Origin of the sequence: Streptomyces sp. NPDC006259, from assembly GCF_042870975.1 — a bacterium.
In the GTDB taxonomy this organism is placed as follows: Bacteria; Actinomycetota; Actinomycetes; order Streptomycetales; family Streptomycetaceae; genus Streptomyces.
Genome location: NZ_JBIAHY010000001.1, coordinates 637,225 through 750,198, shown reverse-complemented (window position 1 = coordinate 750,198; position 112,974 = coordinate 637,225). Strand labels below are relative to the sequence as shown.

At 72.4% G+C, this 112,974-nt stretch carries 101 protein-coding genes, 1 tRNA gene and 1 other RNA gene (2 of these 103 cut by a window edge); 58 read left to right on the top strand and 45 right to left on the bottom strand.

What is annotated here, in order from left to right:
- On the bottom strand, window positions 1-499 hold the 5' end (the start) of the coding sequence (locus ACFYO5_RS03160) for a helix-turn-helix domain-containing protein (protein WP_356559547.1). The gene continues 713 nt to the left of window position 1, outside the view; only the first 499 of its 1,212 coding nucleotides appear in the window; the start codon lies at window positions 497-499; the stop codon falls past the left edge of the window.
- Window positions 500-590: 91 nt separating this feature from the next.
- On the opposite strand from ACFYO5_RS03160, the gene ACFYO5_RS03155 reads away from it, so the two are divergent.
- On the top strand, window positions 591-1,250 hold the full coding sequence (locus tag ACFYO5_RS03155) for a pirin family protein (RefSeq protein ID WP_388703554.1): 660 nt from the start codon (window positions 591-593) through the stop codon (window positions 1,248-1,250).
- Window positions 1,251-1,259: 9 nt separating this feature from the next.
- Here the strand turns inward: ACFYO5_RS03155 and ACFYO5_RS03150 are convergent, their stop codons facing one another.
- Both ACFYO5_RS03150 and ACFYO5_RS03145 read right to left on the bottom strand, forming a co-directional pair.
- Entirely contained in the window at window positions 1,260-3,086 is a 1,827-nt protein-coding gene (locus ACFYO5_RS03150) for a protein kinase (RefSeq protein ID WP_388703551.1), read from the bottom strand.
- Between the two features lie 60 nt (window positions 3,087-3,146).
- Window positions 3,147-3,983 carry a serine hydrolase domain-containing protein gene (locus ACFYO5_RS03145; protein WP_388703548.1) on the bottom strand — a complete coding sequence of 279 codons (837 nt, stop codon included), beginning with the start codon at window positions 3,981-3,983 and terminating at the stop codon, window positions 3,147-3,149.
- A 76-nt stretch (window positions 3,984-4,059) separates the two neighbouring features.
- Between ACFYO5_RS03145 and ACFYO5_RS03140 the strand changes: the two genes are divergently transcribed.
- Both ACFYO5_RS03140 and ACFYO5_RS03135 read left to right on the top strand, forming a co-directional pair.
- On the top strand, window positions 4,060-4,545 hold the full coding sequence (locus ACFYO5_RS03140; protein ID WP_388703545.1) for a MerR family transcriptional regulator: 486 nt from the start codon (window positions 4,060-4,062) through the stop codon (window positions 4,543-4,545).
- A complete protein-coding gene (locus tag ACFYO5_RS03135; RefSeq protein WP_388703542.1) occupies window positions 4,542-5,567 on the top strand; it encodes an aldo/keto reductase in 1,026 nt (341 codons plus the stop codon). The genes ACFYO5_RS03140 and ACFYO5_RS03135 overlap by 4 nt, the downstream gene beginning before the upstream one ends.
- A 10-nt stretch (window positions 5,568-5,577) precedes the next feature.
- Here ACFYO5_RS03135 and ACFYO5_RS03130 read toward each other — a convergent pair whose 3' ends face one another.
- The 3 genes from ACFYO5_RS03130 to ACFYO5_RS03120 form a co-directional block, all read right to left on the bottom strand.
- The gene (locus tag ACFYO5_RS03130; RefSeq protein ID WP_388703539.1) at window positions 5,578-6,429 is read right to left on the bottom strand and encodes a DUF4429 domain-containing protein; all 852 of its coding nucleotides are present in this window, start codon (window positions 6,427-6,429) and stop codon (window positions 5,578-5,580) included.
- Between the two features lie 56 nt (window positions 6,430-6,485).
- Window positions 6,486-7,703 (bottom strand): alpha/beta hydrolase, encoded by a 1,218-nt coding sequence (locus tag ACFYO5_RS03125; RefSeq protein WP_388703536.1) that lies wholly within the window; start codon window positions 7,701-7,703, stop codon window positions 6,486-6,488.
- Window positions 7,704-7,838: 135 nt separating this feature from the next.
- Window positions 7,839-8,486: a TetR/AcrR family transcriptional regulator gene (locus ACFYO5_RS03120; protein WP_388703533.1), complete on the bottom strand. Its 648-nt coding sequence runs from the start codon at window positions 8,484-8,486 to the stop codon at window positions 7,839-7,841.
- A 114-nt stretch (window positions 8,487-8,600) separates the two neighbouring features.
- On the opposite strand from ACFYO5_RS03120, the gene ACFYO5_RS03115 reads away from it, so the two are divergent.
- A complete protein-coding gene (locus ACFYO5_RS03115) occupies window positions 8,601-10,220 on the top strand; it encodes an MFS transporter (RefSeq protein WP_356559529.1) in 1,620 nt (539 codons plus the stop codon).
- 309 nt (window positions 10,221-10,529) lie between these two features.
- Window positions 10,530-10,829, top strand: a complete 300-nt coding sequence (locus ACFYO5_RS03110) for a small hydrophobic protein (RefSeq protein WP_356559527.1) — start codon at window positions 10,530-10,532, stop codon at window positions 10,827-10,829.
- A 275-nt stretch (window positions 10,830-11,104) separates the two neighbouring features.
- On the opposite strand, the gene ACFYO5_RS03105 is transcribed toward ACFYO5_RS03110, so the two are convergent.
- Both ACFYO5_RS03105 and aceE read right to left on the bottom strand, forming a co-directional pair.
- Complete coding sequence (locus tag ACFYO5_RS03105) at window positions 11,105-11,896, bottom strand: potassium channel family protein (protein WP_388703529.1); 792 nt, start codon at window positions 11,894-11,896, stop codon at window positions 11,105-11,107.
- Window positions 11,897-11,977: 81 nt separating this feature from the next.
- Window positions 11,978-14,710, bottom strand: coding sequence for a pyruvate dehydrogenase (acetyl-transferring), homodimeric type (gene aceE, locus ACFYO5_RS03100; protein WP_388703526.1), 2,733 nt, complete (start codon window positions 14,708-14,710; stop codon window positions 11,978-11,980).
- Between the two features lie 402 nt (window positions 14,711-15,112).
- Between aceE and ACFYO5_RS03095 the strand changes: the two genes are divergently transcribed.
- The 6 genes from ACFYO5_RS03095 (at window position 15,113) to ACFYO5_RS03070 (ending at window position 19,812) form a co-directional block, all read left to right on the top strand.
- Window positions 15,113-15,550: a DUF3052 domain-containing protein gene (locus ACFYO5_RS03095; protein WP_057583034.1), complete on the top strand. Its 438-nt coding sequence runs from the start codon at window positions 15,113-15,115 to the stop codon at window positions 15,548-15,550.
- 270 nt (window positions 15,551-15,820) lie between these two features.
- Complete coding sequence (locus ACFYO5_RS03090) at window positions 15,821-16,279, top strand: peroxiredoxin (protein ID WP_356559521.1); 459 nt, start codon at window positions 15,821-15,823, stop codon at window positions 16,277-16,279.
- Window positions 16,280-16,449: 170 nt separating this feature from the next.
- Complete coding sequence (locus ACFYO5_RS03085) at window positions 16,450-17,025, top strand: calcium homeostasis/redox stress adaptation protein (RefSeq protein ID WP_356559519.1); 576 nt, start codon at window positions 16,450-16,452, stop codon at window positions 17,023-17,025.
- Window positions 17,026-17,146: 121 nt separating this feature from the next.
- The gene (locus tag ACFYO5_RS03080; protein WP_356559517.1) at window positions 17,147-17,722 is read left to right on the top strand and encodes a TerD family protein; all 576 of its coding nucleotides are present in this window, start codon (window positions 17,147-17,149) and stop codon (window positions 17,720-17,722) included.
- 80 nt (window positions 17,723-17,802) lie between these two features.
- On the top strand, window positions 17,803-18,945 hold the full coding sequence (locus ACFYO5_RS03075; protein WP_388703520.1) for a DUF475 domain-containing protein: 1,143 nt from the start codon (window positions 17,803-17,805) through the stop codon (window positions 18,943-18,945).
- A gap of 129 nt (window positions 18,946-19,074) precedes the next feature.
- Window positions 19,075-19,812 (top strand): Tellurium resistance, encoded by a 738-nt coding sequence (locus tag ACFYO5_RS03070; protein ID WP_356560038.1) that lies wholly within the window; start codon window positions 19,075-19,077, stop codon window positions 19,810-19,812.
- A gap of 112 nt (window positions 19,813-19,924) precedes the next feature.
- Here the strand turns inward: ACFYO5_RS03070 and ACFYO5_RS03065 are convergent, their stop codons facing one another.
- The gene (locus ACFYO5_RS03065; RefSeq protein ID WP_388703517.1) at window positions 19,925-20,692 is read right to left on the bottom strand and encodes a TerD family protein; all 768 of its coding nucleotides are present in this window, start codon (window positions 20,690-20,692) and stop codon (window positions 19,925-19,927) included.
- A gap of 224 nt (window positions 20,693-20,916) precedes the next feature.
- On the opposite strand from ACFYO5_RS03065, the gene ACFYO5_RS03060 reads away from it, so the two are divergent.
- From ACFYO5_RS03060 to ACFYO5_RS03050, 3 genes are read left to right on the top strand one after another with little or no spacing between them, the layout of a single operon-like run.
- The gene (locus ACFYO5_RS03060) at window positions 20,917-22,083 is read left to right on the top strand and encodes an HpcH/HpaI aldolase/citrate lyase family protein (protein WP_388703514.1); all 1,167 of its coding nucleotides are present in this window, start codon (window positions 20,917-20,919) and stop codon (window positions 22,081-22,083) included.
- A 35-nt stretch (window positions 22,084-22,118) separates the two neighbouring features.
- Window positions 22,119-24,638 (top strand): phosphoribosyltransferase, encoded by a 2,520-nt coding sequence (locus ACFYO5_RS03055; RefSeq protein ID WP_388703511.1) that lies wholly within the window; start codon window positions 22,119-22,121, stop codon window positions 24,636-24,638.
- A complete protein-coding gene (locus ACFYO5_RS03050) occupies window positions 24,638-25,447 on the top strand; it encodes an HAD family hydrolase (RefSeq protein ID WP_356559507.1) in 810 nt (269 codons plus the stop codon). The genes ACFYO5_RS03055 and ACFYO5_RS03050 overlap by 1 nt, the downstream gene beginning before the upstream one ends.
- Window positions 25,448-25,450: 3 nt before the next feature.
- On the opposite strand, the gene ACFYO5_RS03045 is transcribed toward ACFYO5_RS03050, so the two are convergent.
- Window positions 25,451-25,663, bottom strand: a complete 213-nt coding sequence (locus tag ACFYO5_RS03045; protein ID WP_356559505.1) for a zinc ribbon domain-containing protein — start codon at window positions 25,661-25,663, stop codon at window positions 25,451-25,453.
- Window positions 25,664-25,951: 288 nt separating this feature from the next.
- Between ACFYO5_RS03045 and ACFYO5_RS03040 the strand changes: the two genes are divergently transcribed.
- The 3 genes from ACFYO5_RS03040 to ACFYO5_RS03030 all read left to right on the top strand — a co-directional run bounded on the left by ACFYO5_RS03040 (window position 25,952) and on the right by ACFYO5_RS03030 (window position 30,819).
- Complete coding sequence (locus ACFYO5_RS03040; protein ID WP_388704705.1) at window positions 25,952-28,165, top strand: transglycosylase domain-containing protein; 2,214 nt, start codon at window positions 25,952-25,954, stop codon at window positions 28,163-28,165.
- Between the two features lie 47 nt (window positions 28,166-28,212).
- Window positions 28,213-29,496 (top strand): hypothetical protein, encoded by a 1,284-nt coding sequence (locus tag ACFYO5_RS03035; protein ID WP_356559503.1) that lies wholly within the window; start codon window positions 28,213-28,215, stop codon window positions 29,494-29,496.
- 162 nt (window positions 29,497-29,658) lie between these two features.
- Window positions 29,659-30,819, top strand: a complete 1,161-nt coding sequence (locus ACFYO5_RS03030) for an amidase domain-containing protein (RefSeq protein WP_356559501.1) — start codon at window positions 29,659-29,661, stop codon at window positions 30,817-30,819.
- Between the two features lie 15 nt (window positions 30,820-30,834).
- Here ACFYO5_RS03030 and ACFYO5_RS03025 read toward each other — a convergent pair whose 3' ends face one another.
- The 3 genes from ACFYO5_RS03025 to ACFYO5_RS03015 form a co-directional block, all read right to left on the bottom strand.
- Complete coding sequence (locus ACFYO5_RS03025) at window positions 30,835-31,482, bottom strand: DUF4383 domain-containing protein (RefSeq protein ID WP_356559499.1); 648 nt, start codon at window positions 31,480-31,482, stop codon at window positions 30,835-30,837.
- 118 nt (window positions 31,483-31,600) lie between these two features.
- Window positions 31,601-32,974, bottom strand: coding sequence for a hypothetical protein (locus ACFYO5_RS03020; RefSeq protein WP_388703506.1), 1,374 nt, complete (start codon window positions 32,972-32,974; stop codon window positions 31,601-31,603).
- 74 nt (window positions 32,975-33,048) lie between these two features.
- A complete protein-coding gene (locus tag ACFYO5_RS03015) occupies window positions 33,049-33,819 on the bottom strand; it encodes a DUF4097 family beta strand repeat-containing protein (protein WP_356559495.1) in 771 nt (256 codons plus the stop codon).
- Between the two features lie 307 nt (window positions 33,820-34,126).
- Between ACFYO5_RS03015 and ACFYO5_RS03010 the strand changes: the two genes are divergently transcribed.
- A tRNA-Val gene (locus ACFYO5_RS03010) sits at window positions 34,127-34,201 on the top strand.
- A 72-nt stretch (window positions 34,202-34,273) separates the two neighbouring features.
- On the opposite strand, the gene ACFYO5_RS03005 is transcribed toward ACFYO5_RS03010, so the two are convergent.
- Complete coding sequence (locus tag ACFYO5_RS03005; RefSeq protein WP_356559493.1) at window positions 34,274-34,618, bottom strand: hypothetical protein; 345 nt, start codon at window positions 34,616-34,618, stop codon at window positions 34,274-34,276.
- Between the two features lie 106 nt (window positions 34,619-34,724).
- Here ACFYO5_RS03005 and ACFYO5_RS03000 point away from each other — a divergent pair, with 106 nt between their 5' ends.
- Window positions 34,725-35,258: a GNAT family N-acetyltransferase gene (locus ACFYO5_RS03000; RefSeq protein WP_388703503.1), complete on the top strand. Its 534-nt coding sequence runs from the start codon at window positions 34,725-34,727 to the stop codon at window positions 35,256-35,258.
- Here ACFYO5_RS03000 and ACFYO5_RS02995 read toward each other — a convergent pair.
- On the bottom strand, window positions 35,252-36,151 hold the full coding sequence (locus ACFYO5_RS02995) for a ketopantoate reductase family protein (protein ID WP_388703500.1): 900 nt from the start codon (window positions 36,149-36,151) through the stop codon (window positions 35,252-35,254). The genes ACFYO5_RS03000 and ACFYO5_RS02995 overlap by 7 nt on opposite strands.
- Before the next feature lie 123 nt (window positions 36,152-36,274).
- Here ACFYO5_RS02995 and ACFYO5_RS02990 point away from each other — a divergent pair, with 123 nt between their 5' ends.
- Window positions 36,275-36,514, top strand: a complete 240-nt coding sequence (locus tag ACFYO5_RS02990) for a DUF2277 domain-containing protein (protein ID WP_388703498.1) — start codon at window positions 36,275-36,277, stop codon at window positions 36,512-36,514.
- An 840-nt stretch (window positions 36,515-37,354) separates the two neighbouring features.
- Here the strand turns inward: ACFYO5_RS02990 and ACFYO5_RS02985 are convergent.
- The 4 genes from ACFYO5_RS02985 to ACFYO5_RS02970 all read right to left on the bottom strand — a co-directional run bounded on the left by ACFYO5_RS02985 (window position 37,355) and on the right by ACFYO5_RS02970 (window position 41,298).
- The gene (locus ACFYO5_RS02985; protein WP_356559485.1) at window positions 37,355-37,966 is read right to left on the bottom strand and encodes a VTT domain-containing protein; all 612 of its coding nucleotides are present in this window, start codon (window positions 37,964-37,966) and stop codon (window positions 37,355-37,357) included.
- A gap of 227 nt (window positions 37,967-38,193) precedes the next feature.
- Window positions 38,194-38,649, bottom strand: coding sequence for a DoxX family protein (locus tag ACFYO5_RS02980; protein ID WP_356559483.1), 456 nt, complete (start codon window positions 38,647-38,649; stop codon window positions 38,194-38,196).
- Window positions 38,650-38,935: 286 nt separating this feature from the next.
- Window positions 38,936-40,564: an alkaline phosphatase D family protein gene (locus tag ACFYO5_RS02975; protein ID WP_388703495.1), complete on the bottom strand. Its 1,629-nt coding sequence runs from the start codon at window positions 40,562-40,564 to the stop codon at window positions 38,936-38,938.
- Between the two features lie 89 nt (window positions 40,565-40,653).
- Window positions 40,654-41,298: an HNH endonuclease family protein gene (locus tag ACFYO5_RS02970; RefSeq protein WP_388703492.1), complete on the bottom strand. Its 645-nt coding sequence runs from the start codon at window positions 41,296-41,298 to the stop codon at window positions 40,654-40,656.
- Between the two features lie 626 nt (window positions 41,299-41,924).
- On the opposite strand from ACFYO5_RS02970, the gene ACFYO5_RS02965 reads away from it, so the two are divergent.
- Both ACFYO5_RS02965 and ACFYO5_RS02960 read left to right on the top strand, forming a co-directional pair.
- Complete coding sequence (locus ACFYO5_RS02965) at window positions 41,925-42,506, top strand: TMEM165/GDT1 family protein (RefSeq protein ID WP_388703490.1); 582 nt, start codon at window positions 41,925-41,927, stop codon at window positions 42,504-42,506.
- 175 nt (window positions 42,507-42,681) lie between these two features.
- Window positions 42,682-43,347 carry an HAD-IA family hydrolase gene (locus ACFYO5_RS02960; protein WP_388703486.1) on the top strand — a complete coding sequence of 222 codons (666 nt, stop codon included), beginning with the start codon at window positions 42,682-42,684 and terminating at the stop codon, window positions 43,345-43,347.
- Window positions 43,348-43,434: 87 nt separating this feature from the next.
- On the opposite strand, the gene ACFYO5_RS02955 is transcribed toward ACFYO5_RS02960, so the two are convergent.
- Window positions 43,435-44,538 carry a peptidoglycan-binding protein gene (locus tag ACFYO5_RS02955; RefSeq protein ID WP_388703483.1) on the bottom strand — a complete coding sequence of 368 codons (1,104 nt, stop codon included), beginning with the start codon at window positions 44,536-44,538 and terminating at the stop codon, window positions 43,435-43,437.
- A 162-nt stretch (window positions 44,539-44,700) separates the two neighbouring features.
- Between ACFYO5_RS02955 and ACFYO5_RS02950 the strand changes: the two genes are divergently transcribed.
- Window positions 44,701-46,740 (top strand): DHA2 family efflux MFS transporter permease subunit, encoded by a 2,040-nt coding sequence (locus tag ACFYO5_RS02950; RefSeq protein ID WP_388703480.1) that lies wholly within the window; start codon window positions 44,701-44,703, stop codon window positions 46,738-46,740.
- Here ACFYO5_RS02950 and ACFYO5_RS02945 read toward each other — a convergent pair.
- Window positions 46,733-47,257 carry a GNAT family N-acetyltransferase gene (locus ACFYO5_RS02945; protein WP_388703478.1) on the bottom strand — a complete coding sequence of 175 codons (525 nt, stop codon included), beginning with the start codon at window positions 47,255-47,257 and terminating at the stop codon, window positions 46,733-46,735. The genes ACFYO5_RS02950 and ACFYO5_RS02945 overlap by 8 nt on opposite strands.
- Window positions 47,258-47,410: 153 nt before the next feature.
- Here ACFYO5_RS02945 and ACFYO5_RS02940 point away from each other — a divergent pair, with 153 nt between their 5' ends.
- Both ACFYO5_RS02940 and ACFYO5_RS02935 read left to right on the top strand, forming a co-directional pair.
- Window positions 47,411-48,094 (top strand): hypothetical protein, encoded by a 684-nt coding sequence (locus tag ACFYO5_RS02940; protein ID WP_388703476.1) that lies wholly within the window; start codon window positions 47,411-47,413, stop codon window positions 48,092-48,094.
- 6 nt (window positions 48,095-48,100) lie between these two features.
- Window positions 48,101-48,742 carry a hypothetical protein gene (locus ACFYO5_RS02935; protein ID WP_388703473.1) on the top strand — a complete coding sequence of 214 codons (642 nt, stop codon included), beginning with the start codon at window positions 48,101-48,103 and terminating at the stop codon, window positions 48,740-48,742.
- Between the two features lie 58 nt (window positions 48,743-48,800).
- Here ACFYO5_RS02935 and ACFYO5_RS02930 read toward each other — a convergent pair whose 3' ends face one another.
- Window positions 48,801-49,217: a DUF1992 domain-containing protein gene (locus ACFYO5_RS02930; RefSeq protein WP_388703471.1), complete on the bottom strand. Its 417-nt coding sequence runs from the start codon at window positions 49,215-49,217 to the stop codon at window positions 48,801-48,803.
- A 103-nt stretch (window positions 49,218-49,320) separates the two neighbouring features.
- Here ACFYO5_RS02930 and ACFYO5_RS02925 point away from each other — a divergent pair, with 103 nt between their 5' ends.
- Window positions 49,321-49,713 (top strand): hypothetical protein, encoded by a 393-nt coding sequence (locus ACFYO5_RS02925; RefSeq protein ID WP_388703468.1) that lies wholly within the window; start codon window positions 49,321-49,323, stop codon window positions 49,711-49,713.
- Window positions 49,714-49,837: 124 nt separating this feature from the next.
- Here the strand turns inward: ACFYO5_RS02925 and ACFYO5_RS02920 are convergent, their stop codons facing one another.
- Window positions 49,838-50,509: an O-methyltransferase gene (locus ACFYO5_RS02920; RefSeq protein WP_388703465.1), complete on the bottom strand. Its 672-nt coding sequence runs from the start codon at window positions 50,507-50,509 to the stop codon at window positions 49,838-49,840.
- Window positions 50,510-51,210: 701 nt separating this feature from the next.
- Here ACFYO5_RS02920 and ACFYO5_RS02915 point away from each other — a divergent pair.
- Window positions 51,211-53,265, top strand: a complete 2,055-nt coding sequence (locus ACFYO5_RS02915) for a bifunctional glycosyltransferase 87/phosphatase PAP2 family protein (protein ID WP_388703462.1) — start codon at window positions 51,211-51,213, stop codon at window positions 53,263-53,265.
- A gap of 5 nt (window positions 53,266-53,270) precedes the next feature.
- Here ACFYO5_RS02915 and ACFYO5_RS02910 read toward each other — a convergent pair whose 3' ends face one another.
- Window positions 53,271-54,398, bottom strand: coding sequence for an acyltransferase family protein (locus tag ACFYO5_RS02910; RefSeq protein WP_388703459.1), 1,128 nt, complete (start codon window positions 54,396-54,398; stop codon window positions 53,271-53,273).
- Between the two features lie 408 nt (window positions 54,399-54,806).
- Window positions 54,807-55,976 carry a steroid 3-ketoacyl-CoA thiolase gene (locus ACFYO5_RS02905; protein WP_356559447.1) on the bottom strand — a complete coding sequence of 390 codons (1,170 nt, stop codon included), beginning with the start codon at window positions 55,974-55,976 and terminating at the stop codon, window positions 54,807-54,809.
- Window positions 55,977-56,178: 202 nt separating this feature from the next.
- Between ACFYO5_RS02905 and ACFYO5_RS02900 the strand changes: the two genes are divergently transcribed.
- On the top strand, window positions 56,179-57,417 hold the full coding sequence (locus ACFYO5_RS02900) for a cytochrome P450 (protein ID WP_388703456.1): 1,239 nt from the start codon (window positions 56,179-56,181) through the stop codon (window positions 57,415-57,417).
- Between the two features lie 100 nt (window positions 57,418-57,517).
- Here the strand turns inward: ACFYO5_RS02900 and ACFYO5_RS02895 are convergent, their stop codons facing one another.
- From ACFYO5_RS02895 to ACFYO5_RS02865, 7 genes are all read right to left on the bottom strand, one after another.
- Window positions 57,518-57,934 carry a transglycosylase SLT domain-containing protein gene (locus ACFYO5_RS02895; RefSeq protein WP_356559443.1) on the bottom strand — a complete coding sequence of 139 codons (417 nt, stop codon included), beginning with the start codon at window positions 57,932-57,934 and terminating at the stop codon, window positions 57,518-57,520.
- A gap of 335 nt (window positions 57,935-58,269) precedes the next feature.
- Window positions 58,270-59,112: an ECF transporter S component gene (locus tag ACFYO5_RS02890; protein WP_356559441.1), complete on the bottom strand. Its 843-nt coding sequence runs from the start codon at window positions 59,110-59,112 to the stop codon at window positions 58,270-58,272.
- Window positions 59,109-60,785, bottom strand: coding sequence for an ABC transporter ATP-binding protein (locus ACFYO5_RS02885; protein WP_388703451.1), 1,677 nt, complete (start codon window positions 60,783-60,785; stop codon window positions 59,109-59,111). Before ACFYO5_RS02885 ends, ACFYO5_RS02890 begins: the two co-directional genes overlap by 4 nt.
- Entirely contained in the window at window positions 60,782-62,083 is a 1,302-nt protein-coding gene (locus ACFYO5_RS02880; RefSeq protein WP_388703449.1) for an energy-coupling factor transporter transmembrane component T, read from the bottom strand. The genes ACFYO5_RS02885 and ACFYO5_RS02880 overlap by 4 nt, the downstream gene beginning before the upstream one ends.
- Window positions 62,076-62,780 carry an SCO2322 family protein gene (locus ACFYO5_RS02875; RefSeq protein WP_388703446.1) on the bottom strand — a complete coding sequence of 235 codons (705 nt, stop codon included), beginning with the start codon at window positions 62,778-62,780 and terminating at the stop codon, window positions 62,076-62,078. Before ACFYO5_RS02875 ends, ACFYO5_RS02880 begins: the two co-directional genes overlap by 8 nt.
- The gene (locus ACFYO5_RS02870; RefSeq protein ID WP_388703443.1) at window positions 62,777-64,009 is read right to left on the bottom strand and encodes a prenyltransferase/squalene oxidase repeat-containing protein; all 1,233 of its coding nucleotides are present in this window, start codon (window positions 64,007-64,009) and stop codon (window positions 62,777-62,779) included. The genes ACFYO5_RS02875 and ACFYO5_RS02870 overlap by 4 nt, the downstream gene beginning before the upstream one ends.
- 556 nt (window positions 64,010-64,565) lie before the next feature.
- A complete protein-coding gene (locus tag ACFYO5_RS02865) occupies window positions 64,566-65,621 on the bottom strand; it encodes an MBL fold metallo-hydrolase (protein WP_388703440.1) in 1,056 nt (351 codons plus the stop codon).
- 141 nt (window positions 65,622-65,762) lie between these two features.
- Between ACFYO5_RS02865 and ACFYO5_RS02860 the strand changes: the two genes are divergently transcribed.
- Genes ACFYO5_RS02860 through ACFYO5_RS02850 form a run of 3 tightly spaced genes read left to right on the top strand, consistent with a single transcriptional unit; the run spans window position 65,763 to window position 68,083 of the window.
- Window positions 65,763-67,220: an aldehyde dehydrogenase gene (locus tag ACFYO5_RS02860; RefSeq protein WP_388703438.1), complete on the top strand. Its 1,458-nt coding sequence runs from the start codon at window positions 65,763-65,765 to the stop codon at window positions 67,218-67,220.
- Window positions 67,221-67,224: 4 nt separating this feature from the next.
- The gene (locus ACFYO5_RS02855) at window positions 67,225-67,473 is read left to right on the top strand and encodes a ferredoxin (RefSeq protein ID WP_356559427.1); all 249 of its coding nucleotides are present in this window, start codon (window positions 67,225-67,227) and stop codon (window positions 67,471-67,473) included.
- A 55-nt stretch (window positions 67,474-67,528) separates the two neighbouring features.
- On the top strand, window positions 67,529-68,083 hold the full coding sequence (locus ACFYO5_RS02850) for a hypothetical protein (RefSeq protein WP_388703434.1): 555 nt from the start codon (window positions 67,529-67,531) through the stop codon (window positions 68,081-68,083).
- 8 nt (window positions 68,084-68,091) lie between these two features.
- Here ACFYO5_RS02850 and ACFYO5_RS02845 read toward each other — a convergent pair whose 3' ends face one another.
- Complete coding sequence (locus ACFYO5_RS02845) at window positions 68,092-68,727, bottom strand: TetR family transcriptional regulator (protein ID WP_388703431.1); 636 nt, start codon at window positions 68,725-68,727, stop codon at window positions 68,092-68,094.
- 209 nt (window positions 68,728-68,936) lie between these two features.
- On the opposite strand from ACFYO5_RS02845, the gene ACFYO5_RS02840 reads away from it, so the two are divergent.
- From ACFYO5_RS02840 to ACFYO5_RS02830, 3 genes are read left to right on the top strand one after another with little or no spacing between them, the layout of a single operon-like run.
- On the top strand, window positions 68,937-70,355 hold the full coding sequence (locus ACFYO5_RS02840; RefSeq protein WP_388703428.1) for a glycosyltransferase family 4 protein: 1,419 nt from the start codon (window positions 68,937-68,939) through the stop codon (window positions 70,353-70,355).
- The gene (locus tag ACFYO5_RS02835; protein ID WP_356559421.1) at window positions 70,349-71,083 is read left to right on the top strand and encodes a class I SAM-dependent methyltransferase; all 735 of its coding nucleotides are present in this window, start codon (window positions 70,349-70,351) and stop codon (window positions 71,081-71,083) included. The genes ACFYO5_RS02840 and ACFYO5_RS02835 overlap by 7 nt, the downstream gene beginning before the upstream one ends.
- Window positions 71,080-72,150 carry a prenyltransferase gene (locus tag ACFYO5_RS02830; RefSeq protein WP_388703425.1) on the top strand — a complete coding sequence of 357 codons (1,071 nt, stop codon included), beginning with the start codon at window positions 71,080-71,082 and terminating at the stop codon, window positions 72,148-72,150. The genes ACFYO5_RS02835 and ACFYO5_RS02830 overlap by 4 nt, the downstream gene beginning before the upstream one ends.
- 58 nt (window positions 72,151-72,208) lie before the next feature.
- On the opposite strand, the gene ACFYO5_RS02825 is transcribed toward ACFYO5_RS02830, so the two are convergent.
- The 4 genes from ACFYO5_RS02825 to ACFYO5_RS02810 form a co-directional block, all read right to left on the bottom strand.
- Window positions 72,209-72,499: a hypothetical protein gene (locus ACFYO5_RS02825; RefSeq protein ID WP_356559417.1), complete on the bottom strand. Its 291-nt coding sequence runs from the start codon at window positions 72,497-72,499 to the stop codon at window positions 72,209-72,211.
- Between the two features lie 269 nt (window positions 72,500-72,768).
- Window positions 72,769-73,779: an LLM class F420-dependent oxidoreductase gene (locus tag ACFYO5_RS02820; protein ID WP_388703422.1), complete on the bottom strand. Its 1,011-nt coding sequence runs from the start codon at window positions 73,777-73,779 to the stop codon at window positions 72,769-72,771.
- A gap of 102 nt (window positions 73,780-73,881) precedes the next feature.
- Window positions 73,882-74,697, bottom strand: coding sequence for a hypothetical protein (locus ACFYO5_RS02815; protein WP_356559413.1), 816 nt, complete (start codon window positions 74,695-74,697; stop codon window positions 73,882-73,884).
- A 170-nt stretch (window positions 74,698-74,867) separates the two neighbouring features.
- The gene (locus ACFYO5_RS02810; RefSeq protein WP_388703418.1) at window positions 74,868-75,815 is read right to left on the bottom strand and encodes an N-acetylmuramoyl-L-alanine amidase; all 948 of its coding nucleotides are present in this window, start codon (window positions 75,813-75,815) and stop codon (window positions 74,868-74,870) included.
- A 329-nt stretch (window positions 75,816-76,144) separates the two neighbouring features.
- Between ACFYO5_RS02810 and ACFYO5_RS02805 the strand changes: the two genes are divergently transcribed.
- From ACFYO5_RS02805 to ACFYO5_RS02785, 5 genes are all read left to right on the top strand, one after another.
- Entirely contained in the window at window positions 76,145-77,884 is a 1,740-nt protein-coding gene (locus tag ACFYO5_RS02805; protein WP_388703416.1) for an MFS transporter, read from the top strand.
- 92 nt (window positions 77,885-77,976) lie between these two features.
- Window positions 77,977-78,627 (top strand): class I SAM-dependent methyltransferase, encoded by a 651-nt coding sequence (locus tag ACFYO5_RS02800; protein ID WP_356559407.1) that lies wholly within the window; start codon window positions 77,977-77,979, stop codon window positions 78,625-78,627.
- Window positions 78,628-79,125: 498 nt separating this feature from the next.
- Complete coding sequence (locus ACFYO5_RS02795; RefSeq protein WP_356559405.1) at window positions 79,126-79,983, top strand: MaoC/PaaZ C-terminal domain-containing protein; 858 nt, start codon at window positions 79,126-79,128, stop codon at window positions 79,981-79,983.
- 149 nt (window positions 79,984-80,132) lie between these two features.
- Entirely contained in the window at window positions 80,133-81,209 is a 1,077-nt protein-coding gene (locus ACFYO5_RS02790; protein ID WP_388703413.1) for a Zn-dependent alcohol dehydrogenase, read from the top strand.
- 9 nt (window positions 81,210-81,218) lie between these two features.
- Entirely contained in the window at window positions 81,219-82,160 is a 942-nt protein-coding gene (locus ACFYO5_RS02785) for a 3-oxoacyl-ACP reductase (RefSeq protein WP_388703410.1), read from the top strand.
- 167 nt (window positions 82,161-82,327) lie between these two features.
- Here the strand turns inward: ACFYO5_RS02785 and ACFYO5_RS02780 are convergent, their stop codons facing one another.
- Both ACFYO5_RS02780 and ACFYO5_RS02775 read right to left on the bottom strand, forming a co-directional pair.
- Entirely contained in the window at window positions 82,328-82,495 is a 168-nt protein-coding gene (locus ACFYO5_RS02780; protein WP_356559399.1) for a hypothetical protein, read from the bottom strand.
- Between the two features lie 101 nt (window positions 82,496-82,596).
- Complete coding sequence (locus tag ACFYO5_RS02775; protein ID WP_388703406.1) at window positions 82,597-83,748, bottom strand: hypothetical protein; 1,152 nt, start codon at window positions 83,746-83,748, stop codon at window positions 82,597-82,599.
- 208 nt (window positions 83,749-83,956) lie between these two features.
- On the opposite strand from ACFYO5_RS02775, the gene ACFYO5_RS02770 reads away from it, so the two are divergent.
- The 3 genes from ACFYO5_RS02770 to ACFYO5_RS02760 are packed head-to-tail and all read left to right on the top strand — an operon-like array spanning window position 83,957 to window position 87,383.
- On the top strand, window positions 83,957-84,805 hold the full coding sequence (locus tag ACFYO5_RS02770; RefSeq protein ID WP_388703403.1) for a Nif3-like dinuclear metal center hexameric protein: 849 nt from the start codon (window positions 83,957-83,959) through the stop codon (window positions 84,803-84,805).
- Entirely contained in the window at window positions 84,802-85,545 is a 744-nt protein-coding gene (locus tag ACFYO5_RS02765) for a C4-type zinc ribbon domain-containing protein (protein WP_356560036.1), read from the top strand. Before ACFYO5_RS02770 ends, ACFYO5_RS02765 begins: the two co-directional genes overlap by 4 nt.
- 11 nt (window positions 85,546-85,556) lie before the next feature.
- Complete coding sequence (locus tag ACFYO5_RS02760) at window positions 85,557-87,383, top strand: bifunctional RNase H/acid phosphatase (RefSeq protein ID WP_388703401.1); 1,827 nt, start codon at window positions 85,557-85,559, stop codon at window positions 87,381-87,383.
- Here ACFYO5_RS02760 and eda read toward each other — a convergent pair.
- Entirely contained in the window at window positions 87,355-88,017 is a 663-nt protein-coding gene (gene eda, locus ACFYO5_RS02755) for a bifunctional 4-hydroxy-2-oxoglutarate aldolase/2-dehydro-3-deoxy-phosphogluconate aldolase (protein WP_388703398.1), read from the bottom strand. The genes ACFYO5_RS02760 and eda overlap by 29 nt on opposite strands.
- A gap of 74 nt (window positions 88,018-88,091) precedes the next feature.
- Window positions 88,092-88,874: a peroxide stress protein YaaA gene (gene yaaA / locus ACFYO5_RS02750; protein WP_388703396.1), complete on the bottom strand. Its 783-nt coding sequence runs from the start codon at window positions 88,872-88,874 to the stop codon at window positions 88,092-88,094.
- Between the two features lie 77 nt (window positions 88,875-88,951).
- Here yaaA and ACFYO5_RS02745 point away from each other — a divergent pair, with 77 nt between their 5' ends.
- The 3 genes from ACFYO5_RS02745 to rnpB all read left to right on the top strand — a co-directional run bounded on the left by ACFYO5_RS02745 (window position 88,952) and on the right by rnpB (window position 91,588).
- Window positions 88,952-90,385 (top strand): RNB domain-containing ribonuclease, encoded by a 1,434-nt coding sequence (locus tag ACFYO5_RS02745; RefSeq protein ID WP_388703393.1) that lies wholly within the window; start codon window positions 88,952-88,954, stop codon window positions 90,383-90,385.
- Between the two features lie 188 nt (window positions 90,386-90,573).
- Window positions 90,574-91,152 (top strand): Uma2 family endonuclease, encoded by a 579-nt coding sequence (locus ACFYO5_RS02740; protein WP_388703390.1) that lies wholly within the window; start codon window positions 90,574-90,576, stop codon window positions 91,150-91,152.
- A gap of 33 nt (window positions 91,153-91,185) precedes the next feature.
- Window positions 91,186-91,588: RNase P RNA component class A (gene rnpB / locus ACFYO5_RS02735), an RNA gene on the top strand.
- Window positions 91,589-91,768: 180 nt separating this feature from the next.
- Here rnpB and ACFYO5_RS02730 read toward each other — a convergent pair.
- A complete protein-coding gene (locus tag ACFYO5_RS02730) occupies window positions 91,769-93,232 on the bottom strand; it encodes an MFS transporter (protein WP_388703387.1) in 1,464 nt (487 codons plus the stop codon).
- 223 nt (window positions 93,233-93,455) lie between these two features.
- On the opposite strand from ACFYO5_RS02730, the gene ACFYO5_RS02725 reads away from it, so the two are divergent.
- On the top strand, window positions 93,456-94,073 hold the full coding sequence (locus ACFYO5_RS02725) for a TetR/AcrR family transcriptional regulator (protein ID WP_356559327.1): 618 nt from the start codon (window positions 93,456-93,458) through the stop codon (window positions 94,071-94,073).
- A gap of 513 nt (window positions 94,074-94,586) precedes the next feature.
- Here ACFYO5_RS02725 and ACFYO5_RS02720 read toward each other — a convergent pair.
- Complete coding sequence (locus tag ACFYO5_RS02720) at window positions 94,587-95,162, bottom strand: YdeI family protein (protein ID WP_388703383.1); 576 nt, start codon at window positions 95,160-95,162, stop codon at window positions 94,587-94,589.
- A gap of 547 nt (window positions 95,163-95,709) precedes the next feature.
- Between ACFYO5_RS02720 and ACFYO5_RS02715 the strand changes: the two genes are divergently transcribed.
- Window positions 95,710-96,993: a cytochrome P450 gene (locus tag ACFYO5_RS02715; RefSeq protein ID WP_388703380.1), complete on the top strand. Its 1,284-nt coding sequence runs from the start codon at window positions 95,710-95,712 to the stop codon at window positions 96,991-96,993.
- A 786-nt stretch (window positions 96,994-97,779) separates the two neighbouring features.
- Window positions 97,780-98,448 carry a Crp/Fnr family transcriptional regulator gene (locus tag ACFYO5_RS02710; protein WP_388703377.1) on the top strand — a complete coding sequence of 223 codons (669 nt, stop codon included), beginning with the start codon at window positions 97,780-97,782 and terminating at the stop codon, window positions 98,446-98,448.
- Here ACFYO5_RS02710 and ACFYO5_RS02705 read toward each other — a convergent pair.
- Together ACFYO5_RS02705 and ACFYO5_RS02700 are read right to left on the bottom strand one after the other, a co-directional pair.
- On the bottom strand, window positions 98,430-99,182 hold the full coding sequence (locus ACFYO5_RS02705) for a 4'-phosphopantetheinyl transferase family protein (RefSeq protein ID WP_388703374.1): 753 nt from the start codon (window positions 99,180-99,182) through the stop codon (window positions 98,430-98,432). The two genes, ACFYO5_RS02710 and ACFYO5_RS02705, sit on opposite strands and share 19 nt — an antisense overlap.
- Window positions 99,183-99,192: 10 nt before the next feature.
- Entirely contained in the window at window positions 99,193-100,494 is a 1,302-nt protein-coding gene (locus ACFYO5_RS02700; RefSeq protein WP_388703372.1) for a cytochrome P450, read from the bottom strand.
- A gap of 328 nt (window positions 100,495-100,822) precedes the next feature.
- Between ACFYO5_RS02700 and ACFYO5_RS02695 the strand changes: the two genes are divergently transcribed.
- The 10 genes from ACFYO5_RS02695 to ACFYO5_RS02650 form a co-directional block, all read left to right on the top strand.
- Window positions 100,823-101,581, top strand: coding sequence for a Crp/Fnr family transcriptional regulator (locus tag ACFYO5_RS02695; RefSeq protein ID WP_388703369.1), 759 nt, complete (start codon window positions 100,823-100,825; stop codon window positions 101,579-101,581).
- A 68-nt stretch (window positions 101,582-101,649) separates the two neighbouring features.
- Entirely contained in the window at window positions 101,650-102,963 is a 1,314-nt protein-coding gene (locus ACFYO5_RS02690) for a cation:proton antiporter (RefSeq protein ID WP_388703366.1), read from the top strand.
- Window positions 102,964-103,052: 89 nt separating this feature from the next.
- A complete protein-coding gene (locus ACFYO5_RS02685) occupies window positions 103,053-103,952 on the top strand; it encodes a DUF6039 family protein (protein ID WP_356559311.1) in 900 nt (299 codons plus the stop codon).
- Window positions 103,936-105,168, top strand: coding sequence for a hydroxymethylglutaryl-CoA synthase family protein (locus ACFYO5_RS02680; RefSeq protein ID WP_388703363.1), 1,233 nt, complete (start codon window positions 103,936-103,938; stop codon window positions 105,166-105,168). The genes ACFYO5_RS02685 and ACFYO5_RS02680 overlap by 17 nt, the downstream gene beginning before the upstream one ends.
- Before the next feature lie 4 nt (window positions 105,169-105,172).
- Window positions 105,173-105,964, top strand: a complete 792-nt coding sequence (locus ACFYO5_RS02675) for an enoyl-CoA hydratase-related protein (RefSeq protein WP_388703360.1) — start codon at window positions 105,173-105,175, stop codon at window positions 105,962-105,964.
- On the top strand, window positions 105,964-108,438 hold the full coding sequence (fabD, locus tag ACFYO5_RS02670) for an ACP S-malonyltransferase (protein ID WP_388703357.1): 2,475 nt from the start codon (window positions 105,964-105,966) through the stop codon (window positions 108,436-108,438). The genes ACFYO5_RS02675 and fabD overlap by 1 nt, the downstream gene beginning before the upstream one ends.
- 102 nt (window positions 108,439-108,540) lie before the next feature.
- On the top strand, window positions 108,541-109,491 hold the full coding sequence (locus ACFYO5_RS02665; RefSeq protein WP_356559303.1) for a DUF6039 family protein: 951 nt from the start codon (window positions 108,541-108,543) through the stop codon (window positions 109,489-109,491).
- Window positions 109,492-109,551: 60 nt separating this feature from the next.
- Window positions 109,552-111,369 carry an amino acid adenylation domain-containing protein gene (locus ACFYO5_RS02660; RefSeq protein WP_388703354.1) on the top strand — a complete coding sequence of 606 codons (1,818 nt, stop codon included), beginning with the start codon at window positions 109,552-109,554 and terminating at the stop codon, window positions 111,367-111,369.
- Window positions 111,366-112,334: a chlorinating enzyme gene (locus ACFYO5_RS02655; RefSeq protein WP_356559299.1), complete on the top strand. Its 969-nt coding sequence runs from the start codon at window positions 111,366-111,368 to the stop codon at window positions 112,332-112,334. Before ACFYO5_RS02660 ends, ACFYO5_RS02655 begins: the two co-directional genes overlap by 4 nt.
- 35 nt (window positions 112,335-112,369) lie before the next feature.
- Window positions 112,370-112,974 carry the 5' portion of an alpha/beta fold hydrolase gene (locus ACFYO5_RS02650; protein ID WP_388703351.1) on the top strand. The gene runs 571 nt beyond the window's last position, so 605 of the gene's 1,176 nt are visible here — the first part of the coding sequence; it begins with the start codon at window positions 112,370-112,372; its stop codon lies off the right edge, out of view.

The following is a 112,974-nucleotide window of genomic DNA, read 5'->3' as shown; positions in this document are numbered from 1 at the left end:
CCAGCCGCGCGTCCCAGGCACCGCGTGCCTCGGCGGCCTGCGCGTACACCTGGGCGGTGGCGAAGGCGATCTCACGGGCGTACACCAGGAGCGCCTCGCGCAGCACGTTCTCGTCGCCCGGCGCCGCGACCTCGTCGATCGCGCTCTCCATCACCTCGATGGTGGTGCGGACCATCTCGACGGTCTGGCGCAGGGTGATGGCCCGGGTCAGTTCGCGCGGCGCGGTCCCGAAGACGTCGGTGGAGATGGCCTGCGGGGCGTCCGGACGCCGGAACCACTCCGTGAACGCGGCGATGCCCGCCTGGGCCACCAGCCCGATCCAGGAACGGTTCTCCGGGGGCATGGCCCGGTACCACGGCAGCGTCTCGTCCATGCGCGTGATGGCCTGGGCGGCGAGACTCCCGGAGGACTTCTCCAGCCGCTTCAGGGTCGCGGTGTGGGCGTGGGCGGCGTGCGCCGCGGCTCGGGCGTCGCGGGCTTCGGGTTCGGATTCGGGCACGTGACAAGACTGCCTTATGGGGGCACGAGCCCGGGCGGGCGGGTCACGGGCGAGGGCACGGCCCGCCGGCCGCCGGGTCTACGGTGGTCCCGTGATGGACGTACGCCGCGCCGACGAGCGCTATCCCGGTGGCGATCCGGCGGCCGGCATCGAGACCCGGCACGCCTTCTCCTTCGGCCCGCACTACGACCCCGGCAACCTCCGCTTCGGCGCGCTGATCGCCTGCAACGAGGAGCGTCTCGCCCCCGGCGCCGGCTTCGCCGAGCACCCCCACAGCCACACCGAGATCGTGACGTGGGTGGTCGAGGGCGAGCTGACCCACCGCGACTCCCGCGGCCACGAGACGCTGGTGCGCCCCGGCGACGTGCAGCGGCTCAGCTCGGCGGCCGGGGTGCGGCACGTCGAGCGCAACGACGGCGCGGTACCGCTGACCTTCGTGCAGATGTGGCTGGCCCCGCCGGAGCCGGGCGGCGAGCCCGCCTACGACCTCGTCCGAGGCATCGCCGACGCCACGCCGTACGCCGTCCCGCGGGCGGGCGCGACGCTGCACGTACGGCGGCTGGCGGCCGGGGAGCGGACGGCCGTGCCGACGGCGCCGCGCGTCTACGTCCACGTCGTCGGCGGCGCCGTCCGGCTCGGAGCGCACCGGCTGGGGCCGGGGGACGCGGTGCGCGCCGCCGACGAGAGGGGCCTGCGCCTGGTGGCCGGGGCGGGCCCGGCCGAGGTGCTGGTCTGGGAGATGTCCGCCTGAGCGGACCGGCTACTCCCCGGCGTCGGCATCCTCCGCGTTGCGCCACACCGTGACGTCGACCGTGACGTAGTCGCTGGGGTCGTTCTCCGGCGCGCTGCCCTTGAAGGTGACCAGGGCGATGTGGCCGGAGGAGCTGTGCACGCACATCTGCGAACCCTTGGAGACCTGGGAGAGCTTGATCTCCTTGGTGTACCGGGTCTCGGCGCGGCAGGTGGCCAGCGAGCCCTTCTGGGCGTTGTTCAGCAGGACGACCTTCTCGCCGCTGCTGCCCAGCAGGGGGTCGTGGTCCCAGCCGCCGGCGTCGTAGTAGTAGAGGTCGCTGTCCGACGCGTAGCGGGGGCTGCTGCCGTCGGGGCCCTCGAAGGGCTTCGGCGGGGCGTCCGCGAACCGCACGGAGTAGCTCTCGGGGATGTTGATGCCCCGGTAGGTGACCGGTGTGGGGTCGGGCTGCGTCCGGGTGCTCTGCGAGTCGGTGCCGTCACCGGTGCCGTCGCCGGTGGAGCTTCCGGTGGCGCCGCCGGTGGCCGAGGTGTCGGAGCCGTCGGTGGAGCTGCCCGACGAGTCGTCCAGACCGTTGATGAAGGACGCGCAGCCGCCGAGCCAGGCCAGACCCGCCACCGCCGCGACGGCGATCCCGATCCACTTGCCGGTCTGGTTCCGCTTCGGCGGCAGCGGCAGGGGCTGCGGCCGCCAGGTGGGCTGCTGATGGGAGAAGTGCGGCGGCTGCGGTGCGGTCGGCGGTCCATAGGTCGGCTGGAAGGGGGCCTGCGGCGGCGGGGTGGCGGGCCCGAACGAGGGCGTCGGCGGCAGGTGCGTGGCGGCCTGGGTGGGAGCCGCGTGCGCCGGGGCGTGCACCGGGGTGTCGGGCCGGGTGACCGGCGCCGTGGGCGCGGGGGCGGCCGGGGCGGCCGTCGGAGCCGCCGCCAGCGCGGCCGACGCCGACACCCGCTGGGTGATCTGCGCGGCGATGGCCTCCGGCAGCCACGACCCCGACTGGCGCAGCGGCGTCGGCGACGCCTCCTGGCACAGGGTGATGATCTCGGCGGTGGAGGGCCGCTCGGCCGGGTCCTTGGCGAGGCAGCGGGCGATGAAGCCGAGCTGCTCCGCGAGACCGCCCAGGTCGGGTTCCTCGTGGACGATCCGGTACAGCACCGCGTGCGAGGGACCGTCCCCGTACGCCCCGGTGCCGCGCGCCGCGAAGGCGGCGACCTGGCCGAGGGCGAACACGTCGGAGGCGGGCGTGACCGGCTTTCCGGCCGCCTGCTCGGGCGACATGAAAGCGGGCGTGCCGATGGAGACACCGGTACCGGTCAGCGCGGTGGCGTCGGCGGCGCGGGCGATCCCGAAGTCGATGACCCGCGGACCGTCCGAGGCGAGCAGCACGTTGGACGGCTTGAGGTCGCGGTGGACGATGCCCGCCCCGTGGATCACCGACAGCGCCTCGGCCATGCCCGCGAGCAGCAGCAGGACCGACGGCACCGGCAGCGGCCCGTGCTCGCCGACCGCCGCGGCCAGCGACGGCCCGGCCACGTAGGCGGTGGCCAGCCACGGCTGGGCGTCCTCGGTGTCGTAGTCGATGACCGGCGCGGTGTAGAGGCCCTGCACGCGCTGGGCGGCCTGCACCTCCTGGCGGAACCGGCGGCGGAACTCCGGGTCCTCGCTCAGTTCCGGACGGATCGTCTTGAGGGCGATCGGGTGCCCGCCGGGCGTGTACGACAGGTACACCGTGCCCATTCCGCCCGCGCCGAGCCGTGCGGCCAGCCGGTAGCTCGCCACCGATGTCGGGTCGCCGCTCTCCAACGGGCGGAAGTGACCGCCCGGTTGAACGCCTGTCATTCTTCTCCCCCGAGGTCCACGCAATGGGTGCTGTGTGCAGAGGGAGGTTAGCGGAGGAGTTCAGCGCGCGGGACCGGAGCCCCGTACCTCGCCGAGCACCGCGTCCGTGAACACGGGCCACGCCTCGGCAGCCCACGGTCCGAACGCCCGGTCCGTCAGCGCCACCGCGGCGACCCCGGCCTCGGGGTCGATCCACAGGAACGTACCGGACTGCCCGAAGTGCCCGAACGTCCGCGGCGAGGACGAACCGCCGGTCCAGTGCGGCGACTTGGAGTCACGGATCTCGAAGCCGAGTCCCCAGTCGTTGGGGTTCTGGTGGCCGTAGCCCGGCAACACGCCCTTGGTGCCCGGGTATTGGACGGTCATCGCCGCCGCCACCGTCCGCGCGTCCAGCAGCCGCGGCGCCTGCGCCTCGGCGGCGAAGCGCAGCAGATCCTCGACGGTGGACACGCCGTCCTTGGCGGGCGAGCCCTCCAGCGAGGTCGCCGTCATCCCCAGCGGGTCCAGCACGGCCTGCCGCAGGTACTCGGCGAACGGGATGTCCGTCGCCTTCGCGATGTGGTCCCCGAGCTGCTCGAAACCGGCGTTGGAGTACAGCCGCCGGTCCCCGGGCGGGGCCGTCACCCGGTGCTCGTCGAAGGCCAGACCGGAGGTGTGCGCGAGCAGATGGCGGACGGTCGCCCCGGGCGGCCCGGCCGGCTCGTCCAACTCGATCGCCCCCTCCTCGTACGCGACGAGGGCGGCGTACGCGGTCAGCGGCTTGGTCACCGAGGCCAGCGGGAAACGCCGGCCCACGGGGCCGTGCGTGCCCAGGACCGTACCGTCGGCCCGTACGGCACCCGCCGCGGCGGAGGGGACCGGCCAGTTCTCGATCAGCGCGAGGCTCGTGAGCGACATGACCATGAGCCTACCTTCGGACTTCTTACCGTATTCGCTTGCTTGGAGTGCGCTCGAAGGTCATAGCGTGGAGGGCATGACGGTGTTGCAGACCACACCCATGACGACCGAAGCCGGCGCGCCCCCCGCCGACGTCTGTTCCGCCCCGCCGCCGCGGCATCCCCGCCCCGACGGGCAGGACAGCTACACGATCAGCGAGGTGGTCGCCTTCACCGGCCTGACGGCGCACACCCTGCGCTGGTACGAGCGGATCGGGCTGATGGCGCACGTCGACCGCTCGCACACCGGCCAGCGCCGCTACAGCAACCGTGACCTGGACTGGCTCGACCTCGTCGGGAAGCTGCGGCTGACCGGTATGCCGGTCGCCGACATGGTGCGGTACGCGGAGCTGGTGCGCGAGGGCGCGAATACCTTCGGCGAGCGGCGCGAACTGCTCGAACAGACCCGCCGGGACGTGCGGGCGCGGATCGCCGAACTCCAGGACACGCTCGCCGTGCTAGACCGGAAGATCACGTTCTACTCGGACGCCACCGGGGCGTACGAAGCGGAGAGGACCCGATGACCGACAGCAGGATCCCCACGGCACGACTCGGCGACGCGGGCCCGGAGGTGGGCGTCCAGGGCCTGGGCTGCATGGGCATGAGCTTCGCCTACGGCCCCTCGGACGCGAAGGAGTCGCGGGCCGCCCTGGACCGGGCCCTGGACCTGGGCGTCACCCTGTACGACACGGCGGACGCGTACGGCGCCGGTGCCAACGAGGAGTTCCTCGCCCCGTTCTTCAAGGCGCACCGCGACGAGGTCGTCATCGCCACCAAGTTCGCCCTGTCGATCCCGGCGGACGACCCGACCCGCCGTGTCATCCGCAACGACGCGCCCTACATCCGGCAGGCCGTCGAGGCCAGTCTCAAGCGCCTGGACGTCGACGTCATCGACCTGTACTACATGCACCGGCGCGACCCGGACGTGCCGATCGAGGACACCGTCGGCGTGATGGCGGAGCTGGTGCGCGAGGGCAAGGTCAAGCACCTGGGGCTGAGCGAGGTCACCGCCGACGAGCTGCGGGCCGCGCGGGGCGTGCACCCGATCGCCGCCGTGCAGTCGGAGTGGTCGCTGTTCAGCCGGGACATCGAGGACCGGGTGGTGCCGGCCGCCCGCGAGCTGGGCGTCGCCCTGGTGCCGTACTCCCCGCTCGGCCGGGGCTTCCTCACCGGCTCCTTCGCCGACGCCGAGAAGGACCTCACCGCCGGCGACTTCCGCCGTCAGCAGCCCCGCTTCACCGGCGAGAACGCGGCGGTCAACGCCGCGCTCCTGGAGCCGGTCCGCGCGGTCGCCCGGGCCCACGACGCCACCCCGGCCCAGATAGCCCTGGCCTGGGTCCAGCAGCAGGCCGGCGTGCACGGCCTGCCGGTGATCCCGATCCCGGGGACCCGCAGGGCGGGCCGGGTGGCGGAGAACACGGGGGCGACGGCCATCGAGTTGAGCGCGGAGGAGCTGGCGCTCCTGGAGCCGATCGCGGACCAGGTCGCGGGCGACCGGTACGCGGACATGACGTTCACCTCGGCCGGCCGGGAGGCCCGCTCCTGAGGAACGGCCGCTACAGCTCCGCGAGCAGGTCCGCCTTCTTCGCCGAGAACTCCTCGTCGGTGACCAGCCCCGCCCGGTGCAGCTCGCCGAGATGACGGATCCGCTCGGCGACGTCCGCCGGATCGCGGCGTGGGCCGGTGGCCGCCACCGAGGCCATGGGCCCACGCCCGCGCACCGCGGACAGGACGGCCGCCGCGAACGGCAGCGACTCGTGGACGGCGCCGTAGCCCAGCCCGAACACCACGGCCGCCGGGTCCTGGTCCACCGGCGGGGGCGGGTCGTCCCCGCGCAGCAGCCGCAGGTATCCCTCCAGGACCTCGGGCGAGCGCCATTCCACCCCGCTCAGCTCCGACACCGTGAAACTCTGGTCGCCGGCCTTCCACTTCGCGGACGAGGCCCCCGTCCAGAACCAGCGGAACCGCGCGGTCCGCCCGTCGAAGGACGCCTTGGCGTCGTACGCCTTGAACGACAGCGGCACCTCGGGGGCGGCCACCAGGAAGCGCTCGGCCGGCCCGGACTCCGTCAGCCCCGCGCGCAGCTCGTCGGCGTAGTACTCCGCGAGCGCCTCCCGCTCGGCGGACAGCACCAGACGGTACGGGTCGGCGGTCTCCTTGAGCTGCCCGGCCGCCGCCTCGGTCAGCGGATCGGCGCCGGGCCGCGGTGTGAGGCGCAGGACCACGGTCCCGCGCCTGCCGGGTTCGAGCGTGACCGCCTCGATCGCCGCCAGCGGGATCCGGCGCTCACCCAGCGCGGAGAGCAGCTTGGGTGTGCGGATGCCCCTTTCGTAGCGGATGAGGACGGAGTCGGACTCGAACTCCCAGGCGGCATGAAATCCGGCCAGTACGTCACCCATGCGGCTCATCGTATGCGGCACCCGCTCCCTCGTCCCTCCCCGCGCACACCGCAATTCCTGCGCCTCTACGCGCGTCCGGCCGTGGTCGTGCCGGGCAGACCCTCGCGGCACGCGTCATCGTCGCCGGCGCACCGCACCGAGTCGTACGCGCCGGCGCCGATGTCCGCGAAGTTGCGCAGGCTGTCCGTGCCCGGCTCGAAGTAGCCTCCGTGGCCCCTGGCCTCGCGGGCCGACAGCACCCGTGCGCCGAACCCGGAGGCCACCGGGTCCTCGCCGTGCCCCAGACCGCCCAGCTCCAGGTAGGGCACGTCCTGCACCCAGTCGTCGGCGTCCCGCATCGCCCACACCCGGGCGTCGGTGTGCAGCTGCCCGGCGTTCTCCACCCGCATCCCGGGGCTGCCGGCGACCGCGATGTCGGCCACCCGGTCCGGCAGGGCGTCCGCGGCGACCCCGCACACCACGGAGCCGTAGCTGTGGCAGAACAGGGCGACGGGGGAGCTGCCGGGCAGGCCGCGCACCAGGGCGTTCAGGCGTACGGCGCCGCGCTCGGCGCGCATCGCGGTCGCCGAGTCGATGCCGAGCCCGGCCGGCGAGGTGTAGTCGGCCCAGGCGATCACGGCCGTCGGCGTCGTGGGACCCGCCTCGCGCTCGGCCGCGTACAGCGCCTCGGCCATGCCGACGGGCGCCGAGTACCTGCGGTTGGTGCGCTGGAAGGTGAGCAGCGCCGTGTCCACGCCGGGGACGACGACGGAGATCCGCTCGGCCCGGTCGAGGTCGCCGAACACCTCGGCGACGCGGCCGCTGCCGTCCGGGTCGAAGGCGAGGATCTGGCGGTCGCGGTCGGTCATCGACTCGAAGCGGTGCATCCGCCGGCCGGCCTCGTACTGCCCGGCGGGCGAGAGCCGCTCGTCCCGCGTCCGGGCCCGTTCGACCCCGATCTGCTCCTGGAGCGCGATGCGGTTGGCGCGGTAGCGCAGCGCCGCGGGGGCGCCGTTCATGTTGCCGACGGCGAGGGGGTAGCGCTCGGCGAGCCGGGCACGCTGGGCCGCGGTGAGCGAGGCGAAGAAACGGGAGAGCCGGGCCGGGGCCGCCTGCGGGTCGGGCAGCTGCCGTCCGGCGACCCGGCCGCGCTCCCATGCGGTGAGCGAGGCCTTGAGGGCGGTGGTCCCCTCGTGCCGGTGGACGGCGGTCCACCCGGTGGTCGCCAGCATCACGAACACCACGGCCAGTGCGAGCAGTGCGCGCCATGCCGTCAGTTGCGGGGAGGTGTCGAAGGAAGTCACTGGGAGGACACACTAGGAGAACGAAGAGGTCTCGGGCGGCAGGAGTGACGGAGATCACGTTTCGTCGGACGTTTGGACGGCCCCAAGTCGATTCGAGCCCCGCGCCGTCCACGGCGGACGCGATCACGCCGTACGTCAGGTCCCGGTCCGCCAGCTGCCCAGCAGGGCCGGTCCCACCTGATCGAGGTACCGGGACGTCAGCTCGCGCATCCCCTCCGCGCTGAAGTCCTCGCCCGTGACCCACTGCCGTTCCGTCACCCGCATCACCGCGCCGAAGACGGCCACCGCCAGCCGCGGCCGGGGGTCGGCGTCCACGTCGAGCCCCTCGCGCTCCGCGAGCACCCGCGCGATCGCCTCCTCGGTCTCCGCCGAGCGCCGCAGATGGGCGGCGAGCAGGACCGGGGTCGACTCGATCACCCGGTACATGCGCAGATACAGCTCGACGGGCACGATCGACTCGACCGCCTCGCTGAGGGACCCCCAGCCCTCCAGCACCGCCTGCCGCAGCGCCTCCATCGGCGCCTCGTGGGCCGGGCGGGCGCGCACCCCCTCGACGAAGCGCGCCACCGTGACGGACTCCAGGGCGAGCGCGGCCTCCTCCTTGCCCGCGAAGTGACGGAAGAAGGTGCGCTGCGAGATGTCCACGGCCTGCGCGATCTCGTCGACGGTCGTCCGCTCGTACCCCTGCGAGGTGAACAGGCGGACGGCCGCCCGCAGCAGCTCGTCGCGGGTACGGCGCTTCTTCATCTCCCGCAGCCCCGGCCGCGGCGCGGTGGTCTCCATGACGCCCCTTCCTCCTGCCGTCCGCCCGGCCCCGGCGAAGGGCGCATGACGTGTCAGTAACCGACTGGTGAATCGGTTTGTCAACTGTCAGTGGCTGTCACTAGCCTCGAACACATGACTAGTCAGACCACCATCGACACGACGGGACCGGCGGACAAGCCGTCCTCCGGCCCGTCGGACCAGCCACCGGCCAAGGGGCTGCGCGGCCATCCGTGGTTCACGCTCATCACCGTCGCCGTCGGGGTCATGATGGTGGCCCTCGACGGCACGATCGTGGCCATCGCCAACCCGGCCATCGCCAAGGACCTCGGCGCCACCTTCGCCCAGGTGCAGTGGATCACCAACGCCTACTTCCTCGCCCTCGCGGTCTCCCTGATCACCGCCGGCAAGCTCGGTGACCGCTTCGGCCACCGCCAGACCTTCCTGATAGGCGTCGTCGGATTCGCCGGCGCCTCCGGCGCGATCGGCCTGTCCGACAGCATCGCGTTCGTCGTCGGCTTCCGCGTCCTTCAGGGTCTGTTCGGCGCACTGCTCATGCCGGCCGCGCTCGGCCTGCTGCGGGCGACCTTCCCGGCCGAGAAGCTCAACATGGCCATCGGCATCTGGGGCATGGTCATCGGCGCCTCCACCGCGGGCGGCCCGATCCTCGGCGGCGTCCTCGTCGAGCACGTCAACTGGCAGTCGGTGTTCTTCATCAACGTGCCGGTCGGCGTCCTCGCCGCCGCCCTCGGCCTGGTGATGCTCCTCGACCACCGCGCCGAGAACGCCCCGCGCTCCTTCGACGCCCTCGGCATCGTGCTGCTCTCCGGCGCGATGTTCTGCCTCGTCTGGGCCCTGATCAAGGCCCCCGAGTGGGGCTGGGGCGACGGCAGGACCTGGGCGTTCATCGGCGGCTCCGTGCTGCTGTTCGTGTGCTTCGCCTTCTGGGAGAACCGCGTCGCGGAACCGCTCGTCCCGCTCGGCCTGTTCCGCTCGGTACCGCTGTCCGCAGGTGTCGTCCTCATGGTCCTGATGGCCATCGCCTTCCTGGGCGGCCTCTTCTTCGTGACGTTCTACCTCCAGAACGTGCACGGCATGAGCCCGATCGACGCCGGTCTGCACCTGCTCCCGCTCACCGGCATGATGATCGTCGGCTCCCCGCTGGCGGGCGCGATGATCACCAAGGTCGGCCCGCGCATCCCGCTGGCCGGCGGCATGGTGTCCGTCACGGTCGCCATGTTCGGCATGTCCACCCTGGAGAAGGACACGGGCAGCCTGGCGATGTCCGTCTGGTTCGCCCTGCTCGGCCTCGGCCTCGCCCCCGTCATGGTCGGCGCCACCGAGGTCATCGTGGGCAACGCCCCCATGGAGCTGTCCGGAGTCGCCGGCGGTCTCCAGCAGGCCGCCATGCAGATCGGCGGCAGCCTCGGTACGGCCGTCCTCGGCGCCGTGATGGCCTCCAAGGTCGACAGCGACCTGCCCGGCAACTGGACGGGCGCCGGCCTGCCCGAACTCACCCCCGCCCAGCTGGGCCAGGCCTCCGAGGCCGTCCAGGTCGGGGTGGCCCCGGTGGCCGAGGGCACGCCCGCGGAGATCGCGGCGAAGATCACGGACGTCGCCCACGACACCTTCATCTCCGGGATGAGCCTCGCCTCGCTCGTCGCGGCCGGAGTCGCGGCGGTCGCCGTCTTCGTCGCGCTGCTCACCAAGCGCGGGGAGAACGCGGAGGCGGGCGCCGGGGCCGGCCACATCTGACGCGACCTCACCTCTGATGGGGCATCACCTGCGACGGGCCTCACCCATGAGCGGGCTTCATCCGTGCCCCGGCCCTGACCGGATTTCAGCGAAATTCCCCTATCAGGGTGACAACGCTAAAGGTTCCTCGCTTCCGGTGCGCGCCGCAGGTCACAGTGGGTCAAGCCCTCCGGATGGGAGGGCGGCCAGGGCTGCGGCGCGCTGCCGGAGGGGGACAGCGCGCCGCATGGCCCTCGCCCGCTGCTGCATATCCGGTGGGAGGCGGGTACCCGGACCATCGAAGCAGCCCCAGGTTCAAGGGAGTTGACGATGGCGGGCTACGGACATGGAACGCGCAAACACCCCCGCTCACGTGGCCGGACGTGGTCACGGACCGGGCCGGACAGCGCGACGCTCGGCATCGTGGGCCTGGTCTGCGCGGTCGCCGGATTCTTCGCGCTGGGGATCGTTCTCGGCCCCGCGGCGATCGTCTGCGGCTGGTTGGCCATGGGCCGCAGCTGGGCGGGCCCCCGTCCGGTGCCGGCCCTGGTCGCCGTCGTCCTCGGGGCGATCGACACGCTGCTGGCGCTGGTCTGGCTCTCCGGGGCCGCGGGGAACGGCCTGATGTGAGGCGGGGGGCTCCGGCGGGGTGTGTTCTCGCCCCCGCCGCCCCCTCCCGTCCCTGCCCCGGGACAGCGCCCCCTGGTCCCTGACCCGGGGCTCCGCCGCCGGACCCCGGACCGCACCCGCCGTACCGGCCGCATCTCCGCTGCTCGGCGGGCCCGGTGCGAGGGCTTCGCGGCACCGGCGGGAGTGTCAGCACCCCGGCGGTGACGCCCACCTCGCGGACCGCCCGGCCGGCGACGACCGCCGCGCCCGGCTTGCGGGTCCGCGCCTCCGATCCCTCATCCCACCGGGTCGGACGGCGGCTGCGCGAAGGCCGCGGGTCTGGGGGCCGCGCCCCCGTTGGGGGCCGGGGCACGCAGGGCCGCCACCTCCGCCCTGAGGGCGCGGACCTCGGCGGTGAGGATGCGGATCGCCTCCGTCCGCTCGCGTTCGCCCACGTCGTCCTTCTCGAACCGCTCGATGAACCACGCGGCGATGTTCGCGGTGACGACACCCAGCAGCGCGATCCCGGCCAGCATCAGCCCGACCGCGATCAGCCTCCCGAGCCCCGTGGTCGGCGCGTGATCGCCGTACCCCACGGTCGTCATCGTCGTGAACGACCACCACAGGGCGTCGTCCAGCGACCGGATGTTCCCCTGCGGCGACTCCCGCTCGACCGACAGCACCGCCAGCGAGCCGAAGATCAGCAGACCCAGTACCGAGCCCGCGACATACGTCGTCAGCCGGACCTGGGAGGCCATCCGGGCCCGCTGCCCCACCAGCAGCAGCGTCGACACCAGCCGCAGCAGCCTGAGCGGCTGGATCAGCGGCAGCAGCACCGCGCACAGGTCCAGCCACTGCGCGCGGACGAACGCCCGCCGCCGCTCGGCCAGTACCAGCCGGACCGCGTAGTCCACGGCGAACGCCGCCCACACCCCCCATTCGACCCAGGCGCACGCCGACTTCAGCGACGGACGGGCCGAGGTGTGCACGATGGGCACGGCGTAGGCGACCGCGAACACCACGGCCAGCGCCAGCAGCGGCCGCTGCGTCCGCCGCTCCCACCGGTCCTGCGCCGATTGTTGCTCCATGCCCGCATCGTAAGGAACGGACAAGGGCGGCGGAGCCGTCCCGGCCCCGCCGCCCCCGGTCATCCGGCCCAAAGGCCCTGGCTACGCGTCGCCGCCCGCCGCACCCGGATCGGCCGACGCCACGTCCAGCAGCTGATACCGGTCGATCGCCTGCTTCAGGGCCGACCGGTCGACCTTGCCCTCCTTGGCCAGCTCGGTCAGCACCGCCAGGACCACCGACTGCGCGTCGATGTGGAAGAACCGGCGCGCGGCCCCACGGGTGTCCGCGAAGCCGAAGCCGTCCGCGCCCAGCGACTGGTACGGCCCCGGCACCCAGCGCGCGATCTGGTCCGGCACCGACCGCATCCAGTCGGAGACGGCCACGAACGGCCCCTGAGCCCCGCTGAACTTGCGCGTCACGTACGGCACGCGCTGCTCCTCCTCCGGGTGCAGCAGGTTGTGCCGCTCGACCTCGACGGCCTCGCGCCGCAGCTCGTTCCAGGAGGTCGCCGACCAGACGTCGGCGCGGACGTCCCACTCCTCGGCGAGGATCCGCTGCGCCTCCACGGCCCAGGGGACGGCCACGCCCGAGGCGAGGATCTGCGCCGGGATCGACCCGGAGGTGCCCGCGCTGAAGCGGTACACGCCCTTGAGGATGCCGTCCACGTCCACGTCGTCCGGCTCGGCCGGGTGCTGGATCGGCTCGTTGTAGACGGTGAGGTAGTAGAAGACGTCCTCGCTGTCCGGGCCGTACATCCGGCGCAGACCGTCCTTGACGATGTGCGCGATCTCGAAGCCGAACGCCGGGTCGTACGCCACACAGCCCGGGTTCGTCGAGGCGAGCAGCTGCGAGTGCCCGTCGGCGTGCTGGAGCCCCTCACCGGTCAGCGTCGTACGGCCGGCGGTCGCACCCAGCACGAACCCGCGCGCCAACTGGTCCGCCATCTGCCAGAACTGGTCGCCGGTGCGCTGGAAACCGAACATCGAGTAGAAGACGTACACCGGGATCAGCGGCTCGCCGTGCGTGGCGTACGCCGAACCGGCCGCGATCAGGGAGGCCGTGCAGCCGGCCTCGGAGATGCCGTCGTGCAGCATCTGCCCGGTCGGGGACTCCTTGTACGCGAGCAGCAGCTCACGGTCGACCGACTCGTACTGCTGGCCCAGCGGGTTGTAGATCTTCGCACTCGGGAAGAAGGAGTCCATGCCGAACGTGCGGTACTCGTCCGGCGCGATCAGCACGAACCGCCTGCCGATCTCCTTGTCCCGCATGAGGTCCTTGAGGAGCCGCACGAAGGCCATGGTCGTGGCGATGGACTGCTGGCCGGAGCCCTTCTTCACCGTCGCGTACGTCTTGTCGTCGGGCAGCGCCAGCGGCCGGGCGCGCAGGACACGGGTCGGGACGTACCCGCCGAGCCCCTTGCGCCGGTCGTGCATGTACTGGATCTCCTCGGAGTCGCGCCCCGGGTGGTAGTACGGCGGCGCGCCGCTCTCCAGCTCCTTGTCGGGGATGGGGAGGTGGAGCCGGTCGCGGAAGCGCTTGAGGTCGTCGACCGTCAGCTTCTTCATCTGGTGCGTGGCGTTGCGGCCCTCGAAGTTGGGGCCGAGCGTCCAGCCCTTGACCGTCTTCGCCAGGATGACCGTCGGCTGGCCGGTGTGCTCCACCGCCGCCTTGAACGCCGCGTAGATCTTCCGGTGGTCGTGACCGCCGCGGCCCAGGTGCAGGATCTGGTCGTCGGTCATGCCCTCGACCATCGCCCGCAGCCGCTGGTCGTCGCCGAAGAAGTGGTCGCGGATGTACGCGCCGGACTCGGTGGCGTACGTCTGGAACTGGCCGTCCGGGGTGGTGTTCATCTTGTTGACGAGGATGCCGTCACGGTCCTGGGCGAGCAGCGGGTCCCAGCTGCGGTCCCAGATCAGCTTGATCACGTTCCAGCCGGCACCCCGGAAGACCGACTCCAGCTCCTGGATGACCTTGCCGTTGCCGCGCACCGGGCCGTCGAGGCGCTGGAGGTTGCAGTTGACGACGAAGGTCAGGTTGTCCAGGCCCTCGCGCGCCGCGATGGTCAGCTGGCCGAGCGACTCCGGCTCGTCCATCTCGCCGTCGCCGAGGAAGGCCCACACGTGCGACTTCGACGTGTCGGCGATCCCGCGCGCGTGCATGTAGCGGTTCATCCGGGCCTGGTAGATCGCGCCGATGGGACCGAGCCCCATGGACACGGTCGGGAACTCCCAGAAGTCGGGCATCAGCCGCGGGTGCGGGTACGAGGAGAGGCCGTACGGCGCCTTCGACTTCTCCTGGCGGAACCCGTCGAGGTTCTGCTCGCTCAGCCGGTCGAGCATGTACGCGCGGGCGTAGATGCCGGGGGAGGCGTGGCCCTGGAAGAAGACCTGGTCGCCGCCGTCCCCCTCGTCCTTGCCGCGGAAGAAGTGGTTGAAGCCCACGTCGTACAGCGACGCCGAGGAGGCGAAGGTGGCGATGTGGCCGCCCACGCCGATGCCCGGCCGCTGCGCGCGCGAGACCATCACGGCCGCGTTCCAGCGGGTCGCGTTGAGGATCTTCCGCTCGATCTCCTCGTTGCCCGGGAAGAACGGCTCGGCCCGCGTCGGGATGGTGTTGACGTAGTCCGTGCTGCGCATCTCGGGCACGGCCACGCGCTTCTCGCGGGCCCGCTCGATCAGGCGCAGCATGAGGTAGCGGGCCCGCTCCCGGCCCCGCTCGTCGACGGCGGCGTCGAGGGAGTCGAGCCACTCCTGGGTTTCCTCGGGATCGAAGTCAGGAACCTGACTCGGAAGGCCGCCAATGATGATCGGGTTGCGATCGGATCCGGAAGCCACGCTGGTCCTTACCTGTCAGAGGGGCTGTGTGGGGCTGTGGGGCTTGTGGTGGGGCTGTGCGTGGGGCTGATGTCCCGCTCGTTCTCCAGTACCTGCACCGCCCCCATCGTGTACCTCGAGGCCGCAAACGTCATCTCTACCCCGAGGTAACCGGCACTCGTTCGAGTCTCGTACCCTTGGATGGTTCTCAAATACGCAAACGGGGCAGATAGGTGTGGTGCACGTCACCTTTCGTCTGGATCGCGCGCCTGGAGTTGCGTCGACACCGCCAGGATCGTCACCGTTTCGGCGGTCCGAACCGCCGGGTACTTGCGCGATCCGCCCCGCCCGTGTGGACTACGGCCAATGCTTCGCGCACGCGCGTGGCTGAGTTATTCCCGAAACATGATCAGGAGGCAACCCGTGAGCGCGACCGCGGACCACGCGGAGGAGCGGACGAGCCCTGCCGTCAGGCTGGGGTTCCAGCCCGAGCAGGTGGTCCAGGAGATCGGCTACGACGACGACGTCGATCAGGAGCTCCGCGAGTCCATCGAGGAAGTCATCGGCAGCGATCTGGTGGACGAGGACTACGACGACGTCGCCGACGCCGTGGTGCTCTGGTTCCGCGACGATGACGGCGACCTGACGGATGCGCTGGTGGACGCCACCACGTACATCGAAGAAGGCGGCTCGATCCTCCTCCTGACGCCGAAGACCGGCCGGACGGGGTACGTGGAACCGAGCGACATCTCCGAAGCCGCGACGACGGCGGGTCTGTCCGCCAGCAAGAGCGTCAGCGTGGGCAAGGACTGGAGTGGCAGCCGGCTGGTGACGCCCAAGGCCGCCAAGTCCAAGAAGTGACCTCGTCCAAGAGACGACCTCGTTCCCGAAGTGACCTCGTTCCGGAAGTGATTCCGTTCCCGAAGTGACCTCGTCGAGGTGGCGGAGAACCGTGAAAGTACGGAGAACCGCGAAACCCCTCTCGACGCCTGTGGACGGGCCGATCCCGTATCGGCCCGTCCACAGGTGCGTCGTGGCCGCTGCGTAGGGTGGTTCCCGGCGTTCCGGGCGTTCTCTCACCCGAATGCCGCAACCGGTTCCGGCGAATCCCCAGGAAAGGGTTCCACGACGATGGCGATCCAGGTCGGCGACAAGGCTCCCGACTTCGAGCTGAAGGACAACCACGGCCGTACCGTGAAGCTGTCCGACTTCCGCGGCGGCAAGAACGTCGTCCTGCTCTTCTACCCCTTCGCCTTCACCGGTGTGTGCACCGGCGAACTGTGCGAGGTGCGCGACAACCTGCCGAAGTTCTCCGACCGCGACACCCAGGTGCTGGCCGTCTCCAACGACTCCATCCACACCCTGCGGGTCTTCGCCGAGCAGGAAGGCCTGGACTACCCGCTGCTGAGCGACTTCTGGCCGCACGGCGAGGTCTCCCGCGCCTACGGCGTCTTCGCCGAGGACAAGGGCTGCGCGGTGCGCGGCACCTTCGTCATCGACAAGGAGGGCGTCGTGCGCTGGACCGTCGTCAACGCCCTGCCGGACGCCCGCGACCTCGGTGCGTACGTCTCGGCGCTCGACGCGCTCTGACGCGGCCGCTCCCGGCCGGCCCGCCGCGGTGCCGGACCGGGGCCGACACCCGGTGATTCTTCGGTTCCAGGGCCTGCGGGGGGCGGGAACCCCTCACTAGGATCGAATCGTTGATCCGATATCCGACGCACGATTGGGGCTCCCCGCCCCCGGACACCATTGGAGGACTCGTGGGAGTCAGCCTCAGCAAGGGCGGCAACGTTTCGCTGACCAAGGAGGCCCCGGGCCTGACCGCGGTCATCGTCGGTCTGGGGTGGGACGTGCGCACCACGACCGGCACCGACTTCGACCTGGACGCCAGCGCGCTGCTGCTGAACAGCTCGGGCAAGGTCGCCAGCGACGCCAACTTCGTCTTCTTCAACAACCTCAAGAGCCCCGACGGCTCCGTCGAGCACACCGGTGACAACGTCACCGGTGAGGGCGAGGGCGACGACGAGCAGATCAAGGTGAACCTCGCGGCCGTACCGGCCGAGGTCGAGAAGATCGTCTTCCCGGTGTCGATCTACGACGCCGAGAACCGCCAGCAGTCCTTCGGCCAGGTGCGCAACGCGTTCATCCGCGTCGTGAACCAGGCCGGCGAGGCGGAGATCGCCCGTTACGACCTCAGCGAGGACGCCTCGACGGAGACCGCCATGGTCTTCGGCGAGCTGTACCGGCACGGCGCGGAGTGGAAGTTCCGCGCCATCGGCCAGGGCTACGCCTCGGGCCTGCGCGGCATCGCGCAGGACTTCGGCGTCAACGTCTGAGCCGACCCTGTGGGACGCCGGCGTCGATGACGTGACGGCTTCGTCCGGCGCCGCACCGTTTACGGGCGGCGCCGGACGTGCAGGACAACCGAAGAAGCCCGACCTAGGGGAGGACCAGCACATGGGCGTCACGCTCGCCAAGGGAGGCAACGTCTCCCTGTCCAAGGTCGCGCCGAATCTCACCCAGGTGATGATCGGCCTCGGCTGGGACGCGCGCTCCACCACCGGGGCCCCCTTCGACCTGGACGCCAGCGCGCTGCTGTGCACCGGCGGACGGGTGATGGGCGACGAGTGGTTCGTCTTCTACAACCAGCTCAAGAGCCCCGAGGGCTCGGTGGAGCACACCGGGGACAATCTCACCGGTGAGGGCGACGGCGACGACGAGTCGATCCTCGTCGACCTCGGCAAGGTGCCCGCCCAGTGCGACAAGATCGTCTTTCCCGTCTCCATCCACATGGCCGACGAGCGCGGTCAGACCTTCGGCCAGGTCAGCAACGCGTTCATCCGGGTCGTCAACCAGGCCGACGGCCAGGAACTCGCGCGGTACGACCTCAGCGAGGACGCCTCCACCGAAACGGCCATGATCTTCGGTGAGCTGTACCGATACCAGGGCGAATGGAAGTTCCGCGCGGTCGGTCAGGGGTACGCGTCAGGACTTCGGGGCATCGCTCTAGACTTCGGAGTCAACGTTTCGTAAAGCCGCGTACGGCGCGGGGGAAACCCTCCCCCAGGTTTCGCTTGGGGGGACCGGGGCCCAGAGACAGGATTGGGTAGCCAGTGGTTCTGAAAACCTTCGGGTGGTCGTTCGCGGTCACCGCGCTCGGCCTCGTCGCAGCGGTGCTCTACGGGGGGTGGACCGCTTTCGGTGTCGTGGCGATCCTGTCCATCCTCGAGATCTCGCTGTCCTTCGACAACGCAGTCGTCAACGCCGGAATCCTGAAGAAGATGAGCGCCTTCTGGCAGCGCATCTTCCTCACCGTCGGCGTGCTGATCGCCGTCTTCGGCATGCGGCTCGTCTTCCCCGTCGTGATCGTCGCGATCAGCGCCCAGCTCGGGCCGATCGAGGCCGTCGACCTCGCCCTCACCGACAAGGACCGCTACCAGCAACTGGTCACCGACGCGCACCCCGCGATCGCGGCCTTCGGCGGCATGTTCCTGTTGATGATCTTCCTGGACTTCATCTTCGAGGACCGGGACATCAAGTGGCTCGGCTGGCTGGAGCGCCCGCTGGCCAAGCTGGGCAAGGTCGACATGCTGTCGGTCTGCATCGCCCTGATCGTCCTGCTGGTCACCTCCATGACCGTCGCCACCCACGCCCACCTGCACGCCGGACACGCGGACAAGGCCGAGACCGTCCTGCTCTCCGGCATCGGGGGCCTGATCACCTACATGGTGGTCGGCGGTCTCTCCGGTTACTTCGAGGACAAACTCGAGGAGGAGGAGGAACGCGAGCACGAGGAGGAGGAAGAGGCCCAGCGCACCGGCAGGCAGAAGTCCCCGGTCGTCCTGGCCGGCCAGGCCGCCTTCTTCATGTTCCTCTACCTCGAGGTCCTGGACGCGTCCTTCTCCTTCGACGGCGTGATCGGCGCCTTCGCCATCACCAACGACATCGTGCTGATGGCCCTCGGCCTCGGCATCGGCGCCATGTACGTCCGGTCGCTCACCGTCTACCTGGTCCGCCAGGGCACCCTCGACGACTACGTCTACCTGGAACACGGCGCGCACTACGCGATCGGCGCCCTCGCGGTGATCCTGCTCGTCACCATCCAGTACCAGATCAGCGAGATCATCACCGGCCTGGTCGGTGTCGTCCTGATCGCCTGGTCGTTCTGGTCCTCCGTGCGCCGCAACCGGGCGCTGGCGGCGGCGGAGGGCGACGCGGGCTCGGACGAGAAGACCGAGGTCTCCTCCGGAGTGTGATCAGCTCCCCCGCGAGGAACGCTCTGAGCGGGGCGGCGTCGAGGACGGGTCCTCGACGCCGCCCCGCCGGTCGTTTCCGGGGGACTGTGCGGTCAGGCGTTGTTTCGGGCGTGGAACTTGGGGGCGGTAGTGGGCTTCTTCGACGGACTGCGGCCCGGCAGGGCCGCCGACTTCGACTCGGGCAGTGCGGCGAGCAATGCGATAGAGCTGACCAAACGGCACAGCCAGGTCTCGCTCACCAAGCAGGACGCCGCCACCGGGCACCTGCGCGTCAATCTGACCTGGCGGATGCGCACCTCCGACTTCGGCGGTTCCTCGCGGGAGAGCCTGCTGCGCCACCCGTTCAAGGCGCTGCGCCCGCCGGAGGTCATGGGACACAGCCAGAGCATGGTCAACGTCGACCTCGACCTGGGCTGCCTGTACGAGCTGGCGGACGGGACGAAGGGCGTCGTCCAGCCGCTGGGCGGCCTGCTCGGCGAGATCAACGCGGCGCCGTACGTGAAGCTGAGCGGAGACGACCGGTTCGGGTCGGGGTCCGGCGAGACGATGTACGTCAACCTGGACCACCGGGACGCCATCAGGCGGCTGCTGGTGTTCGTCTACATCTACGACCAGACGCCGGCCTTCGACCGTACGCACGCGATCGTCACCCTCTACCCGAGCAACGGGCCGCGCATCGAGATAGGCCTCGACGAGCGCCACCCCCAGGCCCGCTCCTGCGCGGTGGTGATGATCGAGAACGTGAAGGGGGAGCTGATGGTCCGGCGCGAGGTGAGGTTCGTGTACGGCTTCCAGGCCGAACTGGACCGGTTGTACGGGTGGGGGCTGCAGTGGGGGCGGGGCTACAAGACGAAGGCGCAGCGCTGACGCTCCGCGGCCCCGGCCGTGCGCGGCGCCCTCCTCGGCCGGACCGGTCTCCTCGGTCCGAGCACCCTCCCCGGCCCGAGCACCCTCCCCGGCCCGACCGGCCCCGCCGCCCTCACCGTCCGATGAACTGCGGTCCCTGCGGCGGCATGCGGAACTCGCCGGCGGGCGCCGCCCCGGCCGGCTGGGCGTCCGGATAGCCGTATCCGTACGTCGGCAGGGACGCCGGGTAGCCGTAGCCCGCGGGCTGCTGGGGGACGGCCGTCGTGGGCTCCTCCGGCGGCAGCGGCTGGGAGAGGCTGGGCGTGGAGCCGGCGTCGGAGCCGACGGCGGCCTCCTCCGACTCGTCGACGGAGATGCCGAAGTCCGTGGCGAGGCCCTTGAGACCGTTGGAGTAGCCCTCGCCGAGCGCCCGGAACTTCCAGCCCTCCCCGCGGCGGTACAGCTCGCCGCAGATCAGCGCGGTCTCCTCACCGGTCTCCGGACGGATGTCGAAGGTGGCCAGCGGCTGACCCTCGGCGGCCGCCGCGTCGTACAGCAGGATGCTGAGCGCCCGTACCCGGTCGAAGGTGACGCCGTCGGCCGAAGCGACCAGGAGAATCTGGCCGACGTCGGACTCGACACCGGCCAGATCCGTCTGGATCGTGTCGGTGAGGCCCTCGGCGCCACGCTTCTTGCCGAGCCGCCAGACCTTCCCCGAAGGGTGCCGGGGCTGGTTGTAGAAGACGAAGTCCTCGTCGGATCGCACACGACCTTCGGGGCCGAGGAGCAGCGCGGAGGCGTCGACGTCCGGGACCCCCTGCCCGGGTGTCCAGCGCAGCACGGCCCGCACCGTGGTGGCCTTCAGCGGGACGTTCGACCCCTTCAGCATCGCGTGCGTCATGCGCTCATCCTGCCCTCTCGGTTCTGCTCACGACAATGCGGGTACACGGCAACCGGCGGTCCGGGCCGTCCCGCAGCGGACGATGCCGGGCCGTGTCGCGTTGTGTCGCTCTGCGTTACCTGGAATTCATGACCGGTGGGAACCCACGACATGGGTCTCTACGTACTATTACCGGCCACCTCTTGCCGAATCCATACGCTCGACTTGCACCACGGGGGAGATATATGCGTCATTTCGGGCACCTTGCCCCTGAGGTGCGGCAGCGCCTGTTCTACCGGCAGCCCTGCGTGTTCGACACGGACTCGCCGGCCCGGCTGCTGTCCGCCGCCCTGGGAGCCACGCTCTACAGCCCGGCCACCCGGCCCCGGCTGGCCGAGGACATCCTCAAGCAGACCGGGCGTGGCGTGGTGTCCATGGTGCTGTGCCTCGAGGACTCCATCGGCGACGAGGACGTGGAGCACGGCGAGGAGAACCTCGTCCGCCAGTTCACCGACCTGGCCGCCCGCCCCGGCGTGGAGCCGCCGCTGCTGTTCATCCGCGTCCGTACCCCCGAGCAGATCCCGGACCTGGTCCGACGCCTGGGCCCGGCGGTGCGGCTGCTCAGCGGGTTCGTCTTCCCGAAGTTCACCGAGGAGCGCGGCATCCCCTTCCTGGAGGCCCTGGCCGACGCCGAGCTGGCCAGTGGCCGGCGGCTGTTCGGCATGCCCGTCCTGGAGACGCCCGAGCTGATGTACCGCGAGTCGCGGGTGGACGCCCTGGAGGGCATCGCCCGCGCCGTCGAGAAGTACCGCAGCCGCGTCCTCGCGCTGCGTCTCGGCGTCACCGACTTCTGCTCGTCGTACGGCCTGCGCCGGGCGCCCGACATGACCGCCTACGACGTCCAGATCGTCGCCTCCGTGATCGCCGACGTGGTGAACATGCTGGGGCGGGCCGACGGCACCGGGTTCACGGTGACCGGGCCCGTGTGGGAGTACTTCCGGGTCCCCGAGCGCATGTTCAAGCCGATGCTGCGGCACAGCCCCTTCCTGGAGGGACAGGCCGTCGAGCTGCGTGAGAAACTGATCGAACACGCGATGGACGGACTGCTGCGCGAGATCTCCCTCGACCACGCCAACGGTCTGCTGGGCAAGACCTGCATCCACCCCTCGCACGTACCGGCCGTGCACGCGCTGTCCGTGGTCAGTCACGAGGAGTACAGCGACGCGGCCGACATCCTGCGGCCGGAGCGCGGCGGCGGAGGCGTCATGAGGTCGGCGTACACGAACAAGATGAACGAGGTGAAGCCGCACCGGGCCTGGGCCGAGCGGACCATGGTGCGCGCCGAGGTCTTCGGCGTCGCGCACGAGGACGTCAGCTTCGTCGACCTGCTCGCCGCGGGCATACCCGGCTGAACCACCGCACCACCCTCCTCACGACATAGGGACGCATGAACAAGGCAGTGAACAACGGGGTCTGGTCCGGGAGCTGGGTCGCCGAGCGGCTCGGCGTCCGGCTCGAGGGCGACGACACGCTGACCGACCTCCTCGGGCTGGCCCTGCGCCGCAACCCCAAGCGGGCCCACCTGCTCGTCTCCCACGTGCTGGGAAAGCACGTACCCCAGTCGCCGTCCGTGGTCTACGGCCACGGCTTCGCCCTGGGCCGCCGGGTGGGCGAACTGCTCGGCGCGGAGGCCGCGCAGGCCGTCGTCCTCGGGTACGCGGAGACGGCCACCGGTCTGGGCCACTCCGTCGCCGACGGCATCGGCCGGGCGCCGTACCTGCACTCGACCCGGCGCCCCGTCCCCGGCGTCGTCCCGGCGGGCGGCTTCGAGGAGTCCCACTCGCACGCCACCTCCCACCTGCTGCTGCCGGAGGACCCGGCGCTGCTGGTCGGGGACGGCCCGCTGGTCCTCGTCGACGACGAGTTCTCCACCGGCAACACCGTCCTGAACACCATCCGCGACCTGCACGAGCGCTACCCGCGCCGCCGGTACGTCGTCGTCGCCCTGGTCGACATGCGCTCCCCGGCCGACGCGGGCCGCCTGGAGGCCTTCGCCCGTGAGATCGACGCCAGGGTGGACCTGGTGGCGGCGGCCTCCGGCACCGTACGACTGCCGGAGGGGGTACTGGCGAAGGGCCAGTCCCTCGTGGCCAGCTACGACCTCGACCCCTCGGGGGCGGGGGAGCCGGTCGCGTCCGCGGCCACCGCCGCACGGACGCGACCGGCTCCCGCCGGCGAGCCCCCGCACGACAGCACCGCGCGCCCCTCACGCGTCGACCGCGTCGACCTCCGCTGGCCCCGGGGGCTGCCCGACGGCGGCCGTCACGGCTTCACACCGCAGCACCGCGTCCGGCTGGAGGGCGCCCTGCCCGCGATGGCGGCGCGGCTCGCCGAGGCCCTGCCGGACGGCGCACGCCGCGTGCACGTCCTCGGCTTCGAGGAGCTGATGTACGCGCCGCTGCGACTGGCGGGTGAGCTGGAGCGGACCACGGACGCGGAGGTGCGTTTCTCCACCACCACCCGCTCGCCGGTTCTCGCGGTCGACGACCCGGGCTACGCGATACGCAGCAGGATCGTCTTCCCCGCCCACGACGATCCGGCCGACGGCCCCGGCGAGCGCTACGCCTACAACGTCGCGGGTGCGAACTTCGACGCCGTGGTCGCCGTCGTCGACTCCGCCGCCGACACCCCGGCGCTGCACGCCCCCGGCGGCCTCCTGGACCGGCTCGCCGCGCACACCCCGCACGTCGTCCTCGCGGTCGTGCCCTCGTACGTCCCCGAGCCGCTGTACGTACCCGAAAGGTCCGCCATGCTGCCCGACCCCCTCCGTGGTCCCGCCTTCTCCTCGTACGCGCCCGAGGAGGTCGGCTGGCTGCTCCAGGACCTCTCGGACGTGACGCTGGAGGCGCCGACCGAGGAGCGCGAGGAGGCCATCCAGAGCGGCGGCGCGCACTACGCGGAGTCCCTGCCGGTGGAGTTCCAGCCCAGCGAGCAGTACCAGGAGCTGTTCCACGCGGCGCTGGAGACGTCCGCGTCCCGGCTGGCGCAGGCGGTCGGCGCGGTGACGGAACTGGTGATCGCCGAACGGTCCCCGCGGCCGGTGCTCGTCTCGCTGGCCCGCGCCGGCACCCCGGTCGGCGTGCTGATGCGCCGCTGGGCCCAGTACCGGCACGGTCTGGAGCTGCCGCACTACGCGGTGTCGATCGTCCGGGGCCGGGGCATCGACGCCAACGCGCTGCGCTGGCTGGCCCAGCACCACGACCCGGCGGACGTCGTCTTCGTCGACGGCTGGACCGGCAAGGGTGCGATCACCCGCGAACTGGCGGCGGCCGTGGAGGAGTTCGAGGCGGCGGGCGGCGCGTCCGGCTTCGACCCGGAGATCGCCGTGCTGGCCGACCCGGGCTCCTGCGTACGGACGTACGGCACGCGGGAGGACTTCCTGATCCCCTCCGCCTGCCTCAACTCGACGGTGTCGGGCCTGATATCGCGGACCGTGCTCCGCGCCGACCTGGTCGGACCCGACGACTTCCACGGCGCCAAGTTCTACCGCGAACTGGCCGGCGCGGACGTCTCGGGTGCCTTCCTGGACGCCGTCTCGGCCCGCTTCCCGGAGGTCGCGGACGCCGTGGACGCGGCGGTGAAGGAGCTGCTGGCCGCCGACCGCGCGCCGACCTGGGAGGGCTGGGCGGCGGTGGAGCGCATCAGCGAGGCCTACGGCATCCACGACGTGAACCTGGTCAAGCCGGGCGTCGGCGAGACCACCCGGGTGCTGCTGCGCCGGGTGCCGTGGAAGATCCTGGCGCGGGCCGGGGCGGGCGCCGACCTGGACCACGTCCGGCTGCTCGCCGGGCAGCGAGGGGTACCGGTGGAGGAGGTCGGCGACCTGCCGTACACCTGCGTCGGACTGATCCACCCGCAGTACACGCGCGGCGCGACCGGCGCCGACGGCAAGGCGGTGACGCTCTGATGCCGGTGCTGGTGGCGAGCGACCTCGACCGTACGCTCATCTACTCCGCGGCGGCCCTCGCGCTGACCATGCCGGACGCGCGGGCGCCCCGGCTGCTGTGCGTGGAGGTGCACGAGAGCCGTCCCCTGTCGTACCTGACGGAGACGGCGGCGGGGCTGCTGACCGAGCTGGGGGACGCGGCGTTGTTCGTGCCGACGACCACCCGGACCCGCAAGCAGTACCAGCGCATCAACCTGCCGGGTCCGCCGCCGAAGTACGCGATCTGCGCGAACGGCGGGCATCTGCTGGTCGACGGGGTGTCCGACCCGGACTGGCAGGCCGTGGTGACCGCGCGGCTGGCCGACGAGTGCGCCCCGCTGGCGGAGGTGCAGGCGCACCTGGCGGCCTTCGCCGATCCGCTGTGGCTGCGCAAGGAGCGCATCGCCGAGGAGCTGTTCGCCTACCTGGTGGTGGAGCGCGAGCTGCTGCCCGAGGAGTGGGTGAAGGAGCTGGCGGTCTGGGCGGAGAACCGCGGGTGGACCGTCTCGCTCCAGGGCCGCAAGATCTACGCCGTGCCGAAGCCGTTGACCAAGAGCGCGGCCGTGCGGGAGGTGGCCCGGCGTTCCGGCGCCGAGCTGACGCTGGCGGCCGGTGACTCCCTGCTCGACGCCGATCTGCTGCTGGTGTCGGACCGGGGCTGGCGCCCCGGTCACGGCGAGCTGGCCGACGCGGCCTGGACGGCGCCGCAGGTCACGGCGCTGCCCGAGCGTGGTGTGCTGGCGGGGGAGCGGATCCTGCGGGAGTTCCTGAAGGGCGTCCGCGACCGGTAGGCCTCAGCCGCAGCAGCCCCCGCCGCAGCAGCCGCCCCCGCCGCCCGCCTTGGGTGCGGGGGCGGAAACCGTGCCGCCTACAGCTACTGTGGAGAGAAGCTTGACCGTGTCGTCGTGACCGGCGGGGCAGTCGGCGGGCGCGGCCGACTCCGCCATGGGTCGGCTGAGTTCGAAGGTGTCGCCGCAGGTCCGGCAGCGGTACTCGTAGCGAGGCATGCGGACAGATTAATCCCTCTATGGGGGGAAGCGGCCCCCGCTGTTTCTATGGTGTTCACTTCTGTCGATTTCTTATGTGGAGATCTTGCGAAGGGCGCTGGTAATTTGAGGGCGCCGCGATGAACCGCGAGGTTGGGGGAATCAGGGTTTGCTGCCGTTCCGACGGCAACCATGCCAGACCCTCGTACGTCTGTACGTCTGCCTACGCGAGCAATACCTAGTGCGGAGGGAGACATCGTGACCCAGGCGGGGCAGGGGGAGGAGCCCCAGGAGCCGGCCGACGCCACCATGCAGTTGAAGGTTCCCGCTTCTTTCAAGGCGGACGAGACCATGCAACTGCGGGTGCCACCGGAGGGCATACCCGGCAGCGAGGATCAATCGGAGATATCCGGAATACCGGATGTTTCCGACGAATCCTCGGCATCAGGAGACCGGCGGAAGGGCAGAAAAGCCCCCCGCCCCCCTCTGCGTTCCCGGCTCACCGCCGCCGTGGGTCCCCGACTGGCACCCCTCGTCGCCTTCCTCGCCCCGTACGCCGCGCGCCTCAGGGTCTTCCTCGCCCCGTACGCGCGCCGGATGCGCCCGCTGTACCCACGGCCCGGCCGCACCGGCTGGCGCCGCTGGACACCCTCCTGGCGGCAGTCGATCGGAGGCGTCCTCGCCTCCCTCGGCCTGAGCACCCTCTTCCTGGTCGTCGCCTACGCCGCCACCGACGTTCCGGACAACCTCAACACCTACGCCACCCAGCAGGACAACGTGTACTTCTGGGCCGACGGCACGCCCATGGCCCGCACCGGCTGGGTGCAGCGGCAGGCGATGCCGCTCAAGGACATCCCCGAGGATGTCCGCTGGGCCGTCCTCGCCGCCGAGAACGAGAGCTTCTACAGCGACCCCGGCATCTCCTTCAAGGGCATCAGCCGCGCCCTGTTCCGCACCGTCGGCCAGGGCGACACCCAGGGCGGCTCCACGATCACCCAGCAGTACGTCAAGAACGTCTACCTCAACCAGGGCCAGACGGTCCGGCGCAAGTTCACCGAAGCGATGATCGCCCTCAAGCTCGACAACCAGATGAGCAAGGACGACATCCTGGAGGGCTACCTCAACACCAGCTGGTTCGGCCGCGGCACCTACGGCATCCAGCGCGCCGCCCAGGCCTACTACGGCAAGGACGTCAGCGAGCTGAACGCCAGCGAGGCCGCCTTCCTCGCCGCCCTCCTCAAGGGCGCCGGGCTGTACGACCCCACCCTGAACAGCACCAACCGCGCCCGTGCCGTGGAACGCTGGACGTGGACCCTGGACCGGATGGTCGCCATCGGCAAACTGTCCAAGGCGGAGCGGGCCACCTACAAGAAGTTCCCCGAGCCGCTCAAGAGCAATCCGCTGTACGACACCGGTGAGCAGAGCGACTACCTCGTGGAACTCGCCTCCCAGTACGCCAAGAAGTCCGCCAAGATCGACGACAAGGACTTCGACCTGGGCGGCTACCAGATCTACACGACGTTCGAGAAGGGCCGGGAGGCCCAGCTCACCGACGCCGTGACCAAGGCCCGCGCCAAGGCCCTCAAGGACGACCCCAAGCACGCGAAGACGGCCCACTACGGCGCCGCCTCGGTGGCCGCGGACGGACGGATCCTCGCGGTCTACGGCGGCCCCGACCACCGTACGCAGGGCTACAACGAGTCCAACGCCACCACCGTGCCGGCCGGCTCCGCCTTCATGCCGTTCGTCTACGCGGCCGGCCTGGAGCACGGCGTCCACAAGGAGCGGGACGGGGAGGCGACACCGGTCACCGGGGAGTCCGTCTACGACGGCGACGACGACGTGCCGGTGACCACGCCGGAGGGGCCGTACTGGGACCGAAGCGGCAGGAAGGTCGCCGCCAGCAACGACAACGACAAGTCCTACGGACGGATCACCCTGCACCGGGCGCTGGCCCTGTCGGTGAACACGCCGTTCATGCAGCTCGGCATGGACACCGGCCTGGACAAGGTGCGCTCCACCGCCGCGGCGGCCGGACTGCTCCCCTCCAGCCTCGGCGCACAGGTGCCCGCCCTGTCGCAGGGCAGCTCCACGCCCAGCGCCATCCGCATGGCCAGCGGCTACTCCACCTTCGCCGCCGACGGCAGGCACACCGAGCCGTACTCCGTGCGCCAGATCACCCACAACGGCACCAAGATCCCGCTGGCCCTCCCCAGGCCCGTTCGCGCGATCGGCGCCGACACGGCCCGGGAGGTCACCTCCGCGCTCACCGACGCCTTCCGCACCGCCCACCCCGGCGCCGCACCGGAGGGTGCCGGGGTGGCGGGCAAGGCCGGGACCACCCAGGACTCCAAGGCCGCCTGGTACGTCGGCACCGACAAGGCCGTCTCCACGGCGGTCGTCCTCTACCGCATCGACCTGGCGGAGAGTCTCGAACCGCTGCCGCTGGAGGGCATCGACGGCACAGCGGGCAACAGCGTCCCCTACGGCATCTGGTCCAGAGCCATGAGCCCGCTCGGCTGATCGCAGGCCGCACCGCAGTCCCCGAACCCCTCGAGAATGAGCCGCACATGACGCCACCGTCGGGCCGCCGCCGCAAGGCCCGGGCAACCAGCCGCCCCGCCGCCGCCCATCCGGGTTTCCTGAGCCTGGCGGCGTTCCTCGTCGTCGCCTCGCTGGTGGCGGGCTACCTGGTGCTGAGCCGCACGGACAACACCGCGCCGACCGCCTCCGCGGGCAAGGGCGGCAAGGCGACGGCGTCGGCGGGGGAGGAGCCGGAGTGGGACGGGAAGACGAAGGTCCTCGGGGACGGTTCCACCTCGTACACCGGCCCCCAGAAGGGCGGCCTCAAGCCCGTACCGCTCAAACCGGGGGAGAAGCCGCCCCAGTTCGTCGTCTTCTCCTGGGACGGCGCGCTGGCCGGCGACGACGGGCTGTTCACCCACTACCGGGAGATGGCGCGCGAGTACAACGCGCACATGACGTTCTTCCTCACGGGGATCTACCTGCTGCCCAAGAGCAAGGCCGGCCTCTACAGCCCGCCGCAGCACCCCAAGGGGTCGGCGGCCATCAGCTTCCCCACCGACGAGCACGTGCGCACCACGCTGGAGGACCTCGGCAAGGCGTGGGAGGAGGGCAACGAGATCGGCACCCACTTCAACGGCCACTTCTGCGGCGCCAAGGGCGGCGGCGACTGGAGCGTCGAGGAGTGGAAGAGCGAGATCGACCAGTTCTTCGACTTCGCCGAGAAGTGGAAGACGAACACCGGCTACACCGACATGGACCCGCTGCCCTTCGACTTCAGGAAGGCGGTCGTCGGCGGCCGCGCCCCCTGCCTGGAGGGCCAGGCCAACCTGCTGAAGGCCGCCAAGAGCTACGGCTGGCGCTACGACGCCAGCTCGGCCGGCGACTTCCAGATCTGGCCCACGAAGAAGAACGGCATCTGGGACTTCCCGCTCCAGATGCTCCCGTACGAGGGCGGCAAGTACCAGGGCCTGTCCATGGACTTCAACTTCCTCTACAACCAGTCCGAGGGCGAGACCGAGGGCGACCCGGCCAAGTACCCGCAGTGGCAGCAGGAGACCGCCGACTCCTACATGGCCGGCTTCAACCGCGTGTACTACGGCAGCCGGGCCCCGCTGTTCATCGGCAACCACTTCGAGGAGTGGAACGGCGGCATCTACATGAAGGCCGTCGACCAGGTCATCAAGACCGTGTGCGTGAAGAAGGACGTCAAGTGCGTCTCCTTCAAGGAGCTGGCCGACTGGATGGACGTGCAGACGCCCGCCACGCTGGAGCGGCTGCGCACCCTCGACCCGGCCCAGTCACCGGACTGGTCGACCGTCGTTCAGTAACCGGGTTGACACCGGACGGGGTTGTGCAGTGACGGTCCTATAACTCCCTCGCCCGTACGGCCGCCCCCCTCTTCACATGTGCCGCACACGGCATGCAAAGATGCGCTACCCCGGCATCCAGCCGCCGGGGCAAGAGGGGAAACATCAGTGAAGTCAAGGAAATTGAGCCGTACCCGGCGCCGCGCCGTCATACTCGGGGCGGCGGCCACCTCCGTCGTCGCAGGAGTGGCCCTGCTGCCCAACTGGAGCGCCGGCGCGGCGGTCGTCGACGACCCCACGGTGGACGCCAGGACGAAGGCCACCTTCCAGCGCCTCGCCGACGCGGTGTTCACCGACCGCACCGAAGCCCTGGTCGACGGCAAGCGGGACCACCGCGGGAAGCCGCTGACCGACGGCTTCTCCGGTGACGTCAAGCTGTCGTCGAAGCAGAACCGGACCGAGGACGCCGCCCTGTCCTCGCTGGACCGGCGCAAGGAGCGGCTCGCCCAGCTCGGCGAGAAGTACAGCAAGGGCAGCACCACCGTCACCCTGGACGCCACCGACGTGAAGGGCCGCAAGGCCAAGGTCGCGGTCACCGAGACCACGACCCTCACCTACGAGAAGGTCCGCGGCGACGAGCCGAAGGCCACCGGGTTCCAGGCCCACCACGAGCTGACCTTCACCGCCGACCGGCACGGCGACTGGCAGCTGACCGGCATCCGCGACACCGACGAGGGCCTCGCGGTGAACCAGACGGCCAAGCCGTCCGTCGCGCCCATGGTGGCCACCGTCACCAGCACCACGCCGTCGGCCCCCAAGGCGTCGACCTCGTACCCCGGCCCGGCGAACGCGAAGAACTTCACCGCCAGCGGCCTCGACTACAAGGCCATGGCCGCGTACGCCAAGCAGTACTGGTCGGACTACAACCCCGCCTACCCGAACTTCAACGGGCACGGCGCGGGCGGCGACTGCACCAACTTCGTCAGCCAGGCCCTGAAGGCGGGCGGCTGGAAGCACGTCCCCGGCTACGTGTACGACTACACCAAGTGGTTCGGCAACGCCGACATCCAGTCGGACTCGTTCGTCGGCGTCAACGAGTGGTCCTGGTTCGCCCAGAACTCCAAGCGGACGACCAGCCTCACCAACGTCTACCAGCTGGACGTCGGCGACGTCCTCCAGGTCGACTTCGACAAGGACGGCTCCAAGGACCACACCATGATCGTCACGTCCCGCAGCCGGGGCGTGCCGTACCTGACGTACCACTCCACCAACACCTACAGCAGGTCGGTGGCGAGCGTCCTCGCGTCGTACCCGAACGCCGCGTACTACGCCTACCGCACCTGACGGGTGCGGGACCGGTCAGGTCCCTGGCGGGACCTGACCGGGGGGCCGGGGGGCCTCCCCGAACGCCTCCCGGGCCGCCTCCCGGGACCTGATCCGGGGCGCCTCGGGGTGCTCCGCCGGGAACCGCTCCCGCTGCTCCCGCTGGTCGTCCCGCTCCTCCGCCATGTCGGGGTGACGGGCCCGCCAGTACGGGTTGTCGTGCGGCAGGGCCGAACCGACCCGGCCGTACATCCCGAAGACCAGCAGCAGGATGCCGATCACGAAGCTGAGCATGCAGTTCTGGATCTCGAACGCCAGGAAGTTGTAGTCCGTCTCCAGCAGTCCCATGTTCAAGAAGCCGCTGGCCAGGAACAGCACGCCGAGGGTCATGTTCAGGGTGGACGCGAAGTTGCCGCCGATCACCATGCCGACCAGGAGCAGCAGGCCGACGGCGACCGACAGCCAGCTGAGCGCGCCGTTGGTGTTCAGGCTCCAGACGGTGTCCCCGCCGGTGTCGAAGAAGCCGATCCGGTCGATGATCCCGAAGATCCCGAAGACCAGCAGCCCGAGCCCCATCAGGCCGGCGCCGATCCGGTAGACCCTGTTCAGACGGTGGTCGACGGGCAGGTGGTCGTCCAGCGTGATCCGCCGCCGAGTCGCCGAGTGCGTGATGTGGGTGGCCATTCCCGCCTCCCTGGAAAGCGCTGCGCGAGCCGAGTCCTACGCACCTCCAATATCCGCCCGACGCGCGCCGGGGGCAACGGCAGCCGCCGCGGGCGGGGCGGGGCGGGCGTGGGTGGGCTCAGTGTCCGGCGCCGCGGTCCTCGCGGATGCGGCTCACCACGCCCGACACCGCGTGCCGGACGGCCTCCGTCTCCGTGAGGAAGTGCCAGTAGTCCGGGTGGCGGCCCTCCAGCGTGGCGATCGCCCGCTCCAGCCGGGCCACCGCCTCGTCCAGCGGCCGCGCGTCCCTCGGGTCGGGGGTGTTGCGCCCGGCCATCGCCAGCCGCTGCGCGTCCCGGATCGCGAAGCGGGTCCGCTCGATCTCCTGGCGCGGATCCTTCTGCACGGCATTGAGCCTGGTCAGCCGGGAACCGGCGGCCGAGACGGCCTCGTCGGTGGAGTTCAGCAGGGCCCGCGCCGTCGACAGCAGCGCGGCGGCGTCCGGCCAGCGCTGGGCGTCCCGCGCGGTCCGCGCCTCGGCGAGCTTCGCCTCCGCCTGCCGTATGTGCTCCACGGACTGGTCGGGGACGTGCTGGAGATCCTGCCAGCACGCCGCCGTGAAACGCCGGCGCAGCTCGCTCAGGATCGGCTCGACCTGTTCTGACCGGGTCGTCAGCGCCTGCGCGCGCGTGCGCAGGGACACCAGCCGGTGGTCGATCTCGGCGGCCCTCTCCGGCAGCCGCTCGGCTTCCGCCCGGACCGCCTGCGCCTCGCGGGCGACCCGCTCGGCCCGCTCCAGGGTCTCCGGCACGCCGTGCTGACCGGCGCCCTGGTTGAGCCTGGTCAGCTCGGGCGCGAGCGCGGCCAGGCGGGCGGCCAGGTCGTCCGCCCTCAGTCCGGTCTCCCGGACCGCGTCCAGCGCGTTCGACGCCGCCAGCAGGCTCTGGCGGGCCCGCTCCACGGCGGGCGCCAGCCGGGCCAGCTGGGTCTCCGCCTTGCCGAGCAGCGGGCCGAGCCCGTCCGTGAAACGGTCCAGCTCGCCCTTGACGCGGACCAGTTCGTCCTTCGCGCGGGTCAACTCGCCGCGGGCCTGTGTGGCGGCGGAGGCCTCCAGGTCGTCCCGGTCCAGGTCGTGGGCGTCCACGGCCTGGATGTACCGGTGGCTGGCCTCGTCGATGCGCCGGCCGATGGCCTCGAAGTCGGCGACGGCGCGCCGGGCGGCCGGCGAGGCGTCGACGGCCGTGATCGTCTCGATCGAGATCCTCAGATCCCGCTGCGCGGTGTCCAGTTCGTAGAACGCGGCCGCCGCGGCGTCCTTCGCGGCCTGCGCCTCCGCCCGCTGGCTCTCCGCCCGTCCGCCGAACCAGCGGCGGGTGCCACCGCCGGCGAACGCGGCGGGCAGCAGGAGGACGGCGAGGAGGGGGAGGGCGGCCAGCGCGAGCGTGTCCCCGAGCACCCGCGGACGCGCGCGCGGCACCAACGGCGAGTACGGCTGCGCTGGTGTCGCCGTCACATCCCTCTCCCGTACTGTGATCCGCCCTGCCCGGAGTCATTCTCCCACCGGTTGATGACGAACACACGGGCTGATTAGTTCGCGTTCCGCACGGTGACTTTCCCGTCGCCGCTGCGCGCGGACACGACGTGCTCGCTGGAGTCGTCGCGGGGGACGGACACGTGGACCGACCCGTCCCCGGTGCGGGCCGTCACCTTGTAGGTCGCCCGCGGCAGTTCGATCGTCACGGACCCGTCGTCGCTGACGGACTCCACCCGGTCCGGCACGGCCTCCAGGCCGAGGTGCACCGAGCCGTCGCGCGTGTGCGCGCTGACCCGGCGGGAGGAGACCTCCGCCCGCACCGAACCGTCGTCGGAGCGCAGGTCGAGAGGCCCGCTGGAGTCGGTGACCCGCACCGAGCCGTCGGCCGTGCGGATGGTCAGGGCGTCCCGGAAGCCCCGCGCGCGGACACTGCCGTCGTCGTCCTGGACCTTCACGGCGACCCCGCGCGGCACCTCGACGCGGTGCTTGGTCGAGCAGTCGGCGACCACGCCCGAGCAGTGCGTCCGCAGCACCAGCCGGTCGTCCTTCATCGACCAGGTGACCTCCGGCCCGTCGCCCACCAGCACGGAGCCGTCGAACCAGCGGGTGACCTGGACCGTGCCCGCGCGGTAGTCGTCCGACGCGACGATCTCGAGCGCCGAGTCGTCGGAGTCCACGGTGAGGGTGGCCCCCTCCAGGGCGAAGGACCGGTGGTCGGGATGTTCGTCGTCCCCGGCGGAGGAACAGCCGGTCCCGGTGGCGGCGAGGGCGACGACGGCCCCCGCGACGAGCACCGTACGGACGTGGACGGTGAAACGGGCCATGATGATCTCCCCCTGCGACGGACCCCGGGGCCCGCGTGGATGCCACTGTTCTCGATACGTACGACGCTAGGCAGCCGCGCTCCGCGGGACGATCCGGCGCACTCCCGGATCCGGGGTGGGGTTAACCCCCGGCCGCCGCCCGGACCCCCGGCCGCCGTCCGGACCGCGGGCTGTCGCCCGGACCGCGGGCCGCCGCCCGAATCCCCGGCCGCCGCCCGGTCCGAGGGCCGAACCCCCGGCATCGCCCGCTCCGAGGACACCGTTTGCCGGGCACGGCTCCGGGCGATGTAGGCTGTCGACTCGTCCTGGGTGCGTAGCTCAGGGGTAGAGCGCCTGCCTTACAAGCAGGATGTCGGCGGTTCGAAACCGTCCGCGCCCACCAGGCAGTGCGAGAGGGTCCCCGGGAAGTCCCGGGGACCCTCTCGCATGTCACGGGCGGCGCCGGACGGGGCCGCTAGGTTTCCTCCCCGGGGGGCGTCTCGTGGGCGTGCTTGAGGCGCATACGGGCCTCCACGCGGTCGGCCGCGGCCACCTCCGCCCAGAAGCGGTGACCGGACACGAACACCGCCAGCTCGTGCTCGCGCCGGCGGAGCTTCTCCACCTCGGCCTGCTCGTCGGCCGTCCAGCCGGGGGAGGCGGGCCGTTCCACCTTGCGCCAGCCGCCGTCGTCACTGAAGCCGTCCAGCGGCTCGACCGACCAGGGCAGCCGCTTCAGCAGGGCCGAAAGCTCGGCCCGGACCTGATGCAGCTCCTCCTGACCGGCGCGCAGGTCGCTGGGAAAGTCATAGGTCTTAGCCACACGGCAATGGTACGCCTGTTCGATTTTGAGGTGCGAGTTTCCCGGAGGGGTTCATCTGTTCGAAGGAAGGAGGGGTGTTGTCGGACCCTCGTCCTAGGGTGGCCGCATGAACGTCACTGAGGCCGGGACCGGTGGGGAACAGGTGCGGTTGATGCCCTGGGGGGAGGGCGACTTCTGGCTGCTGGAGCGGAACAACGCTGCGGAGATGACCGACCATCTGGGCGGCCCGGAGACGGCGGAGCAGCTCGCCGACCGTCACCGCCGCTATCTGGAGCTGGCTCCCGGCCGGATGTACCGGGTCGTGCTGGCGGAAGGCGGGGAGACCGTCGGGGCGATCGGCTACTGGGAGCGGTCCTGGCAGGGTGAGCCGGTCTGGGAGACGGGGTGGGGGGTGCTGCCCGAGTTCCAGGGGCGTGGGCTGGCCACGCGGGCGGCCCACGCCGTCGTCGAGGCCGTCCGCGAGGCCGAGCGGGAGACCGGCGGCCACCGGACCCTGCACGCCTTCCCCAGCGTGGATCACCCCGCGTCCAACGCGGTGTGCCGCGGAGCCGGGTTCACCCTGCTCGGCCAGTCCGACTTCGAGTACCCGAAAGGGCACTGGATCAAGTCCAACGACTGGTGCGTCGACCTGAGTCAGTAGCCCGCGTCCCGCAACTCCCGTACCAGGCGCGCCGCCACCGGCACCGGCACCCCGTGCCGCTCCGCCGCGCGCAGCAGGGCACCGCCGATCGCGTCCAGCTCCAGGGGCCGGCCGGCCTCCGCGTCGCGCTGCATGGACGACCTGGTGGCCGGCGGGAAGGCGTCGTAGCGGGCGAGCGCCGCCGCCGGGTCGGCGGGACCGCCGCAGGCGCCGCTCACCGCGGCCACCTCCGCGACCAGGGCGGTCAGGTCCCCGCGGTGGCGTGTCCTGACCTCGCCGAGGGGTAGCCCGTGGCGGGTCGTGAGAAGGGCGAACGGGGCGAGGAACGCCATCTTCGCCCAGAGCACGGCCGTCTCGTCCGGCAGCACCCGGGTCGTCGGACCGGCCTCCGACAGCGCCCCCGCGAGCGCGTCGAGGCGGACGCGGGCCACCTGGGCACCGGTGAGGTCGACCTCCGCGAAGGGGCTGGCGTGCTCGATGACACCCGCCGCGACCCGGGTGGACTCCACGCGGATGACGGCCGGGGCGACGGCCTCGGGGCCGTACCGGGCGCGCAGCGACGCCGGGTGCTCGACGCCGTTGAGGAACGGCACGAGCAGGGCGTCACCGAGGGCGGCGGCGGGGAGACGGTCCAGGGCCGCGTCCAGAGCGGTGTGCTTGACGGTGATCAGGACGGCGTCGACCGGAGCGCGGAGTTCGGTGTCCGCCGCGACGGGGACGGTGAAGTCGCCGAACCGCGCGCTGCGGACCCGCATGCCATGGGTGCGCAGGTGGGTGACCGTGTCCCCGCCGGACAGGCAGATCACGTGGTGGCCGGCGCGGGACAGGAGGCCGGCCAGGAGACCGCCGACGCCGCCCGGGCCGAGGATCGCCAGAGTCAGTTTGTTCGCCATGGTGCTGCTGTTCCTCTCGTCGGTCGGCCCCGGGAGCGGTGGCCGCCTCGGGGCGATCATGGCAGGGGGCCCGGGATGAGGAAAGGGGCGACGGATCGGGGCGGGTGGGGTGAGACTGGGGGCATGTGCCGGAGTATCAAGACACTTCGCCCGCCCGCCCTCGCCGAGACGGCCACGGAGGACGAGATGCGGGCTGCCGCCCTCCAGTACGTGCGGAAGGTGTCCGGATTCCGGGCCCCCGCCGCGCACAACCGGGAGGTCTTCGAGGCAGCCGTGGACGCCGTGGCCGCGGCCACGGCGGAGCTGCTGGACGGGCTGGAGGTACGGGGAGCCGCGGCGTCGGCCAGGCCGGGCGGGGGGTGACCTCGCGGGTCGGCCGCGCCGGGGCCGGCCGGTGACGGTGCGGGTCGGCCGTCGTGTGGGTGACCGTGGCGGTCGGCGGTCGGCGGGGTGACCTTGCCGGTCGGCCGCGCCGGGGCCGACCGGTGACGGTGCGGGTCGGCCGTCGTGCGGGGCGACCATGGCGGTCGGCGGTCGGCGGTCGCGCGGAACGACGGTGCGGGTCGGCCGTCGTGCGGGTCGGCCGCGGACCCGGGCGCCGAGGAGTGTCGCCCCGGCTCTCGGCTTCGCTCCAGCGGCGGGCCCCGGCGCCCGACCGGACCGCCTCAGGCGGCACACATGCCCGCCGGCGCGGAGGGGCGAGTCGGGCGGGTCGGCGGTGTGTCACGCGACCTGGCGCTTCGGGGTGCCTCCCCCCCAGGGCTGCCCCACTCAGGGCTGCGTCGAGCGGCGGGCTCCCGGCGCCCGACCGGACCGCCTCAGGCGGCACACATGCCCGCCGACGCGGAGGGGCGAGTCGGGCGGGTCGGCGGTGTGTCACGCGACCTGGCGCTTCGGGGTGCCTCCCCCCCCAGGGCTGCCCCACTCAGGGCTGCGTCGAGCGGCGGGCTCCCGGCGCCCGACCGGACCGCCGCCCCAGCCGGCACCGCATGCCCGCAGGCGGTGCCGGCGGCGGCACTGGCCGCGCGGGCAGGGGACGGTGGTGAGAGTCGGTCTCCGCCGTGGCGGGGCGGGGGTTCCGCCGACGCCGGGGGAGGTGTGGTCAGCCGGTCCGGCGTTCGAGGACGAAGCCCGTTCAGGGCCGACAGGGAATCCGGGCACGGAGCCCCTACGGAGCCCCCAGTGGGCGTCCCGCGTCTCCCGCTACGCCGGACGGGGTCGCATCAAGTACGCCGCTCCCGCCCCCGCGGCGAACAGCGCGAGGAAGGACACCCCCGTGGCCAGCCAGGTCGCCCCCAGCCAGTGCGCGCCGAAGTAGCCGAGGGCGACGCTGTACGCGGCCCAGGACAGACCGGCCAGGGCGGACCAGGGCAGGAAGTCGCGGACCCGGCGCTGCGCGGCGCCCGCGATGAGCGAGACGACCGACCGGCCGGCCGGCGCGAACCGGGCCAGCACGACCAGCGCGCCGCCGCCCTCCGCGAGGGCTCCGCCGAGACGTTCCTGCGCGGTGGTCAGCCGCCGGGAACGGGAGATCGCGCGGTCCAGCCGCGCCCCGCCGCGCCGGGCGAGGCGGTAGGCCGCCAGATCACCGAGCACGGAGGCGGTCGCGGCGGAGAGGATCAGCGCGAGGATGTCGGGCACCTCGTGCGGCAGCCGCCCGGTCGCCGCCCCCGACCCCGCGGCCGCGGCGGTCGCCGCGGTGATGACGAGGACGCCGCTGGGCAGCACCGGCAGGAACACGTCGAGGAGGACCGACAGGGCCACCAACGCGTAGATCCATGGGGCGCCGATCAACGCCCCCACACTCTCGAACACCGCGGAACTCCCCGTCGTCTCCCCCGTGCGGCCGAACCGTGCCGCTGTGTCGCGGGGGAGCGGCAGGTGCGGCCGATGACAACCATCCAGCGTACGCCCGTGGTGTGACAGGGGGTTCACGGGGGGCTCGTGCGTTCCACACGGCGTGTTCACACGAGGGCGGTCCGCCGGAGTGCGTCGGCGCCCTCCCCGCGGCTGCGGGAAGGGCGCCGACGATGCGTGCGAGGTCAGGCCGCGACGGGCGCCTGATCCCCGGCCGGCTTCCGCCGCGACGGCGTACGCCGGGCGAACAGCCGGTCCACGCCGAGCGCGCCGGAGCCGGTGAACATCAGCAGCAGGAAGGCCCAGCAGAACATCGCGGAGGCCTCGCCGCCGTTCTGGATCGGCCACAGGGCGGACGACTGGTGGACGTCGAAGTACGCGTACGCCATCGAGCCCGAGGCGAGGAAGGCGGCGGCCCGGGTGCCGAGGCCGAGCAGCACCAGGCTGCCGCAGACCAGCTGGATCACGGCCGCGTACCAGCCGGGCCAGGTGCCGGCGTCGATGGTGCCGCCGTCGCTGCCGGCCGCTCCGCCGAGGACGCCGAACAGCGAGGCGGCGCCGTGGCAGGCGAAGAGAAGTCCGACGACGATGCGGAACAGGCCGATCGCGTACGGCTGTGCGCTGTCGAGACGAGCGGACATGCGGGGGGTACTCCTTCGGTGTCGGACGTACGGCGAGCCCTGGGGTGGGCGGGCCGGGTGGGGACGGCGGTACCGAACGAGCGACCCACGGTAGGCGCACCGGACAGATGCTTGCAAGTTCAACATTTGGCCATGGCTCGGATCTCACTGGAGTCCCGCTGTCCGGCGCCGACGCACGTGGGGCGACGCCGGACGCCGCGCCCGTGCCCGCGTTCGCGCCCGAAACTATGACCGAATTCACCCCTTGGGAGGTCTTCGGCGCGGCGGGCTGCCGCGCCGAAGCCCGCTAGCCGGAGGTGAGTTGGGACTCCGTCACGAGGACCAGCCCGCCGTCCTCACGGGCCTGTTCCAGTCGCAGCCGGGCCGAACGCCCGCGCAGCGTCAGCGTCATGAGCTGGTTGCCGAACCAGGGTCCGCCGGTCCTGCGCCAGTCCACGGGCGGTCGCGGCGAGCGACCGTGCCGCCGGAAACGGCGCCCCAGGGCGCGGGCGGGGGCGCTCCACCCGAAGCGGAAACCCACCCTCATCGACCGGGGGATGGAGTTGTGGACCGGCGAGCAGGTCAGTTGCAGCACCCGCGCGTCGGGAGCGTCGCCGGGCCAGCGGGTCTCGGCCACGTAGGCGTGGTGCACGTCCCCGGACAGCACGAGCACGCTCGCCGGTGCCTGCGGCCCCGTGCCCACCTCGGCCAGCAGCCGGGTCAGCGCGGCGAAGGACTCCGGGAACGCCGCCCAGTGCTCCAGGTCCGCCGCCCGCCGCACCTTCTCCCCGAACCGCGCCCAGCGCGGCCCGCGTTCACCCCGGCACAGCGCCGCGTTCCACACCTCCGCGTCGTGCACCAGGTGCGGCAGCAACCAGGGCAGCGAGGTGCCGACGAGGAGATGGTCGTACGACCCCGGGCCGTCCAGGGCCTGTTCGCGGACCCATCGCGCCTCCCCGGCGTCGAGCATCGAGCGCTCGTCCTCCTTGAGCACCCGTGCGGCCCGTGAGTCCACCATCAGCACCCGCGTCCGCCCGAAGTCGCGCCGGTAGCTCCAGCGCACGGTGGCCGGTTCGGTGTCGGCCCGGCAGGCGAAGTCGCGCACGAGGTCGGTGGCGTCGGGGGTGTCGCGTACGGCCGCGTAGAGGGGGTCGGCGGCCAGGGCGGCCGGGGAGAGGTTCCCGATGTGCTGGTAGACCCAGTACGACATCAGGCCGCTCAGCACCCGTTCGCGCCACCAGCCGGTGTCCCGCATGTCGGCGACCCAGGCGGCGGAGGTGTTCCAGTCGTCGATGACGTCGTGATCGTCGAAGATCATGCAGCTGGGCACGGTCGACAGCAGCCAGCGGATCTCGGGGTCGAGCCAGGATTCGTAGTACAGCCAGGTGTACTCCTCGTAGTCGGCGACCTCGCTGCCCGGCGGCTCGTCCGGGTCGCGGCGGCCCGCGATGCGCTCCCTGGTCGCGTCCGAGGTCTCGTCGGCGTACACCTGGTCGCCGAGCAGCAGCAGGACGTCGGGCCGCTCCCCGTCCGGGTCGGCGGCGATCCGCGCGGCCAGGCTGTCCAGGGCGTCGGGTCCCACCGGGTCGTGCTCGTCGGCCGGGGGCGCCGCCCACCGGCAGGACCCGAAGGCCACCCGTACGTCCGCGCCCTCCGCCGGGGCGGGGATGACCGAGGGCGGGAAGCGCGAGTCGGCCGGCGGCCACGCCCGCGTGCCGTCGAGGAACACCTCGTACGGGGTGGCCGTGCCCGGGGTGAGCCCGGTCACCGCCACCAGGGCGTAGTGGTGGCCCGCCACCTGGAAGGTGCGGGCCGTGCCTTGCGAACCGTCCGCGCAGCGCACCTCGGCGGCGCACGGACGGCTCGCCTCGATCCAGACCGTCGCGCACGAGCCGTCGGCGTATCTCAACAGGGGTCCCAGCCGCAGTTCGGCCACGTGATCGCCTCCTCCGTCGCCCCGTACGGTACGGAACGACGGTACGGAACGACGGGCCGGGATGGGGAGGTTTCCTTCCCCGAATCCGATCAGCAGCTCGCGAGGTAGGTGGTGAGGGCGCTCTTCTCGGCGGAGTCCACGGAGAGGCCGTAGTAGTACTTCACCTGGACCCAGGCGCGGACGTAGGTGCAGCGGTAGGCCGTGCGCGACGGCATCCACGTGGCGGGGTCCTGGTCGCCCTTGGCCTGGTTGACGTTGTCGGTGACCGCGATGAGCTGCGGGCGTGTCAGATCGTTGGCGAAGGCCTGGCGGCGGGAGGTGGTCCAGCCGCCCGCGCCGGAGTCCCAGGCCTCGGCGAGCGGCACCAGGTGGTCGATGTCGAGGTCGGAGGCGGCGGTCCAGGTGGCGCCGTCGTAGACGGAGTACCAGCTGCCACTGGTGGCGGCGCAGGCGGAGTCCTGGACGACGTTCGTGCCGTCGCGCTTCAGGACGACCTCGCGGGTGTTGCAGGTGCCGGACTGGGTGATCCAGTGCGGGAACAGGTCACGGTCGTAGCCGGTGCGGTCCTCGGTCGCCACGGTGAGCGAGGCGAGGTAGGTCCGGGCGGTGGCGGCGCTGACCGGGGTGGGGAGGGCGGCGGAGGCGCTCGGGGAGTTGAACAGGGCGGCGGAGGCTATCAGTCCGGTGAGCGCCGCGAGTATGCTGACCCGTCGACGCGCGTAGAACTTCGACATACGAACTCCCTTGAGGGATCGGGGCGTTGCGGTGCGAGCGAGGGAATGCTCGCGAGCCCGCGTTGCGGGGAGGTGTGCGCGCGGTAAGAAGTTAATGACGTGCACATGACATAACAAGGGGTGCGGCGGGACTTTCGGCCTCGCGGCGCGTCCGGGGGCGGTTCTCTCGCGGCCGGATCCGCGGTCGTCCCCTGGGGTGGCGGCGAGGTCGCGTCCGCGGTCGTCCCCAGGACTGGTGGGAGGGTCGCGTCCGCCGTCGTCCCTGGGATGGTGGCGAGGTCGCGTCCGCGGTCGCCCTCAGGGGCTGACGGGAGGGTCGCGTCCGCGGTCGTCCCCAGGTGTGGTGGAAGGGGCGCGTCCACGGTCGCCCCGGGGGTGCCGGGAGGGTCGCGTAGTATGGACGGCGCAGAAGGGGAGTAGCTCTACGCCGGACCGTCGACATACTGCTCAGCTCGTCTGAGCCGGCGCCCGGAGGCAGACCTTCACAGGGTCGGCCAGCGAGACCTTCGGCAAGCAGTGCACCTCCGTGCCGTACGGCGCGGAGCACACGTGTGCTGCCGTGCCGAGGCGTCGCGTGCGAAGGAAGCAGCACTCTCGGTGGGGCGGCCCCGACCGATTGAGGACCCTTGATCAGCCTGACCGTGACGGCGCTCGTCTTCGGCGTCGTCTTCCTCGCCGAACTGCCGGACAAGACCGCTCTCGCCGGCCTCGTCCTCGGCACCCGCTACCGCGCCTCGTACGTCTTCGCCGGCGTCGCCGCCGCCTTCGCGCTGCACGTCACGCTCGCCGTCGCGGCCGGCAGCGTGCTGACCCTGCTGCCGCAGCAGATCGTGCACGCGCTGACCGGCGTGCTGTTCCTGGGCGGCGCCGCCGTGCTGCTGATGAAGAAGGACGAGGGCGACGAGGAGATCCGCAAGCCCGAGAACCAGTCCTTCTGGAAGGTCTCCGGGGCGGGCTTCATGCTCATCCTCGTCGCCGAGTTCGGCGATCTGACGCAGATCATGACGGCCAACCTCGCCGCCCGCTACGACGATCCGCTCTCCGTCGGTCTCGGCGCCGTGCTGGCGCTGTGGTCGGTGGCCGGACTCGGCATCGTCGGCGGGAAAGCCCTGATGAAGCGGGTGCCGCTGAAGCTGATCACCCAGATCGCGGCGGTGCTGATGCTGGCCCTCGGCGTGTGGAGCCTGTGGGAGGCGGTCACCGGCTGAACCCCGCGGGGAGCCGAACGGAAGGTGAACCCCCGCCGGGGCGGGTGGCGCGCGGGCCCACTGTTTTGTACCGTGGAGAAACAAAGTGGCTCCCGTCCGTTTTCCCTGACCGGCGGGCGGGGCCGCCTTGTCCTCCACGTGCCCCGCACGTGCCCGTCCGCGCTGGGAGTCGCCGATGCCGGCCGCCGTGTCCACCACCGTCCTGACCGCCCGTGCCCTCCTCCTCGACATGGACGGCACCCTCGTGAACTCCGACGCCGTCGTGGAACGCGTCTGGCGGCGCTGGGCCGAGCGGCACGGGCTGGACGGCGACGAGGTCATGAAGGTCGTCCACGGACGCCAGGGGCACGCCTCGATGGCCGTCCTGCTGCCCCACCGCCCCATGGAGCAGAACCTCGCCGACAACGCGCGGATGCTCGCCGAGGAGACCGCCGACATGGACGGCGTCGTCCCGGTCCCCGGCGCGCCCGAGTTCCTCGCCTCCCTGCGGACCGTTCCGCACGCCCTGGTGACCTCCGCGGACGTCCCCCTGTCGACGGCCCGCATGGCCGCGGCGGGCCTGCCCCTCCCGGAGATCCGCGTCACCGCGGAATCGGTCGGCGCGAGCAAGCCGGACCCGGAGGGATTCCTCAAGGGCGCGGCCGAGCTGGGAGTGGCCCCGGCCGAGTGCGTCGTCTTCGAGGACTCGGGCGCGGGGATCGCGGCGGGGCGCGCCGCGGGGATGCGGGTGGTGGGGGTCGGGGCGCGGGCGGGGGCGCACCGGCCCGACGCGGTCGTGAGGGATCTGGCGGGCGTGCGCGTGGAGGTCGTGGGGGACGGCGTCCGGATCCACCTGGCGTGAGGCGACTCCGCCCGACCCGGGGCGCCGAGGGGTGCGGGACGGGATGCGGATCCACCTGGCGTGAGGCGGATCGGCCGCCTCACGCGGTCACGGCTCCTTCGTCTCCCGCTCCAGGCTCGTCCGGGTGGCCGATCCGTACTCGCCCAGCGGGTCCCCCTGGATGCCCCGTGACCACTGGAAGTTGCGCAGGGCCTCCTCGACCCGGCTGCTGAACGTCCCGTCCGCCTCGTCGTTGTAGAGATACAACTGCCGTAGACGCAGCTGGAGTTCGGTCACCTCGGGGCCCCGGTCCCCGCGGCGCAGGACGGTCCCCTCCCCGCTGCCGCCCTCCGCCCCGTTCCCGGGTGCGAGCGACCCCGTGACCTGAGTGGTCGGTGCGCTCGGGCTCGGCTCGGTCGTGCGGGAGGGCGACGCCGAGGCGCTGGACTCCGTGGCGGACGGTGACGCGCTCGCGCTCTCGGAGGGCGACGGCGAGGCGCTCGACGCCGACGGGGACGCGGAGCGGCTCGCGGACGGCGACGCCACGGCCGCGCTGGTCGAGGTGTCCGGGACGGCCGCCCGGACCCCCTCGGGGGCGGCCTGGTCCCGGCTCGGCGACTCGTAGGAGAACATCCCGCTCGCGAACCCGGCCGCGGCGATGACGGCGACGGCGGCACCGGTGGACGCGATCAGCAGCGTGCGGCGCCGCCGTCCGCGCGGGGCCTCGTCGCCGTACGGGCCGTGCCCGGCGTCCCCGTCCGCCTCGAACAGGCTCAGGTCGGTGTCGCTGGGCGCGGAGCCGGAGGGCGCGAGCGGCGTCGGCACCGGCGTCGTACCGGACGGCGTGACCGCGCGCAGGATCACGGTCGCGTCGGACACCGCGTCGCCGGGAGGCGCCGGCGGAACCGTCGGCAAGGGCACCGTCACCTCACCGGGAGCCGCCGCACCGGGAGTCGCCGCGCCGGCCTCCGTGCCGGTGCCGCCCTCCCCCAGCTCCACGTACGGCCGTATCCGCAGCGGATCGAAGTCCTCCGCCGCGGCCGCCTCCGCCTCGCGGGTGTCGCGCAGGGCGTCGGAGGCGCGCCGCGCGCAGGCGCACGACGGGGTGTTGTCCGCCGCCCGGAGCGCGCCGCACTGCGGACACGGATGCCCGTGCCGCCGCGGGCGCCCCGGTTCTCCCGGTCGGCCCTGCCGGTCCGTCGGATCGTTCACCCGTTCGCCCCTCCCCATCCGAACTCCAAGGATTATGCAGATCCTCCACACAACTGGTTGCCCGCGACCCCCGGAACGGGAGGTTCCGGCAGGACTCGACAGGCCATAACGGGACACACCAATCACGATGGAAGTTGTCCACGCGAGCCTCAGGAGGCATCCATGGCCTTGGACGCGCAGGCCCGGACGGGAGATCCCCGTCAGGAGCACGTGCCCGGCAACGTCCTCGTGTCGATCGGCGCGCTGCTGCTCGGCATGCTGCTCGCCGCCCTCGACCAGACGATCGTGTCGACGGCGCTGCCCACGATCGTCAGCGAGCTGGGCGGCATGGAGCACCTCTCCTGGGTGGTCACCGCGTACCTGCTCGCGTCGACCGCCGCCACCCCCCTGTGGGGCAAGCTGGGCGACCAGTACGGACGCAAGAGGCTGTTCCAGATCGCGATCGTGATCTTCCTGATCGGATCGGCGCTGTGCGGGATGGCGCAGAACATGCCGCAGCTCATCGGCTTCCGCGCCCTCCAGGGGCTGGGCGGCGGCGGGCTGATGGTGCTGTCGATGGCGATCGTCGGCGACATCGTCCCGCCGCGTGAACGCGGCCGCTACCAGGGCCTGTTCGGCGCGGTCTTCGGCGCGACGAGCGTCCTGGGCCCCCTCCTGGGCGGTCTGTTCACCGAGCATCTGAGCTGGCGCTGGGTCTTCTACGTCAACCTGCCGATCGGTGTCGTCGCGCTCGCCGTCATCGCGGCCGTCCTGCGCATCCCGCGCAAGTCGACCAAGCACGTCATCGACTACCTCGGCACCCTCCTCATCGCCTCGGTCGCCACCTGCCTGGTGCTGGTGGCCTCCCTGGGCGGCACCACCTGGGGCTGGGGCTCGCCGCAGATCATCGGACTCGCCGTCCTGGGCGTGGTGCTGGCCTTCGCGTTCGTGGCCGTGGAGCACCGGGCCGCCGAACCCGTTCTGCCGCTGAAACTGTTCCGCATCCGCACCTTCACGCTGTCCGCCGTGATCAGCTTCATCGTCGGCTTCGCGATGTTCGGCGCGATGACCTACCTGCCGACCTTCCTCCAGGTCGTCCAGGGCGTCTCGCCGACCCTGTCCGGCGTGCACATGCTGCCGATGGTGGCCGGTCTCCTGCTGGCGTCGACGGCGTCCGGACAGATTGTCAGCCGCACCGGCCGGTGGAAGGTGTTCCCGGTCACCGGCACCGCCGTGACAGCCGTCGGCCTGCTGCTCCTGCACCAACTCGACGAGCACAGCTCCACGGCCCTGATGAGCACCTTCTTCTTCGTCTTCGGCCTGGGGCTCGGCCTGGTGATGCAGGTCCTGGTCCTCATCGTGCAGAACGCCGTCTCCTACGAGGACCTGGGCGTCGCCACCTCCGGCGCCACCTTCTTCCGCTCCATCGGCGCCTCCTTCGGCGTCGCCATCTTCGGCACGGTCTTCACCAACCGCCTCGGCGACAAGCTCGCCGACGCCTTCCGGGGAGTCGACCTGCCGTCGGCCGTCTCCCTCGACGCGCTGGAGGCCGACCCGCGCGTCATCGGTGACCTGCCCGCCGCGCTGCGCCCACCGGTCCTGCACGCCTACGCCTCGTCCATCACGGACGTCTTCCTGTACGCCGCGCCGGTCGCCGTCCTCGGTTTCCTCCTCGCCTGGTTCCTCAAGGAGGATCCGCTGCGTGGCTCGGTGACCGCGCCGGACGGGACCGAGACGCTGGCCAGCAACCCGGTCCAGCGCTCGTCGTACGACGAGGTGTGCCGGGCCCTGTCCCTCCTCGGCACCCGGGAGGGCCGCCGCGAGATCTACCGGACGATCACCGACCGGGCCGGCTACGACCTGCTGCCCGCCGCGAGCTGGATGCTGCTGCGGATGAAGCGCTACGGCAGCGTCGAGCCGGCCATGCTCGCCGAGCGCGGCCCCGTCCCGCTGCCGGTGATCCTGGAGGCCGCCCGGCAGGTCGAGGAACGCCGGCTCGCCGTCCGCGACGGACTGGACCTGGTGCTGACCGACGAGGGCCGCGAGGTCGCCGAGCACCTCTCGCGGGCCCGCGAGGAGTCACTGGCCGAACTGCTCGGCGACTGGTGGGGCCCGGACCGCCCCACCGACCTGGTGCACCTGGTGCAGGAGCTGAACGGCGAACTGTGCGGTTCCGACCGCGAGCACCCGCACGACGAACGCCCGGTGACCCGGCTCAGCTGAGGCGCGTGCCGGCGGCCGCAGCCCCGCCGGACAGATCCTTGGCGAACCAGTGCTCGGCGTACGGGTCGGCGTTGTGCGGGGCGCCCTCCCGGTAGCCGAGGCGGGCGTACAGCGCGCGGGCCTCGACCAGGTCGCCGCGGGTGTCGAGGATCATCCGCTCGGCGCCGAGTGCGCGGGCGGCCTCCTCGGCGGCCCCGACGAGCAGCGGCCCGCCGCCCCTGCCGCGCGCCCCCGGCCGTACGAACACCCGCGTCAACTCGGCGGTCGTCGCGTCCAGCAGCCGTACGCCCGCACTGCCGGCCGGCTCACCGCCGTACCGCGCGACGAGCAGGCGACCGGTCGGCGGCGCCGGCTCGGTCCCGGCGCCGGCGGCGATCTCCCGCTCCAGCTCGGCCGGGTCGGTCCGCCGCCCCTCGTGCAGCAGGTACCAGCGGTCGCTGACCTCGGTGTAGTACTCCCGCCACAGCGCCGCGGCGACGGGGGACCCCACGGGTTCCGGCGCGATGATCCAGGTCATGTCCGTCATTGTCGGCAGGGGACCCACGGGGCGCGCAACCGGATAACCGGATATGCGGGGGCAGGGTACGACGCGGACGGCCGTTTGTCCGGCGCTGTCCGGGCAACCCGAACGGTGAACCGGCCCGTGGGGCCGATACACCGGAAGGCAACCATGTCCACAGGCGTGATCATCGCTCTGATCGTGATCGTGGCGGCCGCCATCGCCGTCGCGGCCGTTCTGGCCGTACGGGCCCGAGGGTCGTCACATGGAGGACGCGGCCTGAAGCGCCGCTTCGGGCCCGAGTACGACCGGGCCGTGGCCCGGCACGGCGGGGACGTCAAGGCGGCCGAGCGGGAACTCGGCGGCCTCGTGGAACGGCACGGGGGGCTGAAGGAGCGGCCGCTGGAGCCCGCGGAGCGCGAGCGGTTCGAGACCCGCTGGGCGGCCGCGCAGGAGCGCTTCGTCGACTCCCCGCGTGAGGCGGTCGCCGAGGCGGACCGGATCCTCGCCGACGCGGCGGGCGCCCGCGGCTACCCGGACGGCGGGCAGTACGACGAGCAGGTCGCCGCGCTCGCCGTGCACCACGCCGACCACGTGCAGGGCTACCGGCACGTGCACCACGTCACCCGCTTCCACCAGGACGGCGGCGCACGGGGTGGCGAGGCTCCCGGCACGGAGGACCTGCGGGCCGCCATGGTCGAGGCCCGCGCCCTCTTCGACGACCTGGTGGGCGAGGGCCGCCACCGGGCGCCGACCATCCGGCCCACGGAGGACCGTCGGGCCGACACGCGCCACGAGGGCCGCTCCGGGTTCCACCTGCCGGGCCTTCACCGGCACCAGACCAAGGAGGGGTGAACAGGCATGCCCGACGTGACATCCGGCGGCGAGTTCCGCCGCGCGGCACAGGAACAGGACCACGATCACCAGCAGGAACGGCCTCGCGTCGTGCCGCTGGGGGAGACCCAGGGGCAGGGGCAGGGGCAGGGTCCGGGGGCGTCGGCGCCGAGCCCCGCGGCCGACACCGCCACCCCGGCTGCCACTCCGGTCGCCACCCCGGCCGTGGACCCGGTCACGGGCGGCCGGGATGCGAGCCCCGCGCCAGTGCCCGCCGGAGCGCCCGGTGGCCTCCCGGCCGGAGGCGTCGAGGACGGCGGCGGCATCGGCGCCGCTCCGGCTTCCGGAGCGGCTCACCGCACCCATGAGGCCGAGGGCTCCTCGCTGCTCCCGCACGACGAGTGCGACAAGCTCTCCTCGCGGATGCGGCACGCGGTCGCCGGCTTCGTGGACCGGCCGCGGGACTCCGTGGAGGAGGCCGACCAGGTCCTGGAGGACCTCGCCACCCGCTTCACCGAGGCCGTGAACGACCGCCGCCGCACGCTGCGCGGCTCCTGGCAGCTCGCGGACGGCAAGAAGAACCCGGCGGCCGCGACCGCCGACACCGAGCAGCTCCGCCTGGCTCTGCGGGACTACCGCGAGCTGACGGACCGGCTCCTGCACCTCTGAGGTCTCTCGTTCCGATCGGGCCGTACCCCGCGGGCCCGGCCCGGTCCGAACGAGAGGCCTAGCTCTCCCCGGCCGACGCCCGGCGCTCCCGCCACTGCCGTACGACCTCTTCGACGTCGTACGGCTTCCTACCCAGCGGGGGGCCGGGCGGCGGCTTGTACATCATCTCGCGGAGCTTGACGTTGACGTCCGTGATGATCTTCCGGACGATCCGCTCCGAAGGAGCCGCGTACGCCGCGGCCAGGGCGTCCTCCGCCTCCTTGCGCAGGGCCAGCGCGGGCGGCAGGACCGAGAGCCCCTCGCGCGCCATCTTGCGCCTGATCCACCACAGTTCGTCGTACGAACTGTCGATCGCCGGATCCAACGGCCGCCCCAGGCCCGGCAGTTGCTCGAACTCGCCACGCCGCTCGGCGTCCTGGATCTGCTTGTCGACCCAGGACTCGAACGGGACACCGGGTGGCTTTCGCTCGGTCATGGGTCCATTGTGCCGGACGCGGCGGGGCCGGGCGATTTAGTATGCGGCGGCTGTGCACGCACAGTTCGGAAGCTGTCGGACGGACATCTCTAGAGGAGCGCACGTGCTCGAACTGACCATGGCAACCGTCTCCGGGGCGGAAGAGGGTGCCACGGCCGGCATGCTGATGGCCGACGCGCCCAGCGAGCCGGGTGCCGTGCTGCGGGTGGGCCGGGACAAGTCCGTGTGCCGCCTCGCCACCCCCGAGGAATGGCTGTTCGTCTCCCGGGTCCACCTGGAGTTCCTGTGCGGCCCCGAGGGCGTCTGGCAGGTCCGCTGGCTGCGCGGCTCCCAGCCGGACCCGTCCTCGGAGGTCCGGCTGGTGGTCGGCGAGTACGCCCAGACCATCGCCTACGGGGGGACCGTGCAGCTCCCGCGGGGCGGCAACGGCGAGATCGTCGTCGTGGACCGCACCGGCCCGCGCAGCGTCAACGTGGGGTTCTACCACGAGGGGTGACGGCCGGACGGAGCCCGACCGGGCTCGCGGGTCCGGGGGTCACGGGTCCCGGCCTCGCCGGTAGGCCTCGCCGGTCAGGGCCTCGTCGGTAGTCCTCGCCGATCCGGTCCTCGCCGGTCCGGGGCTACGCCAGCACACGCGCCAGCGCGAAGCCGTCGTAGCCCTTGGCGCCCACCGTCTGGATGGCCGTACCGCTCAATCTCGGGTGCGCGCCGATGAGTTCGATGGCGGCGCGGGTGCCCCGCACGTCCTCCGCGCCGCTGTCCGCGTCCACCACCCGGCCGTTCCGTACGACGTTGTCGACGATGATCAGGCTGCCGGTGCGGGTGAGCCGCAGCGCCCACTCCACATAGTGGGCGTTGTTGACCTTGTCGGCGTCGATGAAGACCAGGTCGAAGGGTGGCGGGTTCTCGTCCGCCAGCAGCGGCAGCGAGTCCAGCGCCGCGCCCACCCGCACCTCGACCTGCTTGTCGAGGCCCGCGCGCGCGATGTTGCGGACGGCGACCTCCGCGTGCTTCGGGCTGTACTCCAGGGAGACCAGCCGGCCGTCGGCCGGGAGCGCGCGGCCCAGCCAGATGGTGCTGTAGCCGCCGAGGGTGCCGATCTCCAGGATGGTGCGGGCACCCTGGATCTCCGCGAGGAGCTGGAGCAGCTTGCCCTGGTTCGCCGTGACGTTGACCGGGGGCAGCCCTGCCGCGTCGCTGTCGCGCAGCGCGGCCTCGGTCACCTCGTCGTCCGGGGCGAGATGGGTGGTGAGGTAGGTGTCGACGGTGTCCCAGATCTGCGACTCGCTCATGCGCTGTCCCTCTCAGTTCCCGACGTGACTCGTTAGGGATACTAACTAGTCGTCAGGTGGGGTGCGGGCGGTCGACGGAGGCGGGGCGGACGACGGCGGACGGGGTGGTCGACGGCCGAGGGGGTGGTCGACGAGGGACGGGGCGGGCGGCGGGGCGGGCGACGGGGGACGGCGGAAGGCTCGGCGGTGAGGGAGCCACCGGAGGCACAGGGGGCGACGGGAGCGCCGCCCGGCCCCACCTGTCTTGACCTCACGTGTCCCGACCCCACGTGTCCCGTCGCCGTGTCCGGCTCCGGGGCCCCGAGCGCGACCGTCCCGTCTCCGCCGCCGGCCCGCCCGCGACCGTCGGTGACGCCGGTGTCCCGTCCACGGCCGGTCCGCGGCCGCCCGGCCGGGACCTCGGCCGCCGTGTGCAGCGTGAGCCGCCGTGAGTCGCCGTAGGCCCCCGCCGGGCCGCCGGGCTGCCGGGCGCGCCGAGCGCGCGCCGGTCGTGTCCCGGCCATGACGGGCCGGGCTCGTCCCCGCGGAACCGAGGCCCCGTCCGGAGCACTATCGTCTTCCGGACAAAAGGAGAACGGACGTCAGGTGAAGGCGGGGTGGCCTGCGTCTCTGTCCGGGGGTACCGCGAGCCTCATAGGGTTCGTGGAGGAGCAGCCCACGTGGTGACGCGTGGGACCTACGGGGCGGGAGGCCTACGAGGCGTGGCGAATGCGGAGCACAGCGGGCGACCGGCGGAACCCTTCGGCGCGACCGCGGTCGACACGGCGAGAGCGCGCCTGCGCGCGGCCCGTCTCGGCCTCTGGCTGCTCGCGGCGGTCCTCGCCGTCCGGCAGGTGGCCGTCGTCCTCGGCACCCCGCGCGGAGAGCGGCTGACGGACCTGGAGACCTGGGTCGGGCCGAACGGCGTCCTGCACGTCAACGGTTCGCTCTACGACTCGACGCGCTTCACCGGAACCCCGTTCGGCGGACTCGTCCTCAAGCCCCTCACCCGGGCGGCCGAGCAGGCCCTCGGCTGGGGCTGGACGTTCGGCACACTGCTGCTGGTCGCCGCGCTCGGCCTGATCTTCGCGCGGGCCCTGCCGCAGCCGGTGAGCAGACGGACCTCGCTGCTGGCCGCACCCGTCGCGATCAGTCTGCTGATGCTGTCCCTCCCCGTCCGCAACACCCTCTGGCTCGGCCAGACCAGCATCATCCCCGTCCTGCTCGTCATGCTCGGCTGCTTCGTCGTCCGCGGGCGGCACGCGGGCGGCGCGCTGATCGGCGTGGCGGCGGCCCTCCAGCCGACCGTGCTGCTGTTCGCCCCGCTGCTGTGGTTCACCGGCCGGCGCCGGGCCGCCGCCACCGCGGGCGCGTCGTTCCTGGCGTGCACCCTGCTGGCCTGGGCGGCGATGCCGCACGACTCGTACACCTACTGGGTCCATCACATGGCGGGCGTGGGCCTCGGCGGCGAGGCGGACGCCCTCGGCAACCAGTCCCTGCACGGGGCCCTGCTGCGCCTCGGCCTGTCCGGCCCGCCGGAGATCGCGCTGTTCCTGACGCTGGGCGCGGCCGTCGCCGTCCTCGGCGTCCGCCGGGCGGTGCACTATGCCCGCGACGGCCAGCTCCTGCTGGCCGTGTCGATCACCGGCTGCGCCGCCATCGCCGTGTCCCCGACGACCTGGCAGCACCAGCTGCTGTGGGTCCTGCCGGCGGTGGTCGGCCGGGTCGGCAGGCGCGCCTCGGGCCGGTACGTCTGGCCGGTGGCCGTCGTCCTGGTCATGACGCTCCCGGCCAAGATGATGCTGCCGGACATGGCGTTCCTGTATCCGCTGCGCGACAACGTCGTCCTCCTCGCCGCGCTGGCGGCCGCCACCTTCGTGCCCTTCCTGTCGCGCTCCTCCCCGTACTACCGGGGACCGATCCCGACGGAGTACGCCGCCCCGGTGCCGGCCCGCTGGAAGCGCGTCCCGCTGCTGCCGTTCCCGCGCCGGGTGCTCGCCCGCCCGAACCTCTTCCTGGAACTGCTCCTCATCCGCGTCACGTACGCGGCGTACCAGCAGGTCAGGCTGGCGGCGACGGGCGGGACCATCTCGGGCGGGCGGGAGCGGGCGGAGGCCCACGGCCACCAGATCCTCGACATCGAGCGTTTCCTGCACCTCGACATCGAGCACTGGGCCAACCACGCGGTCGTCAAGGTCGGCTGGCTGCGCGACTTCTTCGACTTCTACTACACGTCGTTCCACTTCGTGCTCCCGCTGTCGGTGCTCGGCGTCCTCTACTGGCGCCGCCCGGTGGACTACCGCTGGGCCCGCTCCTCCCTCGGCTTCGCGACGCTGCTCGCGCTGGTCGGCTTCTGGCTCTACCCGCTGGCCCCGCCGCGCCTCATGCCGGACCTGGGCATCATCGACACGGTCCACGGCGTGCAGGACTTCACCCAGCCCGACTACGGCACCCTGACGTCCCTGACCAACCAGTACGCGGCGATGCCGTCCCTGCACTTCGGCTGGTCCCTGTGGTGCGGCCTGGTGATCGCGATCGTCGCCCCCAAGTGGTGGATGAAGGCCCTGGGGCTCCTGCACCCCCTGTTCACGGTCTCCGCGATCGTGGCCACCGGGAACCACTGGGTCCTCGACGCGGTGGGCGGCGCGGCGGTCGTGCTCGGCGGGTTCGGGCTGGCGTACGTGTTGCAGGGGCCGCGGGCGGGGGCGGCGGCGGTGACGCCCGTCAGTAACGACCGGCCGGTGCAGCCGGAGAAGGAACGGACCGTCGGCGCCTGACGGGTCTACCTGCCGCCCACCCCGGCGGGCGGGCGGACGACGGCCGCCGCCGGGCGGCCCACGCGGCTCCGCAGCCACCGTTCGGCGGGGTGCTCCAGCCACTGGTGGGCGGCGGCCGCGACGGCCTGGCTGACGAGGAGGACGCCCGCCCAGAAGACGAGCGTGGCGCCGCCGGAGGCCGGTCCGCCCCAGTGGTGCAGCGCGGCGCGGAGGACGATCTCGTGGACGAGGTACCAGGCGAACGACCAGTGGCCGAGCCGGATCATCCACGTCCCGCCCAGCCCGGTGCGGCGGCCGTCGAGGTCGGCTCGGGCGGCCGCGCAGATGAGGGCCGCGAAGATCGGCGCCGAGAGCCACTGGGAGGCCGTGTAGGGGCTGTACCAGAGGGCGTCCGGTACGGCGTGGTGCCAGGGGATCATGGCGAGGTGCCAGGTGACGACGAGGCCGGCGGCCACGGGCAGGGACACCGGCGGACGCCGGCCGCGCCGCAGGGCGAGCCCCGCCACCACGCCCAGCACGAACTGGAGCCCGCGGGTCAGCGGCAGGTAGTCGAGCGCCCACAGGCGGGTGACCGGCGACAGCCCGGACAGCGCCGGCCACAGGACGAGGGTGGCGCAGACCACGCCGACCGCGGTCCACGCCCACACCCGCGCCCTGCGGCCCGCGAGGAGGGCCAGCAACGGCGGGAAGACCAGGTAGAACCACGCCTCGTCACTGAGCGACCAGGCCGCGGGGTTGCCGCCCTTGAAGATGACCGGCTCGGGGAACCAGGCGTGCACCAGCAGCAGGTTGGCGACCACGGCCTTCAGCGACACGGCGCGGCCCATCCAGGCGTGGACGGCGACGGACGCCGCCACGCTGAAGGCGAGCAGCGGCCAGATACGGGCGAACCTGCGCCACAGGAAGATCCGGACGGGCACCCGCAGGCCGTCGTACGTCCAGGCGAGGACGACACCCGACAGCACGAAGAAGAACGTCACCCCGCTACGGCCGTACCAGACCGCGTCGCTGAGCCCCGGCACCGTACCGACCTGCCGTGACAGGTGGTACAGGACGACCAGCAACGCCGCCCAGAAGCGCAGCCCGGTCAGCGAGGGCAGCCGATCACGGCCGGGCGCGGGTGGTGAGGTCACGAACGGTCCTCGGAGGGTCGGGGCACCGGGGCGTTCGACTGTGCCCCGAACGGAGGAGCGAGGATATCGCCCTGCCCGCGCCCACTGTCCCGATGAGTGCCGGACCCTCGACTCCGCACTTTCACCGGCCGATGGACATGTCCTCCCGCGGAACCCGGCCGCCCCTCGACCGGGCCGTCGCGGTCCCGCTGGACCTCGACGAGTTCGGGACACGCCCCCTCGTCCACCACCGCCTCCAGGAGGAAGAGACCCCGGCCGCCCTCCGCGTCCGGTTGTGGGGCGGTCGGGGACGGGCGCAGATGGCCGTAGGCCTCCGTCACGTCCGCCCTCATTCCCGTCGTCTGCTTCAGCAGGAGCATCGTGCAGCGGCGGTCCGGGACGTGGCGGACCACGTTGCGACGAGTTCCGTCACAGCCGCTGGATGATCGTCCCCGTAGCCAGGCCGCCGCCCGCGCACATCGTGATCAGGGCGAACTCCCTGTCCGTGCGTTCCAGTTCGTGGAGGGCCGTCGTGATCAGGCGGGCGCCCGTGGCCCCCACCGGGTGGCCGAGGGCGATTCCGCCGCCGTTCACGTTGACCTTGTCGAGGTTCTGGTCGAAGACCTTCGCCCAGCTCAACACCACCGACGCGAAGGCCTCGTTGATCTCGACCAGGTCGATGTCGTTCAGGGACATGCCCGCCTTGCCGAGCACCGCTCGCGTCGCGTCTATCGGGCCGTCGAGGTGGAAGTGGGGGTCCGCCCCGACCAGGGCCTGGGCCACGATCCTCGCCCTCGCCTTCAGCTTCAGGGCCCTCGCCATCTTCTTCGACGCCCACATGATGGCCGCCGCGCCGTCGCTGATCTGGGACGAGTTGCCCGCCGTATGGATCGCCGTCGGCATCACCGGCTTCAGGCCGGACAGCGCCTCCAGCGACGTGTCCCGCAGGCCCTCGTCCCTGTCCACCAGGCGCCACATGCCCTGGCCCGCCGCCTGTTCCTCCTCCGTCGTCGGGACCTGGACGGCGAAGGTCTCCCTCTTGAAGCGCTCCTCCGACCAGGCCGCCGCCGCTCGTTCCTGGGAGAGCAGGCCCAGCCTGTCGACGTCCTCCCGGCCCAGGCCCCGGTGGCGCGCGATGCGTTCGGCCGCCTCGAACTGGTTCGGCAGGTCCACGTTCCACTCGTCCGGGAACGGCTTCCCCGGACCGTGCTTCGAGCCGGAGCCCAGTGGGACCCTCGACATCGCCTCGACCCCGCAGCTGATGCCCACGTCGATCACGCCGGCCGCGATCATGTTCGCGGTCATGTGGGACGCCTGCTGCGACGAGCCGCACTGGCAGTCGACCGTCGTCGCCGCCGTCTCGTACGGGAGGCCCACGGTCAGCCAGGCCGTGCGCGCGGGGTTCATGGACTGTTCGCCGGCGTGGGTCACGGTGCCGCCGACGATCTGCTCCACGGCGTCGGCGGGGATGCCGGTGCGGCCGAGGAGTTCGCGGTAGGTCTCGCCGAGGAGGTAGGCGGGGTGCAGGTTGGCGAGCGCGCCGCCGCGCTTGCCGATGGGGGTGCGGACTGCTTCCACGATCACGGGTTCGGCGGCCATGGGTGCGGATCCTCTCGGGGGGCGGCTCTCCTCCGGACGTACGGCACTACAGAACTAGAACACGTACTAGTTCTGTCTGCAGTCTGATGACGTGATGTGCGTCACCGCAAGGGTCTTGCAGCCTTCGGGTACCTGAACTACCTTCACCGAACCTATTTCTGATGAGGCGTCAGAAAAAGCTGCCCCCTGGCTGGAGCTGCCCATGCCCTGTCCGGCGCTTCCCGACGGGTTCGACTTCACCGACCCCGACCTGCTGCAACACCGTGTGCCGCTCCCGGAGTTCGCCGAGCTGCGGCGGGCCGAACCGGTCCGCTGGATCCCGCAGTCGGGGAACGTGGCCGGCTTCGAGGACGAGGGGTACTGGGCGGTGACCCGGCACGCCGACGTCCGGTACGTCTCCACCCACCCCGAGCTCTTCTCCTCCACCCTCAACACCGCGATCATCCGCTTCAACGAGCACATCGCGCGCGAATCCATCGACGCGCAGCGGCTCATCCTGCTGAACATGGACCCGCCGGAGCACACGCGGGTGCGGCAGATCGTGCAGCGGGGGTTCACTCCCCGGTCGATCCGGGCGCTGGAGCAGCGGCTGCGGGAGCGGGCCACCGCCATCGTCGCCGGGGCCCGCGCGCTCGACGGGCCCTTCGACTTCGTCACCTCGGTCGCCTGCGAACTGCCCCTCCAGGCCATCGCCGAACTGATCGGCATACCCCAGGACGACCGGACCAGGATCTTCGACTGGTCCAACAAGATGATCGCCTACGACGACCCCGAGTACGCCGTCACCGAGGAGGTCGGCGCCCGGTCCGCCGCCGAGATCATCGCGTACGCCATGAGCATGGCCGCCGAGCGGAAGCGGTGCCCGGCCCACGACATCGTCTCCACGCTGGTCGCCGCCGAGGACGAGGGCAACCTCAACTCCGACGAGTTCGGGTTCTTCGTGCTGATGCTGGCCGTGGCCGGCAACGAGACCACCCGCAACGCCATCACCCACGGGATGCACGCCTTCCTCACCCATCCCGAGCAGTGGGAGCTGTACAAGCGGGAGCGGCCCGCGACCGCCGCCGAGGAGATCGTGCGCTGGGCCGCGCCCGTGGCCGCCTTCCAGCGGACCGCCACGTGCGACACCGAACTGGGCGGGAGGACGATCAGGAAGGGGGAGCGGGTCGGCCTGTTCTACGCCTCCGCCAACCACGACCCCGAGGTCTTCGACCGGCCCGACGACTTCGACGTCACCCGGGACCCCAATCCGCACCTCGGCTTCGGCGGCGGCGGGCCCCACTTCTGCCTCGGCAAGTCCCTCGCCGTCATGGAGATCGACCTCATCTTCAACGCCCTCGCCGACGCGATGCCGCGGCTGCGGCTGGTCGAGGACCCGCGGCGGCTGCGGTCCGCCTGGATCAACGGGGTGAAGGAGCTGCGGGTCAGCGCCGGTGACTGACGGAGGGTTTCGGCGGACCGCGTCGTAACAGGCGTGAGGCGGCGGCCCCCGGGGATCGGGGGGCCGCCGCCTCACGCGTGCGGGGGACCTGCGGCTGGGCTCAGTACCAGCCGTTGGCCTGCCAGAAGGACCAGGCGCCGGCCGGGCTGCCGTAGCGGGAGTTCATGTAGTCGAGGCCCCACTTGATCTGGGTCTTGGGGTTGGTCTTCCAGTCGGAGCCGGCCGAGGCCATCTTGTTGCCCGGCAGGGCCTGGACCAGGCCGTAGGCGCCGGACGAGGAGTTGGTGGCGTCGACGTCCCAACCGCTCTCGTGCTCCACGATCTTGCTGAACGCGTTGAACTGCGCGGCGTCCGGGATCATCTTGTGCGCGATCGTCTTGGCCTGGGAGGCGGAGGTCACGGTCGAGGCCTGGGCGGGAGCCGCGGACAGCGCCATGCCGGCGGTCGCGGCGGCCAGGGCGGCGGCGGTGAGGGCCTTCTTCGGGGAGGCGATGCGGCGGATGACGGAGACGGACACGGAGAACCTTTTCCTTCGGGGACGGATGGGTCGCTGTGCATGCGGAGTCACGCGGTGCGTGGCCGCACCGCGTGATGTGCGGCGGGGGGCTTGCATGCGTCGGGGCCGGGACCCGGGGGTCCGTCGGCCCTGTGCGACGTCATCCAGAGAAGCAGGATCGAAAGGGGTCCGCAATGACCCCTTTTACTAGTTGTGGCCGCATGTGGGGCTAAGGTCGCCTCTGTGACCTGGCTCTCAACGTGCAGGTCAGAGGCGGTTCCGCGACTCCTTGATGTCCCGAATGTCCCACTAGGGAGCATCGTAGGTGATGTGGGTCATGTGGGGTGCTTCACCGGTCAACCGTCCTGGAATGTGACCGCGCTCTCGAAGGCCGCGCGCCGGGTCGCCCTGCGTAGCGCCCTGAGCACGGCCGGACCCAGCGCCAGGGTCAGGACGACGGTGACGACGGCCCGGCCGAGGTCCCAGCCGAGGGAGGTGGCCGCGCAGTAGGCGAGGAAGCGGGCCAGGTTCTCCGGTACGGCCGCGTCCGGATCGAAGGAGACACGCGAGGCCAGCTCGCCCAGGAAGGGCCAGCCCGCCAGGTTCATCGCCGTGCCGTAGGCGAAGGCGGCCAGGAAGCCGTAGACCGCGAGCAGGGCCAGCTCCCCCCGGCCGCGCAACCGGTCCGGGCCCGGCAGCAGGCCCGCGCCCATCGTGAACCAGCCCATCGCCAGCATCTGGAACGGCATCCACGGCCCCACCCCACCCGTGAGCAGCGCGGACGCGAACATCGTGACCGAGCCCAGGACGAAGCCGAAGCCGGGGCCGAGGACCCGGCCGCTGAGCACCATCAGGAAGAACATCGGCTCGATGCCCGCCGTACCGGCCCCGATCGGGCGCAGGGCGGCGCCGGTCGCCGCCAGCACACCGAGCATCGCCACCGCCTTGGCGCCGAGCCCCGACTCCGAGATCGTCGCCGTCACCACCGCGACCAGCAGCACCAGCAGCCCCGCGAACAGCCAGGGGGCGTCCTGCGCGTGCGCGTTCAGCGTCGAGGCGGGCGGGGCCAGGAACGGCCAGCCGAAAGCGACCACCCCGACCGCGCTGACAAGCCCGAGCGCGGTCACGGAACGGGGCCCGAGACGGACGGCTCGCGCCCGCCGGGCCGACGCGGCACCCCGCCGACGGGTCGGGCTCACCGCAGCGCCTCCCGAACCTGCGCGACGGTCAGCCACTCCTGCGGGGCCAGGATCTTCGTCACCTGCGGGGCGAAGGAAGGGGAGGAGACGATCACTTCGGCCGTCGGGCCGTCCGCGATCACCTCGCCGTCGGCGAGCAGGACGACCCGGTGGGCCAGTTCCGCCGCCAGTTCCACGTCGTGCGTGGCCAGCACGATCGCGTGCCCGGCCGCCGCCAGCCCGCGCAGGACACCGACCAGGCGGGTCTTCGCCGCGTAGTCCAGACCTCGGGTCGGCTCGTCGAGCAGGAGCAGCGGCGGCCGCGCGGCCAGGACGATCGCCAGCGCGAGCGTCAGGCGCTGACCCTCGGAGAGGTCACGGGGGTGGGTGTCGTCACCGATGCCGGGGAGCAGGTCGGTGACCAGGGCGCGGCAGGTGCCGGGGGCGGCCCGCGCGTCCCGGTCGGCGGCCGCGCACTCGGCGGCGACCGTGTCGGCGTAGAGCAGGTCACGGGGCTCCTGCGGGACGAGTCCGACCCGGCGGACGAGGTCGCGGGGCGCGGTGCGGTGCGGGAGCGCGCCGCCCACCCGGACCGTGCCGGAGGACGGCTCGACCAGGCCCACCAGAGTGCTGAGCAGCGTGGACTTCCCGGCGCCGTTGCGGCCCATGAGGGCGATGGTCTCGCCGGGGGAGACGGTGAGATCGACGTCGCGCAGCGCCTGGACCCGCGCCCGGCGTACGGCGAGGGCGCGGACCTCCGCCGGGGGCGCGGGCGTGGCCCGGTCGGGCGCGGTGCGTCGGCGTCGGCGTCGGCCGAGGAGCGCGGGGCGCGTCACGGGTGGCTCGGCGGCCGCGGGCGGGGCGGGTTCCGGCTCCCGTCCGGCCAGCCGCTCGCGCAGGTCACCTGCCCGGCGCCGGGCATCGCGGACCGTCAGCGGCAGCGGGGACCAGCCCGCCAGCCGGCCCAGATCCACCACGGGCGGACACACCGGCGACACGGCCATGATCTCGGCCGGGGCGCCCAGCACCGGGGCGGCGCCGGGCGCGGGCAGGAGGGCGACCCGGTCGGCGTACTGGAGGACGCGTTCCAGTCGGTGCTCCGCGAGCAGGACGGTCGTACCCAGGTCGTGGACCAGGCGCAGGAGGACCGCGAGGACCTCCTCGGCGGCGGCCGGGTCGAGCGCGGAGGTCGGTTCGTCCAGCACGAGGACGCGGGGGTGCGGGGTGAGGACCGAGCCGATCGCGACGCGCTGCCGCTGGCCCCCGGACAGGGTGGCGATCGGGCGGTCGCGCAGGCCGGCCAGACCGAGCAGGTCGAGGGTCTCCTCCACACGGCGGCGCATCACCGCCGGGGGCAGGCCCAACGACTCCATGCCGTAGGCGAGTTCCTCCTCCACGGTGTCCGTCACGAAGTGCGACAGCGGGTCCTGTCCCACCGTCCCCACCACGTCGGCGAGTTCACGCGGCTTGTGGGTGCGGGTGTCGCGGCCGGCGACCGTCACCCGGCCGCGCAGGGTGCCGCCCGTGAAGTGCGGGACGAGACCGCCGACCGTGCCGAGCAGCGTCGACTTGCCGACGCCGGACGGACCGGCGAGCAGCACCAGTTCACCCTCCGGGATCTCGAAGTCGACGCCCTGGACGGTGGGTTGCGGGCAGCCGTCGTACGTCACGGAGACGTTCTCGAAACGGATCACGACGACGCCTCCTTCGGGAGCGGAGCGGGGGGCTGTGCGGGGAGCGGGGCGGGGAGGAGAGCCGGCAGCAGACCGACGAGCACGGCCGCGGCGGGCCACAGGGGAAGCGTCGGCGCGGTCAGGGGGATCACCCCGGGGTGCAGGGCCGCCGGGTCGGCCGAGGCGGCGAGCGTCAGCAGCGCGGCCACCGCGGCACCGGACCCGGCGACCAGACAGGCGCGCGGGGTCCAGCGGTCCGGACGGTAGCGCGTGCGGGGCGAGCGGCGGCCGCCCAGCCGGAGACCGGCGAGCGCGGCGACCGCCCCGGCGACCAGCACCGGCAGCCCGTACGTGCCTCCCGCCGCGGTGAGCAGGCCGTACGTCCCCGCGCAGACGCCGAGCAGGCCGCCCAGGGTGAGAACGGTCGTCGTACGGCGGACACGGGCGGGAACGTCGGCGGTACGGCCGTAGCCGCGGGCGTCCATGGCGGCGGCCAGGGCGACGGAGCGTTCCAGCGCGCCCTCCAGGACCGGCAGCGCCACCTGGAACAGCCCGCGCAGGCCCCGGTCCGGGCGGCCGCGCAGCCGGCGGGCGGCCCGCAGGCGCTGGACGTCGGCGATGAGGTGCGGCGCGAAGGTGAGCGCCACGACGACGGCGACCCCGGCCTCGTACAGGGCGCCGGGGAGGGACTTCAGCAGACGGGAGGGGCTCGCCAGGGCGTTCGCGGCGCCGACGCAGACGAGGAGGGCGGCCAGGCGCAGACCGTCGTACAGCGCGAAGACGACACCCTCGGCGGTGACTCTGCCGCCCAGCCGGATGCCCTGTGCCCAGTGGGGGAGCGGGACTTCGGGGAGCGTCACGAGCACGTGCGTGCCGGGGACGGGGGAGCCGAGGACCACGACGAAGAAGAGGCGGATGAGGAGCACGGCGAGGGCGAGGTGGAGGAAGGCGGAGTAGGAGCGCGACCAGGGGGTGTGGGGGCGGCAGGTGAGGACGACGTAGGCGGAGGTGGTGAGGAGGAGGGCGAGGAGGAGCGGGTTGGTGGTGCGGGTGGCGGCCGTGCCGAGCCCCAGCGCCCACCACCACCAGGCGCCCGGATGGAGTTGAGGGGCAGCCGCGGCGGCGGGCGTCGGCCGGGTGGCGCGCGAGGTGGGGCGGGTGCCGGTCGTGCCGGGGCGGAGGCCGCTCCTTTCGGGGCGGGTGCCACTCCTTCCGTCGAAGGTGCCACTCCTGCCGGGGAAGGCGCCGCTCCTGGCGGGGCGGGTGCCGCTCTTTCCGTCGAAGGTGCCACTCCTTCCGGGGCGGGTGCCCTCAGGCATCCCTGCGCCGCCGGGCCTGCCACGCCGCGGCCGCCGCCAGCGCGGCGACCAGCGCACCGCCCGCGTAGACGCCCACGGAAGGGCCGCCGTCGTCCGCCGGGGACGCGGAGGACGCCGGGGATCCCGAGGGGTTCGACGCGGACCGGTCCTCGCCGTTGCCCTCGCCCTCGCCCTTGCTTTCGTCCCTGGTCGTCTCCGTCGACACCTGGTCTCCGCAGCCCGTCTCCGGGTAGGCCGCGATCGCGCACAGCAGCGCGTTCGTGTCGTAGCGCAGGGGCTTGGCGGTGGAGGCGAGGGCCTCGGCCGTGGTCGCGTCGTCCCGGACGCGGGCGCAGGCGGTGCGCGCGGCGGGCGGGGTCTCGCCGGACGGCGCGTCCGCCGGGGTGCCGAAGTCGAGGACCAGCGCGACCCGCTTCATGCCGTCCCGCGCCGGAGTGCGCGCGCAGATCGCGCTGAAGGAGGCCGTGCCGCGCGGCCGTGCCGCGTCCTGCGAGTCCTCGCTCACCGCGAAACGGAAGCCCTGGACGGCGCCGTCGGAGGGGCGGGCCGTGGAGGGGCCCTCGGTGGCGTAGGTCCAGCGGTCGCCGTCGCGGTCCCAGAACGACCAGTAGCGGTATCCGGCGGCCTGGGCCGGGCCGGTGCCGGCCAGACCCAGGAAGAGCGCGGCGACGAGCAGGGCGGCGAGGCGGCGTATCACGGCTGCCGCTTCCTGCGACCGCTGATCAGGAAGCCGATGCCGATACCCGCGACGAGGAAGACGCCGACGGTCCACCAGACGCCGAAGCCGTCGTCGGAGTCCTCGGCACCGTCGTGGTCGTCGGAGTCCTCCCGCTGGAGCCCGCCGGTCGCCCTGTCGGTGGCCTGCGGCGCCGGGCCCGTGGCGTTGAGGGCGGCGACCAGGTCCGTGCCGCCGAACGCGCGCGGGTCCGTCCCCGTCGCGTGGGCGGCGAAGACCAACTGGGCGTAGGCGGCGGGGCCGTTCTGCCGCGCCCAGGCGGCGGCGTGGTGCTGGAGCCAGGTGAGGGGCTTGCGCGCCTGCTCGGCGCCGCCCTGCGCGGCGAGCGCGACGACGGCGTCGGCGGTGTTGCCGTAGTCCGGCTGGTTCTCGGCGCCGGGCAGCACCGAGATCAGATACCCGTCCTTGGCGACGGCCTTCGCCAGATAGGCGGCGCCGTTGGCGGCGGCCTGCCGCGGTCCCGGATAACCGGCGTCGGCGCAGACGGCGGCGTCCGCCTCCTTCCCGGCCCCGGCCGCGAGGCCCTCGCCGAGGACGCCGAGAACGCCGGCCGCCGTCGCGTCCGCGTTCGCCGACGACTTGCCCTGCTTGTCGGGCTGGTAGGCGAAGGCACCACCGGCGGCGCAGGGCAGCGCCAGCTTCGTCAGGGCGTCGTACGGTGAATTCCCGCCCTTCACGACCTCCGCCGGCTTCTTCCCGGCCGCCGCCAGCGCGCCGACCACGACGGACGTCGAGTTGGTGTCGCTGGCGCCGCCGGGGGCGTACCCCCAGCCGCCGTCCGCGTTCTGCACCGAAGTCAGCCAGCCGACGGCCTTCTCCGCCGCGGCCTCGTGGCCGCCGAGGGCCGCGAGGGCCTGGACGGCGGCGGCCGTGCTGTTGGTGTCGACCATCAGCTTGGCGTCGCAGGGCTGGGCGGGGTCGGCGCGGAACGCGGCGAAGGCGCCGTTCGCGCACTGCTGGCCGGTCAGCCAGTCCACGGCCTTCCCCGCCGGCTCCACCCCCACCGTGTCCTGGGCGAGCAGCGCGAGCGACTGCCGCCAGACGCCGTCGTACGTCGGGTCGGTGCTGCCGTACAGCCCTGAGGGCAACGCCACGGACGGAGTCGGGGACGGGGACGCGGCCACGGCGGGCGCGGCGGCGCCGATCACTGCTGTGGCGGCCAGGACCGCGGCGCTGCGGCGGACGTTCATGATCGGCTGGTGCCTCTCCCTGTCAGGGAGCCGGGCAGCACGGGACACCCCGGCGGCTCGGCCCCGCATACCTCGACGGTGCCGTACGCCGGCGGCGCCGACGCACGTGAGCCGGTCACGTCCGTCCGGGGAGGTCCGGCCGGCCACGGTGCTCCGTGGCGCACGGACAGGGGTGACCCCGGGTCGGGCGAAGCCGGGACTGGGGAGGGGCCGGCGCCGGAAATGCACCGGCTTTCCCCCGTACGGGCGTGATGACGACCGGGCCACTGTACTCGGCCGTGGGAGGAGCCCCGCGGGCGGCCCGCGAGCGCGGCCGGTTCGGCCCCCGGGGGCGACGGGAAGGTGCCGGGCCGCCTGCCGGGCACGGGCGGACGGCCGACGTGTACGAGACCGGCGCGGGGCGGTGTCGCGGTCGACGACGGTCGGAAGCCGACGGCCACGGCGGGATGACAGCGGGATGGTGAACGGTGCCGACGGCCACGCCGGGATGGTGAACGGTGCCGACGCCTCCCGTGCGGCGCGCCCGGTTTGGCGTTTCCGCTTTGGCGCTTCCGCCTCAAACCGCCACGTACGTCACCGGATCGCTCCCCGTCACCGCTTCCGCGTGCCCCAGTTTCACCAGGCGCCGCAGGTGCGCCTCGGCCTCCGAGACGGCGATGTTGCGGGAGCCGTACGGGATGCGCGCCCAGGGCCGGTTCCACTCCATGCGCTCGGCGAGCTGCCAGGGGGTGAGCGGCTCGGCCAGCAACTCCCGCAGGCCCGCGAGGCGGTCCTCGTGATGGGCGAGCAACTCCCTCACGCGCGAGGCTGCGTCGGTGAAGGCGTACTGGTGGGCGGGGAGGATCTCGGCGGCGGCGAGGCGGCCGACGCGTTCCAGGGAGGCGAGGTAGTCGCCCAGGGGGTCGGTGACGGTGGCGTCCTCGGGGTCCTCGTACAGGCCGATGTGCGGGGTGATCTCCGGCAGCAGGTGGTCGCCGGAGAACAGCCGTCCGTGGCCGGGCAGTCGGCGTGGGTGGTCCTCCTCCAGGTGGAGGCAGACGTGGCCGGGGGTGTGGCCCGGCGTCCAGATCGCGCGCAGACGGCGGCCGGGCAGGTCGAGGAGTTCCCCCGGCTCGATCCCACGGTCGGGAAGGGCGGGGGAGAGGCCGGGGAGGGTGCGGCGTCGGGCCGTACGCAGGGGTGCCACGTGCTCCTCGGGGGCGCCCGCGGCGACCAGCTTGTCCGTCATGTACGCGTACCAGCGGGCGGGCCGGGTCGCGCGGGTCCGCCGGACGATGGCGCCGTCCGCCGCGTGCATCGCGATCCACGCCCCGGAGGCCTCGCGCACCGCGCCGGACAGGCCGTGGTGGTCGGGGTGGTGATGGGTGACGACGACGCCGTACAGCTCGGTGACGGAGGTGCCGCAGGCGGCCAGTCCCTCGGCCAGGGCGTCCCAGGAGGCCGGGTCGTCCCAGCCGGTGTCGACGAGGACCGGCCCCCGGTCGGTGTCGACGACGTACACCAGGGTGTGCCCGAGGGGGTTGTCCGGGATGGGCACGCGCAGCGAGCGCACGCCTCCGCCGTGGTCGTACGTCGTCGGGGGCGCGGGGTCCCCGCCCGGGCTGCTCGTCATGCACCCTCCGTCCCACGGCCATTGCCCACTATAACGAGAACTGGTATCAGTTTCTGAAACACCGTCAGAAACTTGTGGGCGGCGCCGTCGGAAACCTTGTCGCAAACGGGTCCCCATGGGTCCCCTCGGGAGGCAGTCGCCATGGCCGAGCCAGTGGAACACGGACAGCTGTTCATCGGGGGGGAGTTGACCGACCCCCTGGGCAAGGGCGTCATCGAGGTCGTCTCGCCGCACACCGAGGAGGTCATCGGGCGCGTCCCGCACGCCTCGCCCGCCGATGTGGACCGGGCGGTCGCGGCGGCGCGGCGGGCCTTCGACGACGGCCCCTGGCCCCGGCTGCCGCTGGCGGAGCGGATCGCGGTCGTCACCCGCATCAAGGACGGGATCGCCGCCCGGCACGAGGAGATCGCCCGGGTGATCTCCTCCGAGAACGGCTCCCCGTACTCCTGGAGCGTCCTCGCGCAGGCCCTCGGCGCGATGATGGTGTGGGACGCGGCCATCACCGTCGCGCGCGGCTTCCCCGTCGAGGAACGGCGCGACGGAGTCCTCGGGAAGATCCTCGTGCGGCGCGAACCCGTCGGGGTCGTGGCCGCGGTCGTCCCCTGGAACGTCCCGCAGTTCGTGGCCGCCGCCAAGCTCGCGCCCGCGCTGCTCACCGGCTGCACGGTGGTGCTCAAGCCGTCGCCCGAAACACCTCTGGACGCCTACCTGCTGGCGGAGATCACCCGGGAGGCGGGGCTGCCCGAGGGCGTCCTGTCGATCCTTCCGGCGGACCGCGAGGTCAGCGAGTACCTGGTCGGGCACCCCGGAGTGGACAAGGTCTCCTTCACCGGATCGGTGGCGGCCGGCAAACGCGTGATGGAGGTGGCCGCCCGCAATCTCACCCGCGTCACGCTGGAACTGGGCGGCAAGTCGGCGGCGGTCGTGCTGCCGGACGCGGACGTGGAGACGGCGGTGGCGGGGATCGTCCCGGCGGCCTGGATGAACAACGGCCAGGCCTGCGTCGCCCAGACCCGCATCCTGCTGCCGCGCTCCCGCTACGACGAGTTCGCCGACGCCTTCGCGGCGGCGGCGGGCGCGCTGGTCGTCGGCGACCCGCTGGACCCGGCGACCCAGGTCGGCCCGCTGGTCGCCGAGCGCCAGCAGCGGCGCAACCTCGACTACATCCGCATCGGCCAGGAGGAGGGCGCGAAGATCCTCACCGGCGGCGGACGTCCGCCCGGCCTCGACCGGGGCTGGTACGTCGAGCCGACCCTCTTCGGCGACGTCGACAACTCCATGCGCATCGCCCGCGAGGAGATCTTCGGCCCGGTGATCTGCCTCCTCCCCTACGGCGACGAGGCGGAGGCACTGAAGATCGCCAACGACTCCGACTACGGCCTGAGCGGCAGCGTGTGGACGGCGGACGTCGGGCACGGCATCGAGGTGGCCCGCCGGGTCCGCACCGGGACGTACTCCGTGAACACCTTCAGCCTCGACATGCTCGGCCCGTTCGGCGGCTACAAGAACAGCGGCCTGGGACGGGAGTTCGGCCCCGAGGGGTACGGCGAGTACCTGGAGCACAAGATGATCCACCTGCCGGCGGGCTGGGAGGGCTGAACCGATGGGCGTACCCGGGACGGGAGACCGCTGGCACGTCGAGGTCGACCGCTCCCTGTGCATCGGCTCCGCCCAGTGCCTCCACCTCGCCCCCGACCGTTTCCACCTCGACACCGCCCGCCAGTCCCACCCCACCGCCCCCGACACGGACGCCAACGAACGCGTCCTGGAGGCAGCGGAGAGCTGCCCGGTCGAGGCGATCATGATCACCCTGGCGCGGAACGGGGAGGCGGTGTTCCCGCCGGAGGAGTGACGGTGGGCGTGTGCGAGACTCCGCCGGACATCGGTGACGTACGAGGTGGGGACGCATGCGTGGGGTGGGGGCGGCCGTGGCCGCGAGTGTCGCGGTGGTGCTGCTGACGGGCTGCGGCAATGGTGGCGGTGGGGCAGAGGCGGAGCAGACGGCCGGCGGCCGGACGGCCGCTGTCGCGGGCCCGAGGGAGCTGACCACCGCGATGGTGGAGGCCGAGATCTCGGCGGCCGCGGCGGCGGCGGACTGGCAGCCCCGGTTCCTGACCGTCCAGCAGCTGGGCGGCCACCCGTGCCGGACGATGGGCTCCGTGCGGACCCACGGTTCGCCGGACCGGAAGGACGCCGAGGTGGTCGTCGGCGAGCTGAAGGAACGCGGTTGGTCGGTGAGGGGGGAGGACGCGGGCGACGGCGGTCACGCCTGGTTCCTCGAGAAGCTCAACTGGACCGTGAACTTCGGCATCTCCACGGCCACGGCCGCGTCGCCCGAACCGGAGGCGCGGGAACGGACGCCCACCGGGGCCGTCTTCGATGGCAGCGGCATGCCGTGCGCGGCCATGTCGTCGGCACCGGCGTCCACCGTGCCGCCTCCCGAGCCCCCGGCGCTGCCCTGACCGCCGGCTCAGTCGTGCGGCTCCGTCACGTCGATCAGCCGGCAGACCGTTTCGATGTCGATGCGTACCTGGGCGATGGAGGCCCGGCCCGAGAGCCAGGTGATGAGGGCCGAGTGCCAGGTGTGTTCGATGACGCGGACCGCGGAGAGCTGTTCCGGGGTGGGGTCCGCCAGGCCCATCGCGTCGAGGATGATCACGGTGGTCCGGCGGGAGACCTGGTCGACCTCGGCGGAGACGCTGCGGTCGGCGAAGGTGAGGGCGCGGACCATCGCGTCGGCCAGGTGGGGCTCGCGCTGGAGGGCGCGGAAGGCGCGCATCAGGGTCTCCGTGACGCGGGCGGCCGGGGTGTCGCCCGCCGGGGGCTTCTTCCGCAGCGTGCCGTGCATGCGCTCCAACTGGTCCTGCATCGTGGCGACCAGCAGATGCACCTTGGACGGGAAGTAGCGGTAGAGCGTGCCCAGCGCGACCTGGGAGGACTCGGCGACCTCGCGCATCTGCACCGCGTCGAACCCGCCCCGGCTCGCCAGTCGCGCGCTCGCGTGCAGGATGCGGCGGCGGCGGGCCTCCTGCCGCTCGGTGAGGGGAGCGCCGGAGGGGCGCTGGATGCTGCTTTCCACCTTGTCCCCCTTGGCGTGCGCGGGCATGGCCCCGTTCCGTGACGGTCGGTGAGGGCTTGGGATCACTCAGCGGGGACGGGGCGCCGGGTCGTGGCGTGAATCACCTGATCCACTGCTCACAGCGTCCTTACCTGCCGGTAGATTCAGACCCTCCCGGACGATCAAGTCTGAAACTTGTTCTAGATTAGCGTCCCGTCGTAGTCTCGCGGGACAGTGCAGGCAGAAGGGGGCCCGGAGTGACCGCTGAGGCCAGTCAGGCGGGGTCCCAGGACCTCGCCGCGGACGGCGGGCGACCGCTCGACATCGCGCTCCTCACCTACAAGGGAAACCCGTTCTGCGGCGGCCAGGGCGTCTACGTCCGCCACCTCTCGCGCGAACTGGCCCGTCTCGGCCACCGCGTCGAGGTCATCGGCTCCCAGCCCTACCCGGTCCTCGACGAGGGCCACGACGACCGGCTGTCCCTCACCGAGCTGCCCAGCCTCGACCTCTACCGTCAGCCGGACCCCTTCCGCACCCCGAGGCGCGGCGAGTACCGCGACTGGGTCGACGCCCTGGAAGTGGCGACGATGTGGACCGGCGGTTTCCCCGAGCCGCTGACCTTCTCGCTGCGCGCCCGCCGTCATCTGCGGGCCCGGCGCGGCGAGTTCGACGTCGTGCACGACAACCAGACCCTCGGCTACGGCCTGTTGGGCGACGTCGGCGCACCCCTGGTCACCACCATCCACCACCCCATCACCGTCGACCGGCAGTTGGAGCTGGACGCCGCCGAGGGCTGGAAGCGGCGCGCCTCGGTGCGCCGCTGGTACGCCTTCACCCGCATGCAGAAGCGCGTCGCCCGCCGTCTGCCGTCCGTGCTCACCGTCTCCGGCACCTCCCGCCAGGAGATCGTCGACCACCTCGGGGTCCGCGACGACCGCATCCACGTCGTCCACATCGGCGCCGACACCGACCTGTTCGCGCCCGACCCGTCCGTGCCCGTCGTGCCGGGCCGGATCGTCACGACGTCCAGCGCGGACGTGCCTCTGAAGGGCCTGGTGTTCCTCGTGGAGGCGCTGGCCAAGGTCCGTACCGAGCAGCCGAACGCCCACCTCGTCGTCGTCGGCAAGCGCCCGCAGGAGGGCCCCGTCGCCGCCGCGGTCGAGCGCTACGGCCTCGCGGGCGCCATCGAGTTCGTCAAGGGCATCTCCGACGCCGAACTCGTCGACCTGGTCCGCTCCGCCGAGGTCGCCTGCGTGCCCTCCCTCTACGAGGGCTTCTCACTGCCGGCCGCGGAGGCCATGGCGACCGGCACCCCGCTCGTCGCCACCACCGGCGGCGCCACCCCCGAGGTCGCCGGACCCGACGGGGAGACCTGTCTGGCCGTGCCGCCGGGGGACGCGGGCGCCCTGGCCACCGCGCTGAGCAGGCTGCTCGGCGACCCCGTGCTGCGGGCCCGGCTGGGCGCGGCCGGACGCGAGCGGGTGCTGGAGCGGTTCACCTGGGCGCGCGCCGCCCAGGGCACCGTCGAGCGGTACCGCGAGGCGGTCGAGCGGGCCGGGGACCGGCGCCGCCCACGCCCGTCGGGCGCGCGGCCGGCCCCCCTCACCTCCGCGTCCCCCGACGCCGACCCAGATGTTGACGTTGAATCCGATCGCGAAAGCAGGGCCACGTGCTGACCGTCGACTTCTCCCGGTTCCCGCTCGCCCCGGGCGACCGTGTCCTGGACCTCGGCTGCGGGGCGGGACGCCACGCCTTCGAGTGTTACCGGCGCGGCGCCCAGGTCGTGGCGCTGGACCAGAACGGCGAGGAGATCCGCGAGGTCGCCAAGTGGTTCGCCGCGATGAAGGAGGCGGGCGAGGCCCCCGAGGGCGCGACCGCCACCGCGATGGAGGGCGACGCCCTCGCCCTGCCCTTCCCCGACGAGTCCTTCGACGTCGTCATCATCTCCGAGGTGATGGAGCACATCCCCGACGACAAGGGTGTCCTGGCCGAGATGGTGCGGGTTCTCAGGCCGGGCGGCCGCATCGCCATCACCGTGCCGCGCTACGGCCCCGAGAAGGTCTGCTGGACCCTGTCCGACGCCTACCACGAGGTCGAGGGCGGCCACATCCGCATCTACCGGGCGGACGAACTGCTCGGGAAGATCCGCGAGGCCGGCCTGAAGCCGTACGGCAGCCACCACGCCCACGCGCTGCACTCGCCGTACTGGTGGCTCAAGTGCGCGTTCGGCGTCGACAACGACAAGGCGCTGCCGGTGCGGGCGTACCACAAGCTGCTGGTCTGGGACATCATGAAGAAGCCCCTCGCGACCCGGGTCGCCGAACAGGCGCTGAACCCGCTGATCGGCAAGAGCTTCGTGGCGTACGCGACCAAGCCCCATCTGCCCCGAGTGGACGCCAAGTGACGACTTCCCGGACGGAACACCTGGTCCTGCCCGGGGTCCTCACCGCCGAGCAGGCCGTCGAGACCGTCCGCGCCATCCTGGCCGAGCAGCGGGAGGACGGCGCGATCCCGTGGTTCCGCGGCCACCACCTCGACCCGTGGGACCACACCGAGGCCGCGATGGCGCTGGACGCGGCGGGCGAGCACGAGGCCGCCGAGCGGGCGTACGAGTGGCTCGCGCGGCACCAGCAGGACGACGGTTCCTGGTACGCGGCCTACGCCGACGGCGACTTCGCCGACGTCACCGACCGCGGCCGCGAGACGAACTTCGTCGCCTACGTCGCCGTCGGCGTCTGGCACCACTACCTGTCCACCGGCGACGACACCTTCCTCGACCGCATGTGGCCGGTCGTCCACGCCGCGGTCGAGTACGTGCTGCGGCTCCAGCAGAGCGGCGGGCAGATCGGCTGGCGCCGTGACGACGACGGCACCCCCACCGCGGACGCCCTGCTCACCGGCTCCTCCTCCGTCCACCACGCGCTGCGCTGCGCCCTGGCCATCGCCGAGCAGCGGGAAGAACCCCAGCCGGACTGGGAGTTGGCGGCCGGCGCGGTGCGGCACGCCATCCGCCGGCACCCGGAGCGGTTCCTGGACAAGGCCCGCTACTCGATGGACTGGTACTACCCGGTCCTCGGCGGCGCGCTCACCGGTGCGGAGGCCAAGGCCCGCATCGAGGAGATGTGGGAGCTGTTCGTCGTGCCGGGGCTCGGCGTGCGCTGTGTCGTGCCCAACCCGTGGGTGACCGGCGGGGAGTCGGCCGAACTCGCCCTGGCCCTGTGGGCGGTGGGCGAGTCCGACCGGGCGCTGGAGATCCTTCAGTGGATCCAGCGGCTGCGCGACCCGGAGTCCGGGCTGTACTGGACGGGGTACGTCTTCGAGGACGCGGCGATCTGGCCGCAGGAGCTGACGACGTGGACCGCCGGGTCGCTGCTGCTCGCGGTCGCCGCGTTGGGCGGGCACGAGGCCACCTGCCAGGTGTTCGGCGGCGACCGCCTGCCGACGGGACTGGATCCCGACTGCTGCGAGTGAGGACGCCGACGCGCCGACCGGAGGTGGCCGCCGGTGAGGTCCCGGATCTTCCGGGAGGTCAGTGGCGGACCCGGTTCGCGATCGCGTGGCCGACGAAGAGGTACACGACGGCCGCCAGGCCGTAGCCCGCCACGACCCTCGCCCACGCCTCGTCGAACGTGAACAGGTCGTGCGACCAGCCCGCCAGCCATCGGGCCGCGTCGTGCACGAACTGCACGAGGTCGTTGCCGCGGTTGGCGTCCAGCAGGTACATGACGATCCAGAGGCCCAGGATGAAGGCCATCACGTCGGCGACGACGGCGATGACCGTGCCAGCCGAATGCGTACCGTTGCGATATCGAGGGGACATGCAGTCCGCTTTGCCGTTCGTGACGGGATGAAACACGGCCCGTTCACGACTTCTCCCTCTGCGCGCGCCGGCGGGGAGCCGTGCCCTGCCTCGCGAACGCCGTTGTCCCGCAGGCGAGTTCCGGGCCCGCCGCCTGGACGAAGCACCGACGTGTCCCGTGGAACCGTGGGCTCGTGGAACCGTGGGCTCGTGGAACCGTGGGCGCGTGGGCGTGTCGGCCGGCCGAGCCGGATCCGGTCGCGATGCCACTTCGAACGGCCGCCTTCCGCCTAGGAGTTGAGGTCGGCCAGTACACGCAGGGTGAGCGGGTCCGGGGTCAGCACCAGCAGGTCCGTCACCGGGCCGCCGCGCCACCGCTCCAGCCGCTCCGCGATGCGCTCGCGCGGCCCGACCAGGGAGATCTCGTCCGCGAAGGCGTCCGGGACGGCCAGCACGGCCTCCTCCCGGCGCCCGGCCAGGAACAGCTCCTGGATCCGCCGGGCCTCCTCCCCGTACCCCATGCGCGCCATCAGGTCGGCGTGGAAGTTGCGCCGGGCGTGCCCCATCCCGCCGATGTAGAAGCCGAGCATCGCCTTGACCGGAAGCAGTCCCTCCGCGAGGTCGTCGCAGACCCGCACCCGTGCCATCGGCGCCACCCGGAACCCCGCCGGCAGCTCCGCCACCGCCGGCCCGTACGCGTCCGGCCGGTCGGGCGACCAGTAGAGCGGCAGCCAGCCGTCGGCGATCCGGGCCGTCTGCGCCACGTTCCTCGGCCCCTCCGCCCCCAGCATCACCGGCAGTGCGGCGCGCAGCGGATGTGTGATCGGTTTCAGCGGCTTGCCGAGCCCCGTCGCGTCCGGGCCCCGGTAGGGGTGCGCGTGGAAGCGGCCGTCCAGCTCGACCGGTCCCTCCCGCCGCAGGACCTGCCGCACGACGTCGACGTACTCGCGGGTCGCGGTCAGCGGCGACTCCGGGAAGGGGCGGCCGTACCAGCCCTCGACGACCTGGGGACCGGACAGGCCGAGGCCCAGCGTCATCCGCCCGCCGGAGAGATGGTCCAGGGTGAGCGCGTGCATCGCCGTCGTGGTCGGCGAACGGGCCGCCATCTGCGCGACCGCCGTACCCAGTCCGATCGTCGAGGTGTGGGCGGCGATCCAGGTGAGCGGGGTGAACGCGTCCGACCCCCAGGACTCCGCCGTCCACACCGAGTCGTACCCGAGCCGCTCCGCCTCTCGCGCCAGCTCCACATGGCCGGGGGAGGGACCGCGCCCCCAGTAGCCGAGCGCGAGACCGAGCCGCATTCCTGCCTCCTGACGGTACGTCAGCCGTTGTGGGGAGGGCGACTGTACGACAACGGCCCCCCACCCGGAAGGGCGAGGGGCCGCGAGAGGCGGGGCCGGGACTCAGCCGCGCTGGATGCCGGAGGTGTCCCGCAGCACGCCGCGACGGCCGTCCTGGGTCTGCGCCACCAGACCCTGGGCGCCCTGCTCGACGGCCAGGTACCAGGTGCCCGGCGCCAGTTCGGCGATCGGCATGGGCGCACCGTCCTCCGCGTACAGCGGACGCGGCACCGGCACGGCGAACCAGAACGGTGAGAAGTCGGCGGCCGGCGGCTGCGGCGCCGGAGCCGGCTGCCCGGCCGCGAACGGCGGCTGGCCCGGCTGCTGACCCTGCTGCGGCGGACCGCCGAACGGCGACGGCTGCTGCTGCGCGCCCGGGTAGCCGTAACCACCGGGCGGCTGAGCGCCGTAGGGCAGCGGCGCCGGGGGCTTGGGGGCCGGGATCAGGGCGGCCTGGAGGGCCGGGAGCAGGGCGGTGGCGATGGCGCCGCCGGCCAGCACGAGCGTCGCGATGAAGCCGAGGATGAGACCGGCACCCCGCTCCACGTCCGCGCTGCCGAAGGTGTCGCTGAACGCGCCCAGCGGATCGATGATCGTCCAGAACGCCGTCCACGCGGCGAACACCGTCAGCGCGAGACCCAGCTGGCCGAGGTCCAGGCCGACGATCCTGCGCGGCTGAGGCAGCGCGCGGGCGAGGACGATCAGGGCCGCACCGATGATCCCGCCGACGTACATGCTCATCAGCAGACCGAGGTCGTCCCAGGCGGTGGGGACATCGCCGCCGGAGCCGTCGAACGTGTCCAGGAACGACGCGATGAACAGCAATACCGCTGCTCCGATCACCACGCCGTCGCCTCGAGTGAGGGAGCGGATATTCACTTCAGGTCCTTCGTCAGTCGTCTCGTCATCGGTACACGCATCGGTAGAGGCGTCGCTGTCACCATGGAGCCCTCAGGCTCGGGTGGGAAGCGCGGGGGTGGCCCCTCATCGCGGGGACGACACTATCGTCCGCACGATCAGGCTGTCCCCAGGGATCAGCGCGCTGATCACTACCCGCGCAGGAAACTCACGATTCCCTCAGAGATCCCCTGCGCCGCCCTCTGCCGCCAGGCGCCGCTGGTGAGCAGTGCCGCGTCCTTGCTATCGCGCATGTTGCCGCACTCGATGAACACCTTGGGAACCGTTGACAGATTGAGACCGCCCAGGTCCTCACGCGTGACGAGACCGCTGCCGCCGCCGACGTAGTTGGAGGGCGCGGTGTCCGTGGACTCCGCGAAGTCGTCCGCGATCAGTCGGCCCAGTTTCCGCGAAGGCGCCACGATGGCACGGGTGTCGGCGGCACCCGCGTGCACCGCGCCCGGCAGGATCACATGGAAGCCGCGCTGCCCGGCGCCCGCCCCGTCGGCGTGGACCGACACGACGGCGTCCGCGCGGGCGGAGTTGCCGATCCGGGCCCGCTCGTCGACGCAGGGTCCGTAGGGCCGGTCGGCGTCCTGCGTCAGCTTCACCGTGGCACCCTGCCGCTCCAGCAGCGCGCGCAGCCGGTGCGCCACGTCCAGGGTGAACGCGGCCTCGCTGTAACCGGAGTTGGTGGCGGTGCCGGTGGTGTCGCACTCCTTGGTGTGGGTGCCGATGTCGACCTTGCGGTTGATCTCGGCCGTGTGCTGGACGTTGGCGGGGTTGTGGCCCGGGTCGACGACGACGACCTTGCCCGCGAGGGGCCCGGCGCCGCCGGACGCGGACGCCGTCGGGGGCTGCGAGGCCGAGCGGCCCGGCCTGTCGTCGGGCTCGCCGCCTGCCGAGGCCGACCCCCCGGCGCTGGAGGCCGCCCCCGTGCCCCGGCCGGACCCACCGTCGTCCGACCCGCCCAGCGCCTCCCACACCAGCCAGCCGAGCAGCGCGCCGGGCACGAGCACGGCGAGCACCACGGTGAGCGTGCGCCGCAGCGGGGAGCGGCGGGGACGCGGGGGATCGAAGTCAGGGCCTACGTACGACACGCCTGCCACCCTAGCGGGACGCCCCCGACGGGGCCGGGCGGCCGCGACGGCCCGGCTCTCCCAAGTCGGCTACGGCGTCACCTCCGCCGACAGGAAGCTCGTCCGGTGATCCGGATCCCCGAGGGCTCCTCGACCCCCTGATTCGTGTGTGTGGCCGCGCAGGGGGTGGTCCTTTTGTCAAGAGAAGGTCAAGATTTCGTTAGTGTGCCGAAGCATCGGAATAGTTGCTCATGCATACGGGGTTCACCGTGCACGTATCCCGCGTGGTGAAGCCGTTCCCGGTGCTTCACCCCCTTGCCCAGTTCTCCCAGGCCTGGAGGCCTCGCTCCATGACGCACACGTCGACCGACCAGCCCGGACGCAGGGCGGGCGGTGCCGTCGTCCCCGTGCTCGCCTTCGCGGGCATCGTGGTCGCGGTGATGCAGACCCTGCTGGTCCCGGTCATCAAGGACCTGCCGCAACTGCTCGACACCGCCCCCAGCGACGCCACCTGGGTGCTCACCTCCACCCTGCTGTCCGGCGCCGTCGCCACGCCGATCATGGGCCGCCTCGGCGACCTCTACGGCAAGCGGCGCATGCTGATCCTCAGCCTCGCGGTCATGGTCGCCGGCGCCCTGGTCAGCGCCGTCACCAGCGATCTGCTCGTCATGATCGTGGGCCGTACCCTCCAGGGCTTCGCCATGGGCGCGATACCGCTCGGCATCGGCCTGATGCGCGACATGCTGCCCCGCGAGAAGCTCGGCTCCGCGATGGCCCTGATGAGTTCCTCCATCGGCGTCGGCGGCGGCCTCGCCCTGCCCGCCGCGGCCCTCATCGCCCAGCACGCCGACTGGCACGCCCTCTTCTACGGCGCCGCCGGCCTCGGCGTCCTCGCCATCGTCCTCACCCTGCTCGTCGTCCCCGAGTCCCCGGCCCGAGCCCAGGGCTCCTTCGACCTGCCGGGCGCGATCGGCCTCTCCGCCGGCCTCGTCCTGTTCCTGCTGCCGATCACCAAGGGCAGCGACTGGGGCTGGTCCTCCGGCATGACGCTCGGCCTGTTCGCCGCGTCGGTCGTCGTGCTGCTCCTGTGGGGCCTGATGGAGCTGCGCGTCAAGGCGCCGCTGGTCGACCTGCGCACCAGCGCCCGCCCCGCTGTCCTCTTCACCAACCTCGCCTCGATCATGGTCGGCGTCTCCTTCTACGTCGTCTCCCTCGTCCTGCCCCAGCTCCTCCAGCTGCCCACGAGCACCGGCTACGGCCTCGGCCAGTCGATGGTCACCGCCGGCCTCCTGGTGGCACCGCTCGGCCTGACGATGATGGTCACCGCGCCGGTCTACGCCCGCCTGTCCGCGAAGTACGGCCCCAAGGTCACCCTGATCCTCGGCCTGCTGATCATCGCGATCGGCTACGGCGCCGGCCTCGGTCTGATGAGCGCCGCCTGGCAGAGCCTCGTCATCGCGGTCGTCCTGGGCGCCGGCATCGGCCTCGCCTACTCCTCGCTCCCCGCGCTGATCGTCGGCGCGGTCCCGGCCTCCGAGACGGGCGCCGCCAACGGCCTCAACACCCTGATGCGGTCCATCGGGACGTCGGTCTCCAGCGCCGTCATCGGCATGGTGCTGGCCAACACCGCGAACGACGTGGGCGGCGTCGCCGTCCCGACCATGCACGGCTTCCGGGTCTCCTTCCTGATCGCCACCGGCGCCGTCGCCGTCGGCCTGCTCCTCGCCCTGTTCCTGCCCGGCCGCGCCCCCGCGGCGGCACCGCGACTGCGGGCCAGCAGCGAGGAGGACGCCAACCTGGCCCGCGCCGAGGAGGTCCTGCGCGGTTTCCGCGGCCGGGTCCTGGACGCCACCGGCGCCCCGGTCGCCCACGCCAAGGTCACCCTCATCGACCGCCGCGGCCGCCAGGCCGGCGCCACCCTGTCGGAGGCGGACGGCAGCTACGCCGTCACCGTCCCGGCCCGGGGCGCGTACGTCCTCGCCGCCAAGGCCACCGGCCACGGCCCCCTCGCCTCCGCCGCGACCCACACGGGCGACGAGCGCCCGGTCGACCTGGACCTGGCGCTGCCGGGGGAGACCGTCACCGCCTGACCCGCGTGCCCCGCACCCCCCGTCGACGGTCCGGCGGGGGGTGCGGGGCATCATGGGCGGGCCCCTACGCACGTACGACCGGAAGGACCCCCATGCCCGCGGCACCCGAGCCCGAGATCCTGGCCGCGTTCGAGGCCGCGAAGGGGTTCATGCCCGTCGACGAGGGACTCGCGCTGTACGCCGCCGCGGTCGAGGCCGCCGGTCTGGGACTGCCGCTGCTGGAGGTCGGCACGTACTGCGGGCGCTCGACGATCCTGCTCGCCGACGCCGCCCGGCGGGCCGGGGTCACCGCGCTCACCCTCGACCACCACCGGGGCAGCGAGGAGCAGCAGCCGGGCTGGGAGTACCACGACCCGGAGACCGTCGACCCCGAGATCGGCCTGATGGACACGCTGCCCGCCTTCCGCCGCACCCTGCACCGGGCCGGTCTGGAGGAGCACGTGGTGGCACTCGTCGGCCGTTCTCCGCAGATCGCCGCCTTCTGGAACTCGCCCCTCGGCCTGGTCTTCGTCGACGGCGGCCACACCGACGAGCACGCCGGCTCCGACTACGAGGGCTGGGCCCCGCATGTCGCCGAGGGCGGCCTGCTCGTCATCCACGACGTCTTCCCGGATCCGGCGGACGAGTTCACCGGCCAGGCCCCGTACCGCGTCTACCTGCGCGCCGTGGAGTCCGGCGCCTTCACGGAGATCTCGGACACGGGCTCCCTGCGCGTCCTGCGCCGCACCGGAAAGGGCCTGTAGGGGCAGGGGCCGCACGGGAAAAGGCCTGTAGAGGCAGCGGCCGCACCGCAACAGGCCTGTTGGGCAGGGGAGCAGGCCTGTGGCCGGCGCACCGGAACGGGCCTGCGGCGCACCGCGACGGGCCTGTAGGACCTGGCCTCCCCCACCCCCGGCGGCGGCGCCGGTACCCGGCCTCCGCCGCCGAACGGGCGCCACGCCACCCGCCCTCGGGAGGCCTGCCGGGCGCTGCCGTACCGGCCCCCCGGGAGCCCGGGACCTGAGCGGCGTTCGGCGGGGGTGTCGTGGCGGTCGGGGTGGCCTTTGGCGGACAAGTGTCCACGGCACGCCGAACTGACGAACCGTCAGGAAGTAGCCGCCGGGAGCCTTCACAAGTGTCGGACGCTGGGCTATACAGAGGGCGCCGGACTGGAACGCGTTCTAGGTCCCGCCCGTGACGACCTCGGTGCGGCCGACGGTGCGGACGGTCGCACCGAGGTCTCAAGACCCGCCAGGAGCCCCATGCCCATCGACGCAGCCAAGGCCCTCGCCGCCGAACCCCGGACCGGCGAGATCGCCTGGGACCGCAAGGACGTCCTGCTCTACCACCTCGGCGTCGGCGCGGGCGTCCCCGCCACCGACCCGGACGAACTGCGCTACACCCTGGAGTCCCGGCTGCACGTCCTGCCGAGCTTCGCCACCGTCGCGGGTTCCGGCGCACCCGGTGTGATCAGCGGACTGGCCATGCCCGGCGTCGACGTCGACCTGGCTCGCGTCCTGCACGGCGGCCAGTCGCTCACCCTGCACCGCCCGCTGCCCGTCGAGGGCACCGCCACCGCCACCGGCCGTATCGCCGCCGTGTACGACAAGGGCAAGGCCGCCGTCCTCGTCATGCGCACCGAGGTCCGCGACGCGGACGGGCCGCTGTGGACGAACGACGCCCAGATCTTCGTCCGGGGCGAGGGCGGCTGGGGTGGCGACCGGGGCCCCTCCGCCCGGCTCGACCCGCCGCACGGCGACCCCGACAAGACCGTCGAACGGCACATCCGCCAGGACCAGGCCCTCCTCTACCGCCTCTCCGGCGACTGGAACCCACTGCACGCCGACCCCGACTTCGCGCGGGCCGCCGGCTTCGACCGGCCCATCCTGCACGGCCTGTGCACCTACGGGACCACCCTCAAGGCGGTCGTCGACACCCTGCTCGACGGGGACGTGACGCGGGTGCGCGCCTACGCCACCCGGTTCGCCGGGGTGGTCTTCCCCGGGGAGACCCTGCGCATCCGCATGTGGCGCGGCGAGGGGACGGTCCGGGTCGCCGTGAGCGCCGTGGAGCGAGACGACGCGCCCGTGCTCGCCGACACCGTCGTCGACCACCGCTGAATCACTCCCGAACCACTCCTGAGCCACCCCTGCCCCACTCCTGAACCATCCCGAGTCACCCCTGTCCCATCCCTGATCCATCCCTGACCCACTCCTGAACCACCCCTGAGCCAGCCGGTATCCGAGGGGACCCCGAGGGGAGCCGCACCATGCGCGCAGCCGTACTGCACGAGATCGGCCAGGACAAGCTGGAGGTCCTCGACGACGTCGAGGCGGTGGGCTTCGGCCCCGGCAAGGTCAGGATCCGGGTGCGCGCCACCGGGCTGTGCCACTCGGACCTGTCCGCGATGAGCGGCGTGCTGCCCCAGCCCGCCCCGTTCGTGCCCGGTCACGAGGGCGCCGGCGAGATCCTGGAGGTGGGGGAGGGCGTCACGAGGGTCTCGCCCGGCGACCGGGTCGTCGTCTGCTGGCTGCCCGCCTGCGGCGCCTGTCCCGCCTGCCGACGCGGTCAGACCGAGCTGTGCCTGGCCGGGTTCATGAACGCCGGCACGCCCAACTTCCGCCGCCCCAACGGTGGTCTCTTCGGCTTCGCCGGCACCGGAACCTTCGCCGAGGAGGTCGTGGTCGACGCCGGCTGCGCCGTCCCGATCCCCGACGACGTGCCCTTCGACATCGCCGCGCTCATCGGGTGCGGGGTGACCACGGGCCTGGGAGCCGCGCTCAACACCGCGGACGTGGAAGCCGGTTCGTCCGTCGCCGTCATCGGCTGCGGCGGAGTGGGCGTCTCCGCGATCCAGGGCGCCCGGCTCAGGGGCGCCGCCGAGATCGTCGCCGTGGACCCGGTCGCCTCCCGCCGTGAGGCCGCGCTCGGGTTCGGTGCCACCGAGGCCGTCTCCCCCGAGGGACTCGCCGACGCCAAGCAGCGGATCACCGCCGGTGAGGGCTTCGACTACGTCTTCGAGGTGGTCGGCCGCTCCACCACCGCCCGCACCGCCTACGAGACGACCCGCCGCGGCGGCACCCTGGTCGTCGTGGGCGCCGGCGCCATGGACGACTTCCTCCAGCTCAACATGTTCGAGCTGTTCTTCGACGAGAAGCGGATACTGCCCTCCATGTACGGCGGCGGCGACGTCCTGCGCTCCTACGAGCGCACCGTCGCCCTGTGGCGGGCCGGCCGCATCGACCTCGCCGGACTGATCACCCACCGGGTCCCGCTCGCGGAGATCAACGAGGCCCTCGACCAGATGCGCACCGGGACGGCCCTGCGCACCTGCGTCGAGATCTGAGGAGTCGTCATGGAGCTGCCCCTGGAAGGCCGTACGGCCGTCGTGACCGGTGCCGGGCGCGGACTCGGCCGGGCCGAGGCCCTCGAACTGGCCCGGCTGGGCGCGGCCGTCGTCGTCAACGACTACGGCCGCCCCGGCCGCGACGGGTCGGGCGAGGCCTCCGCCGCGCCCGCCGAGGAGGTGGCGCGGGAGATCCGTACGGCCGGCGGCACCGCGCTCGCCCACACCGGGGACGTCTCCGACTTCGCCGCGGCCCGTGACCTCGTCGAGATGGCGGTCACGGAGTTCGGCGCGCTGGACATCCTGGTCAACAACGCCGGCATCCTGCGCGACCGCATGGTCTTCTCGATGACGGAGGAGGAGTGGGACTCGGTGATCCGGGTCCATCTCAAGGGCCATTTCGCCACCACCCGGTTCGCCGCCGCGCACTGGCGCGAACGGTCCAAGGCGGCGGGCGGGCCGGTGTACGGGCGGATCGTGAACACCTCGTCGGAGGCCTTCCTCGCGGGCTCCGCCGGACAGCCCAACTACGCGGCCGCCAAGGGCGGGATCGTCGGCCTCACGACGTCCACCGCTCTCGCCCTCGCCAAGTACGGCGTCACCGCCAACGTCATCTGCCCGCGCGCCCGCACCCGGATGACCGAGGACGTCTTCGCGGGTCTCGTTCGCCCCGACGACGGGCTCGACCCCCTGGCCCCCGAGCATGTCGCCCCGCTCGTCGGGTATCTGGCCTCACCCGCCGCCGCCCGGATCAACGGCCAACTGCTCGTGGTGCACGGCGGGATGGTCGCCGTGGTGGAACGGCCGCGGGTGCGGGCCACCTTCGACAGCAAGCAGGAGACGTTCAGTTACGAGGAACTGGACGCCCTGCTCACCCCGCACTACGCCGGGCGACCCGAGGGCGAGACGTTCGCCGCGGCGGAGGTGTTGGGGCTGCGCCGGGAGCGGTGACGGCAACGGGCGGATGGGGGACGGCAAACCGGCGGGAGCGGTAAGGGCCACCGGCGGGAGCGGTGCGGGAACCGGCGGGAGCGGTACGGGCAACCGGCGCGAGCGTGCGGCAGACAGTCGTGGGCCCCGCCCACCGGAACGGCGGACGGGGCCCACAGACGTAACCGTCAGACTCGGACAGCGGCGTCGGCCTTCTCCTCGGCCGGCTTGCGGTGCCGGCCGAGGGGAGCGGACTCGCCCTCGTGGGACGAGACCGGGCCCCGGTGCCTGCCGCGACCGTGGTCCTCCTGTGTGCCGGTGGACCACGGCTGTGTCATCGTGCTCGTGTCGCTCATGGAAGTGTTCACCCCGTCAACATGATCTTTTTCAGCCGGGTGAGTTTATCCGGCGGACCTCGGGGTGGATCCAGGCGGGCGCGCCAACTGCCACTACTTCGTTACAAGCGTGCCAGGGGCGCCTGTTGGAGCGGGACGGGACGGAGCGCGACAGGTTGCGGAGGTTCCGGTTCCAGAACGTCGGAAGCGGTCCCGGCGGTGCCGCTCGGGCGGTGTTCCCCGCCCGCGGCCGGCACCGCCACCCGCGCCACCCCGCACGGCTCCGCCTCGGTCGCGTACGGCAGCCGCAGCACCCCGTCCTCCGTCCACAGACCGCTGCCCGCCAACCATCCGGCCGGCGCCGCCAGTTGATGCAGCCGTCGGTCCACGGGGCGCCACACACCGACCCAACTGCCGAACGGGCCGTCGACGCGCAGGGCCACCGCGCAGCTCTCCGGCACCAGGACCTGACCCGGCTGGATCGCGAACGGCGTCAGCGCGCGGTCCGCGAGCCGGAGCGACTCCGGGAACCGCACCGGCAGGGTGCTGCCCAGGACGCCCCAGCCGAGCCGGGGCTCGCCGGGCGACGGCGCGTCCGAGCTGATCAGGAGCAGTCCGCTGTCCGGGGCCGCGAGCAGCAGCCGGTCGTCGCTGCCGGCGGCGATCTGGAGGAGCGGGGACACCTCGCCGCCCCGCTCCAGATCCACCACGACCGTCTTGGTGCGGCCGCCCACCTCACGGTCCAGGGCCAGCATGCGGCCCGTCCGGTCCAGCCACACCCCGCCCGAGCAACGGCCCGGGATCTCCGCGAGCCGCTCGGGGCCGAAAGCGCCGCCCGCCACCAGCCACAGCGCGGTCGAACGCGGGCCCGCGGCGACGGCGTACGCCCGCCGCCCGCAGGGTGCCGGCGGCAGCAGCCGCAGGACGGTGTCCTCGTCCCGGCACTCGACCGCGCCGAGCGGCAGCTCACCCGTGCCGGGTCCGGTCGGGTACAGCAGCGAGAAGGCGTGCCGCCCCTGCGTCGGCCGGCGGATCAGGACCCGCCCGTCGGCCATCGGCTGCACCTGGGTACCGGGCTCCTCCGGCTGGTGGGCGGGGAGCGGCACGGCGTACGGCTCGGGGCCGTCCAGTGTCCAGCGCTCCGGGAACCAGGAATCGCCGCTACGGGCGAGACGTGCGGCGTAGGTGCAGTCCGCCGTGATCGCGAAGGGCGCGTCCGGCGTCGGGTCGTCGCCCCCGTTCGCCGCGTTGGGCTCGATCGCACAGGCCGTCATCGTTCGGTCACCTCCGGCGACGAAGCTAGTTTTCGCACGCGCGGACGGGGGACCGGCGGGCAGGGGCTTCGCTCGTACGAGTGGCGCAGAAGCGATTCTGCTTCGGGGGTTGTGGGGGATGTGCATGGGGTTGCGGTGGTGTGTCCCCGCACGGAACTCCCGGCCGGCGGCGGTTCGGGGGCGCGGGGCGGCCAGGTAGCCTTTCCCCGTGCCCCGTCTGTCTGAAGTCATCGCCGCGCTGGAGAACCTGTGGCCCGCCGAGCGGGCCGAGTCCTGGGACGCGGTCGGCACCGTCGTGGGCGAACCCGGCCAGGACGTCGGACGGGTCCTCTTCGCCGTCGACCCCGTCCAGGAGATCGTCGACGAGGCGGTGAAGCTGGGCGCCGACCTGCTCGTCACCCACCACCCCCTCTATCTCCGCGGGACGACGACGGTCGCGGCCTCCACCTCCAAGGGCCGCGTCGTGCACACCCTGATCAAGCACGACATCGCCCTGCACGTCGCCCACACCAACGCCGACACGGCCGACCCCGGCGTCAGCGACGCCCTCGCCGGCGCCCTCGACCTGCGCGTCGTACGGCCGCTCGTGCCCGACCCGGGCGACCCCGAGGGACGGCGCGGACTCGGCCGGGTCTGCGAACTCGACCACCCGCTCACCGTCCGCGAGTTCGCCGCCCGAGCCGCCGAGCGGCTGCCCGCCACCGCGCAGGGCGTCCGGGTGGCGGGCGACCCGGACGCGACCGTACGGACCGTCGCGGTCAGCGGCGGGTCCGGCGACAGCCTCTTCGACCACGTCCGCGCCGCCGGCGTCGACGCCTTCCTCACCGCGGACCTGCGCCACCACCCGGCGTCCGAGGCCCGCGCGCACCGCGCGGACACACCTCTCGCGCTGCTCGACGCGGCGCACTGGGCCACCGAGTGGCCCTGGTGCGAGCTGGCCGCAGCCCAGCTCGACGAGATCTCCGACCGCCACGGCTGGGGCCTGCGGGTCCACGTCTCGAAGACGGTCACCGACCCCTGGACCAGCCAATTCCCTTCACCTGGAGCCCCCAACTGAACGCCGCGCCCGCCGACCAGATCCGACTCCTCGACGTCCAGGACCTCGATGTCCGCCTCCAGCAGCTCGCGCACAAGCGCCGCTCGCTGCCCGAGCACGCCGAGATCGAGTCGCTGACCAAGGACCTCACGCAGCTGCGCGACCTCCTGGTGGCCGCGCAGACCGAGGAGAGCGACACCGCCCGCGAGCAGACCAAGGCCGAGCAGGACGTCGACCAGGTCCGTCAGCGTGCCGTCCGCGACCAGCAGCGCCTCGACTCCGGCGCCGTGACCTCCTCCAAGGACCTGGAGAACCTCCAGCGCGAGATCGTCTCCCTCGCCAAGCGCCAGGGCGACCTCGAGGACGTCGTCCTGGAGATCATGGAGCGCCGCGAGGCCGCCCAGGAGCGGGCCGCCGAGCTGACCGAGCGCGTCGGCTCCGTCCAGGGCCGGATCGACGACGCGACCGCCCGCCGCGACGCCGCCTTCGAGAAGCTCGACGGCGAGATCGCCTCCGCCACCAAGGACCGCGAGGTCATCGCCGCCACCGTCCCCGCCGACCTGCTCAAGCTCTACGACAAGCTGCGCGAGCAGCAGGGCGGAGTCGGCGCGGCCAAGCTCTACCAGCGCACCTGCCAGGGCTGCCGCCAGGAGCTGGCGATCACCGACATCAACGACATCCGCAAGGCCGCCCCCGACACTGTCGTACGGTGCGAGAACTGCCGCCGGATCCTGGTGCGGACCTCCGAGTCCGGCCTGTAGGGGCGGCCGGCGTGCGGGAGTTCATCGTCGAGGCCGACGGGGGGTCCCGGGGCAACCCGGGGCCCGCGGGCTACGGCAGCGTGGTCATCGACGCGGCGACGGGGGAGACCCTCGTGGAGCGGGCCGAGTACATCGGCGTCGCCACCAACAACGTCGCCGAGTACCGGGGGCTGCTGGCCGGCCTGCGCGCCGCCCGCGAACTGGACGCCGCCGCCCCGGTGCGCGTCCGCATGGACTCCAAGCTCGTCGTCGAGCAGATGTCGGGCCGCTGGAAGATCAAGCACCCCGACATGAAGCCACTGGCCACGGAGGCGGCCCGGATCTACCCACCCGGCCAGGTCACCTACGAGTGGATCCCCCGGGAGCGCAACAAGCACGCCGACCGCCTGGCCAACGAGGCGATGGACGCCGGCAAGCGGGGCGAGCAGTGGGACGCCGGGGCGTCCATGGCGGCCCTGGCCGCCGCGTCGTCCCGCACCGCGACCATGGCCCCCGAGTCGTCGGGCCCGCCCGGTGACGCGGCCGCCGGCGCGGCGAAGGCCCGCGAGGCTCTGGCCAGGGGGCGTACGGCCGGCAGTCCGGCGCCGACGGGCACCGAGGGTGCGGTGGCGGTGGCGACGGCGGCGGTGGTGGCGGGAGGGCTGGGGGTTCCGGGTGTGGACCGGGCTCCGGCCTCGGCTCCTGACTCGGTCTCGCCTTCGCCCTCGCCCTCGCCCTCGGGTGAGACTTCCGCCGGTGGTGCGGTGGCGCACCCGGAGCCGTCCGGGCCGACCGGAGACGGGGTCGCCGACAGCGCACGTGACACGGGTACGGCCGGGGGAGCCGACGCCGACGCCGGCTCGGCCACCGGAGCCGGCGACAGCGACCGGGGCGGAGCCACAGAGCCCCGGATCGATCACAGGAGCGGGGCCGGAACCCGGACCGACCACGGAACGGGCACGGGGACCGCCACCGCCGCCGCCACCGGCGCGGGAATCAGCGCGGGAACCGGCCACGACACCGGCACCGACCACGGCACGGGAACCAGGGCCGGCACCGGCACCGCATCCGAAGCCGACCGCCGCGCCGCCCGCACCCTCGCCTCCGCGTCCGGCTCCGCCCCCCTTTCCGCCCCTGCCTCCGCCCCTGCCTCTCCGCCTCCCCCCGCCCCCGTCTCTTCCTCGTCCGGGCAGGCGCAGCCCTCCGTCGGCTGGGGTTCCGCCCCCGACATGGGAGCACCCGCCACCTTCGTACTGCTGCGGCACGGGGAGACCCCGCTCACGCCGGAGAAGCGGTTCTCCGGGAGCGGGGGAAGCGATCCCGCGCTCTCCGCCGTCGGGCGGGAGCAGGCCGAGCGGGTCGCCGCCGCGCTGGCCCGGCGGGGCACGGTCCAGCACATCGTCGCCTCTCCGCTCGCGCGGACGAGGGAGACCGCCGCTGCCGTGGCCGCCCGGCTGGGGCTGGAGGTCACCGTCGACGACGGGCTGCGCGAGACGGACTTCGGTGCCTGGGAGGGGCTCACCTTCGGGGAGGTCCGTGAGCGCCACCCCGACGATCTGACCGCCTGGCTCGCCGACCCGGAGGCCCGGCCGACCGGCGGCGGCGAGAGCTTCGCGGCGACCGCGACCCGGATCGCCGCCACCCGCGACAGGCTGGTCGCGGCGTACGCGGGACGTACGGTGCTCCTGGTCACCCATGTGACCCCGATCAAGACCCTGGTCCGGCTGGCCCTGGGTGCCCCGCCCGAGTCGCTGTTCCGGATGGAGCTGTCGGCGGCCTCGCTGTCCGCGGTGGCGTACTACGCGGACGGCAACGCCAGCGTCCGGCTGTTCAACGACACGTCCCACCTGCGCGCGTGAGCCGCGAGGCGGCCCGCGCCAGCGCCTCCACCCGCGCCCAGTCCCGGGCCGCCACCGCGTCCGCGGGCACCATCCAACTGCCGCCCAGGCAGACGACGTTGGGCAGGGCCAGGTACTCCGCCGCGTTGTCGGGACCGATGCCGCCCGTCGGGCAGAAGAGGGCCTGCGGCAGCGGCCCGGCCAGCGACCGCAGATAGGCCGTACCGCCCGCCGCCTGCGCGGGGAAGAACTTCATCTCGCGCACCCCGCGTTCCAGGAGCGCCACGACCTCCGAGGTGGTCGACACCCCGGGCAGGAAGGGCAGCCCGGACGCCCGCATCGCCGTCAGCAGCGCGTCCGTCCAGCCGGGGCTCACGAGGAACCGTGCGCCGGCCGCCCGGCAGTCCGCCACCTGGCCCGGGGTGATCACCGTCCCGGCCCCGACCACCGCCTCCGGCACGGCGTCGGCGATCGCGCGGATCGCGTCGAGGGCGGCCGGGGTGCGTAGCGTCACCTCGATCGCCGGCAGCCCGCCCGCGACCAGCGCCCGCGCCAGCGGCACCGCGTCGGCGACCTCCGCCAGGACCACTACGGGCAGCACGGGGGCGAGATCCAGCACCGAGGCGGCCGAGGGGGAGGGCCGGGGCGAGGTCATGCGCCTCATCCTGCCCGTGAGGTGCACGGCGCGCAAAGAGCGTTGCGCAGGATGCAACGCTATGCCGGTAGGGGTCAGTGAACCTCGTCCACCAGAACGTCGAGCGTCCACACCGCCCCGGCCCGTGCCGGCGCCTGCTCCTCCACCGTGTAGCCGAGGTCCCGCAAGGCCACCACCAGGGCGGCGGGGCCCTTCGGGACGATGCCCGCCGTCAGCAGACTCCGCACGATCCGGCCCTTCGTCGCCTTGTTGAAGTGGCTGACCACCTTCCGGGTCGGCGCGTGCAGCACCCGCACGCTCGCCGTCCGCGCGGCGACCTCCCCCTTCGGCTTCCACGCCGCCGCGTACGCCGCCGACCGCAGGTCCAGCACCAGCCCGTCCCCGGCCGCCTCCGGCAGCACCTCCGCCATCGGCGCCCGCCAGTGCGCGCCCAACGCCCCCAGCCTCGGCAGCCGCACCCCCATCGAGCAGCGGTACGACGGAATGCGGTCCGTCACCCGGACGGCACCCCACAGCCCCGAGAACACCAGCAGCGAACGGGCCGCCCGACGCTTGGCGGCCGCGTCGAGCGAGGCCAGGCCGAGGGCGTCGTACAGCACGCCCGTGTAGATCTCGCCGGCCGGCCGGGTGCCCGCCGTCAGCAACTCGGTGTTCTTCGCGATCTCGCCGCGCAGCCCCTCGCTCAGGCCGAGCACCTCGCGCGCCTTCTCCTCGTCCCCGGCGCACAGCTCGACCAGCTCGCGCAGCACGGCCTCACGCGCGGCGGCGAGTCCGGGCAGCGACAGCGACTCCGGTTTCAGCGGGGCGCCGCGGCCGGAGGCGGCCTTTCCTTCGGACGGGGGCAACAGGACGAGCACGCGCGTTTCTCCTTCGGACAGGGCTCCGAGCCAGCGTACGGGGTGCCGACCACCCGCCCCCGCCCTACGCTCGCCCTATGCCCCGCCGCCACATCCGCGTGACCGGCGCCCCCGAAGCACCGCTGCGGGCCGCCCTCGCCGCCTTGCGCACGGAACTCGGCGTGCCCGCGAGCTTCCCGCCCGAGGTGCTCGCGGAGGCGGACCGCGCCGCCGGAGCCCCCGCCCTGCCGGCGTACGACGCCACCGACATCCCCTTCGTCACCGTCGACCCGCCCACCTCCACCGACCTCGACCAGGCCCTGCACCTGTCCCGGCAGGGCACCGGCTACCGCGTGCGGTACGCCATCGCCGACGTCGCCGCCTTCGTCGTACCCGGCGGGCCACTGGACGCCGAGGCGCACCGCAGGGTGAACACCCTCTACTTCCCCGACGGGAAGGTGCCGCTGCATCCGCCGGCGCTCGGCGAGGGCGCCGCGAGCCTGCTGCCCGACGGGCCGCGCCCGGCCGCGCTGTGGACCGTCGACCTCGACGCCGACGGCCGTACCGTCGCCGTCGACGTCCGCCGCGCCCTCGTCCGCAGCCGCGCCAAACTCGACTACGCGCGCGTGCAGCGACAGATCGACGACGGCACCGCCGAGGAACCCCTCGCGCTTCTCAGAACCGTCGGACAGCTCCGCCAACGGCTGGAGGCCGACCGGGGCGGGATCTCCCTCGACGTGCCCGAGCAGGAGATCGTCGAGCAGGACCACACCTACGAACTCGCCTTCCGCGCCCCGCTGCCCGCCGAAGGCTGGAACGCCCAGCTCTCCCTCCTGACCGGCATGGCCGCCGCCGACCTGATGCTCACCCACGGCACCGGGGTGCTGCGCACCCTCCCGGCCGCCCCCGACGGCGCCGTGGGCCGGCTCCGGCACACCGCGCGCGCCCTGCGCATCGACTGGCCCCACCACGTGTCGTACGCCCAGCTCATCCGCACCCTCGACCCGCACCTGCCCCGGCACGCGGCCTTCCTCCAGGAGTGCACAACCCTGCTGCGCGGCGCCGGCTACACCGTCTTCCGCGACGGAGCCCTGCCCGAGATCACCAGCCACGCCGCCGTCGCCGCCCCCTACACCCACTGCACGGCCCCGCTCCGCCGCCTCGCCGACCGGTACGCCACCGAGCTGTGCCTCGCGGCCGTCGCCGGCACGGACCCACCCCCATGGGTGCTCGCCGCGCTCGACGCCCTGCCCGGCGAGATGGCCGCCGGCGGCCGGCGCGCGGGCGCCGTCGAACGCGCCTGCGTCGACGTCGTGGAGGCCGCCCTCCTGAAGGACCGGATCGGTGAGGTCTTCGACGGCTGCGTCGTCGACGTCGACGACCGCCACCCGACCGTCGGCACCGTCCAACTGGAGTCCCCGGCGGTCATCGGCCGCATTGAGGGCAACCCCCTGCGCCTGGGCGAACGCCTCCGCGTCCGCCTCACCCAGGCCGACCCGGCGCCGCCGAAGGTGCGTTTCGCACCCGCTTGAGCGCCTGGAGGAGGTGTCGCGCGAACGCCGTCACCAGTACGGACGTCGACGTCCGCGGCAGGGTCAAGTGGCGCTGTCCCTACGGTGGTGATGATCCTGTGCCACGATCGAGGGAACGGTTCCCGATCTCACGGACAGGTGATCCGGCGATGCCCGAGTCCGGCGAGCGACCGAAGGAGGGGCGTGACATGACTGCCATGGCCCACGAGCCGCTCACGCAGGAGGAAGTCCTGCTGGAGGGCTTTCTCGCCCTGGACACCCCGGAAGGCTTCCGGGCGGAGCTTGTCGAGGGGGAGATCGTTGTGACGCCGCCGTCGGACGGGGATCACGAGGACTGCATCGGGCTCATCGTGAGCCAGGTGATCAGACGGTCCCGGACCGCCATGCAGTTCTCCGGGAACAAGGGACTGAAGCTCGAGAAAGCGGAGGGCTGCCCCAAGGACCACGTGATCCCGGACGGGACGTTCGCTCCCGAGGTCCTGAGGCTCTACCGAGGCGCCGCACCTTGGATGCCCTGCCAGGGCGTCGTCATGGTTCTGGAAGTGACCTCCACCAAGCCGAAGGCCGACCGCGAGGTCAAACGCCGCTGCCACGCCCGTGCCGGCATCCCGCTCCACCTCCTGGTGGACCGCGAATCGTCCGAGGTCACGCTTCTCAGCGATCCGGCCCAGGTCGACTACCGCAAACGCTCCACCTTGTCCTTCGGCAAGCCGCTCCCCCTGCCCGAGCCCTTCGCCTTCGACCTGGAGACCGCGGACTTCCTCTGACCCGACGCCCGGTACCATGGTCGACACGGCAGACGAGCCGGGCGGACGGCCGCGTGAAGCCCCCAGGGGCTTCCCGAGGAACGTCCGGGCTCCACAGGGCAGGGTGATGGCTAACGGCCACCCGGGGTGACCCGCGGGAAAGTGCCACAGAAAACAGACCGCCCGGCGCTCCGGCGCCGGGTAAGGGTGAAACGGTGGTGTAAGAGACCACCAGCGCCTGAGGTGACTCAGGCGGCTAGGTAAACCCCACCCGGAGCAAGGTCAAAAGGAGCCGCTGTAGAAGGCGACTCTGCGCGGACGTTCGAGGGCTGCCCGCCCGAGTCCGCGGGTAGACCGCACGAGACCGGCGGCAACGCCGGTCCTAGATGGATGGCCGTCGCCCCGACGACCGCGAGGTCCCGGGGCACAGAACCCGGCGTACAGCCCGACTCGTCTGCCAGTGGGCCTCTTATCTCGGCCTGTGGCTTGCTCGGGGTCCTTCGCGCGCTGGCTCGCCGAGCGGGCCAAGCGCGCCGTCGGTCGGATCATCGTTCCGGTCGGTCGCCGAGCGGCAGCTCGGAATCGGCTGAGGGGGCGGGTCCGTGGACCCGCCCCCTCAGCCGGTTCCTTCCGGCGGCTACTCCAGGTTCTTGGCTTGCGGAGCCGACGGCGAGCCGTCCGCCGAGAGGTCGGACTCCGCGTCCGCCGTGCCGGCGTCCATGCCGGGCATCATCCCCGGCATGGGCGCGTTCGCGGCGGGCCGGACGAGGAGGACCACCAGGGCGAACGCGACGACCGTGAACGCCACCGCGACCCAGAAGCCGGCCGAGGCGCCCTTGGACAGGACGTGCGCCGCGTCGCCCGTCGCCCCGTTCGTCGCCGCGCCGTACACGGTGATGATGACGGCCAGGCTCAGCGAGCCGCCCATCTGCTGCGTCGCGTTGAGCAGGCCGGAAGCGGCCCCCGTGTCCTGCATCTCCACGTCGGACACGCCGACCATGGTCATCGGCATGAACACCATGCCCGCCCCGAACCCGTACAGCAGCATGGGACCGAGCAGGTCGCTGAGGTAGGTGCTGTCGGCGGAGATGGCCGTCAGCCAGACGAGCGCGCCCGTGATCAGGAGCGTCCCGGCCACCAGCGGCAGACGTTGTCCGATCTTGGGGATGAGCTGCATCATCACGCCGGAGACGACGATGATCGACACGCTGAGCGGCAGGAAGGCCAGGCCGGTCTTGAGCGGGCTGTAGCCCAGCACGTTCTGGAAGAAGAGGGTCAGGAAGAAGAACATCCCGATCAGGGAACCCATCATCGCCACCCCGAGGGCGTAGATGCCCGCGCGGTTGCGGCTGGCGAACAGACGCAACGGGATGATCGGCTGCCGGGTGCGGCTCTCGATGAAGACGAACGCCACCAGCAGGACCACGGCCCCGATGAACGAGCCGATCGTGGTGGCCTCCCGCCAGCCGCTGTCGGAGGCGTGGATGAAGCCGTACACGAGCAGGGCGACGCCCACGGTGGAAGTGATGGCGCCGCCGACGTCGAACCGGCCCTCGCTCCGCGGCGTCTTGCCGATGAACAGCGGTGCGGCCAGGGCCAGGGCGACGCCGATGGGCACGTTGACCAGCAGGACCCAGCGCCAGGAGGCCCACTCGGTGAGCAACCCGCCTGCCACCAGGCCGATCGCGCCACCCGCGCCCGATACGCCGGCGAACACCGCGAACGCCCGGTTGCGCTCCCGCTCGGTCGGGAAGCCGGTGGCGATCAGGGACAGCACCGTCGGTACGACGATGGCGGCCCCGGCGCCCTGGATGACGCGCATGCCCAGCAGCCATCCGGAGTTCTGGGCGAGGCCGCCGAGCAGGGACCCGAGCGTGAACAGCAGGATTCCGCCGATGAAGGCCGGGCGGCGGCCGAGGAGGTCACCGACCCGGCCGCCGAGCAGCAGCAGCCCGCCGAACGCGAGGATGTAGGCGTTGACCACCCACGACAGGTTCTGCGTGGAGAACCCCAGGGACGTCTGCACGCTGGGAAGCGCTACGTTCACGATGGTGGCGTCGAGGATTACCATGAGCTGGGCCATGGCGATGACAACCAGCATGAGGCCGGTGCGATGCGCTAGCCGGGGCGGGCTCGCCGGGGCTGCGACTGCGGGGGTGCTAACAGCCATTTGGTAGCCTTATCAGGGAAATGTCGAGGAAGCTTAGGAACTGCATCGTTCACTGTTTGCTAGCCTAGCAGCGGCAAGTAGGGAACACAATCGTTCATACGCGGTCTGCTGGGCGGGCCGTCCGGGAAGTGGGGATGCCGTGTCCGGAGCCGGATTGGCTGCCGACGCCGCGGTCGGAGACCAGGGTTCGCCCAGGAAGGCGGCGGCCAGCCGCCGACGGGGCGAGGACCTGGAACGCGCCATCTACTCGGCGGTGATCACCCAGCTCGAGGCCGTCGGCTACGCCCGGCTGACCATGGACCGGGTGGCGGCCGATGCCCGGACGGGCAAGGCGGCGCTCTACCGGCGCTGGCCCAGCAAGGCCGAACTCGTGGTCGACACGCTCGACTACGCCCTGCCCGCACCCGAGGACGCGCCCGACGAGGGCAACGTCCGGGACGACCTGGTCGAGCACATGCGCCAGAAGGCGGAGGTCCTCAACTCCCCGGTCGGCCGCGCGATGCAGAGCCTGCTGGCCGAGATCGACAGGGACGGGCCCATGGTCCGCCTGGTGCAGGAGCGCGTCTTCCAGCCCCGGCAGAACGTCTTCCAGCTCATCCTGGAGCGCGGGGTGCGGCGCGGCGAGATCCGTTCCGGCCGGCTCAGCCCGCTGGTCGCCGAACTCGGGCCCGCCATGCTGGTGCAGCGCTTCCTCGGCGACTCGGCCCCGGTCCCCGACGACTACCTGGTGGCCGTGGTCGACGAGCTGATCATGCCCATCGTCCGCCCGTAGTCGCCAGGACCGGCCTCACCGCCACACCCTCCGCTACCGACCGCTGACGACCGCTCACCACAGCCGCTCACCACAGCGCTGCCGGCGCGGGGCCGCGTGCACACGGTCAGGGCCATCGCCCGCGCAGGGTCACCTCGACCGACGCGACCGGGTGACGCGTCTGCTGCTGGACCGGGCGGGCTTCCCGCCGACACCGTGTCCACCCTCCGCATCCGGTCGCCGAAGCCGACGGATGCGCCGTTGAGGCCTGCCCGGCGCGGTCAGGGCGACCGGTTGCCCGCCGCTCGACCGCGCCGTGCACGAACTCGGCGACGTGCGCATCGAGGGATGCTGCCGCGCGATCGAGGAAGGGCCGGCGGCCTACGCCCCCGGCGGCACCTCCTCGACCCGGTACCGGCCGACGGCGCGGTGGTCGCCGGAGCCTAGTCCCGCGAGCGCTGCCAGGTCACCGGCCTGCGACAGGGAACCCGGGCGCCGGCCAAGCCGACCGGGCGGCAGGGTGCCGCCGTGCGGTCACTTGTGGATCTTCTCCTGGTTGGCCAGCATGCCGACGTACTTCTCGATGCGCCGGGCCCTGGTCTCGGGCTTCTTGGCGTCCTGCACCCGGTAGAGGATGGAGTAGCGATTCTGGCTGTCGAGGGTCTCGAAGAACTCGGCGGCTGCCGGGTTGGCCTCCAGTGCCTTCGCCAGGTCGTCCGGGACGGTGGCGGTCTTGGCCCCCGCGTAGGCCGCTTCCCAGCGCCCGTCCTTCTTGGCCCGCTCGACCTCGGCGATCCCCGGCGGTTGCATCCGGCCCTGCTCGATGAGGGCGGCGACCTTCTCCCGGTTGACCTTGGACCACCGGCTGCGGGCCGACCGCGGCGTGAACCGCTGGAGCCAGTGGGCGTCGTCGAGCTTGTTCTTCTGGCCATCGATCCAGCCGTAGCACAGTGCCACGTCGAGGGCCTGGGCGTAGGTCAGGGCGTCCTTGCCCGCCGCGTCCTTCTTGAGCTTCAGCCAGAACCCGCCGGATGCGGCGTAATTGCGGGAGAGCCAATCCTCCAGCTCCGCCGCCGATGCGAATTCGATGATCTCTTCGTCTCGGGCCATGAGCGTCAGTCAAGCACAGGACGGGGGCCCGAGCAGGGGGCCCTCCGGTACCGGCGGGGTCGGCCGAGATCTGTGGAAAACGGGCGTGCGACGGGCTGTGGCCCTGTCGGTGCCCGGCCGGTCCGGCCTGGGTCCTTGATCGATGACGGGCGGGATCGACGGCACTGACCGGCTTCCACGGAGTCACCCTCGACTGTCCGGACCTCGCCCTCCTGGCTGAGTTCTCCAAGGGCGGCCCGGCGCTGCCACCGGGCGTAGGTCGGGGCGGCGGCGCCCCCGGCGTCGATCGGCACCCGGTCCGGCCGGACCTGCGGGCGCGGCCGCCGGCTTCCGGTGCCACTGCTCAATTCTGAGCGCCCGCGGTCACCGGCCCGAGCTAGCATCGCAACGCACTTGGACGGCCCGCCGGTTGAGGCGAGGCGTTGGGTGAGTACCTCCTGTTCCAGTGGGAAAAGACGACGGGAGCGAGCTTATGTCGGGGGATCAGGTTGTCAGTTCCGTGCCGGTCGCGTCAGGCAGCGTTCCGCTTGCCGGGCACAGGCCGGCCGTGGCGGTCCGGAGGCTGGCCTTCTTCGAGCGGGTCCGTGCCGAGGCACCCGTGCTGCGGCTGCGCATGGGGCGCACTCCCACCTTCCTCATCAACGACCACTCCATGGCCCGCGAAATACTCGGCGACAGCGGTGACACCTTCGCCCGGGGGCGGTTCTTCACCAAGGTGCGCCCACTGGTCGGCAATGGACTCGGCAGCTCCGACGGCGCCTTCCACCTGCGCCAGCGCCGGATGGTCCAGCAGGCGTTCACCCACGAGAACCCCGGGTACGACGTGGGCGCGCTGCTGGCCGGCATCAAAGCGCAGGTCGACACCTGGCAGCCCGGTACCGTCCTGGACATGGCCCAGGAGATGGACACCCTGGCCAACGCGCTGATCAACACCGCCCTGTTCTCCTCGGACAAGGTGGCCGGCGACGCCGAGACCGTCCGGGACACCATCGCCGACTTCATCGCCGGCGTCGGCATCCGTAGCGTGGTCCCCAGTGACCTGGTGGACAAGCTGCCCACCCCGGCCAACCGGCGCTTCATCCGGGCGCGGGACCGGCTCGAAGCGGCGCTGACCTCGATCATCAACCGGTACCTGACCGACCCCCAGGACCACGGCGACATCCTGTCCAGCATGGTGGCCGCCCGGGACGTGGACGGCCAGCCCATGAGCCCGGGCGAATTGCGCGACGAGGTGCTCTCCATGCTGATCGCCGGCGGCGACAGCTCCGGACACGCCCTGGGCTGGGCCCTCCACGAGATCGCTCAGCACCCCACGGCCGCCCAGCGGCTGCGCGAGGAGTTCGCCCAGGTGCTGGAGGGGCGGGACATCACCATGCGCGACCTGAACCGGCTGGCCTACACCCGCCAGGTCATCAACGAGACCCTGCGACTACGCAGCCCCGGCTGGATGGACATGCGGCGCACCACCCGACCCGTACAGGTCGGCGGCTTCGCCTTCCCCGCCGAGGCCGAACTGCTGATCAGCATCACCGCCCTGCACCGCGACCCGGCCGCGTTCTCCGATCCCACCACCTTCAACCCCGACCGGTGGTCGCCAGGGCACCCCCAACTGCCCCGCCGCGAGCTGTTCATGCCCTTCGGCGCGGGTACCCGCCTGTGCGCCGGAGAATCGATGGCCAACCTGACGATGGCCTTCGTGCTGGCCACCGTGCTGCCCCGCTTCGAACTCCGGCCGGTACCCGGCCCCCCGGTCCGGGAGGTGTGCAAGGGCATCATGAGGGCCAGCGCGGTCCCGATGACCGTGCACCCGGTACCGAAGGCCAGGGCATAACCCTTACCCCGACGAGGAACGCCCCGGCCCGATCCCTGCTCCGGACTCCGAGGCCCCGCCGGCGCAGTGCCGGCGGCAGCGCCCGGGTCCGGCCCACCGTGCTCATCGGGATGGCCTGGGACCTCGCTTGCCTTGCCCGGGCGGGAGCCGATGGCGCGTGACGTGCGGGTCGTGCTCGCCCGTGGTCGGACCGTCGGGCTCGGTGAACCGGTGTGGTGATCGCCCTTCGGGGCGCGCCGATCGTGGCCTTGGCCACGCAACTCGCCGACAGGACGGACCAGTTCGAGCGGCGGCCCGGGAGCCGGCGAAGCTTCGGCCTCCGCACTCGCGCGACAGCTCCCACTCCTCGAAGGGCGATGCCCCGGGAGGTGCCGCCGGGTGAGGAGCGCCGGGCCGAGCCGGGCGTCCGCGGTAAGGGCGAGCAGAAGGGCGCGCCCGGTCGGCGGTGCGTCAGGCCCATGTCGCGCAGCGGCGATCCCCGGGCTCGACCGTGCGGGACCGTCCTCCCCGGTGGGGGTGGCGCCCGGGCCGAGGTCGACAGCGTGCCGGGCGGCAGTGGCTGCCGGCTGCTCCTCTTTCGGCCGGTGATCGGGTCGGTGATCGGACCGGTGATCGGACCGGTGATCAGGCCGGTGATTGGGCCGGGTCGGGCGGGTGGCCGGAGACCTGTGGCGAGGTTTTTGGCCGGGTCGCGGAGGGCAACTATGGAACGGGTTTTCGAATTAATTCTTTACCGAAACCCGGTTTGATCAATGTGCGAGGCAACCGTATGCAAGGGGGAAGTATATGTTCGTCTCCACGTCCATGTCGTTATGGGAGACTCTGCGGGACAGAATGGTGGGGAGTGGCAGATCGGCCCCGGTGGTGCGGCTGGTGCGCGGCGAGAACGTGTATTCCAGCGGGCAGTCGGACAACAGCCTGTACCTGGTCGAGGAGGGTCAGGTCAAGATTGTTTCGGGCTCTCCGGATGGGAAGAGATGCCTGCTCTCCATATGTGTGGAGGGGGATTTCTTCGGTGAGCTGGGAATTCTTCAGGGAATGCGTGCGGAGACCGCGACGGCGATGAAGCGGAGCGTCCTGCGGAAATTGTCGGCGGCGCATGTGGCGGCGGTTCTGCAAGATCTGGAGAACGCCGAGGAGTTCGCCCTGCACTTGATCGAGCAGCTGTCGGAGCAGCAGCAGTTGATCGCCAACATGGTGACCATGAACTGCGAGCAGCGGCTCGCGGTGACCCTTCTCGGTCTCGCTCGGAAGGTCGGCCGGCGGCAGGGTCCCGAGCTGAGAATGGAACGGCGGATCACACACGAGGAACTCTCGGAAATGGTGGGGACCACGCGTTCCCGGGTGGGGTTCTTCCTGAAGCGGTTCTCCGACGACGGGCTGCTGGTCCACAGCGGCACGGCCCAACTGACGGTGCACGAGACCCGGTTGGCGCGCTACGTGGCGAGGGTCTGAGGGGGGCCGGCAGGGGCGTCGCCGTGGTGGACCACCACCAGTCCGGCGGCGCCCGCGCCGCGGCGCAGGGCGAGCGCGGCGATGTGGCCGGAGCCCGGCCGCCACTGGTGGAACTGCCACTGGCCCGCGGCGTCGGCGGCCATCGTGATCGTCCCGGTGTCGGGCAGCGCGCCGAAGTCGCAGCGGTCGAACGGGTGGGCGAGACCGAGGCCGAGGGCCTTGGTGTAGGCCTCCTTCAGGGTCCAGTACCGAAGGAGGGCGTCGGCCTGCCCGCTGGTGGGCAGCCCGGCGAGCGCGGCGGCCTCGGCGGGGGCGAGCACTCCCGGCAGTCGTCGGGTGCGGTGCGGGGCGCTCTCCTCGACGTCGATGCCGCAGTCGGTCCCGCGGGTCACCACGCAGACGGCCGCGCCGGGAGTGTGGGAGAGGTTGAATCTCAGCCCGGTCTCAGCGGTGCGGCCGGCGAGTTCCGGACGGCCGTGCCAGGTGGTGCGGAACTCCCATCGGCGCGGCGCGATCTCGGGGTGGCACCGGGTCAGCGCCGCGCGCAGCAGGGCGTGCCCCACCGCGTACTGGGCACGGTCCCGGGCGAAGCGGAAGCGGGCCAGCCGGTCGTGCTCGGCCGGCGCGAGCAGCGCCAGCCCCGCCCGGACCGCGGCGTCGCGCTCCGAGTCGGGCACGCGCGCGGTCCACACATGGGCCTCGCGCGTGCCGGGCCGGAGCCCTCGCTCTGCCATCCGGTGCGGGTCAGGCCCGCGGGCCCAACTCGACCGGCAGCTCGACCAGGCCGCGCATGATCCGGGTGGGGCGCCAGCGCAGGTCGTCCCGGGTGCCGGCGAGCGAGATGTTCGGGTAGCGGTCGACCAGTGCCGCGATCGCCTCCTGCCCCTCGAGCCGGGCGAGCGGGGCGCCGAGGCAGTGGTGCAGGCCGAAGCCGAACGCCAGGTGCGGGTTGTCGGTTCGGGTGATGTCCAGCTGGTCGGGGTTGTCGAACTGCCGCTCGTCGCGGCTGGTCGAGGCGATGGAGACGGTGACCACGCTGCCGGCCGGGATCACGGTGCCGGCCACCTCGACGTCCTCGGTGGAGACCCGCATGGTGGACAACTCCACCGGCGGGTCGTAGCGGAGGAACTCCTCCACGGCCGAGGCGACCAGGTCGGGCTTGGCCCGCAGCAGGGCGAACTGCTCCGGGTTGTCGAACAGCGTGAGGGTGCCGTTGGCGATCAGGTTGACGGTCGGTTCCTGGCCGGCGCTGAGCAGCAGCATCGCGGTGGAGACCACCTCGATCTCGGTGAGCCGGTTGCCCTCGTCGCGGGCGACGATCAAGCCGGTGATCACATCGGGCTGCTGGTCGCTGGTGTCCACGTCGGTCTCCGCGAGGTCCTTCAGTTCCTCGCGGCGACGGGCCAGCAGCTCGGTGAAGAAGGACTGCATCGCCGCGTAGCCCTCCTGCGGGGTGAGCGCGCCGTCGACCACCGCGTCCGGGGCGGTGAGCATGGCGGTGGCCCAGATCCGGAAGTTCTCCCGGTCGGCGTTCGGCACGCCGAGGATCTCGCAGATGACGGTGGTGGCCAGCGGGTGCGCGTAGCTCTCGATCAGGTCGACGGTCCGCTGCCCGGCGAGGCCGTCGAGCAGCTGCTCGGCGATCTCCCGCACGCGCGGGCGCATCGCCTCCATCCGGCGATTGGTGAACGCCTTGCTGATCAGCTTGCGCAGCCGGGTGTGGTCCGGCGGGTCGGTGTTGACCAGGTGGTAGAGGTAGTCGGCGCGGTTGTCGCGCTCGCCCTTGACGTAGCCGGCCTCGCGCAGCTGGTCCCAGGCCAGGCCCGGGTCCTTGGCGAAGCGGGAGTCGTTCATGACGTCGCGGGCCTCGGCGTAGCGCAGCACGAGCCGGCGGTGGAGGCCGTTGGGTTCGCGGATGGTGTGGACGACGCCCTCGGCGCGCATGTCGGAGTACAGCGCGTAGGGGTCGACCCGCGGTCCGGTCGGCAGGACCTTCGGTTCCTCGGAACCGGACGGTGCGCCGGGCTGTGATGACCGGTCATTCACGGGGCATCTCCGTTCCTTGGCAGGTCGGCTCGTTCCGGCGGGTACGCCCGAGCGTCCCGAACCTAACCGGCCGAACCGGGGCGTTTCTGCGCTGGATTGAGCATCGTGTGAAGTCGGCGGGGTGCCCGCCACGGCCGGTTCGGCACGCATGCGTCCAATGGTGGCCAGGGCATTGGTGTTGGCCGGATCTTTTCCTATGCTTGCCCCCGCACCGCGCTTATCCGCACATCGTGGCCATCTCAGACACCATTCCGACGCCTTCGCCGGGCCGGGCTGCCCGGGCCGGCGGACGCGTCTGTGCCGTTTTCTAGGCGATTCGAGGTTGAAGATGAGGGCAACACTGGAGTACCACCGGACCCGTTCGACCAGCACCGCGGTCCCCGCGCAGCGTGCCGCCGAGCCGGCCGACACCGACTCGGCCCGCTTCCGCACCAAACTGCGCGCGCTGTGCGCCACGCGGCTGCACGACACCCCGACCCTGACGGTGCCCCGGCTGGCACACGTGTACATGGAAGGCGGCCAGGACCGGCACATATACGTGATCGAGACCGGTCAGGTGAAGACGCTGATGATCACCGGGAGCGGCAAGCGATGTCTGCTCTCCATCTCCGGGGCGGGCGACGTCCTGGGCGAACTGGGGCTGCTCGGAAGCGAGCGCTCCGACACCGCGGTCGCGCTGGAACCGGCGACGCTGCGCCAGATCCCGTGCGACAGATTCCTCTCGGTGCTCGCCGAGGCGGGGCTGCTGCCGGAGTACGTGCGGCACCTCGGTGAGCGGGTGATCGAACAGCAGAAGATCATCGTCGACATGGTGACGTTGGAGTGCGAGCGCCGCCTGGCGGCCCGACTGCTGCTGCTCTCCCAGCAGATAGGCAGGCGCCGCGGCCGACTGGTGGTGATCCCGCCCCGCATCACCCAGGAGGAACTCGCCGAGATGGTCGGCACCACCCGCTCCCGGGTCGGACTGTTCCTCAAGCGCTTCCGGGAAACGGGGCTGGTCGGCATGGTGCACGGCTCGCTGGCCGTCGACATCCAGCGGCTCGGCGACTACATCGAGGGCCGGCTGCAGGCCGATGCTCAATTCTGAGTAGCTGGGCATCGTCGTGATGCCAACCCTTGGGGCTCCGGAGGACGCCCCACGGGAGAAGGTCGAACATGAGCGAGCATCAGACCCTGCTGTTCCTGATGCAACTGGCGGCCCTGCTGCTCGTCGGCTCCGGCATGGGCCAACTGGCCCGCCGGGTGGGCCTGCCGGGCGTGGTGGGCGAACTGCTCAGTGGTGTGCTGCTCGGTCCGACGGTGCTCGGACACCTCTCGCCGGCGGGGTTCGCCTGGATGTGGCCGGCCGACCCGTCACAGACCCAACTGCTGGACGCGGTCAGCATGTTCGGCGTACTGCTGTTCATCGGGGTGTCCAGCGCGCACCTGGACCTGCGGATGCTGCGCCGCCGCCCCCGTACCGTGATCTCGATCAGCACCGCGGCGCTGTTGCTGCCGCTCGGCCTGGGCATCGCCACCGGCCTGCTGCTGCCCGGCCGGCTGCTCGGCCCGCACGCCGACCGCTCCTCGTTCGCGCTGCTGATCGGCGTGGTGATGGGCGTCAGCGCGATCCCGGTGATCGCCAAGACACTGACCGACCTGGGCATGCTGCACCGCGACATCGGCCAGTTGACGCTGGCCGCGGCGGCCGGCGGGGACGTGGTCGCCTGGATACTGCTGTCGCTGGTCTCCACCATGACGGTGAGCGTGCTGACGGCCGGTCACATCGCCGCCGGCGTCGGGAGCCTGCTGCTGTTCCTGGCCGTGGTGATCGCCGCCCGACCGCTGCTGCGCGGGGCGCTGGGGCGGGCCGAGAAGGCCGAGGGCTCCGGGCCGGTGATCGCGATCACCGTGGTGGCGATCCTGGCCGCCGCGGCCGGCAGCCAGTCGCTGGGCCTGGAGTCGGCGCTCGGTGCGTTCGCGGTCGGCTGCCTGCTCAGTTCGCCGTCCCGGGAGACCGCGGTGCGGCTGGCCCCGCTGCGGACCGTCACGCTCTCGGTGTTCGCCCCGATCTTCCTGGCCGGGGCGGGCCTGAAGATGGATCTGACGGTGCTGGGCGACCCCCGGACGCTGGCCGCCGCCGCGGTCGTGCTGGGGCTCGCTGTCGCCGGCAAGTTCGCCGGTGCCTACCTCGGCGCCCGGTTCGGCCGGCTGACGCACTGGGAGGGCTTGGCGCTGGGCGCCGGACTCAACGCCCGTGGCGCGGTCGAGGTGGTGGTGGCGACCATCGGCCTGCGGCTCGGCGTGATCAGCCCGGCGATGTACTCGATCGTCGTGCTGGTCGCCGTGCTCACCTCGATGATGGCCGCGCCCGCCCTGCGCTGGACCATGGCGAAGGTCGAGCACCGCTCCGAGGAGCACCTGCGGGCCGTCGAACTCGCCGCCTGGTCGGACCGTGCCTCGGTGCCGACCGACCCTGCGCAGAATTGAGCAGCAGGAATCCGCTGCGCGCTCTTAATGTGATCCGGTTGTGTTGTAGGAGACATGGATTGATTTCCGTGGAAAAGGAGGCGGACAACGTGACGGCCGCAGTGAATTCCAGCACGCAACCCAGGATCAGGCCGGCGTTCCACCAGACCACGGTGCCGTTGGACAAACTGCTGAATTCTGCCGACGCGGGATTCCTCATCCACCGGGTCGGGCAGCTGAAGAACGAGTTCCGCGAGGAAGGCATGTCCTTCTCCGCGGACCTGGTCGACCTGATCAACAACGCCCAGGTCGGCTATGTCTCGATCTTCGCCTTCGAGGAGCTGTTCGGGACGCAGAGCCGGCTGCACTGGCTGCTGCACCTGAAGGAGCCCAGCGACTACCGGCGGATGCTCGACATGGTCGACCACTCGCAGAAGTGGGCCGAGGTGTCCGCCGACGACCGGCTGCCCACCAAGGGCGGCGGCAACTGGGAGCGGATGTTCGTCGAGGGCTCGATGACCGAGACGATCATCTGCCCGCAGCACGGCCTGAGCCACCACGACGAGGACGACGACCACCCGCTGGACACCTTCCAGCCGCCGGCCCGCTACCAGTCCCGGCTCGCTCCCGAACAGTTGCTGCACTCCGTGAACACCCCGCTCACCGTGCACCGCCGCCTCCAGGTCCGGTACGCGCTGCGCGAGGAGGCCCGGAAGTTCTGGTTCGACTGGGCCGGATACGTCTCCGAGGCGATGGTCGGCCGAGCCACCGCCTTCCTCTACGAGGAGATGTGGGGCCAGCAGGACCGCCTGCACCTGCTGATCCACCTCGCCTCCCCGGACGCCTACCACGAGCTGATGGCCCTCCAGGAGAGCGACCCGGAGCTGCGCCGCCTGATGGCCTCCCAGGTCGTCGCCGACAGCAAGGGCGGCGGCGGCTGGCACCGCACGGTGCTCGACGGCACGATGACCGACACCCTCTGGGCGCCGCTGCATGGCCGTCGGAGTTGAGGCGGCCAACGCCTATGTCGGGCGGGCCGCCCTGGACGTCAGGGAGCTGTTCCACGCACGCGGACTGGACCTGGGCCGCTTCGACAACCTGATGATGGTGCAGAAGTCGGTCAACCTGCCGTGCGAGGACCCGGTCACCAACGCCGTGAACGCGGCCAGGCCGATCCTCGACCGGCTCACCGGGGAGCAGCGCGACAGCATCGAGGCGGTGATCGTCGGCACCGAGTCCGGCCTGGACTTCGGCAAACCGATCAGCACCTACGTGCACCACTACCTCGGCCTCGCCAGGCGCTGCCGCTCCTTCGAGGTCAAGCACGCCTGTTACGGCGGCACCGCGGCACTGCGCACCGCGCTCGGCCTGCTGGCGGGCAGCCCCCGCCCGCGGGCCCGTGCGCTGGTGATCGCCGCCGACGCGGGTGGCTCGGTGGTCGGCATGCCGTACTGGGAGCCGTCCCACGGCGCCGGCGCGGCCGCCCTGCTGCTCGGCCCGGAACCCGAGGTCCTCGACCTCGACCCCGGCGCGGCCGGCCTCTACAGCTACGAGGTGATGGACACCTGCCGCCCGCGCCCCGACCTGGCGGCCGGCGACTCCGACCTCTCGCTGCTGGCGTACCTGGAGTGCCTGGAGCGCTCCTTCGCCGACTACCGGGAGACGGTCGCGGGGGCCGACATCGTCGATTCCTTCGACCACCTGGCCTTCCACACCCCGTTCGGCGGGATGGTCAAGGGCGCCCACCGGCATCTGATGCGCCGGGTCAGGCGGATGTCCCCGGACGCCATCGAGGCCGACTTCCGGACCCGGATGGCCGCCTCGTTGGTCAACCCGGCCCGGATCGGCAACACCTACGCGGCCGGCCTGTTCGTCGCCCTGCTCTCGCTGATCGAGCACGGCGACTTCCGCGAGCCGCGCCGGGTCGGCCTCTTCTCCTACGGGTCGGGCTGCGCCTCGGAGTTCTACAGCGGCGTGGTCGGCACCGGGGCGCCCGCCGTGCTCGCCCCGTACCGGACCGCCGAGCGCCTGGACGCGCGGCACCGGCTCGCCGTCGCCGACCACGACCGGCTGGCGAAGCACACCGCCGAGGGGGCCCCCGGCGTGCAGGACGCGGTCCTCGACGTGTCGCGGTACGCGGACGTCTACGACCCGGCGCTGCACGGCAGGGAACTGCTGGTGCTGGACCGGATCGAGAACTTCCACCGGCGCTATCGATGGAGCTGAGCAGATGGACCTGAGCACGGGGCACCGCACGATTCGACTCTCCGCGGCGCCGGGCGTCCTCACCGTCGCCCTCGACCGCCCGGACGCGCACAACAGCATCGACACCGCCATGATCCGGGAACTGCACGCGGCGCTCGACACGGCCGAGGCCGACCCGGACTGCCGGGTGGTGGTGCTGACCGGGGGCGACGGCGTGTTCTGCACCGGCATGGACCTGCTCGGGGCGGCCGCCGAGGGCCGCCCCGACCGGGAGCGGGCGGCGCAGGGCGGCGCCGACTTCCTCGGCCTGTTGAAACGCCTCACCCTCACCCCCCGGGTGGTGGTCGCCACCGTCGACGGCCGGGTGGCCGGCGGCGGCGTCGGCCTGGTCGCCGCCAGCGACTTCGTGCTCGCCACGCCCCGCACCACGTTCAGCCTGCCCGAGGCGCTGTGGGGCCTGCTGCCGTGCAGCGTCGCCCCGTTCCTGATCCGGCGCACCGGCTTCCAGAAGGCGTACGCGATGAGCCTGAGCACCCTGCCGGTGACGGCCGATCAGGCACTGCTGTCCGGCCTGGTCGACCAGCTGGCCGACCCGCTCCAGCCGGCGCTCCGCAGACTCGCCTACCGGGTCATGAAGGTGGAGGGCGCCACGGTCGGCGACCTGAAGCGCTACTTCGCGAAGATGTGGATCATCACGCCGGAGGTCGAGCGCACCGCGGTCGACGAGTTCGCCCGGCTGATGTCCTCCGACGGCGTCGGCCGCCGGATCGCGGACTTCGCCGAACGGCAGCGCTTCCCGTGGGAGGGCGGCTCGTGATGCAGCGGACCGCGTGGCTCTTTCCCGGCCAGGGCGCGCAGCGCCGCGGCATGGGCCGTGACCTGTTCGACCGCTACCCGGACGCGATGGCCGCCGCCGACCGGATCCTCGGCTTCTCGGTGCGCGAACTCTGCCTCGACGACTCCGGCGGGCGGCTCACCGACACCCGCTACCTGCAACCCGCCCTGTTCGTCGTCAACGAGCTGACCCGGCGCGCGTACGCGGCCCGCGAACCCGCCCCCGACTACCTCGCCGGGCACAGCCTCGGCGAGTACAACGCGCTGCTCGCCGCCGACGCCTTCGACTTCGAGACCGGACTCGCCCTGGTGGCCCGCCGCGGCGAACTGATGGGCCGGGCCACCGGCGGCGCGATGACCGCCGTGATCGGCCCCGGCGTCGCCCGGATCGCCGACCTGCTCGCCCAGGCCGGCGTCGACGACGTCGACCTGGCCAACCTCAACTCCGCCGAACAGGTGGTGCTCTCCGGCCCCGCCGAGTCGCTGCGCCGCGCCGCCGGGGCCGTCACCGCCGCGGGCGCGGGCCGCTGCGTCCCGCTGCGGGTCAGCGCCGCCTTCCACTCCCGTCACATGGCCGACGCCGCCCGCGAGTTCGCCGCCTTCCTGGACGGCTTCGCGTTGCGCGACCCCCGTATCCCGGTGATCGCCAACGTCACCGCCCGGCCCTACCGCCCCGGCGAGGTCGGCCGGCTGCTGGCCGCCCAGGTGCACAGCGCGGTCCGCTGGTCCGAGAGCATGCGCCATCTGCTGGCGCGGGGCGTCCACCGGGTCGCCGAACAGGGCCCGGGTCGGGTGCTGACGGGGCTGTGGGACGCGGCGGTGAAGGACGCGGCGGTGAAGGACGCGACGAACGGGCCGGCGCCGGAGCCGCGGGCCGCCGCGGGCGGCGCTTCGGGACCCGCGGCGGCCTCGGGACCCGCGGCGGCTTCGGGACCCGCGGCGGCCGCGGGAGCCGCGGACGGGGCGTCCGCCGCCGGGCGGGCGGCACCTGCCGTGCCCGCTCCGGCCCCGGCCGCCGTACTGGCGCCTTCCCCGTCCAGGGTCGGCGCGGCCGCGGGCTCGGCGCCCCCGGTGTCCGGGCGTTCCGCCGACGGTACGACCGCACTGACCCCGGAGCGGCTGGGCTCGGCGGCGTTCCGGGCCGACTACGGGGTGCGCTACGCGTACCTGGCCGGGTCGATGTACAAGGGCATCGCCTCCACCGAACTGGTGGCCAGGATGGCGCGGGCGGGGCTGCTCGGCTACTTCGGGACCGGCGGACTGCGCACCGAGCGGATCGAGGCGGCGATCGCCACGCTCCGCGGCGAGCTGGGCGCGGACGGCGGCTTCGGGATGAACCTGCTGCACGCGCTGCACGACCCGGAGCTGGAGGAGTCCACCGTGCGCCTGTTCCTGCGGCACGGGGTGCGGTTCGTCGAGGCGTCGGGCTTCACCCGGCCGACCCGGGCTCTGGTGCTGTACCGGCTGAGCGGGGCGCACCGGAACGGCGCGGGCCGGGCCGTTGCGCCGAACCGGCTGCTGGCCAAGGTGTCCCGGCCGGAGGTGGCGACGGCGTTCATGGAGCCCGCGCCGGAGGCGCTGGTGCGGTCGCTGCTCGCCGACGGACTGCTGAGCGCCGCGGAGGCCGAGGCGGGCCGCGCGCTGCCGCTGGCGGGGGAGGTGTGCGCGGAGGCCGACTCGGGCGGGCACACCGACGCGGCGGTGGCGTACACCCTGATGCCCGCGATGACGGGCCTGCGGGACCGGATCGTGGCCGAGCGCGGCTACCCCGACGGCATCCGGATCGGCGCGGCGGGCGGCCTCGGCGCCCCGGAGGGCCTGGCGGCGGCGTTCGTGCTGGGCGCGGACTTCGTGGTCACCGGCTCGGTCAACCAGTGCACCCCGCAGGCCGGGACGTCCGACACGGTGAAGGACCTGCTGGCGCAGGCCGACGTCCAGGACACCGGGTACGCGCCGGCCGGTGACATGTTCGAGATCGGGGCGCGGGTGCAGGTGCTGGGGCGCGGCACGCTGTTCGCGGCCCGCGCCAACAAGCTGTACCAGGTGTACCGGCAGTACGACGGCCTGGAGTCGATCGACGCCAAACTGCGGCGGACGATCGAGGAGGGCTGGTTCCGCCGCGACCTCGAGCAGGTCTGGAAGGAGACCCGCGAGTACTACCTGCGGGTCGGCCGTCCGCAGGAGGTCGAGCGGGCCGAGCAGGACCCCAAGCACCGGATGGCGCTGGTGTTCCGCTGGTACTTCGTGCACAGCACCCGGACGGCGATGCGCGGCGACCCGGCCGAGCGCGTCAACTACCAGATCCACACCGGCCCGGCGATCGGTGCGTTCAACCGCTTCGCCGCCGGGACCGCGCTCGCCGACTGGCGCGACCGCCATGTCGACGCCGTCGCCGAGGCGTTGATGGCCGGCGCGGCCCAGGTCCTCCGAGACCGTTTCGCCTCACTGGGCCGATGAATCGCCGGCCTGCTCAATAGTGAGCTGCGCAGTTCTCCGAATAAATGACCTAATTGTGCTGCGGGAAGAAGAAATTCGAACCATTCGCCAAGGAGTCCTTTCATGACCGAGAAGGCCGATTCCGAATTCTCCACCCCGGTCGCGCAGCAGCAGACGTCCCTTCCGGTCACGGATATCCTGCACTCGGCGAACGCCGGTGTCGTGGTCGAGCGCGTCGGGCAACTGCGGGCCGAATTCCGCTCGGAGGGCAGGCAGTTCGCCCGTGAGCTGTCCGAGTACCTGAACACCCAGTACGTCGGCGTGGCGACCACCTTCGTCTACGAGGAGACCTTCGGGACCAAGGACACCCTGCACTGGCTTCTGCACATGCGCTCCCTGGAGGCGTACGAGACCCTCGTCAGGATGGGTTCCCAGGACGAGGGCTGGCGCGAGGTGATGTTCCGCAACCGCATCCCGGAGGAGCGCGGCGGAGGTTCCTGGGACCGGATGTTCCTGGACGGCGGCCTGAAGGAGACGGTGCTGATCCCGCAGAGCTTCGGGATGTACGGCACGGCCGACACCGAGCTGTCCTCGGTGGTCGACGACGGTGGCGTGGACCGCTTCGTGGTGCCGACCGCGGAGCACCAGACCTCGCAGAAGCCCGATGAGCTGCTGCACTCCGCGAACTCCGGCATCATCATGCACCGCACCGGCGAGCTGAAGTACGAGTTCCGGGCCGAGGGACGGGAGTTCGCCCGCGCGCTGACCGAGAGCTGGAACGCCTCGCTGGGCGGCGAGGCGACCATCTTCCTCTACGAGGAGGCGTTCGGCCTGTCCGACCGGATCCACTGGTTCATCCACCTGCGGAAGCTGACCTCCTACTACAACCTGATGGGCCTTCGGGCGCGCACCATGCCGGCCGCGCGCGAGGTGTTCACCAAGCAGTGGATCCCGGCGGAGAAGGGCGGCGGTGGCTGGGAGCGGATGTTCGTCCAGGGCAGCTTGCAGGACCTGGCCCTGACCCCGCAGCACTGGGGCATGTACGCCACCAAGATCGCCGCCGCCCAGGACTGACCGTCCCCGCGGGCTTTCGGCCGCCCGCCCCGCGAACCCGTACCGGATGGGAGATCCGCCATGGTTTCCGGCAAGACGCTGCACCAACTCTTCGAAGACCAGGCCGCCAGGACGCCGGACCGCGTGGCGGTGAGCGGGGCGGACCGCGCCCTCACCTATCGCGAGCTGAACGCCGAGGCCGACGCGGTGGCCGCCCGGCTGCGGGCGGGCGGCGCCGGCCCCGACCGGCTGATCGGCCTGTGCGTCGACCGCAGTGCCGACCTGGTGGTCGGCCTGCTCGGCATTCTCAAGGCGGGGGCCGCGTACGTGCCCGTCGACCCGGCCTACCCTGCCGACCGGGTCGCCTTCCTGCTCGACGACAGCCAGGTCCGCGCGGTGGTCTCGGTGTCCCGGGTCGCCGAGCGCCTCACGGACTGCGCGGCCCCGGTGGTCTGGCTCGACCGCGACACCGAGGTGCCGGCCGCGCCGGCCGCGCCGGCCGTGCCCGCCGCTGCCGAGGAGTCCCGGGAGAGCGACCTCGCGTACGTCATCTACACCTCCGGGTCGACCGGCGTTCCCAAGGGCGTGCTGGTCGAACACCGCAACGTGGTACGGCTGTTCGAGCAGACCGCCGAGCTGGTCGGCTACCGCGCTGACGACGTGTGGACGCTGTTCCACTCGATCAGCTTCGACTTCTCGGTCTGGGAGCTGTGGGGCGCGCTGCTGCACGGCGGCCGCCTGGTGGTGGCCGGCACCGAGACCGTCCGCTCCCCGGAGCTGCTGCACAAGCTGCTCGCGGACGAGGGCGTCACGGTGCTCAACCAGACCCCGTCCGCCTTCCGCCGCCTGGTGGGCGCCTCCACCGCGACGCTGCCCGCGCTGCGCCTGGTGGTGTTCGGCGGCGAGCGCCTGGACGTGAAGCTGCTGGAGCCCTGGTTCGCCCGCTACGGCGACGACCGGCCCGCCCTGGTCAACATGTACGGCATCACCGAGACCACGGTCCATGTGACGGCCCGTGCGATCACCCGGGCCGACCTCGACGAGCCCGGCGTCAGCCCGATCGGGCACCCGCTGCCCGAGGTCACCCTGCACCTGCTCGACGAGGACGGCAGCCCGGTCGCCGACGGCACCCCCGGCGAGCTGTACGTCGGCGGCACCGGCGTGGCCCGCGGCTACCACCGCCGCCCCGAGCTGACCGCCGAGCGCTTCCGCACCGTCGGCACCGGCGCGGACGTGGTGCGCCTGTACCGCTCGGGCGACCGCGCGGTGCGCACCGCCGACGGCGCGTACCTGTACGCCGGCCGGGTCGACGACCAGATCAAGATCCGCGGATTCCGGATCGAGCCCGGTGAGATCGAGGCGCTGCTCGCCGACGACCCGCGGCTGGCCTCGGCGATCGTCGTCCCGCAGGACCACGGCGAGGGCGACGTCCGCCTGACGGCCTACCTGGTGCCGCCGCCCGACGCCGAGATCGACGACGAGGCGCTCGGCCGGCTGGTCGCCGAGGTGTCCGCCCGGGCCGCGAACACGCTGCCCGAGCACATGCGGCCCTCCGCGTACCGGCTGATCACCGAGGTGCCGACCACCGCGCAGGGCAAGGTCGACCGCTCGGCCCTGCCCACCCTGCGGCACCGGCAGGCCCTGGCCGGCCCGGCGGGCGGCGGCGCGGAACTGACGCCCACCCAACGCCAGGTCGACGCGATCGTCACCGAGGTGCTGGCCCGGCCGGGCATCGGCCTCGACGACGACCTGTTCGAGCACGGCGCCACCTCGCTGGCGTTCATGCGGGTGATCGCCTCCGTCAACCGGCGCTGGAAGCTGTCGCTGACCGGCGCGGAACTCGACGCGGCGACCGTCCGCCACCTGTCCGCCTGCGTGGACGCGCAGGACCCGAAGTGAACGAAGAGAGGAGCACCACCGTGCCCGAGGTGACCGGCGAATTCACGCTGACGCCCGAGGAGCGTGCGAGCTTCCACGAGCGCGGCTACTTCGGCCCGTTCAAGGTGTACGAGATCGAGGAGATGCAGCGCCGCTGGCGGGTCGAGCGGCTGAGGCTGATGGACCGCAGCAACGCGGTCTACCAGGACGAGGCGGCGCAGTCCGGCAACACCAACATCTCCAACTACGACCGGCACCTGGACTCGCAGTTCCTCGCGGATCACATCTGCCGGCCGGAGATCGTCGGCCGGGTGGCCGGCGTGCTCGGGCCCGACGTGCTGTGCTGGCGCAGCGAGTTCTTCCCGAAGTACCCGGGCGACGAGGGCACCGACTGGCACCAGGCCGACACCTTCGCCAACGCCTCCGGCGAGCCGCAGATCCTGTGGCCCGACGAGCACAAGGACTTCGGCGGCACCATCACCGTGTGGACGGCGTTCACCGAGGCGAACGAGGACAACGGCTGTCTGCAGTTCATCCCCGGCACCCACACCCGGATGAACTACGACGAGACCAAGAAGATGCACTACACCCCGGACTCCATCAACCAGGTGGACAAGGGCGGCATCCGCCGCGGCTTCTTCGGCTACGACTACCGCGAGCTGCAGGTCGACCCCGACTTCAAGCCCGACGAGTCGCAGGCGGTGTCGATGGTGATGCGCCCGGGCGAGGCGATCATGTTCTGGTCGACCCTGATGCACGCCTCCTGGCCGCACAGCGGCAAGACCGACGAGATGCGCCTGGGCTTCGCCGGCCGGTACGTGCCGACCTCGGTGCGGGTCTACCCCGACACCGAGCAGATCGAGGAGTACGGCGGCACCGTCTCGCTGGAGCGCTACGGCGCCGTCCTGGTCGGCGGCGAGAACCGGTACGACCACAACCGGATGGTCACGCGGACCACCCTCGGCCACCCGTTCACCACCCGCTGACACGGACCGACACCGACCGGAAGGCGTGCGAGCCGATGACCGAGCACCAGGCCCGGGCCGCCGTGGCCGCACTCGCCGAGGCGGTGCACGGCCTGCGGGCGCTGGCCCTGTGCCTCGACCCACCCGCCCGGGTGGCCGCTCCGGCCGGCCCGCGCGCCCGGCTGCTGGCCGCACTGGCCGAGCGGCTCGGCGTCCCGCTGGCCCTCGGGCCGGCCACCCCGGACGGTGCGAACGGCGTCTTCGAACAGATCATCGGCGAACGGCTCGGGCCGGCCCTCGGCCGGCCCGAGCTGGACGACCTCCCGAAGGACCCGGCCGAGATCACCGGGATCGCCGACCGGGTGGCCGCCGCCTCCTTCGACAGGTTCCGCGCCGCCGCCGACGCCGTCGCCCCCGACGGCGCCCGGATACCCGTGTACACGGCCGGCGACCCGGCCGCGCCCGCGGTCCTGATCGCCTCCGCCTGCGGAATGCCGGCCGAACTGTGCCGCAGCTGGCTGGAGTTGCTCGGCGACGAATACCGGGTCGTCACCTGGGAGACCCGCGGCCTCTTCGCCGACGAACCCGACTTCGACGCACTCGCCTGGGACACGGAGGCGCAGGCCGAGGACGTCTTCGCGGTCATGGACCACCTCGGCAT

Coding starts and splice junctions, on each gene's coding strand:
- ACFYO5_RS03120 (WP_388703533.1), bottom strand. CDS start 8,486: ATGGAGACCACCGCGCCGCGGCCGGGGCTGCGGGAGATGAAGAAGCGC.
- ACFYO5_RS03105 (WP_388703529.1), bottom strand. CDS start 11,896: ATGGAGCAACAATCGGCGCAGGACCGGTGGGAGCGGCGGACGCAGCGG.
- ACFYO5_RS02800 (WP_356559407.1), top strand. CDS start 77,977: ATGCCCGCGGCACCCGAGCCCGAGATCCTGGCCGCGTTCGAGGCCGCG.
- ACFYO5_RS03060 (WP_388703514.1), top strand. CDS start 20,917: ATGCGTCATTTCGGGCACCTTGCCCCTGAGGTGCGGCAGCGCCTGTTC.
- ACFYO5_RS03065 (WP_388703517.1), bottom strand. CDS start 20,692: ATGACGCACGCGATGCTGAAGGGGTCGAACGTCCCGCTGAAGGCCACC.
- ACFYO5_RS03145 (WP_388703548.1), bottom strand. CDS start 3,983: ATGTCGCTCACGAGCCTCGCGCTGATCGAGAACTGGCCGGTCCCCTCC.
- ACFYO5_RS02720 (WP_388703383.1), bottom strand. CDS start 95,162: ATGGCCCGAGACGAAGAGATCATCGAATTCGCATCGGCGGCGGAGCTG.
- ACFYO5_RS02860 (WP_388703438.1), top strand. CDS start 65,763: ATGGCCGAGCCAGTGGAACACGGACAGCTGTTCATCGGGGGGGAGTTG.
- ACFYO5_RS03130 (WP_388703539.1), bottom strand. CDS start 6,429: ATGAGCCGCATGGGTGACGTACTGGCCGGATTTCATGCCGCCTGGGAG.
- ACFYO5_RS02900 (WP_388703456.1), top strand. CDS start 56,179: ATGCCCTGTCCGGCGCTTCCCGACGGGTTCGACTTCACCGACCCCGAC.
- ACFYO5_RS02740 (WP_388703390.1), top strand. CDS start 90,574: ATGACTGCCATGGCCCACGAGCCGCTCACGCAGGAGGAAGTCCTGCTG.
- ACFYO5_RS03150 (WP_388703551.1), bottom strand. CDS start 3,086: ATGACAGGCGTTCAACCGGGCGGTCACTTCCGCCCGTTGGAGAGCGGC.
- ACFYO5_RS02805 (WP_388703416.1), top strand. CDS start 76,145: ATGACGCACACGTCGACCGACCAGCCCGGACGCAGGGCGGGCGGTGCC.
- ACFYO5_RS03035 (WP_356559503.1), top strand. CDS start 28,213: ATGACGCCACCGTCGGGCCGCCGCCGCAAGGCCCGGGCAACCAGCCGC.
- ACFYO5_RS02940 (WP_388703476.1), top strand. CDS start 47,411: ATGTCCACAGGCGTGATCATCGCTCTGATCGTGATCGTGGCGGCCGCC.
- ACFYO5_RS02730 (WP_388703387.1), bottom strand. CDS start 93,232: ATGCTGGTTGTCATCGCCATGGCCCAGCTCATGGTAATCCTCGACGCC.
- ACFYO5_RS03050 (WP_356559507.1), top strand. CDS start 24,638: ATGCCGGTGCTGGTGGCGAGCGACCTCGACCGTACGCTCATCTACTCC.
- ACFYO5_RS02710 (WP_388703377.1), top strand. CDS start 97,780: ATGTTCGTCTCCACGTCCATGTCGTTATGGGAGACTCTGCGGGACAGA.
- ACFYO5_RS02930 (WP_388703471.1), bottom strand. CDS start 49,217: ATGACCGAGCGAAAGCCACCCGGTGTCCCGTTCGAGTCCTGGGTCGAC.
- ACFYO5_RS02680 (WP_388703363.1), top strand. CDS start 103,936: ATGGCCGTCGGAGTTGAGGCGGCCAACGCCTATGTCGGGCGGGCCGCC.
- ACFYO5_RS03025 (WP_356559499.1), bottom strand. CDS start 31,482: ATGGCCACCCACATCACGCACTCGGCGACTCGGCGGCGGATCACGCTG.
- eda (WP_388703398.1), bottom strand. CDS start 88,017: ATGACCTCGCCCCGGCCCTCCCCCTCGGCCGCCTCGGTGCTGGATCTC.
- ACFYO5_RS02905 (WP_356559447.1), bottom strand. CDS start 55,976: ATGGCCGCCGAACCCGTGATCGTGGAAGCAGTCCGCACCCCCATCGGC.
- ACFYO5_RS02785 (WP_388703410.1), top strand. CDS start 81,219: ATGGAGCTGCCCCTGGAAGGCCGTACGGCCGTCGTGACCGGTGCCGGG.
- ACFYO5_RS03045 (WP_356559505.1), bottom strand. CDS start 25,663: ATGCCTCGCTACGAGTACCGCTGCCGGACCTGCGGCGACACCTTCGAA.
- ACFYO5_RS02935 (WP_388703473.1), top strand. CDS start 48,101: ATGCCCGACGTGACATCCGGCGGCGAGTTCCGCCGCGCGGCACAGGAA.
- ACFYO5_RS03055 (WP_388703511.1), top strand. CDS start 22,119: ATGAACAAGGCAGTGAACAACGGGGTCTGGTCCGGGAGCTGGGTCGCC.
- ACFYO5_RS03135 (WP_388703542.1), top strand. CDS start 4,542: ATGACCGACAGCAGGATCCCCACGGCACGACTCGGCGACGCGGGCCCG.
- ACFYO5_RS02980 (WP_356559483.1), bottom strand. CDS start 38,649: ATGTCCGCTCGTCTCGACAGCGCACAGCCGTACGCGATCGGCCTGTTC.
- ACFYO5_RS02970 (WP_388703492.1), bottom strand. CDS start 41,298: ATGTCGAAGTTCTACGCGCGTCGACGGGTCAGCATACTCGCGGCGCTC.
- ACFYO5_RS03110 (WP_356559527.1), top strand. CDS start 10,530: ATGGCGGGCTACGGACATGGAACGCGCAAACACCCCCGCTCACGTGGC.
- ACFYO5_RS02990 (WP_388703498.1), top strand. CDS start 36,275: ATGTGCCGGAGTATCAAGACACTTCGCCCGCCCGCCCTCGCCGAGACG.
- ACFYO5_RS02845 (WP_388703431.1), bottom strand. CDS start 68,727: ATGCCCGCGCACGCCAAGGGGGACAAGGTGGAAAGCAGCATCCAGCGC.
- ACFYO5_RS02865 (WP_388703440.1), bottom strand. CDS start 65,621: ATGACGAGCAGCCCGGGCGGGGACCCCGCGCCCCCGACGACGTACGAC.
- ACFYO5_RS02880 (WP_388703449.1), bottom strand. CDS start 62,083: ATGCCTGAGGGCACCCGCCCCGGAAGGAGTGGCACCTTCGACGGAAAG.
- ACFYO5_RS02825 (WP_356559417.1), bottom strand. CDS start 72,499: ATGTCCCCTCGATATCGCAACGGTACGCATTCGGCTGGCACGGTCATC.
- ACFYO5_RS02870 (WP_388703443.1), bottom strand. CDS start 64,009: ATGAACGTCCGCCGCAGCGCCGCGGTCCTGGCCGCCACAGCAGTGATC.
- ACFYO5_RS02920 (WP_388703465.1), bottom strand. CDS start 50,509: ATGAGCGAGTCGCAGATCTGGGACACCGTCGACACCTACCTCACCACC.
- ACFYO5_RS02660 (WP_388703354.1), top strand. CDS start 109,552: ATGGTTTCCGGCAAGACGCTGCACCAACTCTTCGAAGACCAGGCCGCC.
- ACFYO5_RS03115 (WP_356559529.1), top strand. CDS start 8,601: ATGACTAGTCAGACCACCATCGACACGACGGGACCGGCGGACAAGCCG.
- ACFYO5_RS02745 (WP_388703393.1), top strand. CDS start 88,952: ATGCCCCGCCGCCACATCCGCGTGACCGGCGCCCCCGAAGCACCGCTG.
- ACFYO5_RS03040 (WP_388704705.1), top strand. CDS start 25,952: ATGCAGTTGAAGGTTCCCGCTTCTTTCAAGGCGGACGAGACCATGCAA.
- ACFYO5_RS02960 (WP_388703486.1), top strand. CDS start 42,682: ATGCCGGCCGCCGTGTCCACCACCGTCCTGACCGCCCGTGCCCTCCTC.
- ACFYO5_RS02995 (WP_388703500.1), bottom strand. CDS start 36,151: ATGGCGAACAAACTGACTCTGGCGATCCTCGGCCCGGGCGGCGTCGGC.
- ACFYO5_RS02705 (WP_388703374.1), bottom strand. CDS start 99,182: ATGGCAGAGCGAGGGCTCCGGCCCGGCACGCGCGAGGCCCATGTGTGG.
- ACFYO5_RS02950 (WP_388703480.1), top strand. CDS start 44,701: ATGGCCTTGGACGCGCAGGCCCGGACGGGAGATCCCCGTCAGGAGCAC.
- ACFYO5_RS02780 (WP_356559399.1), bottom strand. CDS start 82,495: ATGAGCGACACGAGCACGATGACACAGCCGTGGTCCACCGGCACACAG.
- ACFYO5_RS02820 (WP_388703422.1), bottom strand. CDS start 73,779: ATGCGGCTCGGTCTCGCGCTCGGCTACTGGGGGCGCGGTCCCTCCCCC.
- ACFYO5_RS03080 (WP_356559517.1), top strand. CDS start 17,147: ATGGGCGTCACGCTCGCCAAGGGAGGCAACGTCTCCCTGTCCAAGGTC.
- ACFYO5_RS02790 (WP_388703413.1), top strand. CDS start 80,133: ATGCGCGCAGCCGTACTGCACGAGATCGGCCAGGACAAGCTGGAGGTC.
- fabD (WP_388703357.1), top strand. CDS start 105,964: ATGCAGCGGACCGCGTGGCTCTTTCCCGGCCAGGGCGCGCAGCGCCGC.
- ACFYO5_RS03015 (WP_356559495.1), bottom strand. CDS start 33,819: ATGGCCCGTTTCACCGTCCACGTCCGTACGGTGCTCGTCGCGGGGGCC.
- ACFYO5_RS02945 (WP_388703478.1), bottom strand. CDS start 47,257: ATGACCTGGATCATCGCGCCGGAACCCGTGGGGTCCCCCGTCGCCGCG.
- ACFYO5_RS02775 (WP_388703406.1), bottom strand. CDS start 83,748: ATGACGGCCTGTGCGATCGAGCCCAACGCGGCGAACGGGGGCGACGAC.
- ACFYO5_RS02695 (WP_388703369.1), top strand. CDS start 100,823: ATGAGGGCAACACTGGAGTACCACCGGACCCGTTCGACCAGCACCGCG.
- ACFYO5_RS02690 (WP_388703366.1), top strand. CDS start 101,650: ATGAGCGAGCATCAGACCCTGCTGTTCCTGATGCAACTGGCGGCCCTG.
- ACFYO5_RS02665 (WP_356559303.1), top strand. CDS start 108,541: ATGACCGAGAAGGCCGATTCCGAATTCTCCACCCCGGTCGCGCAGCAG.
- ACFYO5_RS03090 (WP_356559521.1), top strand. CDS start 15,821: ATGGCGATCCAGGTCGGCGACAAGGCTCCCGACTTCGAGCTGAAGGAC.
- ACFYO5_RS03000 (WP_388703503.1), top strand. CDS start 34,725: ATGAACGTCACTGAGGCCGGGACCGGTGGGGAACAGGTGCGGTTGATG.
- ACFYO5_RS03140 (WP_388703545.1), top strand. CDS start 4,060: ATGACGGTGTTGCAGACCACACCCATGACGACCGAAGCCGGCGCGCCC.
- ACFYO5_RS02855 (WP_356559427.1), top strand. CDS start 67,225: ATGGGCGTACCCGGGACGGGAGACCGCTGGCACGTCGAGGTCGACCGC.
- ACFYO5_RS02675 (WP_388703360.1), top strand. CDS start 105,173: ATGGACCTGAGCACGGGGCACCGCACGATTCGACTCTCCGCGGCGCCG.
- ACFYO5_RS02850 (WP_388703434.1), top strand. CDS start 67,529: ATGCGTGGGGTGGGGGCGGCCGTGGCCGCGAGTGTCGCGGTGGTGCTG.
- ACFYO5_RS02795 (WP_356559405.1), top strand. CDS start 79,126: ATGCCCATCGACGCAGCCAAGGCCCTCGCCGCCGAACCCCGGACCGGC.